This window comes from Aeromonas sp. FDAARGOS 1419, assembly GCF_019047045.1.
Classification (GTDB): Bacteria; Pseudomonadota; Gammaproteobacteria; order Enterobacterales; family Aeromonadaceae; genus Aeromonas; species Aeromonas veronii.
The window spans coordinates 3,052,155-3,142,500 of record NZ_CP077209.1 but is presented as its reverse complement, the minus strand read 5'-3'; the positions used below and the strand labels follow the sequence as shown (position 1 = coordinate 3,142,500).

Below are 90,346 nucleotides of genomic sequence, written 5' to 3'. Positions count from 1 at the left end.
CAGGTTAATATTCCTGCACGACTTGTAATTGCGATGGGGGGACGGAGAAGGCTAGGTGGGCCAGGCGACGGTTGTCCTGGTGAAAGTGCGTAGGTGGTGTTTCTAGGCAAATCCGGAGACACAACACTGAGACACGAGACGAACGCACTACGGTGCGGAAGCCATTGATGCCCTGCTTCCAGGAAAAGCCTCTAAGCTTCAGATTACAAGTCATCGTACCCCAAACCGACACAGGTGGTCGGGTAGAGAATACCAAGGCGCTTGAGAGAACTCGGGTGAAGGAACTAGGCAAAATAGAACCGTAACTTCGGGAGAAGGTTCGCTCTTGACAGTGAAGTCCCTTGCGGATGGAGCAGTTGGGAGTCGCAGTGACCAGATGGCTGGGACTGTTTATCAAAAACACAGCACTCTGCAAACACGAAAGTGGACGTATAGGGTGTGACACCTGCCCGGTGCCGGAAGGTTAATTGATGGGGTTAGCGCAAGCGAAGCTCTTGATCGAAGCCCCGGTAAACGGCGGCCGTAACTATAACGGTCCTAAGGTAGCGAAATTCCTTGTCGGGTAAGTTCCGACCTGCACGAATGGTGTAACCATGGCCATGCTGTCTCCACCCGAGACTCAGTGAAATCGAATTCGCCGTGAAGATGCGGTGTACCCGCGGCTAGACGGAAAGACCCCGTGAACCTTTACTACAGCTTGGCACTGAACATTGAACCTACATGTGTAGGATAGGTGGGAGGCTTTGAAGGCGTGACGCCAGTTGCGCTGGAGCCGTCCTTGAAATACCACCCTTGTATGTTTGATGTTCTAACGCAGGGCCCTGAATCGGGCTCGCGGACAGTGCCTGGTGGGTAGTTTGACTGGGGCGGTCTCCTCCCAAAGAGTAACGGAGGAGCACGAAGGTTGGCTAATCCTGGTCGGACATCAGGAGGTTAGTGCAATGGCATAAGCCAGCTTAACTGCGAGACGGACAGGTCGAGCAGGTACGAAAGTAGGTCATAGTGATCCGGTGGTTCTGAATGGAAGGGCCATCGCTCAACGGATAAAAGGTACTCCGGGGATAACAGGCTGATACCGCCCAAGAGTTCATATCGACGGCGGTGTTTGGCACCTCGATGTCGGCTCATCACATCCTGGGGCTGAAGTCGGTCCCAAGGGTATGGCTGTTCGCCATTTAAAGTGGTACGCGAGCTGGGTTCAGAACGTCGTGAGACAGTTCGGTCCCTATCTGCCGTGGGCGTTGGATGATTGAAGGGAGTTGCTCCTAGTACGAGAGGACCGGAGTGAACGAACCTCTGGTGTTCGGGTTGTCACGCCAGTGGCACTGCCCGGTAGCTAAGTTCGGAATCGATAACCGCTGAAAGCATCTAAGCGGGAAGCGAGCCCTGAGATGAGTCATCCCTGACCCCTTGAGGGTCCTAAAGGGCCGTTGGAGACCACAACGTTGATAGGTGGGGTGTGTAAGCGCGGCGACGTGTTGAGCTAACCCATACTAATTACCCGTGAGGCTTAACCATACAACACCCAAGAAGTGTTCTGGGCCTTGTAGCGAATGAGCGAACTACTCAAATTCAGTGATAGCGACCAGTCGTTATTCACGTCAGCTTTCTAGATTAAGATTTTGCCTGGCGGCAATAGCGCCGTGGAACCACCTGATCCCATGCCGAACTCAGAAGTGAAACGCGGTAGCGCCGATGGTAGTGTGGCATTCGCCATGCGAGAGTAGGACACTGCCAGGCACCCAATTAAACGGTGATGTGAAAGACATAACCGGCTGCGAGGATGACACCTCATAAAGAAGCGGCAAAAGATTTAGCGCAAGCTAACCGAATGCGGAGCGGTAGTTCAGTCGGTTAGAATACCGGCCTGTCACGCCGGGGGTCGCGGGTTCGAGTCCCGTCCGCTCCGCCACTAATTTGAAGGTCTTCCCGATTGGGAAGGCCTTTTTGCTATGGGCAGTTTTGTCCATAAGACCCACAGATTTGCAGGCGACAACAAAGCCCGCTCTCACGACCGAGCTCTTGTATTTTTAGTGCGTTAAACCGCCAATGTCTGGCTTTTACCTGTCGGAAGAATGGCCAGATAGCCGGTTATTTCCACCATTTTCTGGCTATATCCGAGCCTTATCAGCCATTTGAGCGAGTTTACAGGCGGCCAAATCAGGCTTCTGCCGCCTGCTGGTTGCAGGGCAGTTCCATATTGACCACCCCCTCTTCCATCTGCACATCGATCTTGAAGCCCAGCAGCTTGGCTAGGTTGGGAATACCGAGATTGCCGTATTAATCAGGTATCGTTCAAGCAAAGAGGCCTTCCCGACGGGAAGGCCTCTTTGTTTTATCTATCAGCTGATTACCATCACTCGGTCGATTTATCAGCGCTTCTCTTTGTTGCCAATGCTCAGGCCGAGCTTGATGGAGAGGGCTGCCAGTAACAGCAGCATCATGATCAGGGAGAAGAAGTTGCTGCCAAGCTCTGGGTATTGCACCTTGAGCAGTGCGGAGTGGCCGAAGACACCGATAAAGAAGCAGAGCAGGGTGCAGATGGGGGTGTTGCCCACCATGGGTTCATGGCGATAGTGCTGGAACAGCTGATAGGCCGCCAGCCAGAGGGCAATCAGTGGGAAGAAGGAGAAAGGCACAACCGAGTTGGTCAGCACGGCCAGAGAGGCATCGCCACAGATACCAATCAGCATGGCCATGGCGAGCGGTTTTTTCGGGATCATAAGCTGTTCAGTCATATCGTTCTCCATCCTGTGGTCATGGGTGAGGTTCACGGCGCTTCTGGTTTTGTACCTCGGCGCCCATGGCGATCATCCGCAGTTGGCGAATTGTTCGGTCGGAGAGTGCACGGCACTCTTCGCTGGTCATGTCGAGCGCATCGGCACCGGCACTGAAGACGATGGTGACCATGGCTTCTGCCTGGATGTAGGCATCTTCCCGTGGTGCTTCTGTGGTGGCTTCCAGATAATCGGTCAGCTCTGCGATAAAGTGCTGGATTTCGCGAGCCACCGCCTGACGAAAGGCGGCCGAGGTGCCGGAGCGTTCCCGCAGCAGCAGCCGGAAGATGTTGGGGTTGTTCTCGACGAACTCCATAAAGGTCTGCACCGAGGTGCTGATGACACTGCCACCACCGGCAATGCGCTGGCGTGCCTGGCGCATCAGTTGGCGCAGGGTGAGACCTCCTTCGTCAACCAGGGTCAGGCCCAGCTCCTCCATATCGCGAAAGTGGCGATAGAAAGAGGTGGGCGCGATACCCGCTTCGCGAGCGACTTCCCGCAGGCTGAGATTGGAGAAACTCCGATTGGCGCACAGTTGGCTGAATGCAGCATCGATCAATGTACGCCGGGTTTTTTCTTTTTGTTGAGCGCGAATACCCACGAAATCAGTCACCTTCAGCTTATTGAGGCCAAATGATAACCCGAAGGCGCCTCAGGATCAGGTTTGTATCCTACTTTTTTACCATTGACCGTGAGGAAATCACCATAGAAAATGGCTAACAGCTGTTCGCTGAAAGGATGCAATGAGATGGCCAGACCCCCCATTATTTTGACTAATACCCTGCTGTTCTCCCTCTCCGGGATAGTGGCGTTGATTGTCGTGCCCTGGTACGGTATGAGCCACGGTTACGATCTCTGGCAGTGGGCCAGTTTCCTGTTGTTGTTCTGCCTGAGTGGTCTCTCCATCACCGCAGGCTATCACCGGCTCTGGTCGCACAAGGCTTACAAGGCGCACCCCGCTTTGCAGTGGTTATTTGCCATCGGCGGTGCGTTGGCGCTGCAGAATTCGGCCCTGCACTGGTCGGCCGATCACCGCCGTCACCATCGTCATGTGGATGACAACGATAAAGACCCCTACAGCGCGGGGCGCGGTTTCTGGTATTCGCACATCGGCTGGATGTTGCGGGAGCATCAGGGAGGTCGCTATGGTGATTACAGCAATGTGCGAGACCTGCAAAACAACCCGGTGGTCGCGTTTCAGCACCGTCACTATCTGACGCTGGCACTGGCGGCTAATCTGGGGCTGCCGCTGCTGCTCGGCCTGTGGCACGGGGACTTGCTCGGCATGTTGCTGTTGGCGGGCGTGCTGAGGATGGTGATGACTCACCACACCACCTTCTTCATCAACTCGCTGGCCCACATCTGGGGCAGTCAGCCCTATACCGATCGCAATACCGCTCGCGATAACGGCATCCTGGCTTTTTTCACCTTTGGCGAGGGGTACCACAACTTTCACCACCTGTTCGAGAATGACTACCGCAACGGCATTCACTGGTGGCAGTTCGATCCGACCAAGTGGTTGATCCGGCTCGCCTCCTGGTGCGGTCTGGCGGGAGATCTCAGATCTTCGCCGGAGGTGCGTATCGAACAAGCCCGGCTGCAGATGCAACTGAAACGGGCACAAGCCAAGTTGCGCAAGCAGGAAGATCGTGAACTGTGGCAGGCGCTGCTGCAGGAGGAGTACGACAAGCTGAGCCAGCAGTTGCAACACTATTACGCCAGTCGCAAGCGGCTGCTGGAGCTGCGCAAGCGCAAGGCGCTGGCGCGCTATGACCGTCTCAAGCTGCAACTGGAGTACCGAGCCCTGCGGGACGGCTTTATCGCGGGCAAACGCAACTGGAGTCGCCTGCTGGCAGGCATTGCATGATGCCTTGCCGGGGTATCACACACACTAAAAGAGAAGACCGCCTGCTGGCGGTCTTCTCTTTGGTATGCATGTTTGAACGGGCTAGTTGGTTTGGATCTGCTGTTGCTGCAACTGATCCAGTGCCTGTTGCTCCTGCTGGCTGAGACCCAGCTGTTCACAGGCCTGCTCAAAGCTGATCACCAGATGGCGCATCATGATATCCAATAACGGTAGGGCTTAGTTGGCTTGGCTCTGCTGTTGCTGCAACTGATCCAGCGCCTGTTGCTCCTGCTGGCTAAGACCCAGCTGTTCGCAGGCCTGCTCAAAGCTGATCCCCAGATGGCACATCATAATATCGATGGCGGGCAGATAGTTCTTCATAGCTTCTTCCATGGTGATCCTCCAGACCCGTCACTTATGCCCTGAACCACTCGGGGCGGCAATTAGACTTTAGGCTTAGTCTGTCCATTTGATCAGCACCCCTGCCACTGGGGGAGGGAATTTGTTACCCTGCACCATGATAAAAACGGTTGCCGTATGACTGCGAGCAACAGGTGAGGAGCAGGGCATGTTATTGAGTTTCTTGATCATCGCTTCAGGTTGGTGGCATATCCGTGCTGCCTACGGTTCAGACAGCCGCCAGTTCTATATCAGCAAGCCGTTGACCATGCTGCTTATCATCGCGTTGGCGTTCGGCTACCAGAGTTATGACCACGATGGTTCACACGCCTGGATCCTGCTCGGCCTTTGTCTCTCGCTGGCGGGCGATGTGCTGCTGATGCTGCCAAGTGATCGCTTCATTCAGGGGTTGGCGGCATTTCTTGTCGCGCATCTCTGCTATATCGTCGGCTTTGCCCAGGGGCCGTTGTTGCTCAATCTGGTGGATGGTTTGCTGCTGTTGCTGATCGCCGGCATGGTCTTTGGCCTGCTGTGGGGCAAGCTGGGGGAGATGCGGATCCCGGTCTTCTGCTACATGCTGGTGATCATCGGCATGGCCTGGGTGGCTGCCGGTGCCTGGCACGCCTCTCTCACTGCCGGTTCTGCCGCCGCTCTGGTGGGGGCGCTGATGTTCCTCTTCTCCGACAGCATGCTGGCGCTTGATCGCTTCCGCCGCCCCTTTCCCCACGCCCGCGCCTGGGTGATGAGCAGCTACTTCGCTGCGCAATTCCTGATCGCGGGGTCGCTGGCGGGCTAACGCCATCTGGTTGAGTGCAGGTAACAGATAAAGAAAAACGGGCGCTTGCCCGTTTTTCGTTTTATGCCTCGGCTGTTTTTCACGCCTCTAGCGGCTCGGCATCCTCAGCCCGTGGGGCGGGGGATTTGAGCAACAACATCAGGCCGCTGGCGATCAGCAGGAAGATCCCCATGATGTAGAACACCTGGTTGTAGGCCATGATGGCCGCCTCCCGGTTGATGGTATTGGCCAGCATGGCGTGGGCTTGCTGCTGGGCTATCTCGAGGCCTGAACCCTGCGCCATCATGCTCTGGGCCAGTTGCAGCAGATAGCTCTGCCCCTCGATACTGCTGGCGGCCAGAGTGCTGCCAATCTGCAGCACATGGGTGCGGGTATCGTTGTCGAGCATGGTCGCGATGATGGCGATACCGAACGCACCACCGAGGTTGCGCAGCACGTTGAGCAGGGTCGAGGAGGAGGGGATCTCGTCGTGGCTCAGGCTGGCGGTGGCGACCAGGGAGAGCGGCACCATGATGAAGGGCTGCCCCAGCGCCCGCACGATGAGCGAATGGATCAGCTGCGGCCCGGCGTAGTCGGCACTCATGTTGACATTCATAAAGCAGCTGACGGCGAAGATCAGAAAGCCGAAGCTCACCAGATAGCGCGGGTCTATCTTGTGGGTCAGTTTGGGCACCAGCGGTAACACCAGCAGTTGCGGCAGCCCCATCCACATCAGTACCTCGCCGATTTCCAGCGCGTTGTAGTTGTGGATCTGGGTCATATAGAGCGGCAGTACATAGATGGAGCCCATCAACGCCATGCCGAGGATCAGATAGGCGAAGCAGGCCAGCGCGAAGCGCGGGTTGTGCAGCAACCGCAGATTGACCAGCGGGTGACGGCGGATCAGCTGGCTGATGACGAAGAACACCAGCGCCACCGCCGAGATGACCGCCAGTCGCACGATGAAGCTTGAACCGAACCAGTCCTCCCGGTTGCCCTCTTCCAGTACCACCTCCAGCAAGCCGAGGCCGAGTGACATGGTGACAATCCCGATGAGGTCTGCCCGCTTGATCACGGCCCAGTCCACCGGTTTTTTATCAAGCCCGTGGGCCAGCATGGCCATCACCAGCAGTCCCGGCGGCACGTTGAGATAGAAGATGTAGTGCCACGACATCTGCTCGGTGAGCCAGCCGCCGAGGGTTGGGCCGATGGCGGGGGCGAAGGTGGCGCAGAGGCCGAACAGCGCCATGCCGGTGGCCCGCTTCTGTAGCGGCAGCAGGGTGACGATGAGGGAAAAGGCCATCGGGATCAGCGCCCCGCCGGTGAAGCCTTGCAGCGCCCGGAAGACGATCATACTGGTGAGGTTCCAGCTGAACGAGCAGAGCACGGAGGCGGCGATAAACGCACCGGTGGTCCAGAGCAGGTAGCGGCGCACGCTCAACCCCCGGCTTAACCAGCCGCTCAGGGGAATGGCGATCATCTCCGCCACCAGATAGGAGGTGGAGATCCAGGAGCTTTCGCTCAGGGTGGCCGACAGGGCCCCCTGAATATCCTTCAGGGAGGCATTGGTGATCTGGATATCGAGGATGGCCATAAAGGCGCCGATAAGGCCCCCCATGACCGCGATCCAGTTGCGACGTGGAATGGGTTCCATCAGTTGGCAGCCACCACGGGATCAGGAGTGCGGGTATCCACGATCACTTCGGTGGAGAGACCCGGCAGCAGCTTGCCTGCCAGCGGGCCCGGCTCGGGGATGCGGATCTTCACCGGCACCCGTTGCACGATTTTGGTGAAGTTGCCAGTGGCATTTTCCGGCGGCAGCAGGGCGAACTTGGCGCCGGTCGCCGGGGCCAGGCTGTCGATGATCCCCTCGACCGGTTGATCCGGGTAGGCATCGAGTACCACTTCGACCTTCTGGCCCGGCTGCATATGGGCGAGCTGGGTCTCCTTGAAGTTGGCCTCGACCCACACCTGCTGCAGCGGCACCAAGCTGGCGACCTGCATGCCGGACTGGACGTAGAGCCCTTCCCGCAGGCTGCGCTTGCCGATGATGCCGTCGGCAGGCGCCCGCAGTTCGGTGTAGCCGAGCTCCAGCTTGGCCTGCTCCAGTTGTGCTTCGCTCAATGCCTGCTTGGCCAGATTCTGTTTGCGCTCGGCATCCAGTACCAGCAGTCGTTCACGGGCCGCTTGCAGGGCTGCTTGGGCCTCTCGGGCTTGTGCCTGATTGACCTGCAGGCCGGCACGTACCTCGTCCAGACTGTCTTGCGAGCTGTAGTGGCGCTGGTTGAGCTGACTGATCCGGTTGACCTGCTGGCTGGCGCGCAGCTGTTCGGCATTGGCGGAGGCGACCTTGGCTTCGGCTTGCTGGATCAGGCTCAGTTGTTGGGTGCGGGTGGCCGCCAGATTTTCGGCCGTCGCCTGATTGAGGCGCAGGTCGGCTTCGGCCTCCGCGACCCTGGTTTTGTATTCGCGATCATCGAGACGGGCGATCAGTTGGCCCGCTTTGACGGGCTGGTTGTCGGTGACCAGCACTTCGCGGATATAGCCGGGCAGCTTGGAGCTGATCCCGGTCACTTCACTTTGCAGATAGGCGTTGTCGGTGCTTTCAAAATAGCGGCCGTGAAGATACCAGTAACCGGCGAACAGCAGACCGAGCAGCGCCAATATCATGGCTGCCAGCAGGGGAATTTTTTTGTGTTGACTCATTTTTGTGATTCCTGAACTTAAGGGGCGCAGGCTAACACTGGTCAACTGTTTCGATTAGTATTGGTTCACGAGATATACAGTTTCACTGGTGCAACAATGGATCTCAATGCCGCGTTAATTCTGGTGCGTATTGTCGACAAGGGCTCGTTTACGGGGGCTGCCCGCGAGTTGGGGATGACCAAGGCGATGGTCAGCCGCCGCATCGCCGAGCTGGAACAGCGGCTCGGAGTGCGTCTGCTCTATCGCTCCACTCGTCAGCTCACTTTGACCGAGGAGGGGGAGAAGTACTACCTGCACTGCAGCAAAGCGGTCGATGCCCTGACCGAAGCCGAGCTGATGCTGAGCGCCAGCCAGCAGGAGGTAACCGGCACCCTCAAGCTGGCGGTGCCTATCGAGACGGGGCAACTGGTGGTCGGGCGCTTGGTCGCCAAGTTTTTGCAGGCCTATCCCGCCCTGCAGGTGGAGCTGGAGCTGACCAACCGGGTGGTGGACCCCATCAGCGAAGGGCTGGATGCGGTGGTGCGGATTGGCGACATGAGCGACTCCAATCTGGCGGCGCGCCGACTCTGGAGCACCGGAAGGCTGCTCTGTGCCAGCCCGGACTATCTGGCCCGCAGCCCGGTCATCGAGCGGCCGGAGGATCTGGCCAACCACGAGCGGGTGACGGTGAGCAGCGGGTTTCTCGCCTCTCACTGGTGCTTCGAGCTGGATGGCAGAGAGGTGCTGGTTGACCCCCCCTCCCGTTTTCGGGTCAATAATATTACCTGTGCTCGGGAGGCGGCGAAGGCGGGGCTGGGGTTGGCCTCGTTACCCGCTATGCTCTGTCAGGATGAGCTGGCCAGCGGCGAATTGGTGATCCTGCTGCCAGAGTGGCAGCAACCCAGGGTGCCGATTTATTTGCTGTTTCCGGAGCGGCAACTGATGCCGCGCAAGTTGCGGGCATTCATCGATTTCATGATTGAGAACGGCGCCGAGTTTGGCATCGACAAGTTGTTGTAAGGGGGAGCTATGGATAACTGGATCAATCTCTATCGCGCCTCACACACCCTGGAGGCGCACGCGTTGAAAGGGGCACTGGAGGCGGAAGGGGTGCTGGTGCGCCTCAATGGCGAGGGGCTGTCAGGCGCCCTTGGCGAACTGCCGGTCGACATGTTGCAGGTGACCCTGATGGTGCGGGCTGAGGATCGCAGCAAGGCAGGAAGGGTCATCGAGCGTTACCAGCAGCGCCAGGGTAACGGCTGGCTGTGCGGTCAGTGCGGGGAGGAGAACGGCGCCAACTTCGACGTCTGCTGGCGCTGTCATCACGATCCCCACGACAGCTGATCTCTCTTTCGCTAGCGCGGCGGGAACTCGATATCTTCCCCTGCGCTGGCATCGTGATAGGTCGCCAGATCCAGCTCGTTTTCGCTGCGGGCGATCAGCACCGACACCAGAATATCCCCCGATACATTGACCGTGGTGCGCGCCATGTCGAGGATCCGGTCAATGCCTGCAATCAGTGCCACCCCTTCCAGCGGCAAGCCCACCGCCGTCAGGGTCAGGGTCAGCAGCATCAACCCGGTGCCCGGGGTGCCAGCGGTGCCGATACTGGCCAGGGTGGCGATGCTGATGATGGTCAGATAATCGACCATGTGCAGATCCACACCGAATGCTTGAGCCACGAACAGCGCAGTCACTCCCTGATAGAGGGCTGTGCCATCCATGTTGATGGTGGCGCCGATGGGCAGCACCTTGGCTGTGATGGCGGGGGAGACTCCCAGCCGCTTCTCGGCGCAGGCCAGACTGATGGGCAGGGTGGAGTTGCTGGAGCTGCTGGTGAAGGCCACCGCCTGAGCATCGACGATGCTCTTGAAGTAGTGCAGCGGATTGAGCCGTGCCAGCAGGAGCAGCAGGGTGCTATAGACCCCGAGCACGTGCAGCAGACAGCCGAGGTAGACGGCGCCGATCACCTTGAGCAGCGGTAGCAGCAGATCGAGACCGTACTTGCCGGTCATCCAGGCCATCAGGGCGCAGACACCATAAGGGGCGAGAGCCATCACCATCTGGGTCAGCTTGAACATCCCCTCGGCCAGCGAGGTGAAGAAGAGGATGGCGGGACGGCCACGGCGACCGCTGGCATTGAGGGCGACCGCCAGCGCCACCGCAAAGACGATCACTTGCAGGATCTTGCCATCCACCATCGCCTGTACCGGGTTGCTCGGCACCAGATGGCTCAGCACGCTGGCCAGGGTCGGTGGTTCCGACATACCGATCCGCTCATAGGGGCCCATGTCGGCACCCATGCCGGGCTCCAGCAGCCAGCCCATCATCAGGCCGATGCAAATGGCGATGGCGGTGGAGCAGAAGTAGAGGCAGATCGCCTTGCTGCCGATGCGATCGAGGGCCTTGCCCTTGAGAAGCGAGGTGAGACCGGCGATGACCGAGCAGAAAATGAGGGGCACCATCAGCATCTGGATGGTGTTGACGAACAGGACGCCAAGGGGCTTGAGCAGCAGGGCTTGCTCTTCAAAGCCGACGCCCAGACCCACCCCTGTCAGCATGCCGATCAGGGTCTTGAGCCAGAGTGGTCGGCGGGTCCAGATCTGCCAGGGCTTGAGAGCCTCTCCATGGAACAGCATGACGCCAATATCCTTATACATTGTCTGCGATGGCCAAAAAGGGGCGCCAGTGTAGCGATCCCTGACGCGGGTTGCCACATTATCGACAAAGCGGTGGCGGTGACCACTCCCCTGACCAGGAAATGCGCAATTTATTGGCCTATATCAAGATCCCTCCGGGCGGGGAGATATTTAATTGGCATTAAATATGTTCATTATTGAGGTGAGAGATGTCGCAATCGGTTCATGGTCACGAAGTGATGGAGATGATGTTGGCGCAAGGGGGGCAATTTACCCGTGCCAGCCTGAAACAGGCGATGGCCAAGCGGTTCGGTGCCGAGGCCCGTTTTCATACCTGCAGCGCCAGCGAGATGGATGCGGAAGCGCTGATCGACTTTCTGGCCGCCCGCGGCAAATTCATCGACTCGGCTGAGGGTTTCCAGACCCGCGCCGACAAGATCTGCAACCACGGTTAATCCCGCTGCGAGCGCATCATGGCGCTCGCTCAATTCTTCGCCCTTTGCTATATTTCGCCCCCTCTCTTTTCCCTATTCAGGGCGTAGCCCGGGCGTTGTATGGATACTTTCTCTGCCGCAGTCATGCTGTTTCTGATCATGGACCCGCTGGGCAACCTGCCGGTCTTCCTCTCTATCCTGCGTCATATCGATCCCAAGCGACGTCGCAAGGTGATGGTGCGCGAGCTGCTCTTCTCGCTGGCCATCATGATGCTGTTCCTGTTCGTCGGTCAGCAGATCCTCGGTTTCCTCAACCTGCGGCAGGAGGCGGTCAGCATTGCGGGGGGCATTATCCTGTTCCTGATCGCCATCAAGATGATCTTCCCGAGTGAAGGGGGCGTGACCGGGCTGGCGGCGGGCGAGGAGCCCTTCCTGGTGCCGATGGCGATCCCGATGATCGCCGGTCCTTCTATCTTGGCTTCTTTGATGCTGCTGGCCAATCAGGAGCCGACCCGGATGGTGGACTGGTCGCTGGCACTCTTTCTGGCCTGGGCTGCCAGCGCGGTGATCCTGATGTTCTACGAGGTATTCAACAAGCTGCTGGGTGAGCGGGGACTCACTGCGGTGGAGCGGCTGATGGGTATGCTGCTGGTGATGATCTCGGTCCAGATGCTGCTGGACGGGGTGCATCACTATCTGGCGGTGACCGGTCAGGGCTGAGCGGTTTACATCTTGAAGTGAATGAAACGGGGCTACGCAGAGCCCCGTTCTTGTTTCCTACCGAGAGGACGTGCAGTCACTCGTGAGTGGTCGCAGCGGGTTCCAGTTTGCTCATGATGAGGGAGAGCAGCAATTCCCGCAGCCAGCGGTGGCCCGGATCCTCGCTGTGACGCTGATGCCAGATCAGCAGGTGGGAGATGCTGTCCAACCCGATGGGCAGCGGCAGCTGTAACAGCGGATAGACCTGGGTGGCGTGGCGGGCGTAGAGCCGGGATAGCGTCACTATCATGTCGGAGTGCATCCCCATCCGCAGCGCCGCCTCGAAGGAGGGCACGGTTGCCTCGATACGCCGGTAGAGATCCTGCTCTGCCAGCTTGTGATCCAGCATCCAGCGGTCTCGCCCCTCGCAGTAAGTCTGCACATGGGGATAGCTGAGGTAGTGCTCCAGATTCCAGTTGGGCTCTCGCAGCGCGGGGTGGTGCTGCTGCACCAGACAGGTGAGATCATCGACCGCCAGCACTCGCTGACAGATGCTGTCGGGCAGGGTATCGAGCCGATAATCGGAGCTGATGCAGTTCTCCCGCACCGCGAAGGCGATGTCCACCTGTCCCTGACTCATCTCGGTCAGACTGTTCTCGGTCCACTCCTCGTAACGCAAGCGGATCCTTGGTGCCTGCCGCTTCAGCTCGCTCAGGTAGAGCGGGGCAAACAGGGTAAAGGCGCTGTCCATGCTGGCGATGACGAACTCCCGCTCCGAGCTGGCGGGGTCGAACTCGGGCGGCTGGATCAGGTTGTCCAGCGACAGCAGGATGGGTTGCAACTGCTGTTGCAGCGCAAGGGCACGGCCGGTGGGTTCCAGCCCATAGGCAGAGCGGATGAAGAGGGGATCATTGAAGGTATCGCGCAGACGGCCGAGGGCTTTGCTGACGGCGGACTGGCTCAGATGAAGGCGGCGTGCCGCCTTGCTGCCGTTGCGCTCTTCTAGCAGTACCTGCAGGATAATCAGCAAATTGAGGTCGATGCGACCCAGTTGTTCCAGCAGCATGATATGAATCCTCTTCAATTCTAAGATGAATTTATACCATTTGTTTTCATATCTTGGCGATCTTATCCTCGAATGGTCTCAGGTTCGCATGAACCACTGGTACAGGATGTAGCGGTTGAGGGGACATGTAGCACAATCAATATGGCGACCTCAGGGTCGCCCTATTTTTTGGCTATGATTTATTTGCTCACTTGCACCTGCCTTGATTTTGCCCAACAATCCCTGCGCTCTATTTTGATACAAGTAACAGATATCTCTTTGTGAGGGAGTATCCCTATGGGACTCGGTGGAATTCATATCTGGCATATGTTGATCCTCTTGCTGGTCGTTGTGCTGGTCTTCGGCAGCAAGCGTCTTGCCAGTGCAGGTGAGGATCTGGGTACCGCCATCAAAGATTTTCGCAAGGCGATGCGTGACGACGCAAATCATCCGAAATAAGCAGTAGGAGTAGAAAATGTCTGTAGACGAGAAAGTTGAACTGAACGAAACCTGTGACAGCTGTGGCTGTTTTGCCGAGATCGGCACCATCATCGGCGAAGGCGACGATGTGATGGAGCTGGTTATTGAAGCCGCTGCCGAGGCGGATGCCCGCGCCAAGCTGGCTGCCTATGAAGCACTGGCCAAACAGGTCACTGCCGAAGCTCAAGTGAGCAGCGAACTGACCCAGGGCGCCAACGGCGTGATCCTGAAAGCCCGCCTGCAATTCACCTGCACCGCCGAAAAACTGATTTTCGAAATGCGGGCCCGCTCTATCTGAGTTGTCTGATAACGCGGCAGGTTTGCCTGCCGTGTTGACCCTTCTGCTGTGGGTCGGCGTTCTATAGTTACTCTATCCCACAGACGTTTTGCCCGGCGCGAGTCGGCCAACAGAAGGCGTAAACATCATGACGCAGCGATGGATCTCTGCCCCCAATCCCACCCTCTATCGTGATCCGTGCTGCCAACAGGCAGCAGGCGTGACCTCAGAACAGGGGCAGCCATCGTGATGCGACGCTGGATCTGGGCTCTGCTGGCCCTCTGCTGTTTTCCCCTGCTGGCGGCTGAACTCAAGCCACAGCGTCTGCCCCAACCCGGGGATCTCGAAAGCATTCTGCAAAAGCGCGAACTCAGGGCTCTGGTGGTCTATGAGCGCGGCTTCTACTTTCTCGATCGCGGCGCCCAGTACGGCATTCTAGTCAATCAGCTGCAAGGGTTCGAACGCTGGCTGAACAAGACCTATCTCGCCAAAGAGAAGGTCAAACTCAAGGTGGTCTACATCCCGGTGCGGCAGGACAAGCTGCTGGACTATCTGACCGAGGGGCGTGGCGATCTGGTGGCGGCGACCATGACGGTGACCCCGACCCGGCGTGAACAGGTGGCCTTCTCCCGGCCGCTCATTTCATCCATAGAGGAGTGGGTGGTGAGCCAGCAGAGCCTGCCCGCCTTCAGCCGTATTACCCAGCTCTCCGGCAGGCGGGTCTGGGTGCGTGCCAGCTCCAGCTACTACGAGAGTCTGCGCCAGCTCAACTGGCTGTTTCGCGAGCTGGGGTTGCCCCCCGTCTATATCGAAACGGTGCCCGAATACCTGCAGGATGGCGATCTGCTGGAGATGGTGGCCGCTGGCATTATTCCCCTGACGGTGACCGACAGCTACAAGGGGCGGATCTGGCTGGGTGGCATGATCTCCGGCCTCAAGGCTCACAAGTTGATCCCCCTGCGCAGCAACGGCACCAGCGCCTGGGCGCTGCGCAAGAACAGCCCCGAGCTGCTCAAGGCGGTCAATGGCTATCTGGCGAGTGTCAGCCGCAACAGCCTTTACAGTGACATGACCCTGCGCCGGTTGCTGGTTCGCAGCGATCAGATGAGCAATATCCTGGCGCCGGATCCCATGGGGCGCCTCGCGACCATTCGCAAGGTGCTGGAGAAGTACGCCAATCAATACGATCTCGACTGGCTGATGCTGGCGGCGCTTGGCTACAAGGAGTCCGGCCTCAATCCCAAGGCGCGTTCGCCCAAGGGGGCCGTGGGCCTCATGCAGCTGCTGCCCAGCACAGGGCGGGAGGTCGGCATCAACGGCGCCAGACTCACCACGCTGGAGGGAAATGTGGAGGCCGCCTGTCGCTACATGCGGTTGATCCTCGATACCTACTTCAATGATCCCAAGCTGGATCGACTCAACCGCCACCTGTTTGCCCTCGCCGCCTACAACGCCGGGCCGAACCGGGTGCAGGCACTGCGAGGCAAGGCGGAGAAGCTGGGGCTCGATCCCAACGTCTGGTTCGGCAACGTGGATCAGCTGGTAGCCAACGAAGTCGGACAGGGGCCGATCAACTATGTCGGCACCATCTACAAGTACTACGTGGCCTATCGTTTCAGCCTGCCCCAGATCGAGGGCAAGGCTGCCGCTATCGAAGCGGCTCAGCCCTGAGCCGGTTGACCGGCAGGGTCGCCTGCACGGTCGGCAATTGCCAGCCACCGTCCCTGTGTTGCAAAAACCAGTGAGCAGGGCCGGTGGCCGGGATGAGATCTGGCTGGCTGAGCTGGCCCAGATAGCGCAACATCGGGGTATCATGCAGTTCCATCAGCAACTCCTTTTGAATATGTGAAGAGGCTCGCCAGCGTTATGACACCCGGCCATGACAGCAGGATGACACCATGATCCCCGGATCCTTTGCCCTGATCGACGATCCCCTGCTGGCGCTCAAGGTGCGTTGTCACTGGATCCGCCATGCCCGCGAGCGGATCCAGGCGCAGTACTACAGCTGGGAAGAGGACAGCAGCGGCAAGCTGCTGCTGAGCGAGCTGCTCCACGCCACTCGGCGCGGCGTCAAGGTGCAGCTGCTGGTGGATGATCTCTATGCCGGTGATAACCGCTTTCTGGAGATGGTGGCTCACTACCCGGGGATCGAGGTACGGCTGTTCAACCCCTTCTGGCTGCGGGGCTGGCGCCCGCTGGCACTGCTGCTGGAGGGGCTGCTCAGCTTTCGCCGCATCAACCACCGGATGCACAACAAGCTGCTGCTGGTAGATGGCAAGCTGGCGCTGATCGGCGGGCGCAACATCGGCGATCGCTACTTCGGTCTGGATCCGCAAGCCCCCTTCGTGGATCTCGATCTCGCCTGTCAGGGGGGACTGTGCCAGCAGATGGCACAGGGGTTCGAGCAGTTCTGGCACAGCCGCTGGAGTCACCCCATCCGCCATCTGCTGCGCCGCGAGCTGCTGCCCGCCGAAATAGAGGTGGTCAACGACTTCCTGTTCACCATGACGGATCCGGCGGTAGCGACGGTCTACGATCTGCCTGTGGCGCTGTTTGACGAGAGCGATTTGCCGCTGCAGTGGCATGAGGGGCGGGCCGAGGTGTGGTTCGACCGTCCCGGCAAGGGGCTGATCTCCCGTCCCACCACCGCCCGTCAGCTCTGGCGCCAGCTGGCTGACAATCCCAGCTCGCTGGGGTTGGTGACCCCTTACCTCATCCTTACTCGCGGGTTTCGGCACCGTCTGGCGCGGCTGCGCCAGCAGGGGGTCGCCATCGACATTCTCACCAACTCGCTGGCCAGCACCGATGTGCCGCTGATCTATGGCGCCTACCAACGCTATCTCGGCTGGTTGCTGCGCCGCGGGATCCGGGTCGCCGAGTTTGACCATGGCCACGGCAGCCTGCACGCCAAGCTGATCCTGCTGGGGGAGGAGCGGGCGCTGTTTGGCAGCCTCAACCTCGATCCCCGCTCGCTGTTTCTCAATACCGAGCTGATGCTGCATCTGCACTGCCCGCCGATCTGCGAGGCGCTGCGAACGTGGCTGGTTCGCTGGCAGGAGCAGGCGGGTGGATTGCCGCGCAAACCCGAGGGGTGGTCAAGGCGACTGATAGCCCGCCTGAGTGACTGGTTGCCCCTGCGCCGTTGGCTGTGAGGCGGCCATTTTTTGTGCGAGATCTCGCAAAGCCTTGTAAGCCATTGCTGATGCCCTTTGCGGGTGAATAACCATGCATGAACCTATCTTACTGTTTTATAACAATTTATCGGTGATGATAAGGCTGTTTTTTGTACTCTGATGTGAATGGAATTAGCATAAAAACGTTTTTTATTTTGTTTTTATGCGTAATATTTCAGTTGCAAGGACAAACACGGCGGCCTGTCTGCCGTGTGGACGAAGGTTGTAACGGGTAGCTGGTCGGTTGCATTGCTGCAATTGGCGCGCACTTCAGATGGGTCGCGAACTATCGGAAAGTGAAACAGAGACCCGGCGCGGTCGGACTCCAATATGGAACATGCTATTTGCGAGGGGGTGACATGGACATGTCACCCCACTTTTTTGGCCGCTCGCCACCGTTTACCTTTTTCCATGACTGTTGCTCATTGCAAGAGCCGCAGAGGGCAAGGCAATAAAAAGAGGGCCGCAATAGCGGCCCTCGGTCTCATCTGCCCGGTGGGTTAACCGGCCTGGACGCTGCGGCGACGCTGCAGCCAGACGATCACCCCGAACAGCAGGAAGCCCGGGATCCACATCCACTCCTTGCGCCAGCGATCGGTGGGCGCCTTGACGGTGAGGATCTCCTGATCGAACTCCAGCCCCATGGTGGCGGCCGGGCTGCCAAAGGCGACGTTGTCGATCAGCGTCTTGCCATCCTGCTCATAGAGGCTCAGCCCCAGATTGGCCAGCCGCTCTTCGCCATTTGCCCCATCCGGTACGGCGACCAGCAGGGTGAACTTGCGTGGCTTGCCCACGGCATCTTCACCGAGGATCCGCAGCCGCAGGGTGCTCTCCGCCTCCACTTCACCCATGGTTTGGGCCAGCTGGGCAGGCGGGGTCTCACGATAGGGGTCGTGCACCATGTCCATCCAGAAACCCGGGCGGAACAGGGTAAAGGCGACCAGCAACAGCAGCACACTCTCGTACCAGCGGCTCTTCACCAGGAACCAGCCCTGGGTGGCGGCGGCGAAGATCAGCATGGCGATGGTCGCCACGATGAAGATCAGCACCCCGTGGGCGAAGTCCACGTCGATCAGCAGCAGGTCGGTGTTGAAGATAAACAGGAACGGCAGCGCCGCGGTACGCAGGCTATAGTAAAACGCCGTGATCCCGGTCTTGATGGGATCGCCCTTGGAGACAGCGGCTGCCGCGAAGGAGGCCAGCCCCACCGGCGGTGTCACATCCGCCATGATGCCGAAGTAGAAGACGAACAGGTGCACCGCGATCAGCGGCACGATCAGCCCGTTTTGCTGCCCCAGCGTCACCACCACCGGCGCCAGCAGGCTGGACACCACGATGTAGTTGGCAGTGGTCGGCAGCCCCATTCCGAGGATCAGGCTCAACAGGGCGGTGAGCAGCAGCATCAGCAGCAGGTTGCCCATGGAGAGGAACTCCACCAGATCCGCCAGCACCAGACCAACCCCGGTCTGGGAGACCGCACCCACGATAATCCCCGCGGTGGCGGTGGCAATGCCGATACCGATCATGTTGCGGGCACCGGCAACCAGCCCTTCCCGCAGATCCACCACGCCATCAGCGACCGTGCCGTAGTCGTGCTTGCCGTCCTTGCGCAGCCAGTTGAGCAGCGGGCGCTGGGTCAGCAGGATGATCACCAGCATCACGGTCCCCCAGAAGGCCGATAGCCCCGGCGAGAGGCGTTCCACCATCAGGCACCATACCAGTACTACCACCGGCAGCAGGAAGTGCAGGCCGGAGAGCAGCACGGCGCGGGTGTTGGGCAGCTCGGTGAGCGGCTTGTCGGGATCTTCGGCAGGCAGTGGTTCATTGCTGGCGGCGATCTTCAACAGAGCCACATAGGTGGCAGCCAGCAGTACCGAGATCCCCGGCAGGGCGTAGTCACCCAGTGCAGGTTTGAGCCAGCCGAGGCCATAGTAGACCGCCAGTGACAGGCCGCTGATGAGGGCCGCGCCAAAGGCAAAACCGGTCAGGCGACGCAGCCAGGGTTTGGGTTGATGGTTGCCGATGGGCTGCATGCCCAGTTTCAGTGCCTCCAGATGGACGATGTAGAGCAGCGCTATGTAGGAGATGGCGGCAGGCAGGAATGCGTGCTTGATGATCTCCACATAGGGGATGCCCACGTATTCGACCATCAGGAAAGCCGCAGCCCCCATCACCGGCGGCATGATCTGGCCGTTGACCGAGGAGGCCACTTCCACCGCCCCCGCTTTCTCTGAACTGAAGCCCACCTTCTTCATCATCGGGATGGTGAAGGTGCCGGTGGTCACCACGTTGGCAATCGACGAGCCGGAAATCAGACCGGTGAGGCCGGAGGCGACCACTGCCGCCTTGGCCGGGCCGCCACGAAGGTGACCGAGCAGGCTGAAGGCGAGCTGGATAAAGTAGTGACCGGCACCGGCCCGCTCCAGCAGGGCGCCGAACAGCACGAACAGGAACACGAAGCTGGTGGAGACGCCAAGGGCGATGCCGAACACCCCTTCGGTGGTGATCCACTGGTGGTTGGCCAGCGCGGTAAAGCCTACTCCGCGGTGTGCCAGCAGGCCCGGCATCCAGGGGCCCGCCAGGCTGTAGACCAGAAAGACGATGGCGATGACCGCCAGTGCCGGCCCCAGGGCGCGGCGCGCCGCTTCCAGCAGCAGCGGAATGCCGATGCAGGCGGTCACCAGATCGGCGGTGGTGAGGGTGCCGGGACGCAGCGCCAGTGCTTCATACATCACAAACAGGTAAGACGCGGCGCCAGCAGCGATCAGGCCGAGGGCGATATCGCCGAGGGGAACCCGATCCCGCGGCGAGGAGCGAAATGCCGGGAACACCAGAAAAGCCAGCAACAGGGCAAAGGTGAGGTGAATGGAGCGGGTTTCGGTGTCATTGAGTACGCCAAACCCCACCATGAAGGGGAGTGGCGAGGCGATCCAGAGCTGGAACAGGGACCAGGCCAGCGCCAGTGCTGTGATGAGCCAGCCCATGATGCCCAGCGGCAGGCGAGCGCCCACATCCTGGGCGATCAGTTCCTCGGTAGAGAGTTGTTTATCTTGCATAGGGTTAACTTGTGCCAACGAGTACAACAAGAGCGACACCCGCCCCCGCAATCAGGCGGCAGACGGGTGTCGAAGAGAGTGACAAAGGCCCCGGGGCCTTCAATCAGAGCCAGCCGCGCTCTTTGTAGTAGCGGGCAGCCCCTTCATGCAGCGGTGCAGAGAGACCCACCTTGATCATGTCGGCCTCTTTCAGGTCGGCAAAGGCAGGGTGCAGGCGCTTGAAGCGATCCAGGTTGTCGAACACCGACTTGACCAGCTGATAGACCACTTCCGGATCGGTTTTGGCGCTGGTGGAGAGCACCGCTTTGCCACCGATTGAGGGAGTCGGCTTGTCGCTGCCCTTGTAGATGCCGCCCGGGATCTCGGCCTTGCTGTAGTAGCTCTTCTCGGCCAGCAGCTTGTCGATGTCGGCGCCGGTCACAGGGACCAGTACCGCATCAGTGGTGGTGGAAGCTTCCTGAATGGCGCCGTTCGGGTGACCCACGAAGTAGCTCATGGCGTCGATGTTGTTGTCACCGAGGGCGGAGGCCTGTTCGGCCGGCTTCAGCTCGGAGACCAGACCGAAGTCACCCTTCTTCCAGCCTTTGACCGCCATGATCTCTTCCATGGTGTCACGCTGGCCGGAGCCCGGGTTGCCGATGTTGACGCGCTTGCCCTTCAGATCGTCGAAGCTGGCGATCTTGGCATCGCGGCGAGCCAGGATGGTGAACACTTCGCTCTGCAGGGAGAAGACGGCGCGCATATCGTCCATGGCCCCTTCGGCCTGGAACGGTGGCAGCCCCTTCATCGCCTTGAACTGGTGGTCGGATTGCATGATGCCGAAGTTGAATTCACCGCTGCGGATGCCGTTGACGTTGGCAACACCGCCGCCACTGGCCGGGGCGTTGCACTTGATCTGGTGATCGGCGGCGCCGCGATTGAGGAAGCGGCAGATGGACTGGCCAGCGACATAGTAGACGCCGGTCTGACCGCCGGTGCCTATGGTCACGAAGCGCTCCTGTGCTTGTACCGGACCACCGAATGAAACACCGACCAGAGCCGCCGACAGGGCGCATGCCAAAGTTAATCCTTTCATTTTTTCTCCCTTTTCTTTGATTTTGTTTATCCGATCCCCGGATAAATTGATGGCAATCCCGTTCTGCGCCGGGCTTGCCCGCTCTTCTCGTTGCGCGAAAGCGGGGGAGTTGATTGCCCCCTTTTCCGGCGGTCACCCTCATCCTGTGGTGAGGCTACCGACCTCCTGTCGGTCGAAGATAAATTGGCCCCTGAGGGGCCAAATAAAAAGTTGCAAGCACTCCGATTAAGCACATTCACCCAACATAAATCAAACGAAATGGCAAAATCACGGAGTTTAATCTTGAGAAACATGACCTTGATCATTCATTTTCTAGCCGAAGATTAATTTGATATGAAGGGAAATGGAAGAGGGAAAAACTAGGAGGGGATTCTTATGCGGCCCTTGTGTGACAAGGGCCGGGGTCATAATGGATCAGTTGGCCGGGGTGGCCAGATCCAGGATAAAGGCGTACTCCAGCGCGATATCTTCGTAGGCTTTGAAGCGGCCCGACTTGCCACCGTGGCCGGCGTCCATGTCGGTGTTCAGTAACAACTTGTTATCATCCGTCTTCAGCTCGCGCAGCTTGGCGACCCACTTGGCGGGCTCCCAATACTGCACTTGAGAGTCGTGCAGTCCGGTGGTGACCAGCAGGTTGGGGTAGGCTTGTGCCTTGACCTGATCGTAGGGGCTGTAGCTCTTCATGTAGTCGTAGTAGCGCTTCTGGTTCGGGTTGCCCCACTCGTCATACTCCCCGGTGGTGAGGGGAATGGACTCGTCCAGCATGGTGGTGACCACATCGACGAACGGCACCTGCGCTACCACGCCGCGATAGAGTTCGGGCGCCTGATTGATGACCGCCCCCATCAGCAGGCCACCGGCGCTGCCGCCCATGGCGTAGACCTGATCTTTGGCACCGTAGCCTTGCTCAACCAGCGCCTTGGTGACATCGATGAAGTCATTGAAGGTGTTCTGCTTTTTCAGCAACTTGCCATCTTCGTACCAGTGACGGCCCAGCTCTTCACCACCCCGGATATGGGCGATGGCGTAGACGAAGCCTCTGTCCAGAAGGCTCAGGCGCGAGCTGCTGAAGTCGGGATCCATGCTGGCGCCGTAGGATCCATAGCCATAGACCAGCAGCGGATTCTTGGGCGCATCGGCCTGCTCTTTCTTGAACTTGTCCTTGCGATAGACCAGCGACACCGGCACCGATACACCGTCGCGGGCGGTCACCCAGAGCCGCTCGCTGGCGTACTGATCGGCCTTGAAGCCGGCCACCGGCTGCTGCTTGAGCAGGGTGCGCTTGCCGCTCGCCATATCCAGCTCATAGGTAGAGGCGGGGGTTGTCATGGAGGAGTAGCCATAGCGCAGGGCGCTGGTATCCGGCTCCGGGTTGTAGGCGAGCCAGGTGACATAGGCGGGATCGTCGAAGGCGATCTCCTTCTCGTCACCGCTCTGCCAGTTGATCTGGCGCAGTCGGGTCAGCCCCTTGTTGCGCTCTTCCAGTACCAGCCAATCCTTGAACAGGGCGTAGCTCTCCAGCAGAACGTCCGGATTGGGGGCGATCACCGCCTTCCAGCGATCGACCGGGCTCTCTTTGGTCTCGTAGAGGCCGAAGTTCTTGCCGTCCTTGTTGGAGCGCACATAGAAGCGGCCGCGGTAGTGATCCAGGCTGTATTCGTGATCCACCTGACGGGGCAGGAACAGGCGTGGGGCGTGCTCCGGCTGGTTGGCATCGATCAGCCGCGCTTCGCCTGTGGTGGTGCTGGAGAGGGCGATGACGATGAAATCTTCCGAGGTGGTGGCGTAGAGGCTGATGTAGAAGGAGTCATCTTTCTCCTCGTAGACCAGCTTGTCTGTGGCCGGATCCGTCCCGAGCGTGTGGCGATAGACCTGATAGGGAAGCAGGGTCTGCGGGTGCTTGCGCACATAGAAGACGGTCTTGTTGTCGTTGGCCCATACCAGATTGCCGGAGGTATTTTCCAGTTTGTCGGTGGCCCACTGGCCGCTCTCCAGATCGAGGAACTGGATCTGGTACTGACGGCGGGAGAGGAAATCTTCCGCCACCGCCAGCCAGCGGTTGTTACGGCTCACCTCAAGGGCGCCGAGGGCATAGAACTCGTGCCCTTCTGCCCGCTGGTTGCTGTCGAGCAACAGGCTCGACTGCTCTTCACCGAGCTTGGTGCGCGAGTAGATCCCGTACTCCTTGCCCGGCTCATAGCGGGTCTGGTAGCGGTAGCCGTTCTTCACATAGGGTACCGACTCATCCTGCTGGGGGATGCGGGCGACCATCTCTTTGTAGAGCTGTTCGCGCAGGGGCTGGGTCGGCTTGAGCATGGCCTCGGTATAGGCGTTCTCGGCCTTGAGATAGTCCAATACCTCGGGCTTCTGCCGCTCGTCGTCACGCAGCCAGTAGTAGTTGTCGATGCGGGTATCCCCGTGTTTTTTCAGAGTGCGGGGATGTTTGGCGGCCACGGGCGGCTGGATTGGATGTTCGCTTGTCAGCATGGCGGGCTCTTCATTGGCATAAGTAGGGGGGAGAACTGTCAGAAAGGCTAGCAGCAGAACTCCTCGGGAAAAGGTAAACATGTCGCATCCTTGGCGCTGGAAAGGGTTGGTAGACCTGAGCATCGGCTCCATGAATTGGCGTTAAATCTGCCCCTTGTTGCCGGTGGTTGCAAGCAATCCCTTGTTATTGCAGGAAATGTAATCAAAAAAAGCCGCTATCTCGCGATAGCGGCCCTCTTTCTGGCCATGAGCGGCAAGCGTCCGCTCAGGTGTGCCTCACATGATATGGGAGTGCCCTCTCATGACCAGTTTTCGTCAGCCGGGGTAGCTCGACCAGCGGTTGGTCGTGCCCTCGTTGCTGATACTCAGTACCTCATAGGGATGGCCCGGAATATCCATGCCCGGCGCACTCTGGGGCATGCCCGGAATGGTCAGGCCACGGATCGCCGGTTTTTCCCTGAGCAGCTTCTGTACATCGGCGGCCGGTACATGCCCCTCGATCACATAGCCATTTACGATACCGGTATGGCAAGAAGCCAGTCCCGGCGCGATACCGTATTGCTGCTTCACTGCGCCGAGCTGCTCGGTTTCGATGACCTCCAGTTCGAAGCCATTCTGCTCCATGTGCTCGTTCCAGCTTTGGCAGCAGCCACAATATTTGGATTTGTAGACGGTCATCTTCTCGGCCGCGAGAGCCGAAAAGCTGACGGTACCGGCCAGCATGGCCAGTAACAGGGGTTTGTACATCACTCACCTCAGATTGAAAGAAAAGATGCCCGATACGGGATGCGTTTCAGATCCGGGTGCGTGGGGGACGTTCGAGCCGCTCGCACGGGGCGTCCGGCATAAAGAGAGAGGGGGAGGCGAAGTCGGGGGTATCCGGTTCCAGTACGGCGACCGTCAGGCTGTCGCTGCCTACCAGCGTCATCGAAAGGGCGGTGGTAAAGCTGCCGCAGGGCATCGCCTTTTCCAGGGTGCGCTCGCTCTGGCTGCAGTGGGTAGTCAGGGTACAGAGGTCGGTTGCGGCCCGGCTGCCAAACGACATCAACACCAGCACCAGACTCCACAAGGGGAGCCAGCGACGGGCGTGAGCGAGTTGGCGACGGGTGAGAACCATGGAATGACTCGGAAAAAATAAGGGGCACATGGTAACCCTGTGCCCCGGGGGAGGGTCAAGCCCTCCCCATGGTGTCAGTCAGCTGGATTCAAGGTTGCTGACGGGTCGCCGCCAGCACTATCTCGCGCACGCAGACGTTGGCAGGCTGGTTCCAGGCGTAGAGCACGGCATCGGCGATCACTTCCGGCGCAATGACGCCACCCATCTGATCTTTCCAGTCGTGGTAACCGGCCTTGATGCTCTCGTCAGTGGTGTGGCTGAGCAGCTCGGTCTCGACCGCACCCGGGGCAATGGTCACCATTCGCACGCCGACATCGGCCACCTCTTCCCGGATGTTTTCGGTCAGGGCGTGCACGGCGAACTTGGTGGCGCAGTAGGCTGCATGGTTCGGGAAGGTCTTGCGACCGGCGATGGAGCTGATGTTGATGATGGTGCCGCTGCGGCGCTCCTTCATGCCTGCCAGCACAGCGTGGACGCCGTTCAGCACCCCCATCACGTTGATGTTGAGCATCTGCTGCCATTCGGCGGGATCCTGCACATCGGCCTGACCAAGCAGCATGACACCGGCGTTGTTGACCATGCAGCCGACCGGGCCAAATTTGGCTTCTGCCTGCTGGACGGCGGCTTTCATGGCGGCGGTGTCGGTCACATCGACCCCGATGCAGAGGGTATCGGGCAGGTTCAGTGCCTGCATCGGCTCGACCCGGCGGGCCAGCAGTAGCAGCGGATGACCGGCGGCAGAGAAGGCACGGGCGATGGCGGCACCGATCCCGGCGGAGGCACCGGTGATCACGACGAGAGATTTGGACATGGGTCTTTCCTTCTGATGCAAGAGTCGGTTTGAGCAAACAGGTGGCTGGCCAGCACGGAACCCAATCACTATAGTCACTGCATCTATAAGTGATAAATATTGTTTTCCGCTGGTTATCATCTGAAAAAACTATGGTTGGTTTATGCTGGACTTGAGATTGCTGCGTTTCTTCATTGCCATCTATGAAGAGAAGAACATCACGGCGGCGGCCGAGCGCTGCCACGTCAGCCAGCCCTCCCTCTCGGCGGGGCTGCGCCAGCTGGAAGAGGCGCTCGGTGACAGCCTGTTTGTCCGGGGCAAGAAGGGGGTGGTGGCGAAAGCTCCGGCCCACTATCTCTATCCTCACGCGGTCAAGCTGGTGGAGGAGGCGCGCCGTCTGCCGGAGCTGTTTCGCCAGAAGGCGACGCGTGCGAGGCTCAATATCGCCATCATGCCGGACTTGAGTCGCCGTCGGGTGGCCGGGCTGCTGCAGCAAGTACAGCGCGTGTTGCCGCAGCTGGATCTCACCCTTTCCGACTACACCACACCCGCCGACTGCCGCTTGACGCTGGATGCCTTGCGCCGGGAGGACGAGATCTTTCTGCCGCTGTGGGAGGAGGATTACGTGCTCTGCGTACCGGTCGACCATCCCCTTGCCAGTCGCGAAAGGATCGAGCTCGCCGAGCTGCAACATTATGATTTTATTGAGTGCCCGCCCTGCGAAGCCCATCAGCAGACTATCGGCCTGCTGGCCTGTGACCGGCTTACCCTCAATCTGGTGGCCAAGGCCGAGAGCAAGGGGCTGGTGATGGCGCTGGTGCTGGCGGGGGTCGGCATCAGTTTTCTGCCGGACGGGCTGGTGGAAGATGAGGCGGGTCTCTGTACCCTGCCGGTGAGCGGGCCGCGGATGTTTCGCCGGATTGGGCTCTGCTATCCCGCCCACCAGACCCTCAATCCGGCGCTGCGGGAGCTGATCCCCGAGTTGGCAGGCTATGGCGCTTCCTGATAAGGTCGCTCTCCTGTGCACCTTTACGATGCAGCTCCCCAGACTCCCCTTTTCTGTTTACCTCGCCTTGCACCGCAAGGCTTTGTTCGGGTGATGTGGTCATGAAACGCATTCTGGTTATTTTTTCCCATCCCGCGCTGCAGAGCTCGCGGGCCAACAAGCAGCTGTTGCAGGCGATTGAGGGGCTGGAGGGGGTCACAGTTCACGACCTCTATCAGCACTATCCCGACATGTTTATCGATGTGAAGCGGGAGCAGGCGCTGCTCTGTGAGCACGACATCATCGTCTTCCAGCACCCGTTTTACTGGTACTCCTGCCCGGCCATCATGAAAGAGTGGATGGATCTGGTGCTGGAGTATGGCTATGCCTACGGCCCCGAGGCTCATGCCCTCAAGGGCAAGCAGTGGCTGAGCGCCATCACCACCGGCGGGGCGCCAGAGTCCTACTGCAGCGAGGGGTATAACAGCCGACCGCTGCTCGATTTTCTGCTGCCATTTCAGCAGGCTGCCACCTTGTGCGGCATGAACTGGCTGCCGCCCTTTGTGCTGCACTCCTTTCACAAGATCAAGGAGCCCGCCGCCCTGCGCCGCTGTGGGCAGGACTACCGTCAGCTGCTTTGTGCCTTGCGTGACGAGCAACTCACGCCGGAGCAGCTGGCCAGCCGCCCCTATCTGCGCGATCTGCTGGAGGTGCTCTGATGAAACACGGGCTGCATTTTGGCCGAGCTTATGAGCCGGATCAGACGTTGAAACGGAGGGCTGACTGATGGGCCACGGGATCCTGTTTGATGCCTTTATCTATCTCTCCGCCGCCGTCATCGCGGTGCCGCTGGCCAAGCGTTGGGGGCTGGGTTCGGTGCTCGGCTACCTGCTGGCGGGGATCATCATAGGCCCCTTCCTGCTGGGGCTGGTGGGGGAGCAGAAGGACGTGATGCACTTCGCCGAGTTTGGCGTGGTGCTGATGCTGTTTCTGGTCGGTCTTGAATTGCGTCCGGCCCTTTTGTGGCAGCTGAAGGGGCCGATCCTCGGCACCGGCGGCCTGCAGGTGCTGCTCACCACGGCGGCGCTGACCGGCGTGGCGCACCTGATTGGTCTGCCGCTGCAACAGGGGCTGGCCATCGGCCTCATTCTGGCGCTCTCTTCCACCGCCATCGTGTTGCAGAGCCTGCAGGAGCGCAAGCTGATGCAGAGCGAGAGCGGTCGCTCCGCCTTTGCGGTGCTGCTGTTTCAGGATATTGCGGTCATTCCGATCCTGGCGCTGCTGCCGCTGCTGGCCATGGCGCCGGTCGCCAGCAATGGTGGCTCCGAGCTGGCGGGTTGGCAGCATGGTCTGCTGGTGGTCGCGGCCATCTCCGGCATAGTGCTGGGTGGTCACTACCTGATGCGGCCGGTGTTTCGTGCCATCGCCCAGTCCCATATGCGGGAGATCTTCGTCGCCGCCGCTCTGCTGCTGGTGATCGCCATCGCGGTGCTGATGGAATCGGTGGGGCTCTCGCCCGCTCTCGGCTCCTTCCTCGCCGGTGTGGTGCTGGCCGACAGCGAATATCGCCATGAGCTGGAGGCCGACATAGAGCCGTTCAAGGGCTTGCTGCTCGGCCTGTTCTTTATGTCGGTGGGGGCGGGGATCGACTTCGGGCTGTTTGCCGAACACCCCTTCCTGATACCCACTCTGGTGGTTGGCCTGATGGTGCTCAAATGGCTGGTGTTGATGGCGCTCGGCTTCGTCTTGCGCATCTCGCCGAGTCAACGTTGGACCTTCGGGCTGGCGCTGGCACAGGGGGGCGAGTTTGCCTTTGTGCTCTTCTCGTTTGCCGCCCAGAACCGGGTGCTGCCCGGTGAGACCATCTCCCTGCTGACGCTGGTGGTGGCACTCTCCATGGCGCTCACCCCGCTGCTGCTGATCCTCAACGATCGGGTGATCCAGCCCTGGTTCGATTACCGTAACCAGAGCGATGCACCGCAACATGAGCAACCTGAGCTGGTGGAGCATCCGGTGATCATCGCAGGCTTCGGCCGCTTCGGTCAGATCGTGGGGCGTCTGCTGCATGGTCACGGCATCGGTACCACCATCCTCGAGCAGGATGCCAGCCAGATAGAGACCCTGCGCAAGTACGGCTATCAGGTCTTCTATGGCGATGCCAGCCGGATCGACCTGCTCCATGCCGCAGGGGCGCACAAGGCGAAGCTGCTGGTGCTCTCCATCAACGATCCGGCTACCTCGCTGGCGGTGATCGAGATGGTGCAGAAGCACTTCCCGCACCTGAAGATCCTGGCGCGAGCGCTGGATCGACCCCATGCCCACGAGATCCTGCGCCACGGGGTCGACAGCGTTCACCGGGAAACCCTGGGCTCTGCGGTCGATCTGGGGGTGGAAGCCCTGACCCAGCTCGGTTTTCGGGCCAACCAGGCCTGGCGGGCGGGGCAGACCTTCAAGCAGCACGATAACTGGCTGTTGCGCGAGCAGGTCAACTATCTGGATGACGAACACACTTATATCAACAAGAGCCTGCAATACCGGGAGATACTCTCCGATCTGTTGCAAGACGACGAGGAGGGGCAGGAGCGTATCCATGCCCACAACTGGAATAGCGGGCTACCCGACGACGACAAGGAAGCAAAATGATTGCCTATTACCCCATGTTCAAACACCTGCATATGACGCTGGCGCTGGTCAGTCTGCTGCTCTTTATCTATCGCTGGAGTCTGGCGCTGGCCGGCAGCGCTCGGTTGCAGCAGAAGTGGCTGAAGATCCTGCCTCATATCAACGACACCTTCCTGCTGCTGTTTGGTGTGTTGCTGGCGGTGGCCTTGCAGTTGAGCCCGGGTCAACAACCCTGGCTGATGGCCAAGCTGGTTGCACTGGTGCTCTATATCGGTCTGGGTGTCATGGCGCTCAAGCGCACGGCCCGCGGTCAGAAGCTGGTGGCCGGTGTGGCGGCACTGGCGGTGTTTGGCTACATGGTCGGTGCGGCCATCACCAAGTCAGCCTGGTCGTGGCTGATGTGAGCAAAAGGGGAGAGTCATGCTCTCCCCTGAAATCATATTCTGAGATGAATTAATTAATCGGAGTTTTATGCTAACAATAAATCACAACATAGAACTTTCATTTGAGGGATTTTTGGCTAATTTTAGCCTCTAGCGGCTCCTTTTTTTGGTGGATTGTCTTTATAAATCAATTCTTTAGTGTGTTTTGTATGAAAATGGCGACAGTTGTCGCAGCAAAACTTGCGACATAGACTGTCGCAAGTCACGACTAGCATACAGTCAACGCTAAACCAGTGAAGGCAAGCACCATGAGCAAGAAGCTGTTACGACAACTGACCTTGGCGCGTTGCATCCCGCACCGCCCTTACAAGCTGACCGCCAGCCAACTCCAGGTAAAACTGGAAGAGGAAGGTATCCACGTCAGTCTGCGTACCGTGCAACGGGACCTGGAGGAGATGTCCGGCATGGGACTGTTCGACCTCACCTCGGACGAGCGCAGCAAACCCCATGGCTGGTGCTTCGAGCGCCACGGCCTCAACGACTTTGCCAATATCATGCCGCTCTCGCTGGCGGTGGCCCTGAAAACCTGGAGTGATCAGGCGAGCCAACTGTTGCCGGCTAGTGTACTGACCGAATTGAATCCGCTGGTCGACAAGGCGAGCCAGGTGATCCGCGACAGCCAGAGCGAACTGGCCGAGCGCTGGCTGGAGAGTGTCCACCAGTCACCGCGCCCGTTTGCCGGCAACCCGGAGATCCGCCGCAGCACCCTGATCCGCGATGCGCTCTGGCGTGGTCGCAAGTTCAGTGCCGAGATCCAGCGCGTGATCAAAGAACGCACCGTGTGGCTCTGCTACGACCGTATCAACCCGCTCGGCATTCTCAATCAGCCGGACGGTCCGATCCTGCTCTGCACCCTCTCCGAGCTGGATCCCAAGGTCTACGGCATCCCGTTTGACCATATCAAGAACGTGGAGCTAACCAACTTCAGCGCCACCCAGCCGAAGGATTTCAATATCCAGAAGCTGATCCGCGATCAGGGCTATCAGGATGTGAGCGGCCCGATCCGCTTCGTCGGCCGGATCGATGCCAACAGCCAGTCGCTGGTGGATAACCAGATCCCCGGCAATAATCCGCGCATGACCCGCTATGACAAGCGCAGTGTGGTGGTGGAGACAGAAGTGCAGGACACCCCGGAGTTTCGCAGCTGGTTGAACAACATCGGCGGTGAACTGGAAGTGCTGGCACCGGAATCGCTGCGCAAGGCCTATCTCAATCCGGCCAACCGCTTGAGCTGATTAAAAAATTGGAATGTTAAAGAGTCGAGCCTGGTCTCGGCTCTTTTTTTTGCGGTTTTTTTAAGCATATTTATTCAACTAATTTTTAAGTCTTAACGTCAGGATTGAACCGTTTTCCTGCCCCGTTTTTGGGGGCGAAACCCGTGTAAGAGATCTGCCATAGCGACTGTAAGAGGCTGGCGCTTTGAGCCGTACGCGAAGCCATGCCAGAATGATCGAGCTTTCCCATGAAACTAAATAAGTAACTGATATTAAGGGGTTAGTTTTTAAGTTCGTATTTTTGGATGGGAGCTGCATCGGATCTTTATCATCGGATGGCCCTTGTTCGGGGTGCGCATTTCCTTAGTATGAGTCTCACAAGGACGGAGCTGGTCCGGCAGGAAGCAGGTCAGCGCATAAAGATGGAATAGTTCGCAGGATGTGGACAAGGGACACCTCAGGATGAGCTCGATAATCAGGATGATTATCGTCACGGATGAATAAAGGAACACCGCGGGATGCGGCAGGACAGTCTCGGGATGGGAGCAGAACGAACGGAACCTCGTTCTTCAGGATGAACAGGACCTCGCCGGATGCGAGAGGAATACTTCAGGATGAAGTGAGATAACCCGGATGGTTATCTGTCAGGAAGACGCAAGGAACCCCACAGGACGTGGTAATGGACACTTCCAGGATGGAGACAGAGAAGCAGTTCAGGATGAATTGCCAGGCCAGGAACGCCGCAGGACACGCCAACGGATTGGAAAGGGGATATTCCAAAGGATTAGGATAACGTCAGGGATTGCAGGGAGCATTGCAGTTCTACGGACAGGACGACACGACTCTAGGGGACGGCTACCGCCGTCCCCTTTTCTTTTATGGTTTGTCCGAGAGATTGCCGCGCTGGGCGGCGTTGACGATCTCTTGCAGGCGCTGACGAATGTCGACCATGCCAAACACGCCAAATATCAGCACAGTGACAAATTCGGCTTTGGTGACCGCGAAGTAGCGTTTGCAAGCCGCCTTGATCATGCTGGCCTGCAGCCAGTGCAGCAGGGCGACGATCACGCCGCAGACCGGCAGAAAGCCGTTGAGTTTGCCGGGCAGCGGTGCAATCAGGCTCACCAGTACGCCAAACCAGAAGAACAGTATCAGCCCCATCGCCAACAGATTAAAGACCCGCTTCATTGTTTACCTCCCGTAGATAGAGTTGATAACAGACCTGACCGGCCTGCTTGTCCTTGAGTAGTTGCCAGCTGGCAGGAAGTGCCAGATCGGCCATCTCCCTCTCCCGCTCCAGATAGATGAGGGCGTCCGGTGCCAGCCAGCCGCGCTGCTCCAGCAGTTCGCACACTTGCGGCAGCAGCTCGCGGCGAAACGGCGGATCGAGGAACACCAGATCGAACGGGGTGGCAGTGCCTTGCAGCCAGCTCACCGCATCAGACTGGATCACCTGACCCTGACCCTGACAGCTGCCGAGGGCGATCAGGTTCTTCTTGATTTGGTCGGCGGCCCCTTTGTCCATCTCGATCAGGGTCACCTGCTCGGCATAGCGCGACAGTGCCTCCAGTCCGAGTCCGCCGCTACCGGCAAACAGATCCAGGCAGCGGGTGCCACGAATGTGGGGGGCCAGCCAGTTGAAGATGGTCTCTTTGACGCGATCCGTGGTGGGTCTGAGCCCCTCCACATCCTTGACCGGCAATTTGCGGCCTCGCCACTGGCCGCTGATGATTCTTACAAAGCCCGATTTTCCTTGCGGGGCGGGACTCTTGCTCGGGTTGCTACGGCTGGATTTCACTCTGGGCATCGCGTTTCATCGTCAGAAAATAAAGTGGTAGTATAAGGCGGTTCATTTTTATGCCGACCCGCCAAGGGACGGCTATCTTAGCAGTCAGCCTTTGATGTGAGTATTTTTAGATGGCAAAAGGTTTGTTTTCCTGGCTGGGTTTCGGCCGCAAGAAAGAAGAGGCTGAGGCTGTCCAACCACAGACACCCCAAGCCACCCCCGTTACCGTTGAGCCCGAGGTCACTGCTACCCCCGCTCCCGTTTCCGATACCACTGTTTCCGATAGTACGCCGGCCGTTGCCCCCGAAGTGCCTGCCAGCGCACAGAATTCCGTTTTGCAAGATGATTGCTGCCTGCCGACCGAGCTGGACGACCACGGCCCGCTGGTGGTGGAGGAGTGCGCCTCCGATCTGGAGCCGGTGATCGTCAACGAAACGCTGATCGCCGAAGAGGAGCGTGCCGCTGACGCCGCTCGCACTGCCGCAGAGGCACAAGCTGCTGAAGCGGCTCGTATTGGCGCTGAGGCTCGGGCTGCAGAAGAGGCACGTATCGCTGCCGAAGCTCGCGCCGCGGAAGAATCTCGCATTGCCGCCGAAGCCCGCGCCGCGGAAGAGGCTCGTATCGCGGCCGAAGCCCGCGCTGCAGAAGATGCTCGTATCGCCGCCGAGGCTCGCGCCGCAGAAGAGGCCCGCATCGCCGCCGAAGCTCGCGCTGCAGAAGAGGCACGTATCGCTGCCGAAGCCCGCGCAGTGGAAGAGGCCCGCATCGCTGCCGAAGCTCGTGCTGCGGAAGAGACTCGCATCGCTGCCGAAGCCCGCGCCGCGGAAGAGGCTCGTATTGCTGACGAAGCCCGCGCTGTGGAAGAGGCTCGCATTGCTGCCGAAGCCCGCGCTGCGGAAGAGGCTCGTATCGCCGCCGAAGCCCGCGCTGCGGAAGAAGCTCGCATTGCCGCCGAAGCTCAGGCTGCGGAAGAGGCTCGCATTGCCGCCGAAGCTCAGGCTGCGGAAGAAGCCCGTATCGCCAAAGAGGCCCAGCGCGCGGAAGATATGCGCCTGGTCGCCGCGATGGAGGCTGAGGCCGCCGCCCTGGCAGCCCTGCCGCTGGCCGCCAAGGTGGACGACGACACTCAGGACAAACCGCAGCGGGAGGGCTTCTTTGCTCGCCTCAAGCGCAGTCTGGTACGCACCAAGGAGAATATCGGCTCCGGTTTCTTCGGCCTGTTCCGTGGCAAGAAGATCGACGATGAGCTGTTTGAGGAGCTGGAAACCCAGCTGCTGACCGCCGATCTCGGTGTGGATACCACCACTCGCATCATCGAAGGGCTGGTGCAGCACGCGGATCGCAAGCAGCTCAAGGATGCCGAGGCGCTCTACGGCCTGCTTAAGCAGGACATGGGCGAGATGCTGGCCAAGGTGGAGCAGCCGCTGGTGATCGACACCAGCAAGAAGCCTTATGTGATCCTGATGGTCGGCGTGAACGGCGTCGGCAAGACCACCACCATCGGCAAGCTGGCCAAGCAGTTCCAGGCCGAGGGCAAGAGCGTGATGCTGGCGGCGGGTGACACCTTCCGTGCCGCTGCGGTCGAACAGCTGCAGGTGTGGGGCCAGCGTAACAACATTCCGGTGATTGCCCAGCATACCGGTGCCGACTCCGCCTCCGTTATTTATGACGCCATCGAGGCCGCCCGCTCCCGCGGGGCTGACGTGCTGATTGCCGACACCGCCGGTCGCCTGCAGAACAAGAGCAACTTGATGGAAGAGCTCAAGAAGGTAGTGCGGGTGATGAAGAAGCTGGATGAAGAGGCGCCCCACGAGATCATGCTGACTCTGGATGCGGGCACCGGCCAGAACGCCCTGAGCCAGGCCAAGCTGTTCAGCGAGGCGGTGGGCCTGACCGGCATCACCCTCACCAAGCTGGATGGCACGGCCAAGGGCGGCGTCATCTTCGCGGTGGCCGACAAGTTCCAGATCCCGATCCGCTACATCGGGGTGGGCGAGGGGATCGACGATCTGCGTCCCTTCGTTGCCAACGACTTCATCGAGGCGCTCTTTAGCCGCGATGAATAAGTCCGGCCGTGATGAGTCAGCTCAGCCGTGATGAGTAAGTGTTCCATACCCCGACTCCGGTCGGGGTTTGTCAATTTCAGGGAACCGTTATGATTCGTTTTGACAAGGTCAGCAAGGTATACAGCGGCGGCCATCAGGCGCTGCAAAAGGTCAGCTTTCACCTGCGCAAGGGAGAGATGGCCTTTCTGACCGGGCACTCGGGGGCGGGCAAGAGTACCCTCCTCAAACTGATCAGCGTGATGGAGCGCCCGACCGATGGTCGCGTCTTCTTCCATGGCGATGATGTCAGCCATATCCAGCGCAGCCAGATCCCCTATGTTCGCCGCCAGATCGGGATGATCTTTCAGGATCACCGCCTGCTGATGGACAGAACCGTGTTCGATAATGTGGCGCTGCCGCTGGTGATCGATGGCTACAGCCATGCGGACATCAACAAGCGGGTGGCGGCGGCGCTGGACAAGGTGGGGTTGCTCGGCAAGGAGCGCTACCAGCCGCGCATGCTCTCCGGTGGTGAGCAGCAGCGGGTCGGCATCGCCCGTGCCATCGTCAACAAGCCGCCGCTGCTGCTGGCGGATGAACCGACCGGCAACCTGGATCCCCAGCTCTCCATGGATATCATGCGGCTATTTCAGGAGTTCAACAATTTTGGGGTCTCGGTACTGATTGCCACCCATGATCTGGGGCTGATCGCGCGCATGCGCTATCGCACCCTGACCCTCAAGGCGGGTCGCATGTATTCGGCCGGGGAGGAGCTCTGATGGCTATCGTTCGTCATAAACAACCGCCGCTGCGCCGTCTGATGATGTACGGGGTTGACCATGTGCGGCAGGCGTTTGCCAGTCTCGGGGAGCTGTGGCGCAATCCGCTCGCTTCACTGATGACGCTGGCGGTGCTGGGCGTCAGTCTGGCACTGCCATCCTGCTTCCACGTGCTGCTGAAAAATGCCGAGGTGGTGGAGGGGAGCTGGCAGAGCAGTTCCCAGATCTCTCTTTACCTGCGCAAGGATCTGCCGGAGCAGAGCATTCTCGATCTGCAGCACCGGATCCTGCTCTATCCCGAGGTGGATTCGGTCACCTACCTGAGCCGTGACGATGCGTTGCGGGAGTTTCGCGAGATCTCCGGCTTCGGCGATGCCCTCGATTATCTGGACAGCAACCCGCTACCGCCGGTGCTGAGTGTCATTCCGGATCCACGCTGGCAGAACCCGGAAGGGGCCGCCGAGCTGCTCAGCAAGCTCAATAACGAGGTGGGGGTCGAACAGGGCAAGCTGGATCTGCAGTGGCTGACCCGGCTGCAGGGGATCATGAACCTGCTGCGCCACACCATTACCGGTATCGCGGTGCTGCTGCTTTCCGCCGTGTTGCTGATCGTTGGCAATACCCTGCGTCTCAACATCCTCAATCAGCGTTCCGAGATTGAAGTGCTCAAACTGGTGGGGGCGACCGACTCCTTCATTCATCGCCCTTTCCTCTATACCGGTATCTGGTTCGGGGTGATCGGCGGCATGCTGGCCTGGTGGCTGACCGAAGTGATGGTGATCTGGAGCGAAGGGGTGGTGAAGGAGCTGGCGGGCTTGTATAACAGTAACTTCCGGCTGGTTGGCATGGGGGCGGTAGACGGGATCAATCTGATCTTGCTGGGCGCCCTGCTGGGGCTGATTGCCTCCTGGTTCTCGGTCCATCGCCACATTCGCGACATCGAACCATCCTGATTATTTTGTCATCAAAGTAAATCGCTGGATTTTGAGAGGCGGATCAAGTAAAAGAGGGGCCGTTTCTGGCTTGGCCCCCATAGTCAGAGTATTCTGAATAACAATGATCTTCCGGATCTTCGCTAGATCCAGTGAACCTTCTGATTTATAAGCAGTCTATTAAAGCTGAAGCATTTATACGGGTGTGGCCCCTCTGCCTTGCTCGTCAGACTTGGCAAGCATGTGAAGGTTGCGAGCTCCGCAACAATGGACTTAGCATGCTACTTTTCGGGGGTCCTTCATTGTGACCCCCTTTTTTTGACTGTTCATTCATGATTCATCCTGCAGGCTTAAGATAAGCCGGTCTAAAACTGGGCATGTTCTTTGATACACGCCGCAGAATGGCATCCGGTCAGTAGACAGACCCTCTCAGGGTGTTAGACTGATTCGATTGAAAAGTAAGAGGTAACAGATGGGAACTTCATTGCAGCGCACTATGGCTCTGATTCCGCAAGGTAGTCTGGAAGGCTATATCCAGGCAGTAAACTCTATTCCTGTGCTGAGCGCAGAGGAAGAGCGTGAACTGGCTGAGCGTTTGCAGCAGGATGGCGATCTTGAGGCTGCCCGCCAGCTGGTTATGTCGCACCTGCGCTTTGTCGTTCATGTCGCCAAGAGTTATGCCGGTTACGGCTTGCCCCAGGCCGATCTGGTACAGGAAGGCAATATCGGTCTGATGAAGGCGGTCAAGCGCTTCGACCCGACGGTCGGCGTGCGTCTGGTCTCCTTTGCCGTGCACTGGATCAAGGCCGAAATCCACGAATATGTCCTGCGCAACTGGCGCATGGTAAAAGTGGCGACCACCAAGGCCCAGCGCAAGCTCTTCTTCAACCTGCGCAAATCCAAAAAGCGTCTGGGCTGGCTGAACCACGAAGAGGTTCAGGCCGTGGCGGCCGATCTCGGCGTTTCTGCCGCTGACGTGACCGAGATGGAAGCGCGGATGGCCAACTACGATCAGGCGTTCGATCTGGTGGGTGATGATGAAGAAGAGGGCGGTTTCGCTCCGGTTCACTATCTGGAGGACAAATCCTCCGATCTGGCCGCCACCATCGAGAACGACAACTGGGACGATCACGCGACCCGTCGTCTGAGCTCGGCCCTCGCCACCCTGGATGAGCGCAGCCAGCACATCATCCGCGCCCGCTGGCTCGATGATGACAGCAAGACCACTCTGCAGGAGCTGGCCGATACCTACGGCGTCTCTGCCGAGCGTGTGCGTCAGCTTGAGAAAAACGCACTCAAGAAGCTGAAAGATGCCATGGAAGCCTGATGCTTCTTCTCATAAAAACAGGGCCTGATGGCCCTGTTTTTGTTTCGCAGGGATCTGGTCGGCCTTGCTTTGGTTACCCTTGAGTGTGTTATGTTGCCGCCACTGCCACATTAGGGAGAGCAGAAGTGAAACTGTTGAACGACCTGTTTACCAACAACCGTGAGTGGGCCGAACGGATCAAAGCCGAAGATCCCGCTTTCTTTGCCACTCTTTCTGCCCAGCAGGCCCCCGAATACCTCTGGATCGGTTGTTCCGACAGCCGGGTTCCCGCCAACCAGCTGATGGGCTTGTTGCCGGGGGATGTCTTCGTCCACCGCAACGTCGCCAATCTGGTGGTACATACCGATTTCAACTGCCTCTCCGTGCTGCAATACGCGGTAGAAGTGCTCAAGGTGAAGCACATCATCGTCTGCGGTCACTATGGTTGCGGCGGCGTCAAGGCCGCGATGCAGAACCAGGAGCTGGGTCTCATCGACAACTGGCTGCGCAACATCAAGGATGTCTACTTCAAATATGGTGAAGAGCTCGAGGCCATCGAGGATGAGCACGAGCGCTTCGACTATCTGTGCGAGCTGAACGTGGCCGAGCAGGTTGCCAACGTCTGCCACACCACCATCATCCAGAACGCCTGGCGCAAGGGGCAGGAGCTGGCCGTCCACGGCTGGATCTACGGGATCAAGGATGGCTTGCTGCATGATCTCGATCTCTGCATCAGCGGGCCGGATCAGATCCCCGATGTCTATCGCGCCTGGCCGGACATGCGTCCGCCCCACCGTCGGCGCTAGGGAGCTTCATGGTGGCGCCAGCCCTCTATCTGCAGATCAAGCAGCACATTCTGGACGGGATCCGCGAACGCCACTATCAGGCGGGGGACAGGATCCCGACCGAAGCGGCCCTGTGCGAGCAGTTCACCGTGAGCCGGATGACGGTCAACCGGGCGCTGCGGGAACTCGTGGCGGAAGGGTGGCTGGTGCGTACCGCCGGTTCCGGCAGCTTCGTGGCGGACCGGCGCACCGAGTCGCCGCTGCTGGCTATTCGCAACATCGCCGACGAGATCGCCGAGCGTGGCGGCGAGTACAGCGCCCGGGTGATCCGGCTGCAGCGACTGGCCGCCGACGAGAAGGTGGCAGTGCAACTGGGACTGCGGGTTGGCGCCCCCATCTTTCACAGCCTGATCGTCCATCAGGCCGATGGGGAGCCGTTGCAGCTGGAGGAGCGCTTCGTCGATGCCGGGCGCCTGCCGGGCTATGGCGAGCAGGATTTTACCCAACAGACTCCCAACCGCTATCTGATGGATGTCTGCCCCCTCTCCGAGATGGAGCACGTGGTGGAAGCCGTGTTGCCTAGCGCCGGTGAGGCGGGATTGTTGCAGATCCGTGTAGATTCCCCCTGCCTGTTGTTGCACCGGCGTACCTGGTCGGAGGGGCATCTGGTCTCCTACGCCCGTTTGCTTTCCCCGGGTTCCCGATACAAGCTAAGCTCCAAGACTCAGTTGGAGTAAATGTCTATACAACTCGATTTTGTAAAGCCCACCTCTTGGTGGGCTTTTTTGTGCTTAAACTCTAAGTTTGATGCTGTTATCAGGATGTGAACTTCGCTCTTTCTTTCGTCATAGAGATCGACTATAAGGATATGTATATACATTTGAGGTCGCTATGAACAAGGAACTGTTGAACTGCGAGCGGGTCTGGCTCAACGTGACGCTCGCTACCCTGAATGATGAGCTGGCCGACTACGGCCTGCTGCCGCTCTGGGCCATCGGCGTGAAGGATGGCAAGATCCACGCGCTGGTGCCGATGGCCGAGCTTAAGGGGCCCCATCCTGCTCACTGGCAGGATATGCAGGGCAAGCTGGTCACTCCTGGCCTTATCGATTGCCACACCCATCTGGTCTTCGCCGGCAGCCGTGCCGAGGAGTTCGAGCTGCGTCAGCAGGGAGTGCCCTATGCCGAGATCGCCCGTCGGGGCGGTGGCATCATCAGCACGGTGCGTGCGACCCGTGCCGCCAGCGAAGAGCTGCTGTTCGAGCTGGCGTTGCCGAGGGTGAAATCCCTGATCCGCGAAGGGGTCACCACGGTGGAGATCAAGTCCGGCTATGGCCTGACGCTGGATGATGAACTCAAGATGCTGCGGGTGGCCCGTCGACTGGGAGAGGCGTTGCCGATCCGGGTCAAGACCACTCTGCTGGCGGCCCATGCGGTGCCGCCGGAGTATCGCGACGATCCCGACAGCTGGGTCGAGACCATCTGTCAGGAGATTATCCCGGCCGCCGCCGAGGCGGGTCTGGCCGATGCGGTAGATGTCTTCTGCGAGCATATCGGCTTCTCGCTGGCCCAGACCGAGCAGGTCTATCTGGCGGCGGATCAATACGGCCTGCCGGTGAAGGGGCATATGGATCAGCTCTCCAATCTCGGTGGCAGCACCCTCGCTGCCAACTTTGGCGCTCTCTCGGTGGATCATCTGGAGTATCTGGATCCGGAAGGGATCCTGGCGCTGGCCCACCGTGGCGTGGTCGCCACCCTGCTGCCCACCGCCTTCTACTTCCTCAAAGAGACCAAGCTGCCGCCGGTTGCCACCCTGCGCAAGGCGGGGGTGGCGATGGCGGTCTCCTCAGACATCAACCCGGGTACGGCCCCCATCGTCTCGTTGCGGATGGCGATGAACATGGCCTGCACCCTGTTTGGCCTGACCCCGCTGGAGGCCATGGTCGGGGTGACCCGTCACGCCGCCAAAGCGCTTGGCGAGCAGGATCGCCTTGGTCAGCTCAGGGTCGGCATGGCAGCCGATTTCCTGATCTGGCACTGCGTCCATCCGGCCGAGCTGAGTTACATGGTCGGCGTCGATCAGCTGGCAGGCCGCATCTTCAACGGCGAGGAGACCCTCCATGGATAAGTTCAACCCGATCGACATGTCACTCTGGCAGGGGCGGCAGGATCCGGAAGATGGCGAACTGGCCCTGCGTTGGCACGACAAGGTGCTGCCCTGGACCGCCGGAGCACAAGACTCTGCCGGTGTAGTACTGCTTGGTTTTGCCTGCGATGAAGGGGTTCGCCGCAACAAGGGGCGCATTGGTGCTGCCGGGGCGCCGCAAGCGGTGCGCAAGCTGCTGGCCAACACTGCCTGGCACCTGAACCGTCCCGTCTACGATGGCGGAGATGTGAGCTGTACCGATGGCAATCTCGACGCCGCCCACGGCCGTCTGGCCGAGCGGGTCGCCGCTGCACTCGATCTGGGCCACTTCCCGCTGGTGCTGGGGGGCGGCCACGAGGTGGCCTTCGGCAGCTGGAGCGGCCTCAACCTGCATCTGGCGGGTCAGGGGCGAGTCGGCATTATCAACCTCGATGCTCACTTTGACCTGCGGATGAAACAGGAGCTGGCAAGCTCCGGCACCCCCTTCTTCCAGATCGCCGAGCAGTGCGCCGCTCAGGGCACACCGTTTCACTACGCCTGCCTCGGGGTGGCCGAGACCGCCAATACCCAAGCACTGTTTGCCCGTGCCAAGGCGCTGGGTGTGTGGCATGTGCTGGACGAGGCGATGACCCAGACCGGGTTGCCAGCCTTGCTAAGCGGGCTGGACGCCTTTATCGCCGATTGTGATCACCTCTATCTGACCATCGATCTCGACGTGCTGCCCGGCAACCTGATGCCGGGAGTGAGTGCTCCCGCCGCCCGTGGTGTGGAGCTGGCGGTGATCGAACCACTGATCGCCCATATCCGGGCCAGCGGCAAGCTCAGGCTTGCCGATCTGGCCGAGTACAACCCGACGCTGGATCAGGACAATCGCAGTGCCCGCGTGGCCGCGCGACTGGTTCATCTGTTGACCCGTTAACCTTTTGGCCGCTCGTCGCCGAAGGCACCCTATTGATACAACAAGGAGTGTGTATGTCTGTGCAACAGCAGGATCCCCGTCATGATCCGAACCGCGTGATCCGTGCCCCGCGCGGCACCGAACTGACCGCCAAGAGCTGGCTCACCGAAGCTCCGCTGCGGATGCTGATGAACAACCTGGATCCCGAGGTGGCCGAGCATCCCCAGTCACTGGTGGTCTATGGCGGCATCGGTCGCGCCGCCCGCAACTGGGCCTGCTTTGACAAGATCGTCGAGGTGCTGACCCGGCTCGAGGAGGATCAGACCCTGCTGGTGCAATCCGGCAAGCCGGTCGGGGTGTTCCAGACCCACAAGGATGCGCCGCGGGTGCTGATCGCCAACTCCAACCTGGTGCCGCACTGGGCCAACTGGGAGCACTTCAACGAGCTCGATAAGAAGGGCTTGATGATGTACGGCCAGATGACTGCGGGTTCGTGGATCTACATCGGCACCCAGGGGATCGTGCAGGGCACCTACGAGACCTTCTTTGCGGTGGCCAACCAGCACTTCAACGGCGAACCCAAAGGGCGCTGGATCCTGACCGGTGGTCTCGGCGGCATGGGCGGCGCCCAGCCGCTGGCCGCCACCATGGCCGGCTTCTCGATGATCGCCGTGGAGTGCGACGAGACCCGCATCGATTTTCGTCTGCGCACCCGTTATGTGGACAAGAAGGCTCACAGCCTGGATGAGGCGCTGGCTATGATCGACGAGGCCAAACAGAGCGGCACCGCCATCTCCATCGGTCTGCTCGGCAACGCCGCCGACGTCTTCGCCGAGCTGGTGGCCCGTGGCATCACCCCTGACGTGGTGACCGACCAGACCTCCGCCCACGACCCGGTGCACGGCTACCTGCCGCAGGGTTGGAGCGTGGCCCAGTGGCGCGAGCTGCAGCAGAGTGCCCCGCAGGAGGTGAATCTGGCCGCTCGTCGCTCCATGGCCCGTCAGGTGGAGGCGATGCTGACCCTGCAAGAGCGCGGCGCGGCGACTCTGGATTACGGCAACAACATTCGCCAGATGGCGCTGGAGGAGGGGGTGGCGAACGCCTTCGACTTCCCCGGCTTCGTCCCCGCCTACATTCGCCCGCTGTTTTGCGAGGGGATAGGCCCGTTCCGCTGGGTGGCCCTCTCCGGCGATCCGGAAGATATCTACAAGACAGATCAGAAGGTGAAAGAGCTGATCCCCGATGATCCTCACCTGCACAACTGGCTCGACATGGCCCGCGAGCGCATCGCGTTTCAGGGGCTGCCAGCGCGGATCTGCTGGGTCGGGGTCAAGGATCGGGTGCGGCTCGGTCTGGCCTTCAACGAGATGGTGAAAAACGGCGAGCTGAAAGCCCCCATCGTCATCGGCCGCGACCATCTGGATTCCGGCTCGGTGGCGAGCCCGAACCGCGAGACCGAGTCGATGATGGATGGCTCCGATGCCGTCTCCGACTGGCCGCTGCTCAACGCCCTGCTCAACACCGCCGGTGGCGCGACCTGGGTGTCGCTGCACCACGGCGGCGGGGTCGGCATGGGCTTCTCCCAGCACTCCGGCGTGGTGATCGTCTGTGACGGCTCCGATGATGCGGCTCGCCGCGTGGGTCGGGTGCTGCGCAACGATCCGGCCACCGGCGTGATGCGCCATGCCGATGCCGGCTACGAGATTGCCATCAACTGTGCCCATGAGGCGAAACTGGATCTGCCGATGATTGACGGCGCCAACGGTGTCAAAGGAAAGGTGTAACACCATGTTTGAATTGACTATTACTCCGGGCAAGCTGGATCTTGCCACCCTGCGCCGCGTCAGCCGCGAGCCGGTACATGTTTCACTGGATCCGGCCGCGCTGCCGGGGATCCACGCCTCAGCTGCCGTGGTTACCAAGGTGATCGAGCAGAACCGGGTGGTATATGGCATCAACACCGGCTTTGGCCTGTTGGCCAACACCCGTATTCCGGTGGAGCAGCTGGACGAGCTGCAGCGCTCCATCGTGCTTTCCCACGCGGCAGGGATTGGCGAGTACATGGATGACGCCACCGTACGGCTGATGATGGTGCTCAAGCTCAACTCGCTGGCGCGAGGCTTCTCCGGCATCCGGCTGACGGTGCTTGAGGCCCTGATGACCCTCATCAACGCCGAAGTCTATCCGGTGGTGCCGAAGAAGGGATCCGTCGGTGCCTCCGGCGATCTGGCACCGCTGGCCCATATGAGCTGCCTGCTGATCGGGGAGGGCAAGGCCCGCCACAAGGGCGAGCTGATCGACGCCGCTACTGCGCTGAAAATTGCCGGGCTCGAGCCTATCGCGCTGGCACCCAAAGAAGGATTGGCGCTGCTCAACGGCACCCAGGCGAGTACCGCCTTTGCGCTGGAAGGGCTGTTCCATGCCGAGGATCTGTTCGCTGGTGCCATCACCATAGGTGCCATGAGTGTGGAGGCTGCGCTCGGCAGCCGTCGGCCGTTTGATGCCCGCATCCACGAAGTGCGCGGTCAGCGTGGCCAGATCGATGCGGCCGCCTGCTATCGCCACCTGCTGGTGGATGGCAGCGAGATCGGCATGTCCCACCACAATTGCGAGAAGGTGCAGGATCCCTACTCATTGCGCTGCCAGCCGCAGGTGATGGGTGCCTGCCTGACCCAGATCCGCCAGGCCGCCGAGGTGCTGGTGTGCGAGGCCAACGCGGTCTCCGACAACCCGCTGGTGTTTGCCGATGACGAGGAGATCCTCTCCGGCGGCAACTTCCACGCAGAACCTGTTGCCTTCGCCGCCGATAATCTGGCTCTGGCCATCGCCGAGATAGGTTCCCTCTCCGAGCGGCGCATGGCGCTGCTGATCGACTCTCGGATGTCCGGTCTGCCGGCGTTTCTGGTCAACAACGGCGGGGTCAACTCCGGCTTTATGATCGCTCAGGTCACCTCGGCGGCGCTGGCCTCCGAGAACAAGACCCTGGCCCATCCCGCCTCGGTGGACAGCCTGCCTACGTCCGCCAATCAGGAGGATCACGTCTCCATGGCGACCTTCGCTGGCCGCCGGCTTGCCGATATGGCCGAGAATACCCGCGGTATTCTGGCAGTCGAACTGCTGGCGGCGGCGCAAGGGCTCGATTTTCGTGCGCCGTTGCGTAGTACCGAGCTGATCGAGCAGGCCAAGGGACGACTGCGGGCAGAGGTGAGCTTCTACGACAAGGACCGGTACTTCGCGCCGGATATCGAAGCGGCCGCCGCCCTGCTGGGCCGTGCCAGCTACAACGACCTGATCCCGGCCGGGGTGCTGCCCAGCCTGTAAGCCTTGATCCCCCTTCTCTCCTGGCGGGGGAAGGGTTGGGGATGAGGGGGAAGCCGCTTCACTGGAGCCGGTGACCGCCGGGAGCAGATAACAAAAGACCGCCCAATCGGGCGGTCTTTGCGTTTCTGACATTGGTTGAACGCGGTTATTCGTGTTCGAACATCAGGAACAGATAGACCACAAACAACACCAGATGGGTCGCTCCATGGAGCACATTGGTGCGGCCGCTGCTGAAGGTCACTTTACAGACCATCAGGGTCGTGACCAGCAGCACCATATCGGCGGGGGAGAGGCCGAGGCGTACCTCCTGATCCAGCATTGAGCCGATAAAGAGCACGGCAGGCACGGTGAGGGCGATGGTGGCCAGCACGGAGCCGAAGTAGAGGTTCATTGCCCGCTGCAGCTGGTTGTTGAAGGCGGCTTTGATGGCGCCGACTGCTTCGGGGGCCAGCACGATGCAGGCAACGATAAAGCCGCCCAGTGCGGCGGGTGCTTCCATGACATGTACCCCGTAGTTGATGGGGATGGCCAGGGTCTTGGCCAGCAGGATCACTACCAGCAGGTAGGCGAGCAGCAGGATGGTGTGATAGACGTTGCTCTGCAGCGGGCCGTGGTGCTCCTCATAATCCTCGTGATCGCTGTCGACGAAGAAGTGGCTGTGGCTGCGGGTCTGGATCAGCAGAAAGACCCCGTAGAGCAGGATCGAAATGATGATCAGCATCCACGACATGGCGCGCGACATACTGCCGATTGCACCGCCCTCGGTGAAGTTGGGCAGCACCAGACAGAGCAGGGCCAGCGGGATGATGGCCACCAGATAGGATTTCACCCCGTCCAGATTGAAGCTCTGGGTGTGGTAGCGCCAGCCGCCAAACAGCAGGGTGAAGCCCACCAGACCGGTACTCACCAGCATCACTACCGCAAACATGGTATCGCGGGCCATGGTGGGGTTGGGCTCACCGGTCAGCATCACCGAGGAGATCATCACCACCTCCAGCGAGATGACCGAGAGGGTGAGGATCAGGGTGCCGAAGGGCTCGCCCAGCTTGATGGCGAGGGCATCGGAGTGGCGCACGACCGAGAAGATGGCCCAGGTGACGATGGCCAGTAGTGCCGCTGAAACCGGAAGATAGATCCCGAGCGGAGTTGTCTCTGTCAGCAGGTCACTGCCCAGGGTCTTGAAAAAGAGCAGGGTCAGCAGGCCAACGGGCAGGGCAATCTCTTGCCGGATAACTGTCTTCATAGGCAATGGTTCTCTATTGGGGGTCTTGACGACCGGATGACATAAACAGGCTGCTCGGTTATCGGTTGCGCAATAACCGGCTCCTTATGATAAAGGTTGTTATCCCCGTCAGGGCAGATCATTTTGTTGCTGAATGTAAATAAGGGGTGGCAGGAGACGGTTTGATTTCACCATGGAGCCGGGCCTGAGTCTGCAGGGGGATTTATCCGCCTGATGGCCGGGCTGGGTTACGGCGCTACCGCCAGCATCAACCTGATGATGTCGAGCCGCTGACCAAACTGTTTCGCGGCCAGATCCTGCCATATCTACGTTAGCTGGCCTTCTGGTGTTGCAACTGCCACTCCCGTTGCCAGTGGGTCAGTATCTTCAGCGGCATGGGTTTGCCGAAGAAGTAGCCCTGGATCAGATAGACGCCGTGCTGGCTCAGATAGTCGACCTGCAGCTGGCTCTCGACCCCTTCGGCGATCATCTCCATGCCCGATTCCCGACCGAAGATGATGATGGCATCCAGTACGCTGCGCTTGAGGTCGTTGGTGCCTATGGTATCGACGAACATCTTGTCGATCTTGATCTGGCGGATCCCCAGGCTCTGCAGGTAGGCAAAGCCGCCGTAGCCGGTACCGAAATCATCCAGCTTGAAGTGATACCCCATCTGTTGCAGCAGGGTGATCTCCTCGGTGGCCGCCTTGATGTCGAGGATCGGCTTGCGCTCCGTCAGCTCGAAGGTGAGCCGGGCGGGTGAGGGGTTTTGGCTGTGAGCGAGCAAGGTGCGCAGCAGGGGCTGCTCGATATGGGCCGCCACCAGATTGACGCTGACCCACTGCTCTGGCGCCAGCTGCGGCAGGTCGGTGATCACCTGCTCCAGCAACTGTTCGGTCATCGGCAGGATCAGCCCCTGCTCCTCTGCATATTCGATAAAGGTGCCCGGAGGGATCAGCTCGTTTCCCCGCTGCCAGCGCAGCAGCGCCTCGAATCCCACCACTTGGTGGGAACGGGCATCCACTATCGGCTGGTAGAGGGGAATAAATTCCCTGCGTATCAACCCTGTTTGCAGCAGTCCCTTGAGGGAGCGCCGATAGCTGCGCAGCAGCCAGTATGTGACGCTTAACAGGGCACCGAGCGCGATACCGAACCAGAGACCGTAGTGATTGAGTTGGTCATGGGCATATTGCTGCAGCGCTTTACCCGCCCAGACCGTCTGTTTGGTGAGTTCATTGGGATCGAAGAAACTCAGGCTGATATTGCTCTCTTCCTGTTTGATCTCCTTGTCGCCACGGGGAAAGTGGACTGTGCTTGCAGCGGTATCCTGTCGGCTGAACTCCAGATAGAAGCAGTGGCTACAAGGGTGTTGCAGCAGGTCGTGGCTCCAGCTGTTATCCAGCACCCAGTAGGCGAGGTTGCTGCCGGATCGGTAAAAGGCCACCACCTCCTGTTCGGTATTGTATTTGGCCACGGTGGCGGTAATCCCCAGTTTGCCGAACGTCTGCCCGCTGTCTTGGATCTCCTTGAGTAGCGGGATCCCCACCCCCAGGCTGGAACAGCTGTTGCCGGAGGCGAGTTCCAGCCCCTGCAGACGGATATGAGTGCTGTAGAAGCGAGGATCGCGCAGCAGCTCCATGTCTTTGGCGCCGCAGTTGAACTCAAATTGTGCCAGTTGTTTGTTGATGGCAGCATCCAGCTCCCGGTGGCGTACGGCCATGGCTCCCTTGAGCTCGGCAACCTTCTTTTCCAGCAGATGAAAGGCCATCGGCTTGGCAAACCACAGGCCGAGAAACTGGCTGCCCACGACAGGCAGGGCGAACAGCAACAGAGCGATCCAGACGGGTGATTTACGCAAAGGAAGTACCTGCCAGTTTCATGAGACACAAATGGACTTAGCCATCATAGAGCATTAGTGCAATCAATTTGAGTCCGACTTGTCACACTTGTTGATGGATTTTTTAACTGCATGATTTTAAATGTGTTTATTATTAACTTTGGCTAGATTCAATCGCTGACCTGTCATAAATGACAATTGCTCAGCTTATCCGAACTGCATTAGAGTAGCCCTGCGGTTTGACTCACCGTGTGTTCAATACTCCTGTATCTGTTTTTTGTCAGTAGCACAGAGTGTTAGTTTTGATATGAGTGTTCCTTTTGGTCCCCTTTGAGGGACCATTTTTCTGTCTGTCATCCCGCCCTTTCCCGCGTCTGTAGCCCGTCATCCTTGGTATTCTCCCTCTGCTTTGGGTTATGCTTGCCCGCTTAAATTGCAGAAGCGGGATCTTCATCCATAGCTGTGGCCCGATCGCCGCTGCTACCATGAGGCGACATGGATGATGCTGGGCATACGGAAAGGCGCATGAAACTCACTACACAGCTTGTCTCATTTATCACCCTTTGCGTGATCGCAGCCATGGCGACCGTGCTGATTGGCGGGGTGTTCAGCTTTCGCGAGCTGGGCATGGAGTTGCAGCAAAAGAAGGTCGATGCACTGGTCGAAGTGATCGACAAGCAGCTCGATGTTGCTCACGACATGGAAGATATGAGTCACTGGCTGCCCACCCTGCTACGGGCTGCCCATGTTGTAGAGCTGGAGGTGCGCCAGAATAACCAGCGGGTCTACTGGTTCCGCGATGTGCGCAATCCGGTCGACGAGCAGCTGCTGGTGCCATACAGCCACCCGCTGCCCCATCAGGCCGGCATGCAGGCCAACTTCAAACTGGAGCGCCCCTTCAAGGAGGCGGAATACTCCATCAAGGCGATGTCCGGCATCTCGCTGGGCATCTTTATCGTGGTGTTCGGTCTCTGGTACTCCATCCGCTGGCTACGCCAGCAGCTGCGCGGGGCCGAGCTGCTGGGCATTCGCGCCCAGCTGATCCTCGATGACAAGCTCTCCAAACTGAGTCATGACCCCGCCGAAGAGTGGCCGGTGGCCGCCAGTCAGGCCCTCGATCATCTGCTCGCCGAGCTGGCGGATGCCCGCAAGGAGCGCAGCCGCTTCGACAACTTCATTCGAAGCAACGCCTTCGTCGACAAGATGACCGGCATCGGCAACCGGCTGTTTTTCGACAACCGGCTGGAGAGCGCCATCATGGAGGCGAGCGTGATGAGCGGCGGCGTGCTGCTGATCGATCTCGCCTGTCTGGAGGAGCTGGAGGCCGATCAGTTCGAGTTGTTGGGGCACGATTTGATGATGGAGGCGAGCGCCACCATAGGTGCCTTCGTGCGCAAGCATAACGGTGCCCTGCAGGCCCGCTACGCCGGTCAGGTCTTTGCGGTGCTGCTGCCCAATATGTCCGAGAGCGAGATGGTGGATAGCGCCAGCCAGCTGCTCAAGAGCCTGCAACGGCTGCACTGGCCGCAGGAGGTCAATCCGGAGACTGCGGTCTATCTCGGCGCCGTCTGTTATCAGGCACAAGACAGCCTGCTCAAGGTGCAGGAGGAGGCGGAGCTGGCCCTCAAGAGCGCCCGTCTGCAAGGGCACAACGGCTGGTTCCTCTACGAGAAGCAGCTGGATGAGGAGCAGAGCAGCAAGGGCACGGTACGTTGGCGCACCCTGATCAGCCGCCGTCTCGAAGAGCACGGCATCGAATTTTACACCCAGCCGATCCAGCAGGATCGGGGGCAGGTGGTGTTGCAGCAGGAGCTGCTCACCTATCTGCACGACGAGCAGGGACGGGCTTTGCAGGCGGGGATCTTCATGCCGATGGCGGAGAAGGTGGGCCTGTTACTGCAACTGGATCGGCTGGTGGCGGAGCAGACCCTAGCCCTGCTGCGCCAGCGCTCCGAGCAGAGCTGTCCCATCAGCCTGACCCTCAGTGCCCAGAGCCTGCTCAACCGCGAGTTCCAGCGCTGGCTCTTCTTCGCCCTGTTCCAGCTGCCGCGCAGCACTAACGAGCGGCTGATCCTGCAACTCTCCGAATCCCAAGTGACCCGCCACTTCGAGGCGCTCAAGCGGCCTCTGCGCTCCCTGCGGATGCTGGGCTGCCAGCTTGCCATCGATCATGCCGGTCAGGATGTGGTGAGCACCCAGTACATCAAGGAGTTCGAGATCAACTTCCTCAAGCTGCACCCCAGCCTGGTGCGGGAAATCCATGCCCGTCAGGTCAACCAGATGGCGGTACGCAGTCTGGTGGGGGGCTGCGCCAATACCCGCACCCGTGTGCTGGCAGTGGGGGTGGAGAGTGGTGATGAGTGGAAGATGCTGCGCCACCTCGGAGTGCATGCCGGGCAGGGGCCCTGGTTTGCCGAGCCCCAGCGTCTGGTGCTGGAACCGGCTGGTGATTGAGATAAACAAGAGAGGGTCGCCTTGGGGCGACCCTCTCTTGCTTGCGATGCTGTTTGCGGTTGCCGTCAGGCGGGGGTCACAGTCGCCCCTGCTCACGCAGCCCGGCGAGCCCCTGCATGCCGCCAGTGTGGATAAAGACGATTTTGCTGCCGGGGGCGATACGGCCTGCCGCCAGCTCGCGAAACAGACCCCACATTGCCTTGCCGCTATAGATGGGCTCAAGGGGCAGGCCGGTGTCGGTGCTGAAATCCTGCACCCACTGCCAGAGGGCCGGGCTGAATTTGGCGTAGCCACCGTCGTGGTGATCGAGCGCGATGCGCCAGCCGGGGATATTGGCAGCCGCGGGATGGAGGCGACACACCTCGTCAGCGATAAAGCCACCTCCTTTCAGTACCGCAATGGCGAGGATCTGCTCCCGATCCTGTTTCCCAGCGATCAGGCCCGCCAGAGTGCCGCCGCTGGCGCAGGGCAGTACCCAGAGATCCGGCGAGAAGGGCACTTCGCAGACCAGTTCTGCCACGCCGGGGATGGCCAGCGGGCTGCTACCCCCTTCCGGCACTATCAGGGTATCGGGTGCATCGAATTGGGCCAGCCAGTCGGGATCCTGCCGTCGCCGGTAACTCTGGCGGTCGACAAAAACGAGATCCATGCCCCAGCGCCGGGCATCACGCAGAGTAGAGTTACTGACGGCGTCATATTCGCCCCGTATGATACCGGTAGTACGAAGACCAGATTGGCACCCCGCTGCCGCCAGCGCGTGGATATGATTGGAGTAGGCGCCGCCAAACGAGAGCAGATGCCGTTTGCCGTGCTCTTTTGCATGCAGCAGGTGGTATTTGAGCTTGCGCCACTTGTTGCCGGAGATGGCTGGATGGATCAGATCATCCCGCTTGCACCACAGCTCGACGCCATAGCGGGTCAGCAACGGATGGTGGAGACGTTGCAGGGGGGAAGGGAGGATGGCTTGACCCTCTGACTCGGCGGAAAGGTTGGCTTGCAATGGTGAGTCCGTCTTTTAATCTGGAGGCTAATCTGCTGTTTATGTTAATATTTCATACATTTAATCACTATTGATGGGCGGGCTTACATGAAACAACTGTTCAGACGGTCGACGCCAAGCCGCCAGGTCGGGCTCTTGCTGGCCAATGACAGGATCATGCTGGCTGCGGTGGGCAATCCCCCCGTCTTCTCGACGCGCACCATCAACGGCCCACAGGAGTGGGCAGTGGCCATGAACGAGCTGTTCAGCCGTCATGGGCTGGCCAAGTCTACGGTGCGGGTGGCCCTCGCCGCCAGCCTTTATCAACAGATCCAGATCGACAAGCCTGCCGTGCCTGACGCCGAGATGGCGGGGGCGCTCCCCTGGGCCATCAAGGATTATGTCAGCGAACCCGTGCTGCAACTGGCGATGGATTATGTGGACTTGCCCACTCCGCCTGCCGGTCGTCCGCGCATCAATGTGATCTGCCTGCCCAAGAGCCGGGTGCAACAGCTGGCCGATGCCATCAACGGCATCGCCTCCCTGCAATCCATCATCAGCGACGAATTGGCGCTGACCTCTCTCTATGACGCTGACGAGACGGTGCGCATGCTGCTGTGGCAGCCCAAGGGGCAGGATCTGCAACTGCTGGTCTTCCATCAGGGCGGGCTCTGCTTCTCCCGCCAGCTGCGCGGTTTTAGCAGCCTGACTGGCGAACATGAGCCGGACAGCATGCTGCTCGATTCACTGGCGCTGGAGATCCAGCGCTCCCTCGACTATCTGGCGGGCCAGCTGAAATTGCCCGAGCTGGGGCAGATGCAGTTTGCCGTCGCCTCGCCCTTTATCGGTACCCTGGTGCGTCACATGGAGCAGACCTTCGGCTTTGCCGTCTCCGCCATGGCCAACAAGGCGGTCCTGGCCGGCGTCGAATACCTCTCGGCCTACGCCGCCGCCATCGGTGAGGATGCGTGATGAAACGTCAGATAAACCTCTATGGCGCCGAGTTTCGCCCCAAGCGGCAGTGGGCCAGCCTCAATCAGATGGCGCTGGTATGGGGCTTTGCGCTGCTGCTGATTCTGTTGACGGGTGTCGGTTACAGCTGGCAGCAGCAGCAGGTCAGCCGGGCGCTGGCGCAGCGCTCTGCCGAGCTGGAACTCAAGCGCAGCGAGGCGCAGCGGCTCGATGCCGAGCTGGCGCGCCATCAGGCAGATCCCCGGCTGCAACAGCAACTGGTCAACAAGCAGGATGAGCTGACGGCCAAGCAGGGGCTGATGCGCCAATTGGGCAGCCTGACCCTGCAAAAATCCCAGGGCTATGCCAGCGTGATGGCGGATCTCTCCCGCATTCGCAGCAGCAACCTCTCGTTGCAGCGCATCGAGATCAACGAAGGGCGGATCAACCTCTCCGGCTTTGCCGGACGCAGTCAGGATGTGCCGGCCTGGGTCAACCGCTTCAAGCAGACCCCGAGTCTGGTGGGCAAGGAGTTTGGTGAACTGACCCTCGGCCGTGACAAGGAGGGTCGTTTGACCTTCCAGTTGAGCGGCATTGCGCGGGAGAAACCCTGATGAACCTGAAAGCACAATGGCAGGCATGGGGCCAGCGTATCGCCCTGTTGAGCCAGCGGGAGCGGGTGTTGATCCTGCTGACTGGTCTGGTGCTGCTGGGCGCGGCCGGACTCTACGGCTGGCTCGATGGTGCCGATACCCGCCTGCAGCAGGATCGCATGGCCCTGAGCGCCGCCGAGCGCGACCTCGAGATCATGGAGCTGGAAAACCTCGGCAAACAGGCCCGGCTCAAGCGGGATCCCAATCAGGGCGTTCGCGACCAGCTGGCACAGGTCGAGGCGGATCTGGCCCGGATCGACGATGAGCTCAAGGCCCAGACCGTCGATCTGATCCCGGCGCACGAGATGCCGCTGGTGCTGGAGGCGCTGCTCTCCCGCTCCGCCAACCTTCACATGCTGGCCCTCAGTTCGCTGGAGCCGACCCCGCTGATGGCGGGGGAGCAGAAGGTCAATCTCTACAAACATGGTATCCGGCTTCAGCTTGAAGGCGGCTATTTCGATGTGTATCAATATCTTAAAGCGCTGGAAGCCTTGCCGCGCCACTTTTACTGGAAGCAGTTCGACTATCAGGTCAAAGCCTACCCCGGCGCGGTGGTGGAGATGGAGATCTACACCCTGAGTACCAGCAAGGAGTTTATCCGTGGCTAGAGTGTTTGCGTTGTGCTGTTGCCTGTTCAGCTTGCTGGTACAGGCGGAGCAGGTCGAGGTATTGCAGGATCCCACCGCGCCGCTGGCTGATGTGGCGGTTGGCGCCCGTGCGACCGGCGAGAGCAGCGCCGGTTTGCCGAAGCTGCAGAGTGTGGTGCTGGGCAATGGCCCGGCACTGGCGGTACTCAATGGCAAGAGTTATCGGGTCGGACAACAGGTGGACGGCTATACGCTGGTAGCCATCAATGCCGATGCCGTGGTGCTGGAAAAGGCGGGAAAACGCCATGCGGTAACACTGTTTGCCAGCAAGATCCGGGTTTGAGTCGTGCTTGCCTCTCGAGAGGTGAATCGGCTTTATCGAGTTTAATTGCAAGTCAGGGTGCCCTAATTACATGAAAAAACACCGTCTCTGTCTGATCACCGTGGCCATGATGGCTGCAGGCTGTACCACGTATCAGCACCCCGAGCCGACCCAGGCGAAGGATGCCCTCAAACAGGCCATGAACGAACAGCAGAAACAGGCTGCCCCTCTGACCGCTTTGCCCAAATCGGTGCAAAGTGAGTTGCTGCAGTTGAACCGGCCGCAGATACCGGTCGGCATGCCGGAGAAGCGGCTGCGTATCGCGGCTCACGACGTGGAAGCGGTGGAGTTTTTCGGTTCCCTGTTCAAGGGCTCCCGCTACAGCGTGGCGGTTCACCCCGGGGTGGCAGGGCTGGTCTCCGTCGAGCTCAAGGATGTGACTCTGCCGGAAGTGCTGGCGGTGGTGGGCGACATGTACGGCTTCGACGTGCAGCGCAAGGGCAATGTCTTCCATATCTATCCGGCGGGTCTGCGTACCGAAACCATCCCGGTCAACTACCTGATGATGTCCCGTCGTGGTCTCTCCCGTACCTCGGTCAGCACCGGCGGGGTGACGGCCAATGACAGCAATAACAGCAGCGACAGCAGTTTTGACAGTGCATCGAACAACAACAGCACCAATAACTCCTCCGGCAACAACTCGAACGGCAACAGCAGCAATGGCACCCGTATCGAGACCGATACCAACAGCGACTACTGGACCGATCTGCGCGATTCTCTGCAGACCCTGATTGGCACGGGTGATGGTCGCGCGGTGATCACCAGCCCGCAGGCGGGTCTGGTCACCATTCGCGCCTACCCGAAAGAGCTCAAGGCGGTGCGTGAATTCCTGAATCAATCCGATAGTCACCTCAAGCGGCAGGTGGTGCTGGAGGCGCGGATCATCGAAGTTGCCCTCAACGAAGGGTATGAGCAGGGAGTGGACTGGAGCGGTCTCTCCGCCAGCTGGGATGGCAACAAGGGGATTACCGGTGGCGGTTCACTGGCCAATACCCAGTTACCCACCACCCCTAATCAGATCTTCACTGCACTGGGTGGCGGCGCCGGTTTCAAGGTCTCTGACGGCAACTTCAATGTAGCGGTCAACCTGCTCAAGACTCAGGGCGATGTGAATACCCTCTCCAGCCCCCGTGTCACCGCGACCAACAACCAGAAGGCGGTGATCAAGGTGGGGACGGACGAGTACTTCGTCACCAACGCATCGACAACAACCGTGAGCACGACGAGCGGTGACCGAACAACTCCCAATGTAGAGTTGACCCCTTTCTTCTCAGGTATTTCTTTGGATGTAACACCACAGATCGATGAAGAGGGGAAGGTGCTGCTGCACATCCATCCCTCCGTTATCGATACTGAAGAGCAAACCAAGACCATAAAGGTGACAGACAGCGATACGCTGGTGTTGCCGTTGGCGAAAAGCTCGATCCGCGAATCCGATACCGTGGTGCAGGCCAATAACGGTGACATCATCGTTATCGGCGGCCTGATGAAGACCGACAAGCAGGAGATCGTCAGCAAGGTGCCGCTGCTGGGGGATATTCCCTGGGTGGGTGAAGCCTTTACCAACCGCCGCGAGAGCACCAAGAAGGTGGAGCTGGTGATCATGCTCAAACCGACCGTGGTGGAGAAAGATACCTGGCAAAACGAGCTGCAACGCTCCTCCGAGCTGCTCGACAAGTGGTATCCGGCCAAGGGCTGACCCATGACACCAGATACGGTCACCCTTATTCCGAACGGCCTGTGCAGTCTTGACTGCACAGGCTGCTTGCTTGCCGTGGCAGGTGAGGTCTCATGTACCTGACCCACTTCGGCCTGCAGGAGGCACCGTTCAGCCTCACTCCCAATACCGGCTTCTACTACGGCCTGCCGCCTCACGAAGAGGCGCTGCAGGTGCTTAACTGGGCGCTGGCGCAGGGGGAGGGCTTTATCAAGGTGACCGGCGAGGTGGGTACCGGCAAAACTCTGCTTTGCCGCAAGCTGCTCAGCGAGCTGGGCTCGGAAGCGCGTCCGGTGCGGCTTGCCTGGTTGCCCAATCCCCACCTCACTCCGGCCGAGCTGCGCATCGCGCTGGCGCTGGAGCTGGGGTTGGCGGTACGGGATCAGAGCGAGCTGGATCTGACCGATCGTATCCATCGTCACCTGATCAGCCTGCACCAGCAGGGCAGTCGGGTGGTAGTGCTGATCGACGAGGCGCAAGCGCTGCCGGACGAGACGCTGGAGGCGATCCGCCTGTTCGGCAATCTCGAGACCGAATCGAGCAAGCTGCTGCAGATCGTGCTGTTCGGCCAGCCGGAGCTGGATGCCAGACTGGCCAAGCCGCATCTGCGCCAACTGCGCCAGCGGATTGGCTTCTCCTACAACCTGCGGCCGCTGCGTTTTGACGAGACCCGCGCCTATCTGGAGCACAGATTGCAGGTCTCCGGTTACCGCGGGGCACCGCTTTTTGCAGGTCGAGCCATGCGTCTGTTGTGGCGGGCATCGCGAGGGATCCCGAGACTTATCAATATCCTGGCGCAGAAGTGCCTGATGCTGGCCTATGGTCAGGGTGTGCGCCAGATCGATAGCCGTCTGGTGCGGCTCGCCATTCGCGATACCGACGATGCCAGCCGCTTTGCGCCACGGCGCTGGTGGCCCTTGTTACTGTTGCTGGGGTGCGCCCTGGCTTATGGAGTCTGGCCATGAGCGTTATCAACCAGATGCTGAAAGATCTGGACCGGCGCCAGCAAGGATCCGAAGGTGCTGCCGTCTATATTGCCCCTGCGCGTCAGCAGGGATGGTGGATGTTGCTGCTGACCCTGATCTGCGGTCTGGCACTGGGGATCCTTGGTTGGCGAACCTGGATCTACTGGCAGCAGACCCATACCGTGACGGCTGCCAGCGAAGTGGTCGCCCCCGATGTGGTGGCAAGGGCCGCCGCGCCGGTCAGCCAGCCCGAGCCGGTCGAGGTGGCGGCCGCGCTGCCGTTGCCAAGTCAGGATGAGGTGAATGATGAGGCAGGCGAGAGTGACTCGGATGGCATGGCCGACGGTGCGCCCTTTGATGCCTCCAGCGATGTTGACGAGTCCGAGCCGACCGATGAAGAGCTGCAGCCCGAGCTTTACGCCGAACTGGCGGCAGAGCAGCAGGCCGTCGCCAGCTCGCCGCGCAAGCCGAGCGTATTGAAGATCGAGACGGTGGAGCTGTCGGCCAAGGAGCTGGCGGCACTGGCGGAGCGCAAGGCGACTACCGCCATGGCCAAGGGAAGCCTGCGGGATGCGCAGGACAACTACTATCAGGTGCTGGCCCACGATCCCTACAATCAGGGGGCGCGCGAGCAGCTGGCGGGGCTGCTCTACGGCGAGGGCCGTCTGACCGAGGCGCGTCAGCTGCTGGAAGAGGGGATCCGGCTCGATCCCCAACAGGCCGATTTTCGTCTGCTGCTGGCCCGCCTTGCCATCAGCGAGGGGCAACAGCAGCAGGCGCTTGGCTGGTTGTCCGGCTATCAGCCGGATCTCGCCAGCAACATGGACTACTACGCCACCTGGGCAGGACTGACTCAGGAGTTGGGCCAGAATGCCGATGCGGCGGCGCTCTATGTGAAGCTGCTGCGTCAGCAGCCGGATCAGGGCCGCTGGTGGCTTGGCCTCGGCGTGGCCGAGGATGGTCAGGGTCACAGCCAGCGGGCGCTCGATGCCTATCGCAACGCCTTGCTGCACGGCAACCTCGGCGAGGCGTCGACCAACTGGCTGGAACAACGAATTGGCCAACTAACCCCTTGATAAACAGCAGGTTCGATTAGCTAAGCCTAATCGGATGCGGCAACGGGTGTGAAGTAACAGAGATCGGAGCAAACATGGCACAACCCAGACTGAAAATGCGCCTCGGCGACCTGCTGGTACAAGAGCAGATCATCTCTGATGATCAGTTGCAGCTTGCCCTGCAGCAGCAGCGTCAGACCGGCCGCAAGCTGGGCACCACTCTCATCGACCTCGGCTTTATCAGCGAGGTGCAGCTGTTGCAGTTCCTCGCCCGCCAGCTGGATGTGCCCTTCTTCGATCTCAACAACCTCACCATCGACGCCGCCGCGGTGCCGCTGCTGCCCGAAGTGCAGGCGCGCCGTTATCGGGCGCTGGCGGTCAACCTTACCGACGACAAGGTGACGGTGGCCATGTCGGATCCGGCCGATCTGAGCGCACTGGATGCCATCGCCGCCCTGCTCAGCCCGCGCATCATGGTGCTGGCGGTGGCGCGGGAAGGGCAGCTGCTGGAGTATTTCGACCGCCTCTATCGCCGGACCCGCGAGATTGAGAGTTTCGCCGAACAGCTGCAAGAGGAGTATCAGGACTCCGGCTTCGAGCTGGGCTCCAGCAATCTGGGAGCCAATGACGAGGGGGAGGCGACGGTGGCCAAGCTGCTGCGCTCCCTGTTTGAGGATGCGGTGCAGGTGGGGGCGTCGGATATTCACATCGAGCCAGACGAGAAGGTGCTGCGCATTCGCCAGCGGATCGACGGCATCCTGCACGAGAATATCCTCAACGAGGTGCGCATCGCCCAGGCGCTGGTGCTGCGTCTCAAGCTGGTGGCGGGGCTCGATATCTCCGAGAAGCGCTTGCCGCAGGATGGCCGTTTCAATATGAAGGTGCGCGGTCGCGATGTGGATGTGCGGATGTCCACCATGCCGGTGCAGTATGGCGAGTCTGTGGTGATGCGTCTGCTGGATCAATCCTCCGGCATCCTGTCGCTGACCGAGACCGGCATGCCGCCGGAGATCCTGACCCGTTTCCGTCGCCAGCTCAAACGGCCACACGGCATGATCCTGGTGACCGGCCCGACCGGTAGCGGCAAGACCACCACCCTTTATGGCGCACTCTCCGAGCTCAACCAGTCCAGCAACAAGATCATCACGGTAGAAGACCCGGTGGAATATCGTCTCTCCCGCGTCAATCAGGTGCAGGTCAACCCCAAGATCGGCCTCACCTTCTCCAACGTGCTGCGCTCCACCCTGCGTCAGGATCCGGACATCCTGCTGGTGGGTGAGATGCGGGACAACGAAACGGTGGAGATCGGTCTGCGTGGCGCCATCACAGGTCACCTGGTGCTGACCACCCTGCACACCAACGATGCGGTGACCAGTGCCTTGCGCCTTATCGACATGGGGGCGCCCGGCTATCTGGTGGCGAGTGCCCTGCGGGCGGTGGTCGCCCAGCGGCTGGTGCGGCGGGTATGTGAGCACTGCGTCGAGGAGAAGGCGCCCGACGAAGGGCAGGCCACCTGGCTCACCGTGCTCTCCGGCGAGGCGGCTGGCCAACACACCTATCACAAGGGGCGGGGTTGCCAGAGCTGCAACTTTACCGGTTATTCCGGCCGGATCGGGGTCTACGAGCTGTTGGAGCTGGATCAGCCGATGATGGATGCCCTGCGTCGCAACGATGCGGAAGGGTTCGCCAAGGCGGCCCGTCAACACGAACACTACCGGCCGCTTGCCCTCACTGCCCTCGATTATGCCCGTCAGGGAATCACCTCGGTGGATGAGGTGCTGCGACTGGCCGAGGATCTGGGGTAAGCGATGGCTAACTTTGCCTACAAGGGGCGTGACAGCCAGGGCAACGCCACCAGTGGCGTGGTCGAAGCGGCCAACGAGATGGCGGCCGCCGAGCAGCTGATGCGCCGCGGCGTGATGCCCACCGAGCTCAAACCGGGCAAGGCCAAATCCGCCGCCATCGACTGGTCGCTGTTGCTGGAAGGGGGCGTCAAGCTGGACGAGCTGGTGATCTTCAGCCGCCAGATGTATGCCCTGACCCGGGCCGGGATCCCTATCTTGCGCGCCATTGCCGGGCTGGAGGAGAGCACTCACAGCAAGCCGCTCAAGCGGGCGCTGCACTCGCTGGGGGAAGATCTCGGCAATGGTCGCCCTCTCTCCAGCTCGATGCAGGCGCACCCCAAGGTATTCAGCAGCCTGTTTGTTGCCATCATCCATGTGGGTGAGAACACAGGTCAGCTGGAAGAGTCCTTTTTGCAGCTGGCCAACTATTTCGAGCTGGAGCTGGAGACCCGCAAGCGGATCAAGACCGCGATGCGCTACCCCAGCTTCGTGATGATCGCCATCGGTATCGCCATGGTGATCCTCAATATCATGGTGATCCCGGTGTTTGCCGGCATGTTCGCCAAATTCGGGGTGGAGTTGCCGCTGGCGACCCGCATTCTGCTCGCGACTTCCCACTTTTTCGTCCACTACTGGTGGCTGCTGCTCGCCATTCTGGCGGGGATGGTGTTCGGCTGGCGCCGCTGGGTCGCCACCACCAAGGGCAAGCTGACCTGGCACCGCTGGCAGCTCAAGTTGCCGATCGTCGGCACCATCATAGAGCGCTCCCTGCTGGCCCGTTTTGCCCGCAGTTTTTCCATGATGCTCAAGGCCGGGGTGCCGCTAAACACGGCGCTGACCCTGGTGGCCGATGCGGTGGATAACGCTTATATGGCGGGGCGGGTGCGGGATATGCGCGCCGGTATCGAGCGGGGCGAGAGCCTGCTGCGCACCGCCAGCAGCAGCGGCCTGTTCACTCCGCTGGTGATGCAGATGATCGCCGTGGGGGAGGAGACCGGTCAGGTCGATGACCTGCTGCACGAAGCGGCCGAGTATTACGAGCGGGAGGTGGATTATGACCTCAAGAGTCTCACCGCTCGGATCGAGCCGATCCTGATCGGGATCGTGGCAGTAATGGTACTGATCCTGGCACTGGGTATCTTCACCCCCATGTGGGACATGATGCGCGCAGTTCGCGGCAAGTAACTCGGCATCTTCACGCTTGAATGGTGGGACATGATGAGAGCCGTAAGAGGCAAGTGATCGGTGGAGTCGAGGGCTGGATGAACAGACAGACGCAGCAGGATGATCGCTGGCTGACCGGATATAGGCGGATCGCCGTGATCATCCTGCTGATGGTGATCGTGGCGACCCTGGTGCGCAGCTATCAGGGCCACCGGGAAGAGGCGCAGCAGCTCACTCTCACTTTGCTGGGGGAACAATTTGCCGAGCGGGCACAGCGTTTGCACGGCATTTGGCTTGATGAGCGGCGCCCGCAGACACTGCATGTCGCCGGCAAGGGGTGGCAGTTTGATGCCCGAGGGTGGCCCTTGGGGCTGGTGCCGCTGCAATCTCCTTCGGAAAATTGCCGTCAGTTGTGGCTGGCACTGATGGGTGAGACGGAGGGGGGCATGCCTCCCCTGCAGGTTCTGGCCCGCCCCGATGGCAGTGGTTGCGAGATGGGGTGGGATGGTTATTGGCTGGTTTATCAGTTTTCTGACGGGCGGGTGATGAAAAAGCCTTGAATGAAACTAATCATATGACCCAACTACATGATTTTTTTGGGCCTGCATGAAATAATGTGGGGCATTACGGAGGGAGCATGACAATGAAACCAATGGCATCAACAATGCCGGAAAACGGGATGAGGAGACGGTCTGCCGGCTTCTCCCTCATTGAGCTGGTGATCGTTATCGTGATCCTGGGGATCCTGGCGGTGACTGCGCTGCCACGCTTTCTCGATGTGACAGATGAAGCGAAAAAGGCCAGCGTCGAGGGAGTCTCCGGCGGTTTTGCTACCGGCGTTTCGCTGGTGCGTGCTCAATGGGAGGCGGAAGGTCGCGCCAAACAGGACAGCCTCAATACCGTGCTCTATGACGGCAGCCGCTTCTATCTGACCACACCGACCGATACCCAGATCAGCAACGGCGAGCTGTCGCCCGGCTATCCGATGGATACCGTTGCAAGCGGTAATCCGGATGTGGATCCGGCCAATCTGACAGCCGAACGTTGTCTCAATATTTGGGAGGGGTTACTGCAAAACCCGCCCAAGGCTACGGCCAGCTTCAATGAAGTGCGCGGTAGCGGCAATGACCTGAAATACTATGCCACAGTAAGCAGTAATGGACTGGATTCGGTCTGCCGCTACTATTTGGTCAATAGTTTGAGTAAGGGCAGTGATGGCAAGTATCAGGATCCGCAAGGCAAGACTGATGCATTTATGAGTTTCAGTTACCGCCCGGCATCCGGTCAGGTGACCACAAATATTAATTAACAGAGGAAAGTGAAATGAAAAAACAGGCGGGTTTTACCCTGATCGAACTGGTTATCGTGATCATCATTCTGGGTATTCTGGCGGTCACCGCTGCACCCAAGTTCCTGAATCTGCAGGATGATGCTCGTAAGTCTGCTGCGCAGGGTGTTCAATCTGCACTGCAGAGTGCAGCCAATTTGGTTTATAGCAAGGCTGCTTTGGAAGGCCAGGAAAAAGCATCTGCTGCGGGTGGAACCGCTCTGACCGGCATGACGGGTGTTAAAGTAATTTACGGCTATCCAACTGCTGATACCGTTTCTGCGGCTGTCACTTTGGATGGTTGGAAAGTATCTGGCGCTTCAGCTACTTCCTCGGATTTCTATCCAGATAATACCAAGGGTAACGAGTGCTATGTGACTTATACAGCAGCTACTTCGGAAAGTGTACCGTTTAAGGTCGAGCTGAAGAACTGTAAGTAATAATATCTGGACAAGCGAGGCTTCGGCCTCGCTTTCTCTTTTCCCTGATGAGAAGTCCCATGCCTGCAACCAAGGGCTTTACCCTGATTGAACTGGTACTGGTGATCCTGTTACTCGGGATTCTGGCCGCCTTTGCCGTGCCCAAATGGCTGGGCAAAGGCGGCTTTGAAACTCAAACCGTGCGTGACGAGCTGCTTACCCGGCTGCGGTTGGTACAGACCGTCAATATGCATGAGCCTGCCAACCGCTGTACCCAGCTGGTGGTTGCCTCTCCCCGTTTTGCCCACCGAACTTATGCTGCGTGTCCCGCCAGCGATAATTTGGATACCAATAGTGGCTGGACTCCCCAGTTGGAGACTCGTGGTCGACTGGTTACGCCCTCTGCCGGTATCTCCATCTCCCTAGATAACAACAACCGCTTCGTGCTGCGCTTCGATCAGATGGGGAGACCGCTAGGCAACTGTGCTACCGGTTGTACCTTGCTGGTGAGTGATGGCCGCGAAATCAGCCGTATCAAGATTGAATCCGAGGGGTTTATTCATGAGATCCCTTAAGCGCGGTTTCACCCTGATTGAGCTGATCGTTGGCATAGTGCTGCTGGCGGTGGCTTTGACCGGCGTATTGGGGTTACTCATCAATCAGGCGCCTCAGGCGGTAGACCCAGTGCAGCAGGTACGCGCCACCCAGCTGGCCCAGCGCCTCTCCGGCGAGATCTTGCAAAAGTCGTTTGATGAACATTCGGATCATAACGGTGGTCGTTATCGTTGTGGCGAGCAGGTGGCAGGGGTGACCATCTCTTCCTGCTCCACCAGTTATGGTCCGGATGGCGAGCCCGCATCCTATGCCTATAACGATGTGGATGATTTCGATACCGCAGGTAGCTGGGTGGATGCCAACACGCTGACTCAGACTGCGACGGGAGTCAGCAGCGAGGAGTATCGCAACTATCAGGTGAAAATTGCGGTGAGTGGAGCCGATTTCAGCGACGGCACCTTCAAGAGTTGTGTCGCCCCCTGCTCTGTGGGCAAGCGTATTGATCTGCAGATCAAGCTACCGGATCAGAGCGTGTTCGACTTCTCCTTCTATCGGGGGAATTACTGATGGATCGCTCTGCTGTCGGGGGTTGCCTCTCTACCAGAATATCCGCGCCTGTAACCACTTCCGGCGTTCGATTGCGCCTACCGGCCAATCGAACCTACCGTAAACCTCGGGGTAACCGTGGCTTTACCCTGGTCGAGCTGGTGATGGTCATCCTGTTGCTCGGGATTATGGCGACCTTTACCAGCCAGTTTATCGGTATCGGTACCCAGATTTATGGCGATGCCAGTAGTCGTGAGCTGCTGATGAGCGATGCCCGCTTCGCCATGGAGCGGCTTAACCGTGAATTGCGTGATGCGGTGCCGGGCTCGGAGCGGATCGAGACGACTGGCGGGACATGGGGCGACACTGGTGCCTGTTTGCGGTTCTGGCCCATCAGCACCTCGAGCCGCTATCTGGCGCTTAACCGCGCCATGTCTGGGAGCACGTCCACCCTTGAGCTGGTGATGGCGACCCCGGCTTCTGCTGCCAATCCGCTGGATGTGGATGCCACCGCCGTTAAAAAAGACGATCAGCTGATAGTATTCCCCGTGCCGGACAAAAATGTCGGTTCGCTTACGGCAGGCTGCGATTATGGCCGCTGCGTAGCCAGGGTTACCGATGTACTGACGCCCGTATCCGGAGCGCAAACCATCCGCTATACCAGCACCGAGAGTCTGACGGGCCTCTCTCCTGGCAGCCGGGTCTACTTTGCCAACCAGCAGGTACGTTACTGTGTGGAAGGAAACACGCTGACCCGCGCTACCGCGCCCATTGGGGCATCCTTACCTGCACAGGGCGTGTTGATGGCGGATTCCCTTCGTATAGGCACCTTCTATCGGGAAACCTCGGCGTTTAACGCCGAAGGGGAGTTTGGTATGCGTTTTGTGTTCGAGCGCAAGGGGGAGTCGGTCACCTTCAACCACAAGATAGAGGTGTTCAATGTGCCCTGATCCACAGGCTTTCGGACGGATGCGAGGCAGCGCCTTGATGATCGCCCTGTTTGTGATTGTGGTGATGGCCCTGCTGGCGGCTGCTATGGGCCGTTTTCTGGTCGATAGTGGTGAGAAAAATACCGTGGAGGTGCGCAGCGTGCGTGCCCTGCTGGCCGCCCAGAGCGGGCTGGAAGTGGCACTCTATCGGTTGTTCCCCAAGCGCACGCTTGCCCAACCGACCCCACCTGCGGTCTGCCCGGCAAGCAGCCCACTGAGCTTTGCCAGCACGCCCGGACTGACCAACTGTCAGGCTGTGGTTCGTTGCGCCACGGTGCCGGTGACCTATAACGGATCTGTGACCAATGGCTATCGTCTCGAGAGTGTCGGAACCTGTGGCAGTTCCGACCTTAACAGTGCCAACCCTGATTTTGCCGTGAGCCGAACCCTGATGGTCGAAGCTTATGATGGAGGAACTCCCTGATGCGCAATTTATGGATCGTCGTAGCCGTGTGGCTATTTAGTGGCGCAGCAGGGGCGTTTCAGGTGATTGATACCGCAACCTATTTCCCGGCAGTGACTCAGGGGCATGGAGGCAGCAGTAACTGGTGGTGCGGCTGGGGCGGCAACAACTCGACACTGACTATGAATGGTAGTGCCAAGATCTCGGGTACTGGAGGTGCTGCGCTTAATTTCTGTAATTCCAATCAAGGGGCTGGGATGCCCACTGATAGCTGCGATAACAGTAATGGCAGCAGAAGAATATGCTCGATTGTGAATGATACGATCTACGGTCTATCCACAAGCGGTGGTAATGCATTTCTGAGCGGAAATGGCGGCAATGGTGGAGTCCCTTTCTGTAGTGCAGGGCAGGCTATCAGTTTAGGCAGTGCAAGTCAGTATCAGTTCTCCAGCCTCTCTTTGTATAGCAGTTGCACCGTGACCTTCTCCTCAGCTCGCACCGAATATCGGATCCAGAAGATAGAAGCTGGCAGTGGTGCCAAGCTGATTTTGCCTAGTGGAGACTACTGGATCGATCAGTTGACCCTTAATCAGGGGGCCGAGGTTGAAATTCAGGGAGAAGTGAGGATTTTTGTGAAACAGGCAACCCAGCTCAACGGTGCTGTATTGAATCGTTCCGGTACGGGTTCTCTGCTGCTATTTGGATATCAGGATATCACCCTGAACAACGATACCTTGTTGAATGGGTATGTTTATTCCGATCAGACGCTGGTGTTGAACAATACCTCCGTCATTAACGGCCGTACTACCAGCCGTTCCCTGACAATGGCGAGTAATAGCGCTATTAATGACCAAGCTTTCGCTCCCTCTCTTACTTGCTTTAATGATGATTTCTCGAGAACCGGGTTGGGTGATAACTGGGTTGTATCTCAGAGAAATAACAGTGAGTTACCGTCTATTCAGAGTGGTCGCTTACGGATGACCCGCAATATCGGTAACCAGGCCACCTCCGCGACTTATCAGCGTTTATTTCCCGCAGCTAACAACTTGGTTGAAGTTACTTTCCGCTATTACGCTTGGTCACCTCAAACCGGAACCGGAGGGGATGGCTTGGCGGTGATTCTTTCCGATGCGACCGTTACACCTCAACCCGGCAGTTTTGGTGGCGCATTGGGATATGCGCAGCGTGATAATGGTACGCCCGGTTTTGCAGGTGGTTGGCTTGGTGTCGGGCTTGATGAATATGGAAACTTCTCCAACCCCAATGAGGGTAAAGTGGGTGGCCCCGGTGCTCGTGCGCAGGCTATTGCTATAAGAGGAGGGGTTGGTTCCAGTTATCGCTATTTGGCGGGGACGACGGCCAATATTAGCCCCCGAGTCGATGTACGTGGTACTTCTTCTGCCCAGCCCGGCCATCTCTATCGGTTAAGGATTGATTCACGTGTGGCTGGCCGCTCCATGGTCTCGCTCGATAGAGACAGTGGCTTAGGATTTAGTAACCTTGTTGCCCCATTCAATGCGATGGCGACCGCTGGGCAGGAGCAGGTTCCTGCAGATTTTTTGCTGTCGCTTACAGGGTCAACCGGAGGCGCCAATAATAACCATGAGCTGGATGATATCCAGATCTGCGCCCTGCGCTCCAACCCGATCGGGGTGCAGATTGATCATTTCCAACTTGATCACTCCGGTCAGCCACTGACCTGCAATCCCGAGACTGTGACGGTCAAGGCGTGCGCCGATGCCGCTTGTACCACGCTTATCACAGACCCGGTTACTGCAACCCTGAGTCTTACCCCTACTTCTGCCAGCAATGGTTGGATTGGCGGCAATACTGTGACCTTTAGCGGCGGTTCGACCACGGTGCAGTTGCGCAACAATACGCCGACCGCGGTGACCATAGGCGTTTCCGGCTCGACTCCGACGACCAAGCCATTCAGTACCACCTTGTGCAAGGCCGGGGCCGGTACGCCCAGTGCGGCAGCCTGTAGTCTGAACTTTGCCGATAGCGGCTTCTTCTTTGATGTGCCTGATACCTATTCCAATCAGCCACAGACGGTGACCATCAAGGCGGTCAAAAAGAGCGATGTGACCAAGCAGTGTGTGCCGGGGTTTGCCAGTCAGACCAAGAGCGTCAAGTTCTGGAGCAGCTATATCACCCCCGCCAGTAATCCCTATAACAGCCAGATGAGCGTCAACAGCAGTGCGATTGGCGCCAGTCAGGGAGCTGCAACGCCACTCTCCCTCGTATTCGATGCGCAGGGGCAGTCGACCATAACGGTTAAGTACCCGGATGCGGGCAAGGTGCAACTGGATGCCCGCTATGATGGTACTGGCAGTGACGCCGGTCTGGTGATGCTAGGCGCGGATCAGTTTGTGGCACGTCCTGTCGGCTTGTGTATAACCCCTCCGCAAGGGGTCTGCACGGCTGGTGATAGCAGCTGTCCGGTCTTCAAAAAAGCAGGGGAAACATTCCAGGTGGATATCAAGGCGATGGCCTGGGAATCCGCCAATGATGGGGATATCTGCGCTGGGAATCTGACTACGCCCAACTTTTCCCTGCCCAATATTGCTCTGGGCAGTACGCTGGTGGCACCCAATCCGGGCACCAATGCAACGCTGGGTACTACCACCTATAACCATGTGGCCGCGGCCAACAGTCTCAATAGCGTTAGCCAGACTGTGAGCGAGGTGGGAGTGTTCCGGATGACGGCGACGCCACCAGCCAATGGCTACTTCAATTACACCATCCCATCAACCCAGAGCCAGCCGGTGGGGCGTTTTATTCCTGCCGACTTCAATCTGGTGAGCGGCGACATAGTGCCAGCCTGCAATGCGTTCTCCTATATGGGGCAGCCCTTTGGCGTCATGCTGGATGTGCTGGCTCGTAATACGACGGGCGTACAGACCCGAAACTATACGGGGCCCTTTGCCAAGGGCGAAGCCTATCTCTCGGTTGCCAATGATAAGGATGGGAAATCCCTGTCAAGCCGCTTGCGCAGTCTGCAGCCGCTACCATGGCTCAATGGCCGTGCGGCCTTGACTACCGGTAGCAGCGAGTTTGTGCGCCTCTCTGGCACGCAACCGGATGGTCCCTACAAGTCTTTGTTGTTTGGTCTGTATATGAGGGATAACGATGGTGAAAGAACGCTGATTGCCAGCCCGAATTTCAATGATGCCGTGGTAGGTAACTGCAGTGGCAGCGGCTGTAATGCCCGTCAGATAGACAGTGTGCCTATGAAAGCCTATTTTGGCCGCCTGCAGGCTGGCACGGCGGCTGGCCTGGCCTCGGCGCCGCTGGCCATTCCACTGCAGATGCAATATTACGAAGCGGGCAACTGGCTGCAAAACAAGGAAGATCAATGTACCCAGCTCTCTTTGGCCAATCAGGGGTTCACTTTCCTCAATCCGAGTCACACCTTTGATGCGGCGACTCGCGAGCTGAATCTGGGGGCGGGTCGCAAGATCAAGCTGGGGTTGGGTAGTTCTGCACCGGGTGGGGATGCTGCACTGGCGAAGGACGGGGAGATCCTGTTCCACTTTGCCAAGCCGGATATCTCGGTGCGCATCCCCTACAAGGTCGATTTGGCAAAACAACCATCATCGCCACTCTGGTTGTCTGACCCAACGAGTGCCAATGACGGCAACCTGCAAGGTGAGGCCATTTTCGGCTCCAGCCGGGGTAATGACAGAATTATTTATCGGCGCGAAGTATTGCAGTAAATGATGTGAAAGGGGGGCTGGCTCAACAGCATCCCCCTAAATCCTTGTTTATTAGTGTTTGCAAGCGTGTGCGAGTGAGTGATGACTCGCATTTTTGTCGCGCCTGATTGATTGGCGACAGTTTGAGCGCTTGCCCATTGGGGTGGGCATTGGTAAAGTTAGCCGGTTTTCTGCACCTCCAAATTCTTAGGATTTCCCGTAGCCATGTTCAAAAAGCTCAGAGGCGTCTTTTCCAACGATCTGTCGATCGATTTGGGAACTGCCAACACCCTGATCTATGTAAAAGATCAAGGGATCGTCCTTAACGAACCCTCAGTTGTCGCCATTCGCCAAGAGCGCGGGAACGCCAAATCGGTCGCTGCTGTCGGTCATGCCGCCAAGCAGATGCTGGGCCGTACCCCGGGCAACATCTCCGCGATCCGCCCGATGAAAGACGGCGTGATTGCCGATTTTTACGTGACCGAGAAGATGCTGCAGCACTTCATCAAGCAGGTTCACGACAACAACTATTTCCGCCCCAGCCCGCGTGTGCTGGTGTGTGTACCGTGCGGTTCAACCCAGGTTGAGCGTCGCGCCATCAAGGAGTCCGCACTGGGCGCCGGTGCCCGCGAGGTCTACCTGATCGACGAGCCTATGGCTGCTGCCATCGGTGCTGGCCTGCCGGTATCCGAAGCGACCGGTTCCATGGTGGTTGATATCGGTGGTGGTACCACTGAAGTGGCCATCATCTCCCTGAACGGTGTAGTCTACTCCCAGTCCGTCCGTATCGGTGGCGACAAGTTTGACGAAGCGATCATCAGCTACGTTCGTCGCAACTACGGCAGCCTGATCGGTGAGGCGACTGCCGAGCGCATCAAGCACGAGATCGGCTCCGCCTATCCGGGCGAAGAGGTGCGCGAGATTGAAGTCCGTGGCCGCAACCTGGCTGAAGGTGTACCGCGCAGCTTCACTCTCAACTCCAACGAAATCCTGGAAGCGCTGCAAGAGCCGCTGTCCGGTATCGTGGCTGCCGTGATGGTGGCGCTGGAGCAGTCTCCGCCGGAACTGGCCTCCGACATCTCCGAGCGCGGTATGGTGCTGACCGGTGGTGGCGCGTTGCTGAAAGATATCGACCGTCTGCTGATGGAAGAGACCGGTATCCCCGTCGTCGTGGCCGAAGATCCCCTCACCTGTGTGGCCCGTGGCGGCGGCAAGGCGCTGGAGTTGATCGATATGCACGGTGGCGATCTGTTCCACTACGAATAAGACCCAAAGCCGGCCAGCGTGCCGGCTCTTTTTTGACGACCCATGAAACCCATTTTTGGTAGAGGCCCTTCGCTTCAGTTACGGTTGTTTCTCGCCGTCATCATCTCCATCGCTGCCATCGTCGCGGATTCCCGCTTCGGTGTGTTTACCCATGTCCGCGTCTACCTCAGTTCGTTAGTCAGTCCCCTGCAATACATGGCCAATGCGCCGGGTACCCTGCTCGACACCATGTCGACCCAGGTGCAGACCCGTGCCGATCTCATCGAGCAGACCAAGCAGCAGGAGCAACAGCTGTTTACCCTGCGTGCCCGTCTGCTCAAAATGGATCAGCTGGAGCACGAGAATCAGCGGCTGCGTGAGCTGCTGGGTTCGCCGGTGCACAAGGAGTCCCGCAAGATGGTGGCCGAGCTGCTGTCGGTGGATTCCGACCCCTTCAGCCATCAGGTGCTGATCAACAAGGGGGCGCTGGATGGCGTCTACAACGGTCAGGCGGTGATCAACGATCAGGGGGTGATTGGTCAGGTGCTCCACGTGGGCTCAACCACCAGTCGCGTGCTGCTGATCACCGACTCCAGCCATGGCATTCCGGTGCGGGTGCTGCGCAACGACTTGCGCGCCATTGCCTCCGGCAGTGGCGAGCTCGACAAGCTTGAGCTGCGCAACCTGCCGCGCAACACCGATATTCAGGTGGGTGACCTGCTGGTCACCTCGGGTCTGGGTGGCCGCTTCCCGGAAGGTTATCCGGTGGCGACTGTGACCCGCTCCGAGTATGTGGAGGGCAAGCCCTTCGCTCAGGTCGAGGCCAAGCCGCTGGTGGAGCTCGACAGACTGCGCTATCTGCTGCTGCTGTGGACCGACAAGAAGCCTGAAGTACACGATGAGGATGGCGAACGGGCGGCTCCCGCTGCGTCCGCCGCAGGAGCAACCCGCTAATGCTAGAACCCGCCAGCGGCAGGATCTGGATCTGGATCTCGATCCTGCTGGCCTTGAGCCTGTCGATCCTGCCGCTTCCTTTTGAATTTGACCCCTTCCGTCCGGACTGGCTGGCCATGGTGCTCATCTACTGGGCGCTGGCCTTGCCGCACCGGACCAACGTCGGCACCGCCTGGGTGGCGGGCCTGCTGCTGGATGTGCTGCTTGGCAGCACCCTCGGCGTGCGGGCGATGGCGATGGCCATCACCACCTATCTGGCGGCCTTCCAGTTCCAGAAGATCCGCAACTTCTCCCTCTGGCAGCAGGCGCTGATCATCGGTGGCCTCTCGCTGGTGGGTAAAATGACGGTATTCTGGGCCGAGCATCTGTTCAGCCAGGCCAGTCTCAACTTCTCCTACTTTTGGTCGACGTTGACGACGATGCTAATATGGCCCTGGGTGTTTCTGGTGCTGCGCAAGGTGCGGCGCCGCTTCAATATCAGGTAAATATGAACAAAAACAACGAACCACAACTCTATCTCGCCTCGGCTTCTCCCCGTCGCCGTGAACTGCTGACCCAGATTGGTTACCGCTTCGAGGTGCTGAAACTGGATGTGCCCGAACAGCGGGAAGAGGGTGAAAAGGCGCAGGATTACGTCTGCCGCCTCGCCCGTGACAAGGCGATGGCGGGCGTGGCGTGTGCGCCGACGGCGTTGCCGGTGCTGGGTGCCGACACCATAGTGGTGCTGGGCGACCGGGTGCTGGAGAAACCGTCCGATCTGCTGGATGCCAAAGATATGCTGGAGTCCCTCTCCGGCAAGGTGCATCAGGTGATGACGGCGGTGGCGCTGGCCAGCAAGGATCGTTGTGACGTGCGTCTGGTCACCACCAACGTGGCGTTTCGCAAGCTGGACGAGGCCGAGATCGAGGCCTACTGGCAGACCGGTGAGCCCTGTGACAAGGCCGGGGCTTATGGCATTCAGGGTATTGCCGGCAAGTTTGTCAGCCGCATCGAAGGGAGCTATAGCGCCGTGGTCGGCCTGCCCCTGCTGGAGACAGACCTGCTGATCAAGCATCATCTGGAACAGCTCAAATAATTTCCCGTCAGCTGTGCTCTGCTGCGTTTCTCCCTTGCGCGCGTTGTACCGGATTGGCTCTATAGAATTCAAAACTGGAACAGGCAAGGTTACTTATGTCGGTAGAACTGCTGGTTAACGTTACCCCCTCCGAAACCCGGGTCGCTCTGGTCGAAAACGGTCTGCTGCAGGAAGTGCATGTAGAGCGTCAGGCCAAACGCGGCATCGTGGGCAATATCTACAAAGGCAAGATCAGTCGGGTGCTGCCCGGCATGCAGGCGGCATTCGTCGATATCGGCATGGACAAGGCGGCGTTTCTCCATGCCTCCGACATCGTGCCGCACACCGAATGTGTGGCGGTGAAGGAGAAGGAGCAGTTCCAGGTCGGTAACATCGCCGAGCTGGTGCGTCAGGGGCAGGACATCATGGTGCAGGTGGTGAAAGATCCGCTGGGTACCAAGGGTGCCCGTCTCACTACCGATATCACCCTGCCATCCCGCTATCTGGTCTTTATGCCGGGCAGTGCCCACGTCGGTGTCTCCCAACGTATCGAGTCCGAAGCAGAGCGGGAGCGCCTCAAGCGCACCGTGGCCGGTTATGTGGACGAGCTGGGTGGCTACATCATCCGCACCGCCGCCGAAGGGGTGGGGGAGCAGGAGCTGGAGCAGGATGCCGCCTTCCTGAAACGCCTGTGGCGCAAGATCCTCGAGCGCAAGCAGAAGTATCCACCCTGCAAGATCCTCTACGAGGATCCCAGTTTGGCATTTCGGGTAGTGCGTGACTTTGTCGGTGCCGAGCTCGACAAGATCCGTGTTGACTCGCGCCAGAGCTTCGATCAGCTCAAGCGCTTCACCGAAGAGTACGTGCCGGAGCTGGCCAGCAAGCTGGAGTACTACCCCGGCGAGTCGCCTATCTTCGATCTTTACGACGTGGAGAACGAGATCCAGCGGGCGCTGGAGCGCAAGGTAGAGCTGAAATCTGGCGGCTACCTCATCATCGACCAGACTGAAGCCATGACCACGGTGGATATCAACACCGGCGCCTTTGTCGGCCATCGCAATCTGGAAGAGACCATCTTCAACACCAACGTCGAGGCGACGGCGGCCATCGCCCGCCATCTGCGCCTGCGCAACCTCGGTGGCATCATCATCATCGACTTCATCGACATGCAGTCGGAAGATCACCGCCGTCGGGTGCTGCACAGCCTGGAGCAGGCGTTGTCCAAGGATCGCGCCAAGACCAACGTCAACGGCTTCTCCCAGCTCGGCCTGGTGGAGATGACCCGCAAGCGCACCCGCGAGAGTCTGGAGCATGTGCTCTGCTCCGAGTGCCCCGAGTGCAAGGGGCGCGGCCGGGTCAAGACGGTGGAGTCGGTCTGCTTCGAGATCCTGCGGGAGATCATCCGGGTCAATCGTGCCTATGATGCGGATCAGTTCACCGTCTACGCAGCCCCGGCCGTTGCCGACTACCTCCATGGCGAGGAGTCCCACAGTCTGGCTGAGCTGGAAGTGTTCATCGGCAAGCAGGTGCGGGTAGTGAGCGAACCCCTCTGTGGTCAGGAGCAGTTCGACGTGGTGATGATGTAATTGGTCTATCGCTGGCTGAGTCGGGGCTGGTTGGCCCTGGGGGTCCTGTTCGTACTGATGGCCATGCTGGTCACCTTGGTACGGGTCGGGGGCCCTTTGCTGAATCAATACCGGGAGAGTCTGATCCACACTCTGCTGGGCGATTCACAACTCAAGGTCAGCGTGGAGCAAGTGGGGCTGGACTGGACACAGTCCGGGCCCGCTCTCGAACTGCAGCAACTTGCCATCGCCCCGGATTCGGGGCGTTTTACCGTACAGCTCGGCAAAGCCTGGGTGCACCTCGATTTCTGGCGCACCATTAACGAGCTAAAGCCGGTGTTTGGCGAGCTGATCCTGAGCGATGGCGATATCACCCTCGACTTGCGCCAACCGGCTGACGAGAGCCCCTCCGGCGATCCCCAGCAGGGAGCCCTGCTGCGCTTTCTGCTGACCCAGCTCTCCACCTTCGATGTGCACAACACCCGCCTCAGCGTCACCACCTCCCTCGGTGATCTGCGTGCCCTCGACATCGCCCAGCTGCGCTGGCAGAACCGTGGCAAGCGCCATCAGGGGGTCGGCAAGGCTTATCTCATCAACGGGGTGGGCGAGAGCACCCTCGATCTGATTCTGGATGTGGACGCCCCGACTGCCCGGCTCGATCGCCTCAAGGGGCAACTCTATCTGGGGGCCCGCCAGCTCGATATCACCCCGACCCTGGCCAGGATCCATGCGGGCGAACCCAAGGTTGCCGGTCAGCTCGACTTCCAGCTCTGGAGCGAGTTTGACAGTGGCAAGCTGGGCAATACTCTGCTGGCGTTTGGCAACAATTACCTGATCTGGAAGGATCCCAAGAACGGGGATATGCACCGTTTCGGCCTCGATGGCGGCAAGATCCAGCTGCGTCGGGATGGCACTGACTGGCAACTGGCGAGCCACAACGTCACCTTCAAGCTGGACGGCAAACCCTGGTTGCAGAGCCGGTTGCAGCTGGAGCGGATTGGGGAGCGGGTGCAGGGCTATCTGCCCAGCATAGAGTTCGACAAGATCACTCAGATCAGTCAGCTGGTCTCGGCGCTCTACCCCACACTCTGCGAGACCCTGCGCCAGACCAATCCGCAGGGCTCGGTGCAGGATCTGACGCTGCTGGCCAACGCCGACTGGCAGGATCTCTCCCTCAGTGGCCGCTTCAGCAAGGTGCGCCTCAAGGCGTGGCAGGATATACCCGGGATGCAGGATCTCAACGGCGAGTTCTGGCTTACCCCGACCGGCGGTAGCGCCAGATTGGCGCTGGCGAACGACAAGGTGGATCCCGCCCGTCACTTCAAGATGCCGATCCCGGTCGACAATTTCTCGGCCCGCCTCGACTGGTGGCGTGAGGAACAGGGCTGGGTGCTCTACGGGCAGGATATCGCGCTGGATAACCCGGATCTGACCCTGGCCAGCCGTTTCCGCCTCGATCTGTTCGAGCACCCTTTCCTCGCCCTGACCGGTCGCATCGATGTGAAGAATGCGGGCCATGCGGATCGCTACTTCCCGCTGCAGGCGATGGACAAGGGGCTGGTGGATTACCTGAGTGGCGCCATCAAGGGGGGCAAGGCCAAGGGGGCCGACCTGCTCTGGTATGGGGAGTTTCGGGATTTCCCCTACGACAATGGCAAGGGCATCTTCCAGGTGGCGGTGCCGCTGGAGCAGGCCACCTACGAGTTCTTCCCCGGTTGGCAACCGCTCACCGACCTGCAGATCGATCTCTTGTTCCAGAATGCCGGTCTCGATATGCGCAGCCGATCCACCAAACTCGGCAAGGCGAGTTCCGACTCGGTGCATGCCTGGATCCCGGATCTCTCCCCCGGCGCCCACCTCTATGTGGATGCCAAGGTGCAGGGGGAGGGCCAGGCCATCAGCGACTACCTGCAGGACTCCCCGCTGGGCAGTTCGGTGGGACAGGCGCTGCGGGAGATCGAGATCCGTGGCACGATGGCCGGTTCGGTCAAGCTCGATATTCCTCTCGATGGCGAGAGCGAGGTGAAGGCGAGCGGCGATGCCACCTTCAGCAACAACAAGGTGCGGGTCGCCAGTCTGGACCTGCCGCTGGAGAAGGTGCAGGGGCGCCTCGAATATGACAACGAACAGACCCGTTTCAGCAACCTCAAGGCGAGCCTGTGGAACCAGCCGCTGACCCTCGATTATCAGGGGCGCCAGCATCCGGATCACTATCAGGTCGACCTCGATTTCAAGGGGCAGTGGGATAGCCGCCGCCAGCCCGCAGCCATCTCTTCATACGGTATTCTCAACGGCCGCAGCAACTGGGGCGGCAAGCTCGGGTTGACCTTGCCCGAGAGCAAGCCGTTCAGCTTCCAGCTGGCGCTCGACTCCAACCTGCAGGGGATGGGGCTGGATCTGCCGTTGCCACTGGCCAAGAGCAGTGCCAGCCGGCTGCCGCTCAAGGTGATCGCTCGTGGCCGGGATGGCAGCGCCGATATTCGCGCCGTACTGGGGGCTGATGTGGATATGCAGACCCGACTGGTCTACGGCGAAGGGGTGCCTTATCTCAGTCGGGTGCGGGTCGATGTGGGTCAGCCGGGCGCCCGGGTAATGCGCGATGCCCCCATGCTGCTTGCCATCAACCAGCAGGAGGCCGATGTCGGTGGCTGGTTGGCGCGACTCAAGCAGTGGCTGCCGGCGCAGAACCAGACTGGCAATGCGGTGGTTGGCCCGGCCTTCCTGCCGCCGGAGTGGTGGGTGGATGGACAGCTGGCTCGCGCCTATATCGGCAGTGCCACCCTCAAGGCGGCGCGTTTCACCGTGGGGCCGACCAATCAGGCGACCGAGGTGATGATCGACAGTCCCGACGTGATGGGGGTGATCCGCCTGCCCGCAGTGGCCAATCGCCCGGTGGATGCCAAGTTTGCCCGCATCTACTGGTCCGGCAAGAGTTCGGATCTCAGCCCGGACCCCGATGCCAAGCAGGACAACGCCATCATGGCATCCATCCCCTGGTTGAAGGTGAGTTGTGTCGATTGCCGCTTTGGCGAGCTGCCGCTTGGTGAAGTGAAAGGCGAGCTGCTGCCGGGCGCCAACAAGGTGACTCTCAAGGGGCTGGATATGCGGTTGGCAGGCAGTCAGCTTGCCGGCAGCGTCGACTGGCTGGCCGATGGCAACCGGATGGAGACGCGGGCCCGTGGCAAGCTGACCAGCAACAACAGCGAGCTGCTGCTCAAGCGGCTCGGCTACACCTCGCCCATCGGTGATGCCCCCGGCTCCCTCGCCTTTGATCTCAACTGGCAGGATGTGCCCTATCGCCCGAGTCTGTCGACTCTGGGGGGGAGTGCCAACTATCAGCTGGAGGGGGGCACCCTGCGGGAGGTCAACGACAAGGGCGCACGGCTGCTCTCCCTGCTCAGTCTCGACTCCCTGCTGCGCAAGCTGCGCCTCGATTTTCGCGATGTGTTCGACAAGGGTTTCTACTTCGAATCCATGTCTGCTTCTGCCACCATCAAGCAGGGGCAGGTCAGCAACAGTGATTTCTATATGAAGGGGGCTGCAGGCAATCTGCGCGGCGAGGGGATCGCCGATTTGGTGCGCTGGCGGCTCGACTACGAGCTGAGCTTTTCCCCGAACCTGGGTGGCACCCTGCCGGTGGTGGCGGCCTTTTCCATCACGCCGATCACGGGTCTCTATGTGCTGGCCCTCTCCAAACTGCTGGAGCCGGTGGTGGATGTGGTGACCCGCATCGACTTTCGTATCTCGGGCCCGCTCGACGCACCCAAGCTGATTGAGGCGGGGCGCGATCGCGCACGCATCAAGCTCAACCAGCAGCAGAAAGAGGCGGTCGACGCCGTTGCCCCCGGCCTGCCGACTCAAGAGGTGACCCCTTTCCTGCTGAGCCCCAAACACGCGGGGCCCGCTCAGCGCTGAACGAGCGGCACGACACCATCACAAGGAGTGAGCCATGATCCGACATATCCTGCTGATCGCCTTCAAGCCGGGCACCCAGCCTGCCCAGATAGATACGGTCCGTACCGCTTTTCTCGCCATTCCCCATCAGGTTAGCGGCGTGACCGCCGTGGAGTGGGGGGAGAATGACAGCCCGGAGGGGAGGGATGGTGGCTTTACCCACAGCGTGCTGATGACCTTCGCCGACGAAGCGGCCCGCCAGCGCTATCTGCCCCATCCTGATCACGATGCCCTCAAGGCCATCTTTCGCCCAGTGCTGGAGCGAATCATTGTACTGGATTACACCCTGCAGGCAGGGGATGCTGTCACCGTCTGATGGCCCAAGCGACAAGGAGAACGTCATGTGGTTAGCCGCAATACAGCTGGTATCTGGCCGTCACTGGCAGGATAACCGGGAGCAGATCGCCGCCGAGCTGGCGGCCTTGCCCAAAGAGCGGCCGCTGCTGGTGCTGCTGCCGGAGAACTTTGCCCTGTTTGGCGAACGACAGGGCTATCTGGATGGTGCCGAGGCAATAGGTGAGGGCCCGATCCAGCAGCAACTGGCTGAATGGGCCCGCGATTACGGTATCTGGCTGGTGGCCGGGGCTATGCCGACCACCATCGCAGGTTCCGACCATATCCACACCAGCTCGCTGGTGTTTGACCCCAGCGGTGTGCTCAGGGGCCACTACCACAAGATCCACCTGTTCGACGTGGATGTGGCGGATAATCACGGCCGCTATCGGGAGTCGGAGACCTTCAGCTCCGGCGAGGAGCCTGTGCTGGTGGACTCCCCCTTTGGTCCCCTCGGCCTCTCGATCTGTTATGATCTGCGCTTTCCCGAGCTCTACCGCCAGTTGGCCCGAGCTGGTGCGCGCGTGCTGCTGGTGCCTGCTGCCTTTACCGCCGTGACCGGCGAGGCGCACTGGGAGCCGCTGCTGCGGGCCCGCGCCATCGAAAACCAGTGCTACGTAGTCGCTGCCAATCAGGGCGGTACTCATGAGACAGGGCGCCAGACCTGGGGCCACAGCATGGTGATCGACCCCTGGGGTCGGGTGCTGGCGAGCAAAGAGTTCGAGGGCGGCACAGTGCTGGCGAAGATGGAGCCCGGGCTTATCGACGAATTGAAACGCACCATGCCAGTGCTGAGGCATGCCCGGTTGCTGTGATCCCGGGGTGTTGATCGACGTAGGGTGCAATAAGCGAAGCGCATTGCACCTGTGCCGATCTTGGGGTTGGCGGCGCCATTCACGGCGCCCATTGCACCCTGCGAATACGAACTGCACACCGGGCCACACCGGATGAATTAACCGTTACGACATCTCACGTCGAGATTGGAGAAGAAGATTGAGTCTATTGAGCCAGGTTAGTGCCTCCCTGTTGGCCCCGAACGACCTCGATGAAGGGCGCCTGCAGCAGCTGCTCGGCAGCCTGATGAGCCATCAGGTCGAGTTCGGCGATCTCTATTTCCAGCGCAGCTGGCACGAGTCCTGGATGCTGGAAGATGGCATCGTCAAGGATGGCAGCTACAACATCGATCAGGGTGTCGGGGTGCGCGCCGTCAGCGGCGAGAAGACCGGCTTCGCCTACTCGGACGAGCTGAGCCTGCTGGCCCTGCAACAGTCGGTGACTGCCGCTCGCGGCATCGCGGCTGCCGGTGCGCACGGCAAGGTGAAGGCGTGGGCCCGCACCGAAGCGAACCTGCTCTATCCGGCCATGGATCCGCTGCAGACCCTCGACAAGCATCAGAAGATCGCCCTGCTGGAGCAGATGGACAAGTTCGCCAGAAGTCTGGATCCCGCCATCAATCAGGTGATGGCCTCCATCAGCGGCGTCTACGAAGAGGTGCTGGTGGCCGCCACCGACGGCACCCTGGCCGCGGATGTGCGTCCGCTGGTGCGTCTGTCGGTGACTGTGATCGCCGAGAAGGGCGATCGCCGCGAGCGTGGCAGTGCCGGTGGCGGCGGGCGCTTTGGTTACGACTGGTTCCTCGAACTGGACGGGCTGGAGAGCCGCGCCTTTGGCTATGTGCGTGAAGCGGTGCGTCAGGCGCTGGTCAATCTGGAAGCCATCGACGCGCCAGCCGGTACCATGCCGGTGGTGCTGGGCTCCGGCTGGCCCGGCGTGCTGCTGCACGAGGCGGTGGGCCACGGTCTGGAGGGGGATTTCAACCGCAAGGGATCTTCCGCATTTGCTGGCCGCATCGGCGAGCAGGTGGCCTCCAAGCACTGCACCATCGTCGATGATGGCACCCTGCCGGGTCGGCGCGGCTCCGTCTCCATTGATGACGAGGGGACGCCGGGCGGCTACAACGTGTTGATCGAGAACGGTATCCTCAAGGGTTATCTGCAAGACAAGCAGAACGCTCGCCTGATGGGGGTGCCACTCACCGGCAACGGGCGCCGCGAATCCTACGCTGCCATGCCGATGCCGCGCATGACCAACACTTACATGCTGGCGAGTCAGTACGATCCGGCCGAGATCATCGCCTCGGTGAAGAAGGGCATTTATGCCCCCAACTTCGGCGGCGGTCAGGTGGATATCACCTCCGGCAAGTTTGTCTTCTCCGCCTCCGAGGCTTACCTCATCGAGGATGGCAAGATCACCGCTCCCATCAAGGGGGCGACCCTGATCGGTAACGGCCCCGAAGCGATGAGCCAGGTCTCCATGGTAGGCAGCGATCTTGCGCTGGATCGCGGTGTCGGCATCTGCGGCAAGGAGGGGCAGAGCGTGCCGGTCGGTGTCGGACAGCCCACCCTCAAACTGGATCAGCTCACCGTGGGTGGTACCCAGTAAGCCTCGACGCAGAACAAGAACAGAGAGAAACCATGCTTACCCTGTCGAAAATATCCAATATCAGGAGCCAGCTCTCCCCCAGCGAGCTCAAGATTGCCGATTACATCCTCTCCTGTCCGGAACAGGTGACCCACTTCTCCTCTCAGGAGCTGGCCCAGCAGGCGGAGGTGAGCCAGTCGAGCATAGTGAAGTTCACCCAGAAGATCGGGTTCAAGGGCTTCACCGCCTTCAAGCTGGCGGTCAGTGAGGATCTGGGGCGCAAGCATGCCATCAAGACCGACAATGTCGGTGATCTCTACAATGGCATCGGGCGAGACGATGACCTGGAGACCATGGCCAAGAAGCTGGCGCAGGAGAAGATAAATTCTATCATCGAGACCACTCAGGCTCTCGACAGTGCTCTGCTGAAGCAGGTACTCGACACCATAGATGGCGCTGGGCGGGTACAGCTGGTGGGGATTGGCGGTTCGGCACTGACCGCCAAGGATCTCTGGTACAAGTTGCTCAAGATCGGTGTAACTACCCTGTTTGCCCAGGATAGCCATGTGCAGATCTCCATCGCCCAGACCCTGGGACCGGGTGATGTGCAGCTGGTCATCTCCTACTCTGGCGCCAGCCGTGATGTGCTGGCGGCGGCCGAGCTGGCCAAGCGCAATGGTGCCACCCTGATTGCCGTGACTTCGTTCCGGCAAACCCAGTTGCGCCAGATGGCCGACATGGTGCTGGATACGGTGGCGGAGGAGAACGAACTGCGTATCTCTTCCATCTCCTCCCGTACCGCCCAGAACACCATTACCGACATCCTGTTCCTCGGCCTGGTGCAGCGCAGAGACGAGCGAGCCTGGGCTCTGATCGACGGTACCCGGGATGCCATCGACCGACTCAACAAGGAGTGATGCCTGCTCTCCCGCAGTATCATCCGTACAACAAAAAACCACCTGAACAGGTGGTTTTTTGTTGTCTGCTAGAGGTCAAGGGCCCAGCGGATAAAGGCTTTACGCCGCTTGGCATCGGTCGCCAGATAGAGTTCCCGCAGGGTGGCATCCGCCTGCTCCGGCGTAAGTGCCGAAGCTGTATGAGTGGTAGTTGCGGCTTGTGTTGCGAAAATGGGGGCCGAGCTCACTGTTGGCGTATGGCTGGCCAGCAGGGCCTGGTAATCGGTGCCCAGACCATCATGGCTGCGTGGCAAGGCTTGTAGTGCCATCGGCTGTGAGGTGCCCTTGCCGTCACTCAGCAGCAGGGCCGGGCTGACGGCAAACTGGCGGATAGCCGAGGAGCTGGTCAGCACCGGGGTGGTCAGTTGCAGCGTCCCTTGTGATGGAGCTGTAAGAGTAACCAGCAGAGGAGCCGAGGTCACGCGTCCCTGGCTCTCGTTGGTGGAGCGAGGGTCACTTGGGCTGTCAAAGCGGACCAGCAGTCGGAACTCTCCCGCCGGGAGCTCAATGGTCCGGGTGAAGGCCGAGGGTTTGCCCTGTGGCGAGGCGAGCAGGGTGAGGGTATCGGCCAGCTCCAGTCGGGCTGCCGTGGCCGGTACGCTGAGCAGCAGGGCAAACAGGGGGGATAATAGTAGGGGAGAGAGCAGGGAGGATCGTGCCATCATAAGACTCCATGAAGGAGCCGGCCCGCAGGCCGGCAACCAGATCAGAATTCGTAGCGCAGGCCGAGATGATAGAAGCTCTCGCTGTTGCTGCTGCCACCAAAGCTGGTGATGGTGCTACCAGTCAGACCATCTTCACCATTGCGGATCACATAGGCGCTGTAGAGGGAAGATCGCGGGGTGAGCTTGTATTGCAGCTCCAGCGTAGTATCGCGCAGTGCCATCTGGTCGCCACCCTCGTTGACGAGGTGACGGTAGCCTGCGCGGGCCGCCCACTTCTGGTTGATGTCATACACAGCGGTCAGTTCCCACACCTTGTCTTCACTGTCGGCACGGCCATCGCGATAGGTCACCTGATCCTTGCTATAGAGGGCACCCAACATCAGAGGGCCGAGATAGTAGCGGGTACCGATCCCGGCGAAGCGATACTCATCGGCATTGGGATCGACCTTGCTGCCACTGCTCTGGGCGGCTTTGGTCTGCTGATATGCCACGACCGGAGCCAGTTTACCGGCATTGCCCAGATCGAAGGTGTAGCGCAGGGCGCCGTTGTAGCCGTAATCAAGATCCGAGGTGCCGTTACCAAGGATGTAGGCGAGCGAGAGATCCAGATTGCCGAGGGTGTTCTGGTACTGCAGGGTGCCATCCTGACGGAACACCTGCACGGCGGTGGAGTCCACCTTGCTGGCCTGACGAGCCATGGAGACATCAGAGGCGGCAAACACATCACCGATATCGGTGAACATGATGAGGCCGGAAGAGACGCGCCCACCGGTCACTTTGCCCCACTGGCCAGCGTCGATCCCGGCCCAGACGTAACGGGCAGTGAGGTCGCTGCTGTTCTTCTGCACGTTGTTGGCGTATTCGGCTGCATTGACCTGATATTGCGCCATGCCGATCACTGCGACATCATCATTGACGGTCTGACGGGCGGTAAAGCCGATACGGCCATCGAAGTCACCCTGATCATTGCCGCTCTTCTTGTCGGAAATATTGAAGCCAAGACGGCCGTAGAGGTCGACGTTGGAGCCATCGTCAGCCTGATAGATGACGGCCGCATGAGCGGAACCTGTGCCGAGCAGCGCGGGAAGAATCAGAGCAAGCATGGATTTTTTCATTTTTTATCGTTCCTGTACGGGCTCTGTGCCAGAGCCGGGATGAGTTTGGCCATGACCCCGATTGCTCGGGGCCAGACCTTGGCTAGAAATCCGTAGGAGGGATTAACTCAGATCGACGTTCTTGCAGCCGAACATCAGGGTGAAGAGGTAGCCGCCGAGGTAGGCGACGGCGAGGCCGACCGCATAGACCATCATGCCGGGGAAGATCCCCTGGGCGGAGGTCATCAGCGGCAGGGCGACGATACCGGATGGGCCAAAGACGGTGTTGAGGCCGACCGGCAGACCCATCCAGGAGATCAGGCCAACCACGAATCCCCCCAGCGAACCACCGCAACAGGCGGTGATGAATGGTTTGACCCGCGGCAGGGTGACGCCGTAGATGAGCGGCTCACCGACCCCCAGAATGCCTGGAATGATGGTGCCCTTCACCTGAGTGCGCAGTAGGGAATCCTTGCCTGCCCGGCTGTAGAGCGCCAGCGCAGCGCCTACCTGTCCGGCACCGGCCAGCGCCAGGATAGGAAACAGGGAGTTGAAGCCCTGGGCATCCATCAGCGCAAAGTAGACGGGAACGAACCCCTGGTGGATGCCAAACATCACCGAGATGAGGAACAGGCCAGCCAGAATAGCGGTACCGAACGGGTTGCCATTGAGGTTGATGAAGAGCCAGGACATGCCGTTATAGAGCTGCACGCCGAGGGGCATGATCAGGATAAAGGTGACGGCTCCCATGATCAGCAGGGTGATGCAGGAAGTGAGGATCATATCCAGACTGTCCGGCATGTAGCGGCGAACCTGGCGCTCAACCGAAGCGCCTATGATGCAGGCGATCAGCACGCCGATGATGTTGCCGCGGGGATCGATCTGATGGCCGAAGAAGTCGGTGATACCGGAGTAGATGCCGCTGCTGGCCTGAGGGTCATAACCCATGACAAACAGAGAGGCGATGATGGCACCGTTGACGCCGGAGCCACCAAACGCCTTCTGGGCGTTGTAGCCGATCAGGATGCTGAGGAAGCTGAACAATCCCTTGCTGAAGAGCTTCATGTAGCCGACGAATTCGGCCAGCATGCCCCCTGTCTGCTGTCCTTCCAGCAACAGGGTCTGTTCGATAAGGGTGGCACAGCCGAGCAGCAGACCCGCAGCGATAAAACCGGGGATCAGCGGAGTGAAAATGGTGGCAAACTTGGCCAGGAAGCGGTGTGCCGCACTGCTCTGTTTCTGCTTCAGCGCCTGTTTGTTGGCGGCGGCGATGTCGCCAAGATCCGATGATTGCGGGCGGGGGGCGGTCAGTGTTCCCGCGTCTGCATTCAGCATGCCATTCATCATCTCGCAGGCAGTCTGGGCCTTGCCGGGGCCAAGCACTATCTGGAACTGATTGTCGCTTTCAATCACCCCCATCACCCCGGCAATCCGTTTGATAGTATCGCGGTCGGCATGCAGGCTGTCCGCCAGGCTCAGCCGCAAGCGGGTCATGCAGTGGCCACAGTTGGTGATGTTATCCCGGCCGCCGATGGCCTGGATGATCTGGCCAATCATGGTGTCAGTTATTTTTGCCATAAAGAACCCAGTCAGTCTGATGTGAGGGGGCGGATGCCCCGCTTATGTTGTTATCCTGTCGCCATTGCTGGCGCGGCCAATGTGCGGTCGGCCGATTAATCTGTGCATTTGCTGATAAAGCCGCCGCTGCTTTTCAGCCGCTCTCGTGCTTCGCTGGCGGAGATATTGGCCAGGATCATTACGATGGCGGTCTTGCAATGGTTATCTGCGGCGGCAAGAGCCTGCTCGGCCGTGCCACGGTCACATTCGGTTGCTTCCATGACGATGCGCTTCTGGCGCTCCACCAGTTTGGCGTTGGTCGCCTCCACATCCACCATCAGATTGCCGTAGACCTTGCCGGTGCGGATCATGGCGCCGGTCGAGAGCATATTGAGGATCAGCTTCTGGGCGGTACCCGCTTTCATGCGGGAGGAGCCGGTCACAATCTCGGGGCCGACCACGGCGACCATGCTGATGTCGGCCGCTTTCGCGAGCGGACTGCCCGGGTTGCAGCTGATGCTGCACACTGTGGCACCCAGGCTCCTGGCATATTGCATGGCGCCCAGCACATAGGGGGTTCGACCGCTGGCTGCGATACCCACCAGCACGTCATTGGCACTGAAGTGGATGCTTTTAAGATCGTTGGCACCGAGTTCTGCATCGTCTTCGGCATTCTCCACTGCCTGCAAGATGGCCTTGTGCCCCCCCGCAATCAGACCGATGACCAGTTCTGCAGAGACCCCGTAGGTGGGGGGACATTCGCTGGCGTCCAGAATGCCGAGACGTCCGGAGGTGCCTGCCCCGATGTAAATCAGGCGGCCACCTTTGCCAAATGCAGCAGCGATCGCATCTACAGCCTTGGCGATCTCGGGTAGCAGTTGGCTTACAGCGACTGCAACGTGTTGATCTTCTTGATTGATGATCCGCAGCATATCCAGTGTCGGGAGCTGATCGATCTCGATGCTGGCTGGATTGCGGGTTTCAGTAATCATGCTTGATAGGTCAATGGTCATCGTTTCCTCTACTTCAGGTCGTCGCCATTCCCGGCGTAAATCATCTTTTTTGATGTTGGCCATCATGATCGATTTTTGATTTTGATTGTGAGATCAATATCGCATAATTAATTATTCCATTTGTTGTTGTTTTTATCGTGGTAAAATTCCTGCAGAGAAGCATGGAGAGAGGAGGGGGGTGACAGCGGCATTGGCTATCTTGCCTGATAGGCAGACAACAAAAAGCCCCGGTCGTTGGACCGGGGCTGGCGGGTTATTCGGTATCAGTTGACGGATATGGCGCGGGCGTCGATGAAATAGCGAGCGTTACCCTGTTTGTCGATCTGGATTTTGGCAACCAGCTGCTCTTGATCTTTATATTCCCAGCGTTGCTCGATCTTGGCGAGGGATGGGCTCGCAATCCCAACCACGTTCAGGTACTCGTGAAACAGGCTATGGCTCCCTATTTCGGTCAGCATCTTGTCCATCTGCATACTCTCCTGAAGTTGAGTGGGTATTCATCAACAAACCTATCAGCGTCCATCTGAATACAGTCTGTATGAAAAACAAACTAACTCATTTGTGTGTCAATAACATGATCAGGAACAAGATCAGTGCAGATCGTCAGGGACTTTTTGATACCGTTTTCAATCAGAGCCGGTGGGCTTTTGCGGCAACTGATCAAACGTGCCGGAAGCCTTTGGGAGCGCCGGCGCGGTTTGCACAGCCTGGCCGCCGTGGAAGACCGGATCCTGTGCCACTTCCTTGATGCCGTTGATGCAAAACTGCATACCCATGCAGACCAGCAGGAAGCCCATGATGCGGGTCATGGCATCGATGCCGGTGGCGCCCAGGATCTTGCAGACCGGATCCGCCAGCTTCAATACCCCCCAGCTGATCAGGCTCATCAGGGCAAACGCCGTTACTACACCGGCGTAGATGGTGAGGCGGTTGTACTCGTCAGGCAGCTCGGCAATCTGGGCTGCCCCGCTTATTACCAGTGCCATGGTACCTGGCCCGCACATGCTGGGCATGGTGAGCGGTACGAAGGCAATGCTCTGGTTGATATCGACCCCGCTCTGCTGGCTGGGGGCGGGGAACAGCATGCGAAAGCCGATAAAGCCGATGATGAGACCACCGGCCAGGCGCAAGCCCGGAATGGAGATCCCGAACAGATCCAGGATCGAGGATCCGATAAAGAAGGTGATGCAGAGGGTGCAGAACAGATAGATGGCGGCCAGATTGACCTGACGGCGCACGTGTTCGCGCGACATCCCCTTGCTCAGCCCCAGCAGCAGGGTGGCCGTGGTGGGTGGGTTGACCATGGGCAGCAGCGCCAGCAAAGTGAGTAATACGACCTGAAAGAACATCTTGAGCCTCGGATAAAGAGTTGGAAGCCATGGGGCGATGCGGGTGGCAGGCCCCAGAGGGAGGCTATCTTATGCTGGCGAAACTGAACATAAGCAGTACAAAAAAGCCCCGGCAGATACCGGGGCTTGTTGTTCGGGTCAGGCCGCTTGCGGCGCTTGCTGCTGCCGGATGGCCCGTTGCTGGAACCAGAGCCAGAGACCGATAGCGAAACCCAGCACCGACAGGCTCACCACATAGTGGGAGGGGGCCAGCATGTCGCTCTTCATCCAGAGGGTCACCGCCATCGGGGTGAGGCCGCCGAAGATGGCGTAGGCCACGTTGTAGGAGAATGACAGACCGGAGAAGCGCACCACCGGCGGGAAGGCGTTGACCATCACATAAGGCACGGCACCGACAATCCCGACCGCAAAGCCCGCCAGCATGTAGAGCGGCACCAGCTGGCTCGTACCGGCCGCCAGACCGTGATAGAAGGCATAGCTGGAGCCCGCCAGCAGCAGGGAGCCGAACATGAAGGTGAGACCGCTGCCCAGCAGGTCGATCAGTCTACCATAAACGATGCAGCCGAGGGTCAGGGCCACGATGGCCAGCGAGTTGGCGGTCAGGGCGTCAGCCGGGCTGATGCCATAGACCTTCTGCAGATAGGTGGGGGTCATCAGGATCACCACCACGATACCGGCGGAGAGCAGCCAGGTGAGCAGCATGGAGACCACCACGCTGCTCTTGTGGTTGCGCAGCACCGACTTGAGGGGCAGTTCGTCAGCCAGGGTCTTGTTGGCTTTCATCTCGGCGAAGACCGGGGTCTCATGCAACCAGCGCCGCAGGTACATGGCGACGATGCCGAAGATACCGCCCAGCAGGAAGGGCACTCGCCAGCCCCACTCGCTCACTTCGGCTGGTGTCAGGCTCTTGTTGACCGCAGTGGCGATGAGGGAGCCAAGCAGGATGCCGGCCGTCAATCCCGCCGTGAGCGTGCCGCAGGCGACCCCGACTCGACGGGCAGGAACGTGCTCGGCGACAAACACCCAGGCGCCCGGCACTTCACCGCCGATGGCGGCGCCTTGCAGGATCCGCAGGCCCAGCAGGGCGATGGGGGCGCCGATGCCGAGCACCGCATAGGTGGGCAGCAGACCGATCAACAGGGTTGGCAGCGCCATCATGATGATGCTGAGGGTGAACATCCGCTTGCGACCGATGAGATCGCCAAAGTGGGCCATGATGATGCCGCCGAGCGGGCGGGCCAGATAACCGGCTGCGAAGATGCCGAAGGTCTGGAACTGGCGCAGCCACTCGGGAATGTCGGCCGGGAAGAACAGCTCGCCTATGACCACGGCGAAAAAGACGAAGATGATGAAGTCGTAAAACTCCAGCGCGCCGCCGAGGGCAGCCAGACTCAGGGTTTTGTAATCCTGTCGATTGAGGGGGCGGGCGTGATCATGTTGTTGTGTGGTCGTGGTCATATCCGTATGTTTCCCATCGGTTTTTTTAGTTATTGTCACCCCGTGCAAGGGGCATATACAGGTGATCGAGAGTATGCTGCCTGCCTCTTGTGTGTAAATCGCGCAATTCGCAACACTGTCTTGCATCTTTTTGGGGCAATCCGAATGCCCCGCTGGCGGAGGAATGATGGAAAAGAAACGGGTACTGCTCTCCTGGAGCAGCGGCAAGGATTGCGCATGGGCACTGCATCAGTTGCGGCAAGATCCCGCCATCGAGGTGGTGGGGCTGTTTACCACCCTCAATCAGGCATTCGAGCGGGTGGCGATGCACGGGGTGCGCAAGCAGCTGTTGACCGAGCAGGCCGCCTGCGTCGGGCTGCCCCTCACCACCATCGATCTGCCCTGGCCCTGCAGCAACGAGGATTACGCCCGCATCATGACCGGCTTTATCGCTGATGTGGTGGCACAGGGGATCCGCCATATGGCCTTTGGCGACTTGTTCCTCGAGGATGTGCGCGCCTACCGGGAGAAACAGTTGGCCGGTACCGGCATCGAGCCGCTCTTCCCGCTCTGGGGCAGCAACACCAGGGAGCTGGCGCAGCAGATGATGACGGTGGGGTTGAAGGCGAAGATCAGCACCCTGGATCCGAAAAAGCTGGATGGTGCGCTGGGGGGCCATGAGTTTGACGAGGCACTGCTGGCGGCGTTGCCGGAGGGCGTTGACCCATGTGGCGAGAACGGCGAGTTTCACACCCTGGCCTATGATGGCCCCATGTTCTCCCGTCCGCTCGGCATTCGGGTCGGCGAGACAGTGCTGCGCGATGGCTTTGTCTTTACCGATCTGCTGCCAATCAAGGATTAATTGTCGGGCGTCAAATGCTCCCTTTTGCAGGAGCATTCACAGATTTGAGAGGTAGGATGGGGGCACTATTGGCCCCCTCTTTTGATTGAAGATGACAACCTGCCTTATGAAACACGTCTCTCGTCCGGCGCTGCTTGCCTCCTTGCTGGCGGCAGCCCTCTCTCTGCCTGCCGTGGCGGGTCAAGCCGCTATCGTTCAGCCAATCCCTGCCGGTGTCACCACCGTTACGTTGGCCCAGCAGGCGCCGATCCACTGGGTGTCAGTGGAGCAGATTGCCAAGAGTCTGGATGGCCTGCCCCCGATGGCGGTCGGGTTTGATATCGACGATACCCTGCTCTTCTCCAGCCCGGGCTTCTATCGCGGCAAACAGGAGTTCTCGCCCAACGACGAGAGCTATCTGAAGAACCCCGCCTTCTGGGAGAAGATGAATAACGGCTGGGATGCGTTCAGCATGCCGAAAGAGGTGGGCAAGGCGCTCATCGCCATGCATCTCAAGCGCGGTGACCACATCTATTTCGTCACCGGCCGCTCGGCCACCAAGACCGAAACCGTGAGCCAGACCTTGCAGCAGACCATGAATATTCCGGCCGACCAGCTCAATCCAGTGATCTTCGCCGGTGATCAGCCAGGCCAGAACACCAAAGTGCAATGGCTCAAGGATAAGCAGATGAAGCTCTTCTACGGCGACGCCGACGGGGATATCAAGGCGGCGCAGGAGGTCGGCATTCGCGGCATTCGTCTGCTGCGGGCCGCCAACTCCAGCTATCGGCCACTGCCGTTGGCAGGGGCGCTGGGGGAAGAGGTGATCATCAACTCCCAGTTCTGATCCAGAGCGGATCCATGCAACAAGGGCGGGGCCATTGGCACCCGCCCTTTTTGCATCCGTTATCCAGTTCGGGTCAGTCGTCTGCCCACGGCATCTCGGGCAGGCTGTCGAGGAACTCGCCGTAACGGGTCAGATTGAAGGGGCCCTGATCGGCCTCCATTGCCATCAGCTCGGCACCGAGGGCGCAGGCGATATATTGCAGCGCCTCTTCCCTCGGGGTGCCCTTCATTACCAGCCGCATCAGGGTCGCCTTCACATGGGGCGGGTGACCGTCGTTGAGCTGGTTCTCCACCATCTCC

82 protein-coding genes, 1 tRNA gene and 2 rRNA genes (2 of these 85 only partly in view) are annotated in these 90,346 nt (G+C 59.8%); 58 read left to right on the top strand and 27 right to left on the bottom strand.

Going from position 1 to position 90,346, the window contains the following annotated elements; all coding sequences use genetic code 11:
* The 3 genes from I6L49_RS14215 to I6L49_RS14205 all read left to right on the top strand — a co-directional run.
* Window positions 1–1,518: ribosomal RNA gene (locus tag I6L49_RS14215) — 23S ribosomal RNA — on the top strand; it begins 1,372 nt to the left of the window's first position.
* A gap of 107 nt (window positions 1,519–1,625) precedes the next feature.
* Window positions 1,626–1,740 (top strand): 5S ribosomal RNA (gene rrf, locus I6L49_RS14210).
* 95 nt (window positions 1,741–1,835) lie between these two features.
* Window positions 1,836–1,912, top strand: a tRNA-Asp gene (locus tag I6L49_RS14205).
* 460 nt (window positions 1,913–2,372) lie between these two features.
* On the opposite strand, the gene I6L49_RS14200 is transcribed toward I6L49_RS14205, so the two are convergent.
* Both I6L49_RS14200 and fabR read right to left on the bottom strand, forming a co-directional pair.
* Entirely contained in the window at window positions 2,373–2,738 is a 366-nt protein-coding gene (locus I6L49_RS14200) for a YijD family membrane protein (RefSeq protein ID WP_019444675.1), read from the bottom strand.
* Window positions 2,739–2,757: 19 nt separating this feature from the next.
* Complete coding sequence (gene fabR / locus I6L49_RS14195; RefSeq protein ID WP_005339921.1) at window positions 2,758–3,378, bottom strand: HTH-type transcriptional repressor FabR; 621 nt, start codon at window positions 3,376–3,378, stop codon at window positions 2,758–2,760.
* 147 nt (window positions 3,379–3,525) lie between these two features.
* Here fabR and I6L49_RS14190 point away from each other — a divergent pair, with 147 nt between their 5' ends.
* Complete coding sequence (locus I6L49_RS14190) at window positions 3,526–4,644, top strand: fatty acid desaturase (protein WP_216949783.1); 1,119 nt, start codon at window positions 3,526–3,528, stop codon at window positions 4,642–4,644.
* Window positions 4,645–4,860: 216 nt separating this feature from the next.
* Here I6L49_RS14190 and I6L49_RS14185 read toward each other — a convergent pair whose 3' ends face one another.
* A complete protein-coding gene (locus I6L49_RS14185; RefSeq protein ID WP_005348505.1) occupies window positions 4,861–5,016 on the bottom strand; it encodes a hypothetical protein in 156 nt (51 codons plus the stop codon).
* A gap of 175 nt (window positions 5,017–5,191) precedes the next feature.
* Between I6L49_RS14185 and I6L49_RS14180 the strand changes: the two genes are divergently transcribed.
* On the top strand, window positions 5,192–5,818 hold the full coding sequence (locus I6L49_RS14180; protein ID WP_005348507.1) for a lysoplasmalogenase: 627 nt from the start codon (window positions 5,192–5,194) through the stop codon (window positions 5,816–5,818).
* Between the two features lie 79 nt (window positions 5,819–5,897).
* Here the strand turns inward: I6L49_RS14180 and I6L49_RS14175 are convergent, their stop codons facing one another.
* Both I6L49_RS14175 and I6L49_RS14170 read right to left on the bottom strand, forming a co-directional pair.
* Complete coding sequence (locus I6L49_RS14175; RefSeq protein WP_216949782.1) at window positions 5,898–7,451, bottom strand: DHA2 family efflux MFS transporter permease subunit; 1,554 nt, start codon at window positions 7,449–7,451, stop codon at window positions 5,898–5,900.
* Window positions 7,451–8,503, bottom strand: coding sequence for an HlyD family secretion protein (locus I6L49_RS14170; protein ID WP_216949781.1), 1,053 nt, complete (start codon window positions 8,501–8,503; stop codon window positions 7,451–7,453). Before I6L49_RS14170 ends, I6L49_RS14175 begins: the two co-directional genes overlap by 1 nt.
* Window positions 8,504–8,599: 96 nt before the next feature.
* Here I6L49_RS14170 and I6L49_RS14165 point away from each other — a divergent pair, with 96 nt between their 5' ends.
* Window positions 8,600–9,502: a LysR family transcriptional regulator gene (locus tag I6L49_RS14165; protein WP_019444678.1), complete on the top strand. Its 903-nt coding sequence runs from the start codon at window positions 8,600–8,602 to the stop codon at window positions 9,500–9,502.
* Between the two features lie 9 nt (window positions 9,503–9,511).
* Window positions 9,512–9,826 carry a DUF2007 domain-containing protein gene (locus tag I6L49_RS14160; RefSeq protein WP_005339933.1) on the top strand — a complete coding sequence of 105 codons (315 nt, stop codon included), beginning with the start codon at window positions 9,512–9,514 and terminating at the stop codon, window positions 9,824–9,826.
* Window positions 9,827–9,837: 11 nt separating this feature from the next.
* On the opposite strand, the gene I6L49_RS14155 is transcribed toward I6L49_RS14160, so the two are convergent.
* Entirely contained in the window at window positions 9,838–11,121 is a 1,284-nt protein-coding gene (locus tag I6L49_RS14155) for a dicarboxylate/amino acid:cation symporter (protein WP_040069539.1), read from the bottom strand.
* A 209-nt stretch (window positions 11,122–11,330) separates the two neighbouring features.
* Here I6L49_RS14155 and I6L49_RS14150 point away from each other — a divergent pair, with 209 nt between their 5' ends.
* Together I6L49_RS14150 and I6L49_RS14145 are read left to right on the top strand one after the other, a co-directional pair.
* Window positions 11,331–11,576, top strand: a complete 246-nt coding sequence (locus tag I6L49_RS14150; RefSeq protein WP_159158038.1) for a YecH family metal-binding protein — start codon at window positions 11,331–11,333, stop codon at window positions 11,574–11,576.
* A gap of 99 nt (window positions 11,577–11,675) precedes the next feature.
* The gene (locus I6L49_RS14145) at window positions 11,676–12,275 is read left to right on the top strand and encodes a YhgN family NAAT transporter (protein ID WP_013724175.1); all 600 of its coding nucleotides are present in this window, start codon (window positions 11,676–11,678) and stop codon (window positions 12,273–12,275) included.
* Window positions 12,276–12,351: 76 nt separating this feature from the next.
* Here the strand turns inward: I6L49_RS14145 and I6L49_RS14140 are convergent, their stop codons facing one another.
* Window positions 12,352–13,320 carry a LysR family transcriptional regulator gene (locus I6L49_RS14140; protein ID WP_005348538.1) on the bottom strand — a complete coding sequence of 323 codons (969 nt, stop codon included), beginning with the start codon at window positions 13,318–13,320 and terminating at the stop codon, window positions 12,352–12,354.
* A 276-nt stretch (window positions 13,321–13,596) separates the two neighbouring features.
* On the opposite strand from I6L49_RS14140, the gene tatA reads away from it, so the two are divergent.
* The 3 genes from tatA (at window position 13,597) to I6L49_RS14125 (ending at window position 15,727) form a co-directional block, all read left to right on the top strand.
* The gene (gene tatA, locus I6L49_RS14135; RefSeq protein ID WP_005339944.1) at window positions 13,597–13,758 is read left to right on the top strand and encodes a twin-arginine translocase TatA/TatE family subunit; all 162 of its coding nucleotides are present in this window, start codon (window positions 13,597–13,599) and stop codon (window positions 13,756–13,758) included.
* 16 nt (window positions 13,759–13,774) lie between these two features.
* Complete coding sequence (locus I6L49_RS14130) at window positions 13,775–14,077, top strand: YfcZ/YiiS family protein (protein ID WP_101531245.1); 303 nt, start codon at window positions 13,775–13,777, stop codon at window positions 14,075–14,077.
* Window positions 14,078–14,305: 228 nt separating this feature from the next.
* Complete coding sequence (locus I6L49_RS14125; protein WP_021231555.1) at window positions 14,306–15,727, top strand: lytic transglycosylase F; 1,422 nt, start codon at window positions 14,306–14,308, stop codon at window positions 15,725–15,727.
* Here I6L49_RS14125 and I6L49_RS14120 read toward each other — a convergent pair.
* The gene (locus I6L49_RS14120) at window positions 15,705–15,881 is read right to left on the bottom strand and encodes a hypothetical protein (protein ID WP_005339947.1); all 177 of its coding nucleotides are present in this window, start codon (window positions 15,879–15,881) and stop codon (window positions 15,705–15,707) included. The two genes, I6L49_RS14125 and I6L49_RS14120, sit on opposite strands and share 23 nt — an antisense overlap.
* Before the next feature lie 73 nt (window positions 15,882–15,954).
* Between I6L49_RS14120 and I6L49_RS14115 the strand changes: the two genes are divergently transcribed.
* Entirely contained in the window at window positions 15,955–17,208 is a 1,254-nt protein-coding gene (locus I6L49_RS14115) for a phosphatidylserine/phosphatidylglycerophosphate/cardiolipin synthase family protein (protein ID WP_216949780.1), read from the top strand.
* A gap of 521 nt (window positions 17,209–17,729) precedes the next feature.
* Here the strand turns inward: I6L49_RS14115 and I6L49_RS14110 are convergent.
* The 6 genes from I6L49_RS14110 to I6L49_RS14085 all read right to left on the bottom strand — a co-directional run bounded on the left by I6L49_RS14110 (window position 17,730) and on the right by I6L49_RS14085 (window position 25,775).
* The gene (locus tag I6L49_RS14110) at window positions 17,730–20,285 is read right to left on the bottom strand and encodes a TRAP transporter permease (protein WP_216949779.1); all 2,556 of its coding nucleotides are present in this window, start codon (window positions 20,283–20,285) and stop codon (window positions 17,730–17,732) included.
* Window positions 20,286–20,388: 103 nt separating this feature from the next.
* Window positions 20,389–21,360 carry a TAXI family TRAP transporter solute-binding subunit gene (locus tag I6L49_RS14105; protein ID WP_005339950.1) on the bottom strand — a complete coding sequence of 324 codons (972 nt, stop codon included), beginning with the start codon at window positions 21,358–21,360 and terminating at the stop codon, window positions 20,389–20,391.
* A gap of 414 nt (window positions 21,361–21,774) precedes the next feature.
* Window positions 21,775–23,928 (bottom strand): S9 family peptidase, encoded by a 2,154-nt coding sequence (locus tag I6L49_RS14100; RefSeq protein ID WP_216949778.1) that lies wholly within the window; start codon window positions 23,926–23,928, stop codon window positions 21,775–21,777.
* Window positions 23,929–24,162: 234 nt separating this feature from the next.
* On the bottom strand, window positions 24,163–24,594 hold the full coding sequence (locus tag I6L49_RS14095) for a DUF411 domain-containing protein (RefSeq protein ID WP_216949777.1): 432 nt from the start codon (window positions 24,592–24,594) through the stop codon (window positions 24,163–24,165).
* Between the two features lie 46 nt (window positions 24,595–24,640).
* On the bottom strand, window positions 24,641–24,964 hold the full coding sequence (locus tag I6L49_RS14090; protein WP_005339955.1) for a hypothetical protein: 324 nt from the start codon (window positions 24,962–24,964) through the stop codon (window positions 24,641–24,643).
* An 88-nt stretch (window positions 24,965–25,052) separates the two neighbouring features.
* Complete coding sequence (locus I6L49_RS14085; protein WP_005348556.1) at window positions 25,053–25,775, bottom strand: SDR family oxidoreductase; 723 nt, start codon at window positions 25,773–25,775, stop codon at window positions 25,053–25,055.
* A gap of 142 nt (window positions 25,776–25,917) precedes the next feature.
* On the opposite strand from I6L49_RS14085, the gene I6L49_RS14080 reads away from it, so the two are divergent.
* From I6L49_RS14080 to I6L49_RS14060, 5 genes are all read left to right on the top strand, one after another.
* Window positions 25,918–26,760 carry a LysR family transcriptional regulator gene (locus I6L49_RS14080; protein WP_158110891.1) on the top strand — a complete coding sequence of 281 codons (843 nt, stop codon included), beginning with the start codon at window positions 25,918–25,920 and terminating at the stop codon, window positions 26,758–26,760.
* 101 nt (window positions 26,761–26,861) lie between these two features.
* Entirely contained in the window at window positions 26,862–27,458 is a 597-nt protein-coding gene (locus I6L49_RS14075; RefSeq protein ID WP_216949776.1) for an NAD(P)H-dependent oxidoreductase, read from the top strand.
* Between the two features lie 67 nt (window positions 27,459–27,525).
* Window positions 27,526–29,382, top strand: coding sequence for a monovalent cation:proton antiporter-2 (CPA2) family protein (locus I6L49_RS14070; protein ID WP_216949775.1), 1,857 nt, complete (start codon window positions 27,526–27,528; stop codon window positions 29,380–29,382).
* Window positions 29,379–29,765 carry a SirB2 family protein gene (locus I6L49_RS14065; protein WP_216949774.1) on the top strand — a complete coding sequence of 129 codons (387 nt, stop codon included), beginning with the start codon at window positions 29,379–29,381 and terminating at the stop codon, window positions 29,763–29,765. Before I6L49_RS14070 ends, I6L49_RS14065 begins: the two co-directional genes overlap by 4 nt.
* A gap of 287 nt (window positions 29,766–30,052) precedes the next feature.
* On the top strand, window positions 30,053–31,039 hold the full coding sequence (locus I6L49_RS14060) for a YafY family protein (RefSeq protein WP_005339987.1): 987 nt from the start codon (window positions 30,053–30,055) through the stop codon (window positions 31,037–31,039).
* A gap of 855 nt (window positions 31,040–31,894) precedes the next feature.
* Here the strand turns inward: I6L49_RS14060 and I6L49_RS14055 are convergent.
* On the bottom strand, window positions 31,895–32,206 hold the full coding sequence (locus I6L49_RS14055) for a DUF1145 domain-containing protein (RefSeq protein ID WP_005342853.1): 312 nt from the start codon (window positions 32,204–32,206) through the stop codon (window positions 31,895–31,897).
* Window positions 32,190–32,825, bottom strand: coding sequence for a 16S rRNA (guanine(966)-N(2))-methyltransferase RsmD (rsmD, locus tag I6L49_RS14050; RefSeq protein WP_216949773.1), 636 nt, complete (start codon window positions 32,823–32,825; stop codon window positions 32,190–32,192). Before rsmD ends, I6L49_RS14055 begins: the two co-directional genes overlap by 17 nt.
* 110 nt (window positions 32,826–32,935) lie before the next feature.
* On the opposite strand from rsmD, the gene ftsY reads away from it, so the two are divergent.
* From ftsY to hutH, 10 genes are all read left to right on the top strand, one after another.
* The gene (gene ftsY, locus I6L49_RS14045) at window positions 32,936–34,870 is read left to right on the top strand and encodes a signal recognition particle-docking protein FtsY (protein WP_216949772.1); all 1,935 of its coding nucleotides are present in this window, start codon (window positions 32,936–32,938) and stop codon (window positions 34,868–34,870) included.
* Between the two features lie 89 nt (window positions 34,871–34,959).
* Window positions 34,960–35,628, top strand: a complete 669-nt coding sequence (ftsE, locus tag I6L49_RS14040; protein ID WP_005339995.1) for a cell division ATP-binding protein FtsE — start codon at window positions 34,960–34,962, stop codon at window positions 35,626–35,628.
* On the top strand, window positions 35,628–36,581 hold the full coding sequence (gene ftsX / locus I6L49_RS14035; RefSeq protein ID WP_005339996.1) for a permease-like cell division protein FtsX: 954 nt from the start codon (window positions 35,628–35,630) through the stop codon (window positions 36,579–36,581). Before ftsE ends, ftsX begins: the two co-directional genes overlap by 1 nt.
* Window positions 36,582–37,032: 451 nt before the next feature.
* The gene (gene rpoH, locus I6L49_RS14030) at window positions 37,033–37,887 is read left to right on the top strand and encodes an RNA polymerase sigma factor RpoH (protein ID WP_005339997.1); all 855 of its coding nucleotides are present in this window, start codon (window positions 37,033–37,035) and stop codon (window positions 37,885–37,887) included.
* Window positions 37,888–38,012: 125 nt separating this feature from the next.
* Window positions 38,013–38,672, top strand: a complete 660-nt coding sequence (can, locus tag I6L49_RS14025; RefSeq protein WP_005339998.1) for a carbonate dehydratase — start codon at window positions 38,013–38,015, stop codon at window positions 38,670–38,672.
* Between the two features lie 11 nt (window positions 38,673–38,683).
* A complete protein-coding gene (hutC, locus tag I6L49_RS14020; protein ID WP_041202413.1) occupies window positions 38,684–39,388 on the top strand; it encodes a histidine utilization repressor in 705 nt (234 codons plus the stop codon).
* Window positions 39,389–39,542: 154 nt separating this feature from the next.
* Window positions 39,543–40,778 carry an imidazolonepropionase gene (hutI, locus tag I6L49_RS14015; protein ID WP_234916044.1) on the top strand — a complete coding sequence of 412 codons (1,236 nt, stop codon included), beginning with the start codon at window positions 39,543–39,545 and terminating at the stop codon, window positions 40,776–40,778.
* Window positions 40,771–41,715, top strand: a complete 945-nt coding sequence (gene hutG / locus I6L49_RS14010; protein WP_216949771.1) for a formimidoylglutamase — start codon at window positions 40,771–40,773, stop codon at window positions 41,713–41,715. The genes hutI and hutG overlap by 8 nt, the downstream gene beginning before the upstream one ends.
* 53 nt (window positions 41,716–41,768) lie before the next feature.
* Entirely contained in the window at window positions 41,769–43,478 is a 1,710-nt protein-coding gene (gene hutU / locus I6L49_RS14005) for a urocanate hydratase (RefSeq protein WP_216949770.1), read from the top strand.
* 4 nt (window positions 43,479–43,482) lie between these two features.
* Entirely contained in the window at window positions 43,483–45,015 is a 1,533-nt protein-coding gene (gene hutH / locus I6L49_RS14000; protein WP_216949769.1) for a histidine ammonia-lyase, read from the top strand.
* Window positions 45,016–45,160: 145 nt separating this feature from the next.
* Here hutH and I6L49_RS13995 read toward each other — a convergent pair whose 3' ends face one another.
* Together I6L49_RS13995 and I6L49_RS13990 are read right to left on the bottom strand one after the other, a co-directional pair.
* Window positions 45,161–46,258 (bottom strand): calcium:proton antiporter, encoded by a 1,098-nt coding sequence (locus tag I6L49_RS13995; protein WP_005348596.1) that lies wholly within the window; start codon window positions 46,256–46,258, stop codon window positions 45,161–45,163.
* Window positions 46,259–46,568: 310 nt separating this feature from the next.
* Window positions 46,569–48,095 carry an EAL domain-containing protein gene (locus I6L49_RS13990; protein WP_216949768.1) on the bottom strand — a complete coding sequence of 509 codons (1,527 nt, stop codon included), beginning with the start codon at window positions 48,093–48,095 and terminating at the stop codon, window positions 46,569–46,571.
* A gap of 504 nt (window positions 48,096–48,599) precedes the next feature.
* Here I6L49_RS13990 and I6L49_RS13985 point away from each other — a divergent pair.
* On the top strand, window positions 48,600–50,528 hold the full coding sequence (locus I6L49_RS13985) for an EAL domain-containing protein (protein WP_042081406.1): 1,929 nt from the start codon (window positions 48,600–48,602) through the stop codon (window positions 50,526–50,528).
* Between the two features lie 76 nt (window positions 50,529–50,604).
* Here the strand turns inward: I6L49_RS13985 and I6L49_RS13980 are convergent, their stop codons facing one another.
* On the bottom strand, window positions 50,605–51,528 hold the full coding sequence (locus I6L49_RS13980; RefSeq protein WP_216949767.1) for a 1-aminocyclopropane-1-carboxylate deaminase/D-cysteine desulfhydrase: 924 nt from the start codon (window positions 51,526–51,528) through the stop codon (window positions 50,605–50,607).
* A gap of 87 nt (window positions 51,529–51,615) precedes the next feature.
* Here I6L49_RS13980 and I6L49_RS13975 point away from each other — a divergent pair, with 87 nt between their 5' ends.
* The 27 genes from I6L49_RS13975 to I6L49_RS13845 all read left to right on the top strand — a co-directional run bounded on the left by I6L49_RS13975 (window position 51,616) and on the right by I6L49_RS13845 (window position 81,205).
* Window positions 51,616–52,479 (top strand): MSHA biogenesis protein MshI, encoded by an 864-nt coding sequence (locus I6L49_RS13975; RefSeq protein ID WP_216949766.1) that lies wholly within the window; start codon window positions 51,616–51,618, stop codon window positions 52,477–52,479.
* On the top strand, window positions 52,479–53,072 hold the full coding sequence (locus I6L49_RS13970; RefSeq protein ID WP_069528443.1) for a PilN domain-containing protein: 594 nt from the start codon (window positions 52,479–52,481) through the stop codon (window positions 53,070–53,072). Before I6L49_RS13975 ends, I6L49_RS13970 begins: the two co-directional genes overlap by 1 nt.
* Window positions 53,072–53,719 carry an MSHA biogenesis protein MshJ gene (locus I6L49_RS13965; protein WP_100647015.1) on the top strand — a complete coding sequence of 216 codons (648 nt, stop codon included), beginning with the start codon at window positions 53,072–53,074 and terminating at the stop codon, window positions 53,717–53,719. The genes I6L49_RS13970 and I6L49_RS13965 overlap by 1 nt, the downstream gene beginning before the upstream one ends.
* Window positions 53,712–54,041, top strand: a complete 330-nt coding sequence (locus tag I6L49_RS13960) for an MSHA biogenesis protein MshK (RefSeq protein ID WP_005342886.1) — start codon at window positions 53,712–53,714, stop codon at window positions 54,039–54,041. Before I6L49_RS13965 ends, I6L49_RS13960 begins: the two co-directional genes overlap by 8 nt.
* A 70-nt stretch (window positions 54,042–54,111) precedes the next feature.
* Window positions 54,112–55,779, top strand: a complete 1,668-nt coding sequence (mshL, locus tag I6L49_RS13955; RefSeq protein WP_139405092.1) for a pilus (MSHA type) biogenesis protein MshL — start codon at window positions 54,112–54,114, stop codon at window positions 55,777–55,779.
* 92 nt (window positions 55,780–55,871) lie between these two features.
* Window positions 55,872–56,762, top strand: coding sequence for an MSHA fimbrial biogenesis protein MshM (gene mshM / locus I6L49_RS13950; RefSeq protein ID WP_111900320.1), 891 nt, complete (start codon window positions 55,872–55,874; stop codon window positions 56,760–56,762).
* Window positions 56,759–57,838 (top strand): tetratricopeptide repeat protein, encoded by a 1,080-nt coding sequence (locus I6L49_RS13945; RefSeq protein WP_216949765.1) that lies wholly within the window; start codon window positions 56,759–56,761, stop codon window positions 57,836–57,838. The genes mshM and I6L49_RS13945 overlap by 4 nt, the downstream gene beginning before the upstream one ends.
* A 74-nt stretch (window positions 57,839–57,912) precedes the next feature.
* A complete protein-coding gene (gene mshE / locus I6L49_RS13940; protein WP_216949764.1) occupies window positions 57,913–59,622 on the top strand; it encodes an MSHA fimbrial ATPase MshE in 1,710 nt (569 codons plus the stop codon).
* A gap of 3 nt (window positions 59,623–59,625) precedes the next feature.
* On the top strand, window positions 59,626–60,846 hold the full coding sequence (locus I6L49_RS13935; protein ID WP_043826246.1) for a type II secretion system F family protein: 1,221 nt from the start codon (window positions 59,626–59,628) through the stop codon (window positions 60,844–60,846).
* Between the two features lie 77 nt (window positions 60,847–60,923).
* Window positions 60,924–61,385, top strand: a complete 462-nt coding sequence (locus I6L49_RS13930; protein ID WP_139732132.1) for a hypothetical protein — start codon at window positions 60,924–60,926, stop codon at window positions 61,383–61,385.
* A 77-nt stretch (window positions 61,386–61,462) separates the two neighbouring features.
* On the top strand, window positions 61,463–62,134 hold the full coding sequence (locus I6L49_RS13925; RefSeq protein ID WP_159142877.1) for a prepilin-type N-terminal cleavage/methylation domain-containing protein: 672 nt from the start codon (window positions 61,463–61,465) through the stop codon (window positions 62,132–62,134).
* A gap of 14 nt (window positions 62,135–62,148) precedes the next feature.
* Window positions 62,149–62,592 (top strand): prepilin-type N-terminal cleavage/methylation domain-containing protein, encoded by a 444-nt coding sequence (locus tag I6L49_RS13920; RefSeq protein WP_216949763.1) that lies wholly within the window; start codon window positions 62,149–62,151, stop codon window positions 62,590–62,592.
* Window positions 62,593–62,651: 59 nt separating this feature from the next.
* Entirely contained in the window at window positions 62,652–63,146 is a 495-nt protein-coding gene (locus I6L49_RS13915; RefSeq protein ID WP_139405096.1) for a prepilin-type N-terminal cleavage/methylation domain-containing protein, read from the top strand.
* Window positions 63,133–63,693 carry a prepilin-type N-terminal cleavage/methylation domain-containing protein gene (locus tag I6L49_RS13910; protein WP_216949762.1) on the top strand — a complete coding sequence of 187 codons (561 nt, stop codon included), beginning with the start codon at window positions 63,133–63,135 and terminating at the stop codon, window positions 63,691–63,693. Before I6L49_RS13915 ends, I6L49_RS13910 begins: the two co-directional genes overlap by 14 nt.
* Window positions 63,693–64,622: a PilW family protein gene (locus I6L49_RS13905; protein ID WP_216949761.1), complete on the top strand. Its 930-nt coding sequence runs from the start codon at window positions 63,693–63,695 to the stop codon at window positions 64,620–64,622. The genes I6L49_RS13910 and I6L49_RS13905 overlap by 1 nt, the downstream gene beginning before the upstream one ends.
* 37 nt (window positions 64,623–64,659) lie before the next feature.
* A complete protein-coding gene (locus I6L49_RS13900) occupies window positions 64,660–65,085 on the top strand; it encodes an MSHA biogenesis protein MshP (RefSeq protein ID WP_155395873.1) in 426 nt (141 codons plus the stop codon).
* The gene (locus I6L49_RS13895) at window positions 65,085–68,783 is read left to right on the top strand and encodes a DUF6701 domain-containing protein (RefSeq protein ID WP_216949760.1); all 3,699 of its coding nucleotides are present in this window, start codon (window positions 65,085–65,087) and stop codon (window positions 68,781–68,783) included. The genes I6L49_RS13900 and I6L49_RS13895 overlap by 1 nt, the downstream gene beginning before the upstream one ends.
* A 204-nt stretch (window positions 68,784–68,987) precedes the next feature.
* Entirely contained in the window at window positions 68,988–70,028 is a 1,041-nt protein-coding gene (locus I6L49_RS13890) for a rod shape-determining protein (protein ID WP_005340051.1), read from the top strand.
* Window positions 70,029–70,070: 42 nt separating this feature from the next.
* Complete coding sequence (gene mreC, locus I6L49_RS13885) at window positions 70,071–70,961, top strand: rod shape-determining protein MreC (RefSeq protein WP_005340053.1); 891 nt, start codon at window positions 70,071–70,073, stop codon at window positions 70,959–70,961.
* A complete protein-coding gene (gene mreD / locus I6L49_RS13880) occupies window positions 70,961–71,446 on the top strand; it encodes a rod shape-determining protein MreD (RefSeq protein ID WP_005340054.1) in 486 nt (161 codons plus the stop codon). Before mreC ends, mreD begins: the two co-directional genes overlap by 1 nt.
* Window positions 71,447–71,448: 2 nt before the next feature.
* Complete coding sequence (locus I6L49_RS13875) at window positions 71,449–72,036, top strand: nucleoside triphosphate pyrophosphatase (RefSeq protein WP_005340055.1); 588 nt, start codon at window positions 71,449–71,451, stop codon at window positions 72,034–72,036.
* Window positions 72,037–72,131: 95 nt separating this feature from the next.
* On the top strand, window positions 72,132–73,601 hold the full coding sequence (rng, locus tag I6L49_RS13870) for a ribonuclease G (protein WP_005340056.1): 1,470 nt from the start codon (window positions 72,132–72,134) through the stop codon (window positions 73,599–73,601).
* Window positions 73,602–77,495 (top strand): YhdP family protein, encoded by a 3,894-nt coding sequence (locus I6L49_RS13865; RefSeq protein ID WP_216949759.1) that lies wholly within the window; start codon window positions 73,602–73,604, stop codon window positions 77,493–77,495.
* Window positions 77,496–77,529: 34 nt separating this feature from the next.
* Window positions 77,530–77,850, top strand: coding sequence for a Dabb family protein (locus I6L49_RS13860; protein ID WP_216949758.1), 321 nt, complete (start codon window positions 77,530–77,532; stop codon window positions 77,848–77,850).
* A 25-nt stretch (window positions 77,851–77,875) separates the two neighbouring features.
* A complete protein-coding gene (locus I6L49_RS13855; RefSeq protein WP_216949757.1) occupies window positions 77,876–78,682 on the top strand; it encodes a carbon-nitrogen hydrolase family protein in 807 nt (268 codons plus the stop codon).
* 178 nt (window positions 78,683–78,860) lie between these two features.
* Window positions 78,861–80,309: a metalloprotease TldD gene (gene tldD, locus I6L49_RS13850; RefSeq protein ID WP_216949756.1), complete on the top strand. Its 1,449-nt coding sequence runs from the start codon at window positions 78,861–78,863 to the stop codon at window positions 80,307–80,309.
* Between the two features lie 32 nt (window positions 80,310–80,341).
* On the top strand, window positions 80,342–81,205 hold the full coding sequence (locus I6L49_RS13845) for an SIS domain-containing protein (protein ID WP_108588468.1): 864 nt from the start codon (window positions 80,342–80,344) through the stop codon (window positions 81,203–81,205).
* A 68-nt stretch (window positions 81,206–81,273) separates the two neighbouring features.
* Here I6L49_RS13845 and I6L49_RS13840 read toward each other — a convergent pair whose 3' ends face one another.
* The 7 genes from I6L49_RS13840 to I6L49_RS13810 all read right to left on the bottom strand — a co-directional run bounded on the left by I6L49_RS13840 (window position 81,274) and on the right by I6L49_RS13810 (window position 88,380).
* Window positions 81,274–81,909 carry a DUF2057 family protein gene (locus I6L49_RS13840; protein ID WP_254127480.1) on the bottom strand — a complete coding sequence of 212 codons (636 nt, stop codon included), beginning with the start codon at window positions 81,907–81,909 and terminating at the stop codon, window positions 81,274–81,276.
* A 41-nt stretch (window positions 81,910–81,950) separates the two neighbouring features.
* Complete coding sequence (locus I6L49_RS13835) at window positions 81,951–83,024, bottom strand: porin (RefSeq protein ID WP_216949755.1); 1,074 nt, start codon at window positions 83,022–83,024, stop codon at window positions 81,951–81,953.
* A 102-nt stretch (window positions 83,025–83,126) separates the two neighbouring features.
* The gene (gene murP, locus I6L49_RS13830) at window positions 83,127–84,581 is read right to left on the bottom strand and encodes a PTS N-acetylmuramic acid transporter subunit IIBC (RefSeq protein ID WP_213387940.1); all 1,455 of its coding nucleotides are present in this window, start codon (window positions 84,579–84,581) and stop codon (window positions 83,127–83,129) included.
* A gap of 95 nt (window positions 84,582–84,676) precedes the next feature.
* Complete coding sequence (murQ, locus tag I6L49_RS13825) at window positions 84,677–85,573, bottom strand: N-acetylmuramic acid 6-phosphate etherase (protein WP_216949754.1); 897 nt, start codon at window positions 85,571–85,573, stop codon at window positions 84,677–84,679.
* Between the two features lie 263 nt (window positions 85,574–85,836).
* A complete protein-coding gene (locus I6L49_RS13820) occupies window positions 85,837–86,040 on the bottom strand; it encodes a hypothetical protein (protein WP_005340062.1) in 204 nt (67 codons plus the stop codon).
* A gap of 159 nt (window positions 86,041–86,199) precedes the next feature.
* A complete protein-coding gene (locus I6L49_RS13815; RefSeq protein ID WP_005357737.1) occupies window positions 86,200–86,922 on the bottom strand; it encodes a MarC family NAAT transporter in 723 nt (240 codons plus the stop codon).
* A gap of 138 nt (window positions 86,923–87,060) precedes the next feature.
* Window positions 87,061–88,380 carry an MFS transporter gene (locus tag I6L49_RS13810; RefSeq protein ID WP_042052570.1) on the bottom strand — a complete coding sequence of 440 codons (1,320 nt, stop codon included), beginning with the start codon at window positions 88,378–88,380 and terminating at the stop codon, window positions 87,061–87,063.
* A gap of 166 nt (window positions 88,381–88,546) precedes the next feature.
* Here I6L49_RS13810 and I6L49_RS13805 point away from each other — a divergent pair, with 166 nt between their 5' ends.
* Together I6L49_RS13805 and aphA are read left to right on the top strand one after the other, a co-directional pair.
* Window positions 88,547–89,221, top strand: coding sequence for an adenine nucleotide alpha hydrolase (locus I6L49_RS13805; protein ID WP_216951666.1), 675 nt, complete (start codon window positions 88,547–88,549; stop codon window positions 89,219–89,221).
* 106 nt (window positions 89,222–89,327) lie between these two features.
* Window positions 89,328–90,047 (top strand): acid phosphatase AphA, encoded by a 720-nt coding sequence (aphA, locus tag I6L49_RS13800; protein ID WP_216949753.1) that lies wholly within the window; start codon window positions 89,328–89,330, stop codon window positions 90,045–90,047.
* Between the two features lie 73 nt (window positions 90,048–90,120).
* On the opposite strand, the gene I6L49_RS13795 is transcribed toward aphA, so the two are convergent.
* Window positions 90,121–90,346 carry the 3' portion of a hypothetical protein gene (locus I6L49_RS13795; protein ID WP_005348674.1) on the bottom strand. The gene runs 41 nt beyond the window's last position, so only the last 226 of its 267 coding nucleotides appear in the window; its start codon lies beyond the right edge, outside the window — the gene reads right to left on this strand; its stop codon occupies window positions 90,121–90,123.

Excerpts from the sequence above, each read along its gene's own strand:
- I6L49_RS14200 (WP_019444675.1), bottom strand. The coding sequence starts at position 2,738 with ATGACTGAACAGCTTATGATCCCGAAAAAACCGCTCGCCATGGCCATG.
- I6L49_RS14190 (WP_216949783.1), top strand. The coding sequence starts at position 3,526 with ATGGCCAGACCCCCCATTATTTTGACTAATACCCTGCTGTTCTCCCTC.
- I6L49_RS14185 (WP_005348505.1), bottom strand. The coding sequence starts at position 5,016 with ATGGAAGAAGCTATGAAGAACTATCTGCCCGCCATCGATATTATGATG.
- I6L49_RS14180 (WP_005348507.1), top strand. The coding sequence starts at position 5,192 with ATGTTATTGAGTTTCTTGATCATCGCTTCAGGTTGGTGGCATATCCGT.
- I6L49_RS14175 (WP_216949782.1), bottom strand. The coding sequence starts at position 7,451 with ATGGAACCCATTCCACGTCGCAACTGGATCGCGGTCATGGGGGGCCTT.
- I6L49_RS14170 (WP_216949781.1), bottom strand. The coding sequence starts at position 8,503 with ATGAGTCAACACAAAAAAATTCCCCTGCTGGCAGCCATGATATTGGCG.
- I6L49_RS14165 (WP_019444678.1), top strand. The coding sequence starts at position 8,600 with ATGGATCTCAATGCCGCGTTAATTCTGGTGCGTATTGTCGACAAGGGC.
- I6L49_RS14160 (WP_005339933.1), top strand. The coding sequence starts at position 9,512 with ATGGATAACTGGATCAATCTCTATCGCGCCTCACACACCCTGGAGGCG.
- I6L49_RS14155 (WP_040069539.1), bottom strand. The coding sequence starts at position 11,121 with ATGCTGTTCCATGGAGAGGCTCTCAAGCCCTGGCAGATCTGGACCCGC.
- I6L49_RS14150 (WP_159158038.1), top strand. The coding sequence starts at position 11,331 with ATGTCGCAATCGGTTCATGGTCACGAAGTGATGGAGATGATGTTGGCG.
- I6L49_RS14145 (WP_013724175.1), top strand. The coding sequence starts at position 11,676 with ATGGATACTTTCTCTGCCGCAGTCATGCTGTTTCTGATCATGGACCCG.
- I6L49_RS14140 (WP_005348538.1), bottom strand. The coding sequence starts at position 13,320 with ATGCTGCTGGAACAACTGGGTCGCATCGACCTCAATTTGCTGATTATC.
- tatA (WP_005339944.1), top strand. The coding sequence starts at position 13,597 with ATGGGACTCGGTGGAATTCATATCTGGCATATGTTGATCCTCTTGCTG.
- I6L49_RS14130 (WP_101531245.1), top strand. The coding sequence starts at position 13,775 with ATGTCTGTAGACGAGAAAGTTGAACTGAACGAAACCTGTGACAGCTGT.
- I6L49_RS14125 (WP_021231555.1), top strand. The coding sequence starts at position 14,306 with ATGCGACGCTGGATCTGGGCTCTGCTGGCCCTCTGCTGTTTTCCCCTG.
- I6L49_RS14120 (WP_005339947.1), bottom strand. The coding sequence starts at position 15,881 with ATGGAACTGCATGATACCCCGATGTTGCGCTATCTGGGCCAGCTCAGC.
- I6L49_RS14115 (WP_216949780.1), top strand. The coding sequence starts at position 15,955 with ATGATCCCCGGATCCTTTGCCCTGATCGACGATCCCCTGCTGGCGCTC.
- I6L49_RS14110 (WP_216949779.1), bottom strand. The coding sequence starts at position 20,285 with ATGCAAGATAAACAACTCTCTACCGAGGAACTGATCGCCCAGGATGTG.
- I6L49_RS14105 (WP_005339950.1), bottom strand. The coding sequence starts at position 21,360 with ATGAAAGGATTAACTTTGGCATGCGCCCTGTCGGCGGCTCTGGTCGGT.
- I6L49_RS14100 (WP_216949778.1), bottom strand. The coding sequence starts at position 23,928 with ATGTTTACCTTTTCCCGAGGAGTTCTGCTGCTAGCCTTTCTGACAGTT.
- I6L49_RS14095 (WP_216949777.1), bottom strand. The coding sequence starts at position 24,594 with ATGTACAAACCCCTGTTACTGGCCATGCTGGCCGGTACCGTCAGCTTT.
- I6L49_RS14090 (WP_005339955.1), bottom strand. The coding sequence starts at position 24,964 with ATGGTTCTCACCCGTCGCCAACTCGCTCACGCCCGTCGCTGGCTCCCC.
- I6L49_RS14085 (WP_005348556.1), bottom strand. The coding sequence starts at position 25,775 with ATGTCCAAATCTCTCGTCGTGATCACCGGTGCCTCCGCCGGGATCGGT.
- I6L49_RS14080 (WP_158110891.1), top strand. The coding sequence starts at position 25,918 with ATGCTGGACTTGAGATTGCTGCGTTTCTTCATTGCCATCTATGAAGAG.
- I6L49_RS14075 (WP_216949776.1), top strand. The coding sequence starts at position 26,862 with ATGAAACGCATTCTGGTTATTTTTTCCCATCCCGCGCTGCAGAGCTCG.
- I6L49_RS14070 (WP_216949775.1), top strand. The coding sequence starts at position 27,526 with ATGGGCCACGGGATCCTGTTTGATGCCTTTATCTATCTCTCCGCCGCC.
- I6L49_RS14065 (WP_216949774.1), top strand. The coding sequence starts at position 29,379 with ATGATTGCCTATTACCCCATGTTCAAACACCTGCATATGACGCTGGCG.
- I6L49_RS14060 (WP_005339987.1), top strand. The coding sequence starts at position 30,053 with ATGAGCAAGAAGCTGTTACGACAACTGACCTTGGCGCGTTGCATCCCG.
- I6L49_RS14055 (WP_005342853.1), bottom strand. The coding sequence starts at position 32,206 with ATGAAGCGGGTCTTTAATCTGTTGGCGATGGGGCTGATACTGTTCTTC.
- rsmD (WP_216949773.1), bottom strand. The coding sequence starts at position 32,825 with ATGCCCAGAGTGAAATCCAGCCGTAGCAACCCGAGCAAGAGTCCCGCC.
- ftsY (WP_216949772.1), top strand. The coding sequence starts at position 32,936 with ATGGCAAAAGGTTTGTTTTCCTGGCTGGGTTTCGGCCGCAAGAAAGAA.
- ftsE (WP_005339995.1), top strand. The coding sequence starts at position 34,960 with ATGATTCGTTTTGACAAGGTCAGCAAGGTATACAGCGGCGGCCATCAG.
- ftsX (WP_005339996.1), top strand. The coding sequence starts at position 35,628 with ATGGCTATCGTTCGTCATAAACAACCGCCGCTGCGCCGTCTGATGATG.
- rpoH (WP_005339997.1), top strand. The coding sequence starts at position 37,033 with ATGGGAACTTCATTGCAGCGCACTATGGCTCTGATTCCGCAAGGTAGT.
- hutI (WP_234916044.1), top strand. The coding sequence starts at position 39,543 with ATGAACAAGGAACTGTTGAACTGCGAGCGGGTCTGGCTCAACGTGACG.
- hutG (WP_216949771.1), top strand. The coding sequence starts at position 40,771 with ATGGATAAGTTCAACCCGATCGACATGTCACTCTGGCAGGGGCGGCAG.
- hutU (WP_216949770.1), top strand. The coding sequence starts at position 41,769 with ATGTCTGTGCAACAGCAGGATCCCCGTCATGATCCGAACCGCGTGATC.
- hutH (WP_216949769.1), top strand. The coding sequence starts at position 43,483 with ATGTTTGAATTGACTATTACTCCGGGCAAGCTGGATCTTGCCACCCTG.
- I6L49_RS13995 (WP_005348596.1), bottom strand. The coding sequence starts at position 46,258 with ATGAAGACAGTTATCCGGCAAGAGATTGCCCTGCCCGTTGGCCTGCTG.
- I6L49_RS13985 (WP_042081406.1), top strand. The coding sequence starts at position 48,600 with ATGAAACTCACTACACAGCTTGTCTCATTTATCACCCTTTGCGTGATC.
- I6L49_RS13975 (WP_216949766.1), top strand. The coding sequence starts at position 51,616 with ATGAAACAACTGTTCAGACGGTCGACGCCAAGCCGCCAGGTCGGGCTC.
- I6L49_RS13970 (WP_069528443.1), top strand. The coding sequence starts at position 52,479 with ATGAAACGTCAGATAAACCTCTATGGCGCCGAGTTTCGCCCCAAGCGG.
- I6L49_RS13965 (WP_100647015.1), top strand. The coding sequence starts at position 53,072 with ATGAACCTGAAAGCACAATGGCAGGCATGGGGCCAGCGTATCGCCCTG.
- mshL (WP_139405092.1), top strand. The coding sequence starts at position 54,112 with ATGAAAAAACACCGTCTCTGTCTGATCACCGTGGCCATGATGGCTGCA.
- mshM (WP_111900320.1), top strand. The coding sequence starts at position 55,872 with ATGTACCTGACCCACTTCGGCCTGCAGGAGGCACCGTTCAGCCTCACT.
- I6L49_RS13945 (WP_216949765.1), top strand. The coding sequence starts at position 56,759 with ATGAGCGTTATCAACCAGATGCTGAAAGATCTGGACCGGCGCCAGCAA.
- mshE (WP_216949764.1), top strand. The coding sequence starts at position 57,913 with ATGGCACAACCCAGACTGAAAATGCGCCTCGGCGACCTGCTGGTACAA.
- I6L49_RS13935 (WP_043826246.1), top strand. The coding sequence starts at position 59,626 with ATGGCTAACTTTGCCTACAAGGGGCGTGACAGCCAGGGCAACGCCACC.
- I6L49_RS13930 (WP_139732132.1), top strand. The coding sequence starts at position 60,924 with ATGAACAGACAGACGCAGCAGGATGATCGCTGGCTGACCGGATATAGG.
- I6L49_RS13925 (WP_159142877.1), top strand. The coding sequence starts at position 61,463 with ATGACAATGAAACCAATGGCATCAACAATGCCGGAAAACGGGATGAGG.
- I6L49_RS13920 (WP_216949763.1), top strand. The coding sequence starts at position 62,149 with ATGAAAAAACAGGCGGGTTTTACCCTGATCGAACTGGTTATCGTGATC.
- I6L49_RS13915 (WP_139405096.1), top strand. The coding sequence starts at position 62,652 with ATGCCTGCAACCAAGGGCTTTACCCTGATTGAACTGGTACTGGTGATC.
- I6L49_RS13910 (WP_216949762.1), top strand. The coding sequence starts at position 63,133 with ATGAGATCCCTTAAGCGCGGTTTCACCCTGATTGAGCTGATCGTTGGC.
- I6L49_RS13905 (WP_216949761.1), top strand. The coding sequence starts at position 63,693 with ATGGATCGCTCTGCTGTCGGGGGTTGCCTCTCTACCAGAATATCCGCG.
- I6L49_RS13900 (WP_155395873.1), top strand. The coding sequence starts at position 64,660 with ATGATCGCCCTGTTTGTGATTGTGGTGATGGCCCTGCTGGCGGCTGCT.
- I6L49_RS13895 (WP_216949760.1), top strand. The coding sequence starts at position 65,085 with ATGCGCAATTTATGGATCGTCGTAGCCGTGTGGCTATTTAGTGGCGCA.
- I6L49_RS13890 (WP_005340051.1), top strand. The coding sequence starts at position 68,988 with ATGTTCAAAAAGCTCAGAGGCGTCTTTTCCAACGATCTGTCGATCGAT.
- mreC (WP_005340053.1), top strand. The coding sequence starts at position 70,071 with ATGAAACCCATTTTTGGTAGAGGCCCTTCGCTTCAGTTACGGTTGTTT.
- mreD (WP_005340054.1), top strand. The coding sequence starts at position 70,961 with ATGCTAGAACCCGCCAGCGGCAGGATCTGGATCTGGATCTCGATCCTG.
- I6L49_RS13875 (WP_005340055.1), top strand. The coding sequence starts at position 71,449 with ATGAACAAAAACAACGAACCACAACTCTATCTCGCCTCGGCTTCTCCC.
- rng (WP_005340056.1), top strand. The coding sequence starts at position 72,132 with ATGTCGGTAGAACTGCTGGTTAACGTTACCCCCTCCGAAACCCGGGTC.
- I6L49_RS13860 (WP_216949758.1), top strand. The coding sequence starts at position 77,530 with ATGATCCGACATATCCTGCTGATCGCCTTCAAGCCGGGCACCCAGCCT.
- I6L49_RS13855 (WP_216949757.1), top strand. The coding sequence starts at position 77,876 with ATGTGGTTAGCCGCAATACAGCTGGTATCTGGCCGTCACTGGCAGGAT.
- I6L49_RS13845 (WP_108588468.1), top strand. The coding sequence starts at position 80,342 with ATGCTTACCCTGTCGAAAATATCCAATATCAGGAGCCAGCTCTCCCCC.
- I6L49_RS13840 (WP_254127480.1), bottom strand. The coding sequence starts at position 81,909 with ATGATGGCACGATCCTCCCTGCTCTCTCCCCTACTATTATCCCCCCTG.
- I6L49_RS13835 (WP_216949755.1), bottom strand. The coding sequence starts at position 83,024 with ATGAAAAAATCCATGCTTGCTCTGATTCTTCCCGCGCTGCTCGGCACA.
- murP (WP_213387940.1), bottom strand. The coding sequence starts at position 84,581 with ATGGCAAAAATAACTGACACCATGATTGGCCAGATCATCCAGGCCATC.
- murQ (WP_216949754.1), bottom strand. The coding sequence starts at position 85,573 with ATGACCATTGACCTATCAAGCATGATTACTGAAACCCGCAATCCAGCC.
- I6L49_RS13820 (WP_005340062.1), bottom strand. The coding sequence starts at position 86,040 with ATGGACAAGATGCTGACCGAAATAGGGAGCCATAGCCTGTTTCACGAG.
- I6L49_RS13815 (WP_005357737.1), bottom strand. The coding sequence starts at position 86,922 with ATGTTCTTTCAGGTCGTATTACTCACTTTGCTGGCGCTGCTGCCCATG.
- I6L49_RS13810 (WP_042052570.1), bottom strand. The coding sequence starts at position 88,380 with ATGACCACGACCACACAACAACATGATCACGCCCGCCCCCTCAATCGA.
- I6L49_RS13805 (WP_216951666.1), top strand. The coding sequence starts at position 88,547 with ATGGAAAAGAAACGGGTACTGCTCTCCTGGAGCAGCGGCAAGGATTGC.
- aphA (WP_216949753.1), top strand. The coding sequence starts at position 89,328 with ATGAAACACGTCTCTCGTCCGGCGCTGCTTGCCTCCTTGCTGGCGGCA.